The sequence below is a fragment of the Amycolatopsis thermoflava N1165 genome (assembly GCF_000473265.1).
GTDB lineage: Bacteria > Actinomycetota > Actinomycetes > Mycobacteriales > Pseudonocardiaceae > Amycolatopsis_E > Amycolatopsis_E thermoflava.
This window is the reverse complement of the sequence record NZ_KI421511.1, coordinates 5,847,689-5,962,243: the sequence shown is the minus strand read 5'-3', so window position 1 is coordinate 5,962,243 and position 114,555 is coordinate 5,847,689. Positions and strand designations below refer to the sequence as shown.

The window sequence follows — 114,555 nt, the reverse complement described above, 5'->3', positions numbered from 1 at the left end:
TCTCCGGCCCGGTCAGCCCGTACGCCGCGCCTTCGTGGCCGTCCTCCAGCAGGGCCTTCGCCGCGACGGCCGCGATGTCCTCCAGCGCGATCGGCGCGTTCGCTGCCCGTGGGTACGCCTCGCGCACCTCGCCGCGGCTCCGGATCTGGTCCGCCCAGATCGTCGTGTTCGTCATGAACTCGCCTGCCTCCAGGTGCGTCCACGGGATGCCGGAGTGCTCGACCGCCTTCTCGACGTCGTACCACCAGCTGCCAGCCGGCCCGGCGAGGTCGACGATCCGCGCCACGCCGGCCTCCCTGGCCAGCTCGGTCACCTCCCGCACCGTCCGGGTCAGCGGTGCCAGGTACATCCGGTCCACGCCCTCCAACGCGCGGGGCAGCGTCTCGACGCGGCCGAGGTAGCCCTCGACGACCTCCACCTCGGGCGGCAGCGCGGCCCGCACCGGATCGGTGGTGAGCGCCCGCACCTCCGACGCGCCCGCGACCGGACCCGCAGCGCCATCCTCAGCGCCGCCGCGACCCTCCTCGGTCGCGACTACCAGGCGAAACTCGCCGAGATCGCCAACGCGGCCGGGGTCGGGCGGACCACCCTGCACCGCTACTTCCCGGACCGCGCGACCCTGATCAAGGCCGCCGTCGAGGACTCGATCGCCGCCATCGAGGCCTCCGTCGCCGACGCGGCGATCGACCAGGGGCCGGCGCTGGACGCCATGCGCAGGCTGGTCGCCGCGATGGTGGCGGTCGGGGACCGGCTGGTCTTCCTGTTCGGCGACCCGCGGGTGCTGGCCGAGCACGGCCCGGACGGCGGCACGCCGCCGGACGATCCGGTGATCGCCCTCATCGAACGCGGGCAGGCGGAGGGCGTGTTCGACCCCAGGCTCACTCCACAGTGGATCCAACGGGTGTTGTGGGCGCTGGTGTACACCGGGCACACCGAGGGCGAGCTGTCCGGCGTGCCCCGGCACGGCATCATGGACACCGTGGTCGAAACGTTGCATAACGGAATCGCGCGATCTTGATCTTATCGGCCGGTTCACCCCCGCTCACACGCTCGTTCACCGCCCGTTCCCGCCCGCTGGCTTACATCGGAGCACGTGTGGGGAGTTCTTGACGCCGAGCCGGATGAGCTGAACAAAGCCGCATGTCACTTGGGCGACATACTGACCAAATTGGACCACTCGCCGCTCGCCGGGATCGTGGCGACGGCGGACGTCTACGGCGATCCCGGTCTGGCGAGCACGCTCGGCGAGTTCACCGGCCTGGCGCGCGTCGCCGCGCGATTGCTTCAGGAGCGGGTCGGTCTGACGGGCACCGCGCTGCGGGACACGGCCACGCTGTTCCAGGGCACCGAGCTCGACAACGAGGCCGCCATCCGCCGGGCCGGGCGGTGAGCGCGGAGCTCGGCTCCACCGACGATCCGCGCGCGCTCGTCCCCGGCTCTCCGGACACGATCGTCGAGCACGTCCGCACCCTGCTCGACCAGGCGAAGCAGTTCGAGGGCGTCGGCTCCGGGCTGGCCGGCTTCGGCGTGCCGGGCTGGCAGGGCGCGGCCTCCGACGCCTTCGGCGAACTGGTCGACCGGCTGCCACCGCAGTGGTTGAAGGCGGCCGACAGCCTGGCGGCCGCCGCGGGCGGCCTGAGCCGCTACGCCGACACGCTGCGCTGGGCGCAGGAGCAGGCCCGGGAGGCGATCGAGCTGTGGAACGACGGCCGCCGCGCTCTCGAGCACGCAGCCGGGCAGGCCGCCGAGGATGCCGCGGAAGAAGCGGTGCGGCAGGGGGAGCAGCTCCAGCAGCAGGCGCGGGAAGTGCTCGACCGGGCCCGTGACCAGCTGGAACGCGAAGCCGTGGACGCCGCGCGTGTCATCGGCACGATCGAGGCCGCGGCAGGCAGTGCGATCGGCGGTCTCGTCGACGCGATCACCAGCGGGTGGGACGCCAGTGGCAGCTCGTCGATCAAGACGTGGGAGTACGGCAACAAGTTCATCCCGCCGGAGCACGGCAAGCTGGGCCGCTACCGCTACTACGCCTACCTGCTGCACCAGGTCGCCGAGGGCAAGCTCCAGAAGGGCGACCTGACCCTCACCGGCAAGGTCGAGACGATGGTCGGCATCGAGACCAACCTCCAGGCGGCGCTGAACAACAAGGGCCTCATCCTGGAAGCCGAGACCATCGACGGCGTCAAGAGCACCGCGACCGGCCGCCTCGACTACGGCGTCCTCGGTCTCGACGGCAAGGCCGAAGGCATGTTCGGCGTCCGCGGCCGCGCCGGGTTCAAGGCCACCAAGGAGGCGGTCGAGGCGAAGGCCGGCGTGTTCGCCGGTGCGCGTGGCAGTGTGCGCGGCGCCGTCGACGTCGGCGGCGTCGGGGCGGGCGCGACCGCGGAGGGCTGGGCCGGTCTCGGCGCCGAGGCCGGGTTCACCGTCGGCAAGGGTGAGGACGGCAAGTTCCACATCAAGGGCAACGCCGGGGCGGCACTCGGGATCGGCGGCGAGGTCGGGTTCGACCTGCAGGTCGACGGGCACAAGGTCGCGGAGACCGCGAAGTCGGCCGCGAACGCGGTCGGCGACGGAATCGAGGCCGCAGGCGAAGGCATCAAGGACTTAGGCGAAGACGTCGTCGACGTCGGCAAGTCGGTCAAGGGGTTGTTCGGATGACACTGCCCGTTCCGGTCCACTTCGGACTGCCCGACGGCTGGGAACCGGTGCCGTCGCGGGACGCCGCCTTCGCCGCGGTGCGGTCGCCCACCGCCGGGATCATGCTGACCGGCGGGACGTGGCCGATCGCGACGCCCCTGCGCGAGGTCGCCGCCGAATCCGCGAGGGACCTGCGCGAGACGGCCGACGAGGTGACCGTGCTCAGCGGTGACGAGATCGGCGACGGCGGGTTCGTGCAGGAACTGCGGTTCACGGCCGGCGACGAGACGTTCGTGCGCAGCGAGGTCCACCTCGCGATGGGCGAGGGGGCGGGACAGCGCGCCGTCGTCCGCGCCGTGCTGACCTGCACGCGCGGGGAGTTCGACGCGCTGGCCGGCGACTTCCGCGAGTTCGTCGGCTCGCTCGGCCCCGACGTCTAGTGCGGGCGGGGCCGGATGCTCACGTCGGAGATGTGCGCGTCCGGGCTGGCGGTGACCGCGGACAGCACCGCCGCGGCGACCGAGTCCGGCCGGAGGTACTGGTCCGGGGCGTACTCCCTGCCCTCGCCCGCGATGATCGCCTGCTGCATCTCGGTGTCGGTCCGGCCCGGGTAGACCGAGGTGACGCGGATGCCGGGCTCCTCGGCGCGCAGCGCGTCGGCGAACGCGCGCACCGCGTGCTTGCTCGCCGCGTAGGGGCCCCATCCGGCGCGGGCGGACAGGCCCTGGCCGGAGTTGATGATCACGACGTGCCCGTGCGCGGCACGCAGCGCGGGCAGCAGCAGCCGGGTCAGCTCCGCCACGGCGACGACGTTGACCTCGAAGTTCTTCCGCCACGCCGAGGGCGCGGCCTGCTCGACGGTGCCCAGCTCGGCGGTGCCTGCCGAGTGGACGAGCACGTCCAGCCGGTCGATGCCGGCGACCGCCGCGCGCACGCCGTCGAGGTCGCTCAGGTCTACCGGCCACGGCTCGGCGTCCGCCGACTCGGCGGCCTGTTCGGCGAGCGCGTCGACGTCGCGGCCGCCGAGCAGCACGCGGTACGCGGGCGCGAGGGCGCGGGCAACGGCGGCACCGATCCCGCGGGAGGCACCGGTGACGAGGGCGAGGGGACTTTCCGGCATGCCCCTACGTTAGGTGGTTGATCCCGGCCCGCTGGAGGAGATCCCGTTGCCGCAGTCCCTCCCCGCCCGCCGGGCGCGCCACGCGCGGGTTTCCGCCGCGTTGGCGCAGCTCAGCGACCCGCGGCTGACGGCGTTTTTGGAGTCCGCCCGCCCGCTCGGCGCGGGCATCGGGGGCACCACCTGGCTCGCCGACGTCGGCGGGGCGCCGGTCTTCGTGAAGCGGGTGCCGGTCACCGAGGTCGAGCTGGCGCGGCCGCGCTCGACCGCCGACCACTTCGGCCTGCCGGTCTGGTCGCACTACGGGGTCGGCTCGGCGGGCGGCGGCGCCTGGCGCGAGCTGGCCGCGCACGTGCTGACCAGCGACGACGTGCTCGCCGCCGGCGGCGAGAACTTCCTGCTGCTGCACCACTGGCGCGTCCTCGACGCCGGGCCGCGCCCGGTGCCGACCGCGGCCGAGCGGGCGGAGCAGGTCGCGTTCTGGCACGGCCACCCGGGCGTGCGGCGGCGGCTGGAGGCGCTCGCCACGGCGCCGGCCGACCTGGTGCTGTTCCTCGAGCACGTGCCGCACAACCTGCGCGGCTGGATGCACGAGGGCGCGTGCGGGATGGCCGAGCGGGACCTGACGGCCATCGCCCGGTCGCTGAGCCGGCTCGGGTTGTGGCACTTCGACGCGCACTTCGGCAACACCCTCACCGACGGCGAACGGCTCTACCTCACCGACTTCGGGCTGGCGTCCGCGTCCCGGTTCGACGTCACCGCCGCCGAGCGGCGGTTCCTCGCCGACCACGCGACACACGACCGGAGCTACGTGCTCACCCACCTGGTGAACTGGATCGTGCGCGAGCTCGGCGGCATCGCCGATGTCCCGTCGCGCAACACGGCCATCCGCACCGGCGACCTCCCCGCACTTCCGCCCGCGGCGGCGGACGTCGTCCGGCGGCACGCGCCGGTCGCCGCGCTCGTCAACGACTTCTACTTCCGCGTGCACACCGCGAGCCGGATGACGCCGTACCCGCGCAACGAGATCGAACGTGTTCTGGGCAGATCTTGACGAACCACTCGAACGTGGCATGCAATGCGAGGATGTCGACGAGGACGATCGCCGAGGGTGACCGCGTGCTGGGCAAGGTCGCGCTGCGGATCATGCCCTTCCTGGCCCTGCTGTACTTCGTGAACTACCTGGACCGCGTCAACATCGGCTTCGCGGGGCCGAACGGGATGAACACCGAACTCGGCCTGACCGCGACCGCGTTCGGGTTCGCCTCCGGGATCTTCTTCCTCGGCTACCTCACGCTCGAGGTGCCCAGCAACCTCGCGCTGCACCGGTTCGGCGCGCGCCGGTGGCTGGCCCGGATCATGATCACCTGGGGGATCATCGCGACGGTGCTGGCGTTCGTGCCCAACGCCACGACGCTGGTGATCATGCGGTTCCTGCTCGGCGTCGCCGAGGCGGGCTTCTTCCCCGGGATCATCCTGTACCTGACGTACTGGTTCCCGGCGGCGCAACGGGCCAAGGCCGTCGCCCTGTTCATGGCGGCCGTGCCGGTGTCGTCGGCCATCGGGGCGACGGTGTCCAGCCTGCTGATCGCGCACGGGCACGGGGTGTTCGGGCTGTCCGGGTGGCGGTTCATGTTCCTCGTCGAGGGCATCCCGGCGATCCTGCTCGCGTTCGCGACCTGGTTCTACCTGACCAACCGCCCGGAGCAGGCGAAGTGGCTCACCGAGGACGAGCGCCGCTGGCTGACCACCGAACTGGACAACGAGCGCAAGGCGACCGAGGCCGAGCACCACTGGCCGCTGCGCAAGGCGCTGACCCACCCGCGCATCCTCGGCCTGGCGTTCGTGTACTTCGCGATCGCCTACGGCCTGTACGCGCTGGGGTTCTTCCTGCCGACGATCATCGCCGGGTTCGGGCAGGAGTTCGGCACGAAGCTGTCCACGGTGCAGGCCGGGCTGGTCACGGCGGTCCCGTACGTCATCGGCGCGGTGGTGATGGTCTTCTGGGCACGGCACGGCGACCGCACCCGGGAGCGGAAGTGGCACGTCGCGCTGCCGATGATCGTCGGCGGCGTGGCGATCCCGGTGGCGCTCTACCTGGGCAACCCGTATGCGGCGATGGTCGCGGTGACGGTCTGCGCCGTCGGGGTGTGCGCGGCGCTGCCGACGTTCTGGGCGTTGCCCTCGACGTTCCTCTCCGGCGCGGCGGCCGCCGGCGGCATCGCGCTGATCAACTCGCTGGGCAACATCTCCGGCTTCGCCGCGCCGTACGTGACGGGATGGCTGCGCGACCTGACCGGGTCGCAGCGGACCGGCCTGTGGGTGGTCGGCGCCTGCATGGTCGCCGGCGCCTGCGTCGCCCTCGCGCTGGGTGCCCGGCCCAAGCCGGACCGGGCGTGAGGGTTCAGCCCGAGTACGGGTACCGCACCTTCCAGTCGCCTTCGAGGTGCCACCGCATACCGGTCGTACCCCAGAGCAGGTGTTCGGTGTACTCATGGCGCCGCTCGGCGACGGCGAGCAGGAACTCGACGGTTCCGCCGGGGAAGGACTCCCAGCGCGGGTCGAGGTTGCGCCACCAGATGACGACGGGCCAACGGTCCGGATCCTCGTCGTCGGTGAGCCAGAACAGGTCGTCACCACCACCTGTCACGCCCCATTGCAGCAGCCCGCCCGGCTCCGGGAAGATCGGGTAGGGGTAGTCCTCCGGGAAGCTGTCGCGCATGCTGCGGTACGCGTCGCCGACGCCCAGGTCCATCGCCTCGAGGTAGCCGGCGAAGCCTGGAGACACCCCTGGTTCGTACGGAAATTCGGTCGGGCAACTGACATGCAGTTCCTCGTTGATCGCGCCCCCGCCGTAGCGATCGACGAAGGCCCGGTAGTCGGACGGGAACTGGAAGCCGATCTCCTCGACGGCGCGGTCCCAGGGCGGCGGCTCGGGCCGGGCGAGCGGCGGCGGCAGTACGTCGATCAGCCGTTGCAACGTCTCGTTCACGCCGGTACGACGAAGCCCCGGGAAAGCACGTTCCCCGGGGCTTCTTCAGCCGGCGGTCAGCGGCGCTTGCGCCACACCGAGACGACGGCGGGGCGGGGCAGGTTCGTCCCGCCGTCCGGCCAGTGCGACTGCGGGTTTGTCACCGTGCCGCCCTCACCGGGGTGCTGCACCGCGACCGTGACGAAGTCGCTCGTCACGTTGGGGCCACAGGTCTCCGCGCCGATCGGCACCGTGAGGAACTGCTTGACCTGGCCGCGGTTCGGGCCGTCGACCGGCACCGCGAACAGGCCGTCGTTCATGCCCAGCGCGTTGCCGTCGGTGGAGATCCACAGGTTGCCGTAGGGGTCGAACGCCACGTTGTCCGGGCAGGAGATCGGGCTGACCTGGTCCTTCGGGAAACCGCCGAAGTAGGTGTCGGCCGTGGCCGGGTCACCGCAGACCAGCAGCAGGCGCCAGGAGAACTTCGTCGAGGCCGCGTCGCCGCGGTCCTCCTCCCACTCCAGCACGTGGCCGTTCTTGTTGCCGACGCGCGGGTTCGCCTCGTCGACGCCGGCCTTGCCCGCCGCGCCGCGGTCGCTGTTGTTGGTCAGCGCGGCGTAGATGCGGCCGTTGACCGGGTTCGGCTCGATGTCCTCGGGACGGTCCATCTTGGTCGCGCCCGCCTTGTCCGCGGCCTGGCGCGTGAAGACGTAGACCTCCTCGGCGGTGAAGCCGTCCACGAAGGACTTGTCACCGCTGGCCAGCGGGATCCACTCGCCGCGACCATCGAACTCGCCGTCGGACGGGAGCTTGCCGGTGCCGTCGATCTGGCTCGCCGGGCTGTCGCCGGTGAACTTGCCGACGTACAGGGTGCCCTCGTCGAGCAGCGCCGAGTTGTGGCGGCGGGCGTGGGCGCTGGTGCCCGGCTTGTACTTGCCCTTCGACACGAACTTGTAGATGTACTCGAAGCGCTCGTCGTCACCGGAGTAGACGGCGACCCGGCCGTCCTTGGTGATCTTGACGTTGGCGGCCTCGTGCTTGAAGCGGCCCAGCGCGGTGTGCTTGATCGGCGTCGAGTCCGGGTCGTTGGGGTCGATCTCGACGACCCAGCCGAACCGGTTGACCTCGTTGGGCTCCTGCGGCACGTCCCAGCGCTTGTCGAAGCGCTCCCACTTGCGGGTCGTGGTGCCCTTGCCGATGCCGTAGCGGGTCAGCCGCGCCTGCACGACCGGGTCGGTGATCTTGTCCGAGTTGGCGAAGTACTGGTGGAAGTTCTCCTCGCCGGACAGGACCGTGCCCCACGGCGTCACGCCGCCGGCGCAGTTGTTCTGGGTGCCGCGCACCTTGGTGCCAGTCGGGTCGGCGGAGGTCTTCAGGTACTTCGAGCCGGCGGCCGGGCCGCGCACCTCGAAGGTGGTGTCCAACGTGATGCGTCGCCCGTAGCGGCTCGGCACGACCTCGAGGCCACCGTCGCGCTGCTTCTCCACGAGCACGACGGACAGGCCGTGCGCGGCCCAGCCGATCTTGACCTGCTCCTCGGTCGGGTTCGCCGGGTCGTACTGGCCCGCCGGGAACATCTGCGTCTCGGTCGTGTACTCGTGGTTCACGACCATCAGGAAGCGCTTGCCCTGGCGGTCCTGCGGGATGAGACCGACGAAGTCGTTGTTGTAGCCGAACTGCTTCGCCTGCGCGGCCGCGGTCTGCTTGGCGATGTCGAACTCCGGCGCGCCGGTGACGACCGGGTCGCCCCAGCGGATCACGACGTTCTGCTCCCAGCCGTCCGGGATGACGACCGCGTCGGCCTTGTTCGGCGCGACCGGGGTGAAGTCCGTGCCGGGCGCGGGGCGGCCGGGGCGCTCGCCCGCCAGCGCGGGCGGGACCGCGGCGGAGGCGGTGGCGCCCGCGTTCAGGGCGGCGAACCCGCCGGCAGCGGCGGCCATGACCGCGCCGGCCTTGAACACGCCGCGACGCGACATGCCCTTGACGACGTCACCGAAGTACTCGTTCGACGACTCGTTGGGCGCTTCGTGAGCGCACTGGTTGCCGCAACGGTAGATGCACGTGGTGGCGGACCGGCCGCTCGTGTGGGTAAGGAGGGGCAGCAGCCGCCCGGGGGTGAAGGACACCTGGTCTCCAGTCACTCAGTCAGGGGAAACGCTGGTGACGTTAAGCGACAGAGGCCAGGTGTCCTCAAACTACAGGTGAACGGCAGTCAAAGCTCTTCCCCGACGAGAGCTGCCTCACGCGGCACGCGGTGCGGATCCGCGCTGTTCGTCCGGACCGCGAGTAGCCCGCCGGCCAGCACGCACAGGATCGCGGCGATGACGAATGGGGCGTGCTCCGACCCGAGCCATTCGGCGACGTGCCCCACGAGGGTGGCGGCCACGGCGCCGCCGAGCCAGCGGCAGAAGTTGTAGCCCGCGCTCGCCACCGGCCGGGGCGCGCCGCTGATCGACATCGCGGTGCCGGTGAACAGGGTGTTCAGCAGGCCGGAGACCAGCCCGGACACGATCACGCCGACCACGATCACCGGCTTGCTCGGCACCACGAGCACCACCATCAGCACCGCGTAGCCGAGCACGGACACCACGGTCGCGTGCCGCTCACCGAGCCGGGCCGCCAGTTTCGGCGCGAGCACCACCCCGGCGACCGCGACGCACAGTCCCCAGCCGCAGAAGATCAGCCCGACCGCGACGGCGCTCCAGTCCAGCACGAACGGCGTCCACGCCAGGACGGTGAAGAACGCGGCGGTGTAGAACGCCGAGCCGATCGAGGTGCGCAGCAGCCCGGCGTGCTTCAGCGCGCGCAGCGGGTCGAGCAGCCGGATCGGGGCCCGCTTCTCGTGCTTGTCGCTCGCCAGGAAGATCGAGCACAGCACCAGGGCGGCGGCCATCAGCACGGCGGTGCCGACGAACGGCCCGCGCCAGGAGATGCTGCCGAGGAGGGCGCCGAGCAGCGGACCGACCGCGAGACCGACGCCGAGCGCGGCCTCGTAGAGCAGGATCGCCCCGGCCTGCCCGCCGGTCGCGGCGCCGACGATCACCGACAGCGCGGTGGCGATGAAGAACGCGTTGCCGAGACCCCACACCGCGCGCAGCGCGACGAGCTGTTCGATCGACCCGGCCGCGGCGCACAGCGCGGTCGCGACCACGATCAGCGCCAGCCCGGTGAGGACCGTCCGCTTCGGACCGAACTTCGCGCTCGCCGCGCCGGTGACCAGCATCGCGATCACCTGGACGCCCAGGTAGGACGAGAACAGCAGGGTCACCTGCGACGGCGTGGCGTGCAGCCCCTCGGCGATGGACAGCAGGATCGGGTCCACCAGGCCGATCCCCATGAACGCGATGACCGCGGCGAACGCCGTGATCCACACCTGCTTCGGCTGGTTCTTCAGCGCGTCCAGCAGGCTCCCGTGACTGTGACTGCTCATGCGAGCAGTTCCTCCTTCTTGACCGGATCGATGAGCCTCCGCAAGGCCGGCAGCGCCGCGTCGATCGCGTCGCGGTCGGCCGGATCCAGGGCGGCCAGACGCTCGCGCAGGAACTCCTCGCGGGCCGTGATCAGGTCGGTCACGTACCGCGTGCCCGACTCGGTCGCCGCGATGAGCACCGCGCGCCGGTCGTCCGGATCGGGACGCCTGCTCACCAGACCGAGCCGCTCCAGCCTGCGGACCAGGTCCGTCATCGACGGCTGCCGCACGCCCTCCAGCTCGGCGAGGACGCTCATCCGCCGCGGGCCGCCGTGGACCAGCTCGCTGAGCACCGATCCCTGGGTCAGGGTGAGCTGGTGCTGCGGGGTCAGCCGCCGGACCACGTAGTAGAGGCGGAAGACCAGCGGGCGCAGCTCGTGCGCGAGCTCTGCTACTCCTGGATTCACTTAGCTATCCTAAGCTTTATTGCTTAGGTTGTCTAAGTTGTTCGGCTCACAGCGACTTGGTCAACCACAGCCCGGTCAGCGCGGCGACGGCCAGCGTGACCGCCCCGGCCACCACGAACGCGCTGCCGAGGCCGACCCCGGTCTGCACGACCGCGCCCAGCACCGCCACACCGAGCACCGCCCCGATCTGCCTGGTCGTGCTGCTGATCCCGGACGCCAGCCCGCCCTCCCGCGGGCTGACCGCGTGGATCGCGGCCCCGGTCAGCGGCGACATCGCCAGCGCGAACCCGACGCCGACCACCGCGAGCCGCCACCACACGTTGCCGTAGCCGGTGTCCGCGTCCACGAACCCGAGCACCAGCAGGCCCACCCCGGCCAGCACCAGGCCACTGGTGACTACGATTCGGAACCCGTGCCGCGCCGCGAGCCTGCCCGCGAACGGGCTCACCACCACCATGCCGAGCGACGCGGGCAGCGTCCGCAACCCGGCGACGAGGATCGAGCTGCCCTGGACCTGCACGAAGAACTGCGAGAAGAAGAACGACGAGCCCATCAACGCGAAACCCACCACGACCATGGCCGTGTTCGACACCGTGAACAACCGCTCCCGGAACAGCCGCAACGGCAGCACCGGCGCCGCGCGGCGAGCCTCCACGGCGACGAACCCGGCGAGCACCACCACCGCCACGGCGAAACTGCCCAGGATCACCGGCGAGGTCCAGCCGCGCGACCCACCCTCGATCAGGCCGTAGGTCAGCGCACCAACGCCCACCACCGACAACACCGTGCCCGGGACGTCGATCGCGGGCGCGTCCGGGTTGCGCGACTCGCCCAGGACACGAAGGCCGGCCACAGCAGGGCCACACCGACGGGCAGGTTCACCAGGAAGATCGACGGCCAGGCGAAGGCCTCGACCAGGACACCGCCCGCCAGCGGCCCGGCCGCCAGCCCGATCCCGCTGAGCCCGGCCCACAGCCCGATCGCCCTGACCCGCTCGGCCGGAACCGGGTACGCGGCGCTGAGCAGGGCCAGCGCGGCGGGGCTCAACGCCGCCGCGCCGATGCCCTGCACCACCCGCCCGGCGATCAGCCAGCCGATCGACGGCGCGACGGCACACACCACGGACGCGGCCGTGAACACCGCCACCCCGGCGAGGAACACGCGCTTGCGGCCGAACCGGTCGGCGAACACCCCGCCGGACAGCAACAGCATGGCGACCAGCAGCACGTAGGCGTCGACGATCCACTGCAGCCCGCTGATCCCGACGTGCAAACGCTCCTGCATGTCGGGCAGCGCCGCGCCGACGATGGTGCTGTCGAGCAGCACCATGAACTGGCCGAGGCAGGTCAGCGTGAGCAGCGCCGCCCGGCTCCCGGCGCGCGTTCCGATCTTCGTCATGTGGACGGACAATAGTTCGACAATCCCGAAGTGTCGAACTATTTGCTACCCTCGCCGCATGCGATCGCTACCCCACCCCGAACGCGAGTCGCTGACACTCGCACCGGTCCTGCACGCGCTCGGCGACCCGGTGCGGCTCGAACTGGTGCGGCGCGCCTCCGGCAGCCCGGGGTCGACCTGCGCCGTGCTGGCGGACGGCCTGGACGTGCCGATGTCCACCCTGACCAACCACTGGCGGATCCTGCGGGAGGCGGGGGTGATCACCATGACGGTGGACGGCAGGCACCGGCGGATCCGGGTCCGCCGCGACGACCTGGGCGAACGCTTCCCCGGCCTGCTCGACCCGATCCTGCGCCTCGCGGCGGACGAGTAGGTACGGTCACGAGCATGGACGCGGTGGTTTTCGACCTGGACGGGGTGCTCGTGGACTCCGAGCAGACCTGGGACGAGGTCCGCCGGGCGGTGGTCGCCGACCACGGTGGCAGCTGGACGGCCACGGCGACCAGGGCGATGCAGGGGATGAGCACCCCGGAATGGGCGCGCTACCTGGTCGAACACCTGGGCGCGCGGCTCACGCCGGACCGGATCGCCCAGGTCGTGATCGACCAGATGGCCCAGCGCTACGCGGGCGGGCCGCCCGTGCTGCCCGGCGCCGCGGCGGCCGTGCACGCGGTCGGCGAGCGGTACCCGGTGGCCATCGCCAGCTCGTCGCCGCCGGTGCTGATCCAGGCGTTCCTGGAGGCCACTGGCCTGACCGGGCTGGTGGAGGTGGCGCTGTCCAGCGAGCAGGTCGCCGCGGGCAAGCCGGCGCCGGACGTGTACCTCGAAGCCGCGCGCAGGCTGGGCAAGGACCCCGCGCGGTGCGCCGCCGTCGAGGACACCACCAACGGGCTCAAGGCAGCGCTGGCCGCGGGCATGACCGTCTACGCCGTGCCCAACCCGCACTTCCCGCCGGATCCGGCCGTGCTGGCGCAGGTCCACCGAGTGCTGGACACCGTCGCGGACCTGCCCGCCGCGCTCCGGGGATGAACAAGGGCCCGGTCCAGGACCGGGCCCTCGGCAGTCAGCGCTCGATGTCGCCGGTGATGAACTTCTCCACCGCGTCTCGCGCGGTCGAGTCGTCGTACTGCTCCGGCGGCGACTTCATGAAGTAGGACGACGCGGACAGCAGCGGGCCGCCGACACCGCGGTCGAGGGCGATCTTCGCGGCGCGCACCGCGTCGATGATGATGCCCGCCGAGTTCGGCGAGTCCCACACCTCGAGCTTGTACTCCAGGTTCAGCGGCACGTCACCGAACGCGCGGCCCTCCAGCCGGACGTAGGCCCACTTGCGGTCTTCCAGCCACTGCACGTAGTCCGACGGACCGACGTGGACGTTGGCCTTGCCGAGGTCGCGGTCGATCTGCGAGGTGACGGCCTGGGTCTTGGAGACCTTCTTGGACTCCAGGCGCTCCAGTTCCTTCATGTTCTTGAAGTCCATGTTGCCGCCCACGTTCAGCTGCATGGTGCGGTCGAGCTGGACCCCGCGGTCCTCGAACAGCTTCGCCAGCACGCGGTGCGTGATGGTGGCGCCGACCTGGGACTTGATGTCGTCACCGACGATCGGGACACCCGCGTCGGTGAACTTCTGCGCCCACTCCGGGTTCGAGGCGATGAACACCGGGATCGCGTTGACGAAGGCCACGCCGGCGTCGATGGCGCACTGGGCGTAGAACTTCTGGGCCTCCTCCGACCCGACCGGCAGGTACGAGACCAGCACGTCGACCTGGGCCTCGCGCAGCGCGGCGACGACGTCGACCGGCTCCTCGTCGGACTCCTCGATGGTCTCCTGGTAGAAGCGGCCGAGACCGTCCATCGTGGGGCCGCGCAGGACCGGCACACCGAGCGGCGGCACGTCGGTGATCTTGATCGTGTTGTTCTCGCTGGCGAGGATCGCGGACGACAGGTCCTGGCCGACCTTCTTGGCGTCGACGTCGAACGCGGCCACGAACTCCACGTCACCGACGTGGTACTGGCCGAACCGCACGTGCATCAGGCCGGGCACCCGCGAGGCCGGGTCGGCGTCGCGGTAGTAGTGCACCCCCTGCACCAGCGACGCCGCACAGTTTCCGACGCCAACGATGGCCACCCGTACGCGGCCGCTGTTGTCGCCCATGCCGGTTTCTCCTTCGTTCAGTGATGTCTTGCCGATTTCGGATGCGGTCTCAGCTCTGAAGCCCGCGGTTCTGCTCGTCCTGCTCGTGCGCGATCAGTTCGTTCAGCCAGCGCACCTCGCGCTCGCTGCTCTCCAGCCCCAGGCGGTGCAGCTCACGCGTGTACCGGTCGATCTTCTCCTCGGCCCGGGCGAGCGCCGCCCGGAGTCCTTCACGGCGTTCCTCGACCCGGCGGCGCCTGCCCTCCAGGATCCGCATCCTGACATCGGCCGGTGTCCGGGAGAAGAAGGCCAGGTGGACCCCGAACCCTTCGTCCTCCCAGGTCTGCGGCCCGGCGTCGACGAGCAGCTTCGCGAAGTGCTCCTTACCCTCCGCTGTGAGCTTGTACACCGTCCGAGCCCGCCGGCCCCAGCCCTTGACGGGCTCGCCGGCTCCCCCGACGTCACTGTCGGCCTCTTCGATGAACCCCGCCCGCTGCAACCGGCGCAAGGTCGGGTACAGCGAGCCGTACGAGAAGGTGCGGAACATGCCGAGCGTGTCGTGCAGCCGTTTGCGCAGCACGTAGCCGTGCATCGGTGCCTCGTGCAGCAGCCCCAGGATGGCGAACTCCAGCACGGTGCACCCCCTTTCGAGGACCTCCACGACACTCCGGCAACCTAACGCCGAATTATATCGGGCCGATACATCGAAGTGGTGTAGCCAACATCAATGATCACCCAATGCGGCCTGAACCACACCCGTGATGTTCACCAGAGCGTTATGGAAGGGTCGGCGTGTCGCGCACGCGGTCCAGACCGTTAGTCCGCACAGCTCATGGCGGACACACGGCGGCCACGTACTCTGTCACCGTGCAGAACCAGCGACAGGTGGTGGACTACGCCCTGCAGCGCCGTGCGCTGCTGGCAGGCGTCCGCTCCGGTCGTGTCGGCACGCGCGACGTCTGCGACGCCGATCCGTACCTGCTCAGAGCTGCCCGGTTCCACGGCGAACCGAGCGAGGCCCCCTGCCCGCTGTGCGGGAAGGACGGCCTGACGAACGTGTCCTGGGTGTTCGGGGAACAGCTCAAGCACGTCTCCGGCTCGGCAAGGACACCGACGGAACTGGCCCGCCTGGCCAACCTGGTCGGGGAGTTCAACGTCCATGTGGTGGAGGTGTGCCGGACGTGCCGCTGGAACCACCTGGTGCGTTCGTACGTCTCGGGCAACGGAACCCCGCACGGCCCGTCCCGGAGGACGGCCGGGCAGTGAGGGGACGTAGCGCAGCGCTGGCACTCGATCACAGAACGGCGCCCGGTGTACCGCCGGTCTGGGAGGCTCACTCGTGAACGACCACCGCAATCGCTCCTGGCCTGGTCAGGAGCCTGATGAACCCCGTCGTGCCCAGTGGCCGCGCGAGGGCGGCGGCCCGGCCTGGCCGAGCGGTGACGAACCACCGCGGCGTCCCGCGCCTCCCCAGCGCCCGCAGGCCCGTGGCCCGCAGGGCCCGCAGTGGCCGGGCGAGGGCGGTGGCCCCGGCTGGCCGGGCGGCCAGGACCCGGACGCCCCGCGTGGCGCCCGCCGCGTCCCGCCCGCGGGCAACCGGATGCCTCCGCCGCCGCGCCGCCCCGGCCCGCCGCCCGGGCCCCAGAACGGTGGACCGCAGAACGGTGGACCGCAGAACCCGGCCGACCGGCCGATGCGCGGCCGCTACCGCCCGCCCGCGGGCCCGGCCGCCGCGGCCGCCGGCGCCGGTGCCGCCGCAGGCGCCGCCGGCCGCCGTCCCGGCATGGGCGACTCCGAGCCCGGCCTGCTCACCCACGCCGAGCTGCGCTCCGGCGGGTACCACGACGACTACGACGACTACGTCGACGAGCCCCTGGACGACTCCGGCCCCGAGGACGACGCGCCCGAGGAGACCGGGAAGGGGAAGAAGGGCAAGGCGGCCCTGACGCCGAAGCAGCGCAAGAAGCGGCGCTGGAAGATCATCCGGCGCACCCTGTACGCCTTCTTCGGCGTGTTCGTGGTGCTGCCCGCGATCGCGTTCACGATCGCCTACTTCCTGGTCGACGTGCCGACGCCGGAGGAGGTCCTGGCCCAGCAGGACCAGGTGGTGACCTACTACTACAGCGACGGCTCGGTGATGGGCAAGGAGATCCCGGACAGCGGGAACCGCCAGATCCTCAAGCCAGGGCAGATCCCGGAAACCGTCAAGCACGCCGTGTACGCGGCCGAGGACGCGACGTTCGAGACCAACAACGGGTTCGACGTGATGGGCATCCTCGGCGCGGTCTACAACAACCTGACCGGCGGCTCCGGCGGTGGTTCGACCATCTCCCAGCAGTACATCAAGAAGGCCACCGAGAACGAGGCGCCCACGCTCACCCGCAAGGCGACCGAGCTGGTCAAGTCGTTCAAGATGAACCAGACACAGTCCAAAGAGGACATCATCACGGCCTACCTGAACATCGTCTACTTCGGACGTGGCGCGTACGGCATCGAGGCGGCCGCGCACGCGTACTTCAACAAGACCTCGGCGGAGCTGACCCAGTCCGAGGCGGCGCTGCTGGCGGGCATGATCCAGGGTCCTGGCAAGTCGGAGAACGCCGAGTACACCACCTGGCGCTGGAACTACGTGATGGACCAGATGGTCAAGTACAAGTGGATCACGGAGGCCGACCGCCAGTCCGCCCAGTACCCGGCGCCGTTGCCGAAGGACCAGACCAAGCCGCAGGCGATCACCGGTCCGAACGCGTTCGTCCAGGGCCAGGTGGAGGCCGAACTCGAAGCGGCGGGTTACTCCAAGGAGAAGATCCAGGCCAACGGCTACAACGTCTACACGACGATCGACCCGAACGCGCAGCGGCTGGCCGAGAAGGCCGTCAACGACGTGATGCAGGGACAGCCGGACGCGCTCAAGGAGGCGCTGGTCGCGGTCGACCCGAAGACCAGGGGTGTGATCGCCTACTACGGCGGGCCGAACAACAAGGCCGACCAGCGCGACTGGGCCAACACCAAGCGCAACCCGGGGTCGTCGTTCAAGACGTTCGACCTCGTCGCGTTCCTGAAGATGGGCAAGGGGCTCGGCGAGACGTTCGACGGCAGCACCCACCGCCAGTTCGGCGTGCTGCCCAACGGGCAGCCGCGCTACATCAACAACGCCGGCGCGTCCAACAGCTGCTCGAAGGAGTGCACGGTCGCCGAGGCCACCATGCGCTCGACCAACACCGTGTTCTTCGACATGGTGGCCAACGTGACCGGGCCGCAGGCAGTGGCCGACGCGGCCCAGGAGGCCGGGGTCACCTCGCTGAAGGCGGTCGACAACAACATCTCGCTCGGTGGTGGCACGACCGAGGTCACGCCGCTGGACATGGCGTCCGGCTACGCGACGATCGCCGACAACGGCACCTACCTGGACCGGCACTTCGTGCAGAAGGTGACCACGCCGGGCGGCGACATCGTGTACCAGCCGTCGAGCAACCCGAAGCCGGCGTTCGCCGACGGCGACGCGAGCAAGAGCAAGCAGATCGCGGGCAACGTGACCAACGCGCTCAAGCCGGTCATCGAGTTCTCGAAGCTGAGCTGCCCGAGCGGCCACGAGTGCGCTGGCAAGACCGGTACCCAGCAGTACGACGCCAGCGGCGCCAACGCCAGCGGCACCTCGAAGGACAACTCGCAGGTGTGGATGGTCGGGTACACGCCGTCGGTCTCCGCGGCCGCCTGGGTCGGCACCGGCAGCAACCAGCCGCTGCACGACAAGAACGGCGAAGCGATCTCGTCGACCGGTCTGCCCGCCAAGATCTGGCAGCAGTTCATGAACGACTACCTCAAGGGCAAGCCCAGCGAGAAGTTCCCGACGGTGTCGCCGATCGGCAAGAGCGCGACCGCCAGCGACGACGCCTCGTCCTCGACGAAGCCGTCGACCAGCAGGCCGAGCACGACGAACTCCAGCACGCCGTCGTCGCCGCCGCCGTCGGCTCCGCCGAGCACCCCGGAGTCGACCGACACGACATCGAGCCGCCGGAATACGCCGACCTTCACGTTCCCCGGCGGCGGCGACGACTTCGGGCCGACGAACACCCGCGACAACGGCTGTTCCCCGGCTCACGCCGGAGGCCGTAACATCGCGCGGGTGTCCAGCCCGACCGACGAGACCACCTCGGCCGAACCCGCGCCGGCGTCACTCGACGCCGGTCAGCGGGTCGCGCCGTCCCGGACCGATCCGCTGGTCGCGGCCGCGAGCAGACCGATCGGCGGTCCGCTCGGCGAGCACGCGGCCGTGGGGCGGCACTGGTTCTGGACGCCGCAGCGGGTCGGGCTGGCGCTGGCCACGCTGGCGCTGATGCTGTGCTGGTTCGGCAAGGCCAGCTGCATCCAGCAGTACGTCGACGAGAACGGGCAGACCCAGCTGGACTGGCGGTCCGGCCGCCCGTACGTCGCGATGTGCTACAGCGACGTCGTGCCGCTGTTCAGCGCCGAGCGGCTGGACCAGCCCGGCACGTTCCCGTACCGGACGAGCTGGGTCGACGACGCCGGCACGCCGAACGCGCACGTCCGCTACATGGAGTACCCGGTGCTGACCGGGCTGTTCCAGTGGGCCAACGCGAAGATCACGCAGGCGTGGAAGGCGATCTCCGACACCGGCTGGCTGCCCGGCGCGCTGCCGGTGGCGATCTACTTCAACATCACCGCGTTCTGGCTCGCGCTGGCCTGGCTGGTCACGGTGTGGGCGGTGGGCCGCACCGCGAACCGCCGACCGTGGGACGCGTGCCTGGCGGCGATCTCACCGCTGGTGCTGGTGCACGCGTTCACCAACTTCGACACGCTGGCCACCGCGTTCGCCGCCACCGGCCTGCTGGCGTGGGCGCGGCGCAAACCGGCGGTCGCCGGGCTGCTGATCGGGCTCGGCGCGGCCGCGAAGCTGTACCCGTTGTTCCTGCTCGGACCGCTGCTCATCCTGTGCATCCGCGCCGGGAAGCTCCGCCCGTGGGCGATCACGGCCGGCGCCGCGGTCGGCACCTGGCTGGCCGTGAACCTGCCGATCGCGCTCACGCTGAACGCGGGCTGGCAGGAGTTCTTCCGGCTCAACGCGCAACGCGGGATGGACCCGGACTCGATCTACAACGTGATCTCCTACTTCACCGGCTGGGCGGGCTTCGACGGCCCGCTCGCGGCCGGGCAGACGCCGACCTGGCTGAACATCGTCAGCGGCACGCTGTTCCTGGCCTGCTGCGCGGGGATCGCCTACGTCGGGCTGTCCGCGCCGGTGCGGCCGCGGCTGGCGCAGCTGTGCTTCCTGGTGGTGGCCGCGTTCCTGCTGACCAACAAGGTGTGGAGCCCGCAGTACTCGCTGTGGCTGGTGCCGTTCGCGGTGCTGGCGATTCCGCGGTGGCGGCTGCTGCTCGGGTGGATGCTGCTGGACGCGCTGGTGTGGGTGCCGCGGATGTTCTACTACCTCGGCACCGACCACAAGGGACTGCCGCCGGACTGGTTCCTCGGGTTCGTCGCGCTGCGGGACCTGGCCGTGGTCGGGCTGTGCGTGCTGGTGCTGCGGGAGATCTACCGCCCGGCCGAGGACCTGGTGCGCGTCGCAGGCGACGACGACCCGGCAGGCGGGGTGCTGGACCGGGCCCGCGACGTGGTGGTGCTCCCGCGGCGCCGGGCCCGGCACGCGGTCTGAGTCAGCAGCCCCCACAGCACACCGGACAGCGCGGTCTTCTCGGCGTGGTCCACCGCGAGCCGGTAGGTCGCCTTGGCCTGCACGTTAAGCGCGGCGTAGGCGCAGCGGTGATCCCTGGGCAACCAGTGCGCCGGGTCCTGGCCCTTCCGCTGCCGGTAGCTGCCCGTGCTCACCGCGACGGGTCAGCCGAGCTTTTCCCGCAGGTAGGCGATGTCGTCGGCCTGGCCGTCGGCCGGGGTCTCGACCACCACGGGCGCGCCCGCGGCCGCCGCGACGGCCACCAGCGCCTCCGGGTCGATCGTGCCGCCGCCGTGCACCACGTTCGCGTGGTGGTCCCGCCCGGACCCGAACTCGTCGCGCGAGTTGTTCAGGTGCACCAGGTCGATGCGGCCGGTGATCGACATGACCTTCTCGACCACGTCGTCCAGCTCCCAGCCCGCGGCGAACGCGTGGCAGGTGTCCAGGCAGAACCCGGCGCCGAACTCGGCCACCTCGTCCCACAGCCGCGCCAGCACGTCCATCTCGCGCGCCATCGCGCCGGCGCCGCCCGCGGTGTTCTCGATCAGGATCGGCACCGCGAAACCGCCGTCGGCCGCCTGCCGTTCGAACAGCTTGCGCCAGTTCGCCAGGCCCTCCGCGACGTCCTCGCCGCGGCCGACGTGACCGCCGTGCACGATCAGGCCCTTCGCGCCGATCTCGGCCGCGGCGGCCGCGTGCTGGGCGGCCAGCTTGCGCGACGGGATGCGGATCCGGTTGTTCAGCGAGGCCACGTTGACGATGTAGGGGGAGTGGATGAACACCTCCACCCCGGCCGCCTCGATGTCCGCCCGCGGCGGCTGGGCGACGGGCTTCTTCCAGCCCTGGGGGTCGGCCAGGAAGAACTGCACCACGTCGGCCGAGCGCTCCCCGGCCGCGGTCAGCGGGTCGTCGTCACGGACGTGCGCACCGATCTGCATGGGGCCACGCTACCGGCGGAATCGGCTCGGTTCTCGCCAACCTCGGGAACGCTATGAAGTACCGTGAGCGCGGTCCGTGACACCTGAGGGGGACTCATGGGGAAGACCGCACGCCGTGCCGGGGTGGCCGGGTTCGTGCTGGCGCTGTCGGCCACGTTGGCCGCGCCGGGCGCGTTCGCCGAGGAGGCCGATCCCGCGCTGGCCGGCAGCTGCGGGGCGACCCTGCGGGACGAGCCGGGCGATGCCCTCACCCTCGACGTCGGCGCCCCGCTCGACCGGCCCGGTGTGCTCACCGTCGGCACCGGCAGCGAGGCCGCGCCAACCGGCCCGGACCAGCGCGACCCGCTGCTGGCGCTGCCGGTCGCGGACCTGGCGAAGGCGCTGGGTGTCGGGGACGCGCCCGTCGTCGGCGACCTGGCGGCCGAGCAGCTGTGCCCCGGCGTGCAGGGCACGGTGAACACGCTGTCCGCGGCCACCCAGAGCGTCGTCGCCGGTGAGCCGCTCGACCCGCCGTCCAGCCCCGCGCCCGGCCAACCCGCCCCCGGCGAGCCCGCGCCCGGCGCACCCCAGCCCGGCCAGGGCGTGACCCCGGCGCCCACGCTCCCGGCCGCGAACGGCGGGATCGTGCCCGCGTCGTTCGTCGTCGGCGGCTTGCCTGCCGGGTCCGGGATCGCCCCGCTGACGCCACCGCTGTCGGCGCTGATCCAGCCCGGCGTCGTCCCGCCCGCCGCGCCGGGGCTCGTCCCACCGGCTGGGACGGAGCCGCCGCTGGTCACGCAGAACTCCGGCACCGCCGAGGCGATGCCGTCGGCGGCGGCGCCCGCCCGGTTGCCGCTGATCATCGCGGTGTTCGCGCTCGCGGTCGTGGCCGCCGCGCTGACCCGCGCCTGGATGCGCCGCGCCTGACGGTCACGTTCCGGGGTGCGGGCGTCACGCACCTGCCCTAGCTTCGTTGGAACCAGTAGCGACGCGCTGGAGGACGAAGATGCAGGGTCGGACACGCAGGACCGCCGCGGTGGGCGCCGCCGCTTTCGCACTGGCCGGATCGGTCTCGCTCGCTCTGCCCGCGACCGCGAGCGCGGAGACGATCAGCGCCCAGTGCGGCGACACGGTGACGGCCAAGCCCGGCGACGTCATCAAGACCCCGCTCGGCCTGAAGACCGTCACCGACGGGCTGACCTCGATCGTCGGCGGCCTGCTCGGCGGGCTGTGCCAGATCACCGTCAAGGTCGTGGACACGGTCGTCGAACCGCTGCCGGTCGTCGGGGCGCCGGCGGCGAGCGCGGTCAACGGCGCGGTCGCGGGCACCACCAACGGCCTGACCGGCGCGGTCGACCAGACGGGCAAGGCGCTCAGCGGGGGCGGCGGGAGCCAGCCGCAGCCGCAGACCCCGCCGGGCGGCGGCAACCAGCAGACGCCGCCGGGAGTCACTCCCGGCCGCACCGAGGGCGCCGCGCCGGCCGCGATTCCCGGGTCGACCAGCCCGGTGCTGGCCGGCGACCCGTCCACCTTCGACTTCCTGCCGTTCGGCTCGGGCAGCGCGTACGCGCCGATGCGCAACTACGCGGGCCTGCCGTTCGCGGTGTCCGCGCTGTGGGCGCCCTCGCCAGGCCTGCGCTACGGCGGCCAGATCCCCGGTTACGCGCCCCAGTACGGCGCGCTCGGCCAGCCCGCGCAGTCCGGCCAGCCCGCGCAGTCCGGCCAGGCGGTGCAGAACGCGGGCCAGGCCGAGGCGCTGCCGAGCGGCTCGGGCGGCGGCGGCAACGTCGCGCTACCAATGCTCATCGCCGTTGTCGCTCTATCGGGTGTCAGCGCCGCTCTCGTACGCTCGTGGGTCTTACGCGGAGCTACCGCTTAGTATCCTTTGGGTCCGCTCGTCGTTAATCCCTTCCGGGGACACACGCCTGCGATCACTGGAGGTCCGCGCTCGTGCGCAACACCGGCCTGATGAAGACCACCCGTAGAGCGCTCACCGCCACCGCCGTCGCCGCGGCCATCGTCGGCGGTTCGCTGCTGTCCGCGGGCACCGCGTCGGCGAGCACCGTGCTGTCGCAGGCATGCACCGGCACTGTGATCGGCGCCCTCAGCGACAGCGTCGCGGTGCAGGGCAAGGACCTCGCGGGCGTGGTCAAGGCAGGCGCGCAGGAGCAGGAGTGGTTCCTGCACCTCAACGGCGTGGACCCGCAGAAGGTGGCGGACACGGTCAGCAAGGCCGGCGCGATCACCGTCGGCCAGATCCCGGCGAACGCGGCCAGCGGCGCGATCGCGGGCGACGCGATCGCCACCGCCGTCGCGACCACGCTGAAGAACGCGGGCGACCCGTACGCGGTCGGCCTCGGCATCGGCGGCGACCAGCAGAAGAAGACCCTCGACGCGATCACGAACAAGGTCACCGGCAACTGCGGTCTGACCACCTACGCGAACAACTACACCCAGCCCGGCCTCCCCTCCTCGCAGCCCGGCACGACCGCACCCGCGCCCGGCACCCCGGCGGCCACGACCGTCCCGGGCATCTCGGGCACCGGCTCGGCCACCGCCCCGCCGCGCAACTACGGCAACATCCCGGCGGCCGTGCCCGGCGTGGCAGGCGCCGCGGTGCCGCCGAGCGCGCTCTACCCGTCCTCGGCCACGCTGCCCGACCAGGCGCTGCCGCAGGTCGGCGTGCTGGGCGGCCAGTCCACCTCGGCCGGCGGCCAGGCGGACGTGCGCAACGCGGGCAACGCCAGCGCGATCGGCGGCGAGCCGGCCACGGGCAACGTCCAGCTGCCGATGCTCCTGGCGGTCGTCGCGCTGGCCGGGGTGAGCGCCGCGCTGGTGCGGACCTGGGTGCTGCGCAAACTGTCGTAGCCACCCCGTAGACTCGACCACTGACAAACCCTCCTGCCACGGAAAGCCCGTGGCCGTGAAGCCCACAGGAGGTGAGTGGTTGTGTCGCGCCATTACGAGGTGATGGTCATCCTCGACCCCACGCTCGACGAGCGTAAGGTCGCCCCGACTCTGGACACGTTCCTCAACGTCATCCGCACGTCCGGCGGAAGCGTGGAGAAGGTCGACGTGTGGGGCCGTCGCCGGCTCTCGTACGAGATCAAGAAGCACGCCGAGGGCATCTACGCCGTGCTGGACCTCAACAGCGAGCCCGACGCGGTGAAGGAGCTCGACCGGCAGCTGTCGCTGCAGGAGACCGTGCTCCGCACCAAGGTCGTCCGCAAGCCGGTCCCGCGCAAGGCCGCCAAGGCCGCGGCGAAGGCCTGAGGCGGATAGCCCATGGCTGGAGACACCGTCATCACCGTGGTCGGCAACCTGACGTCCGACCCCGAGCTGCGGTTCACCCCGTCCGGCGCCGCCGTCGCGAACTTCACCGTCGCGTCCACGCCGCGCACCTTCGACCGCCAGTCCGGCGAGTGGAAGGACGGCGAGGCGCTGTTCCTGCGCTGCAACATCTGGCGGCAGGCGGCGGAGAACGTCGCGGAGAGCCTGACGCGCGGTGCCCGCGTCGTCGTGCAGGGCCGCCTCAAGCAGCGGTCGTTCGAAACCAAGGAAGGCGAGAAGCGGACCGTCGTCGAGCTCGAGGTCGACGAGATCGGTCCGTCGCTGCGCTACGCCACCGCCAAGGTGAACAAGGTCAGCCGCGGCAGCGGCGGCGGTGGCGGCGGCTACGGCGGGAACACCGGCGGTGGTGCCCCCGCCGACGACCCGTGGGGTTCCGCCCCGCCTGCGGGCGACAGCGGCGGTTTCGCCGACGAGCCCCCCTTCTGACCAACCACTCGTACTGAATTCCCAGGAGCATCACCGTGGCCAAGCCACCCATCCGCAAGCCCAAGAAGAAGGTCTGCGTGTTCTGCAAGGCCGAGCAGAAGGGCCACCCGGAACTCATCGACTACAAGGACACCAACCTGCTGCGGAAGTACATCTCCGACCGCGGCAAGATCCGTGCCCGCCGGGTGACCGGCAACTGCAGCCAGCACCAGCGCGACATCGCCACCGCGGTCAAGAACTCCCGCGAGATGGCGCTGCTGCCCTACACCTCGACCGCGCGCTGAGGAGGGACCACATCATGGCGAAGATCATCCTCACCACTGACGTGGCGAACCTCGGCGGCCCCGGCGACATCGTCGAGGTCAAGGACGGCTACGCGCGCAACTTCCTGCTGCCCCGCGGTTACGCCATCCAGGCCACCAAGGGCGCCGAGAAGAACGTGCAGACCATCCGTCGCGCGCAGGAGTCCCGCCGCATCCGCGACCTCGACCACGCTCGTGAGGTCAAGGCCGCGCTGGAGGGTCTCGGCACCGTCGAGCTGACCGCGAAGGCCGCCGAGGGCTCGAAGAAGCTCTTCGGCTCGGTCACCACCGCCGACATCGCGAACGCGATCAAGGCGGCGGGCGGCCCGCTGCTCGACAAGCGCGTCCTGGAGACCGACGGGCACATCAAGACCGTCGGCAAGCACGTGGTGAACGCGCGCCTGCACCCCGAGGTGCAGGCCTCGGTCCGCCTCGAGGTGAAGGCGGGCCAGTAGGTCGTCGAACCGAGAACCGGGCAGGTTTCCGCAGGTTGCGGGGCCTGCCCGGTTTTTGCTGTTCGAGCCCGGAACCAGGTGGCCTGCGCTAGCATCCAATCCGGGCGATCAACGCGGACCGGCGAGAACGTAGGGGGTTCCTGGCGATGACCGGTGAGAAGCCGACCGACAGGCTCACGGAGGTGCCGCCACCGGCACCGATCCAGGTGGGCGGCAACGGCAGCCCGGGCGGGTACCAGTTCTCCCCGGACGAGGTGCGCGGCGTGATCAGCAAGTGGAAAGAGCTGCGCGACGACCTCCAGACGGACCTGGCGAACGCGCAGGCGGTCGCGCGCGTCGCGCCCCCCGGCAAGGAGTTCGCCAGCGGCGACTTCGTCAACAAGGCGGCCAAGGCCTCCGGCGAGACCCTCCTGCTGCAGCACCAGCGGATGGTCGACTACGTCCACAACTACATCGCGGCGCTGGAGAAGGCCGCGGGCATCGTCGAAGAGCAAGAGGCCGATACGCACCAGTCGGTGGGCCGGTACCGGGAAGTCTGAGCATGATCCGCACGTGCCTGGCGGCCGCCACCGTGGCTGCCGCCGCACTCCTCACCGGCTGCTCGTCGAGCGGGGGCACCGCCGCACCAAGCACCGCCCCGTCGATACCCGTCGCTGCGGGTGCCCGCCCCGCTGGCCGCCGACGCGCTGACCGGCAACCCGTGCGCGGGCCTGTCGGACGGCCAGGCGAGCGCCATCGGCCTCGCCACCCCGGGCGAAGTCATCCCGGGCCAGACCGGTTCGCGGTGCCAGTGGCAGTCGGCCGCGCACGACGCCAACAAGATCTTCATCTCGCCGCTCGCCGTGCAGGACAACGGCCTGACCGGGGTCTACGCCACCAGGGGAGCGTCGAAGTACTTCGAACCGACGACCGTCGCCGGCTACCCGGCCGTGTACGCGGACAACGCCGACCTCCGGCCCAACGGCTCGTGCGCGTTGTGGGTCGGCGTCACCGACCAACTGGCGGTCGGGGTCACGTCGAGCATCCTCGTCGGTCCCAACGCCACGAATCCTTGTCCCATCGTCGAAGAGGTCGCCGTCGCGATGGTTCAGCACCTGAAGGGGGACGCGTGATGCAGATTCGGCAGCAGGAGGGGTGGAGCCATGGTTGACGACTACACGGTCGGGCGCGTCGCGACGGGCGCGGCCGTCGGCGCGGCGGTCGGCTCGGTCGTCCCGGGTGTCGGCACGGCGGTCGGCGCCGGCGTCGGCGCGGTCGTCGGCGGTCTCGTCGGCCTGATGAGCACGCCCGAGGCGGAACACCACGAGGCGAACATCGCCGGCCGCACCATCGACGCGCGGCAGATCTGGGAGCAGATCAGCCCGGGCAACGCGACCTCGCTGGTGACCGCCGCGAACGCGGCGAACAGCCTGAAGAGCGTGCACGAGGAGCGCGGGCGGCTCATCCAGCAGATCAACGACCTGATGGACAACGCCTGGAAGGGCATGGCATCCGGTCAGGCGCAGGCAGGCGCGCACCCGCTGGGCATCTGGTTGCAGGACTCGGCCACGAACCTCGGCAAGAGCCACACCTACCTCAACGACCAGGCCACGGCTTTCGACACCGTGAAGTCCAAGGTCCAGGAGGTGCCTGCGCAGCCGCCGGACGGCAACTTCCTCGACGGCATCAACCCGTTGTCCGACGTCGACGACCAGATCGAGCAGTACAACCAGCGAGGCAAGGCGAACGTCGACGCGTTCAACGCCTACTACCAGGCCAGCATGAACAACGCGGGCGGGATGCCGCAGTACACCGCGTGGCAGGGCAACGTCTTCTCCGGCGGCGGCGTTCCGGGCGGTGTGCCCGGCGGGGTCGGCGGCGCCGGGAACATGCCCAGCGCGTCGGGCATGCCGGGCGACTTCAAGCCGGCGAGCACCGGTGACCTGCCGCAGTTCAACTCCACCAACCCGTCGGCGACCGTCCCGAAGACCCCGACCCCGGCCGGCTTCACGCCGGGCACCGGTTCGGGCGGGTACAACCCGGCCTTCGACGGGACCACGGCGGCGGGCTACACGCCGACCTCCACCAGCGGGTTCGGCCCCGGTGGCGGGGCCGGCGCGGGCGGCGCCGGTGCCGGCGGCGGCGGTGTCGGCGCTTCCGGGTTCGGAGCCGGGTTCGGGCCGGGCGCCGGGATCGGCACGGGCGCGACGGCGGGCACGGGCGCCGGGGCTGGTGGCGCGGGCGCCGGTGGCGCGGGCGGGCGATCCGGCCGTGGCGCGGGCCGCGCGGGCATGGCCGGTGCGCCGGGCATGGGCGGCCGCGGCGGTCACGGCAACGGCGAGGAAGACGAAGAGCACCAGAACAAGTACATGGTGGGTGACGACCCGAACGAGCTGTTCGGGACCGACGAGCTGACGGCTCCGCCCGTCATCGGCGAATGAGGCCCGGGACGATGCCGGTGAACCGGCCGCTGACGATCACCACCCCGACGCTGCTCAACCTGCTGCAGCGCCGGGGTGCGGAACCGCACAACACGCTGTCGCCCACACCGACCTGGTACGACGAGACCGCCCAGCGGATCATCGACCAGCAGGTCAACGCGGTCCTCGCGCACCACGGGCTGATGGGCCCGCGGGGCATGGATCGCGAGTTCGCGGCGATGATCGAGTCGATCGCGCGGCCGGGGGTGGAGTTCTACGGCTGGTTCGAGGGCTCGTTCCCGGACGACGCGCCGCAGAACTTCGCGGTGCTCGCGGGCAGCGGCCCGGGTGGTGGGTTCGTCCTCGCCCGGCACATCAAGGAAGACGTCGTGGTGATGCGGCCGCAGCGTCCGGACCAGCTGCTCCCGGCGTTCCTGGACCAGATCCCCCGGGTGCCGCCGGGTGGCAGCAGCCCGATCGTCGCTCCGAAGAGCGAGGTCTACGGCGGCGGGCGCCGCTCGTCCGGCGAGGACGTGTCGATCATGCGTGGCGGCGGCCGGACGGCAGCCGAGCCAGGCAAGGAGATCAAGCGCATCCTCGAGGCGCCGCGGGTCGCGGCCGGCAGTCTGTACGCCGCTGCCCGCACCCGCGCCGGCACGCGCAAGCGGTGCGACCGCGCGCTGAACTTCATCGACACGGCCGAGGGCCGCTGGCTGATGGAGGAGCGGCCGGGCACCGGCGAGTCGCTGATCGTGCTGACTCCCGGCACCCCGCAAGCGATCGGTGAACGACTACACAACGCGATTCGATCTCTGGGCTGATCGACACGTCGGACCCCCACTCGGCCGAGTGGGGGGTCTTCTACTGTCCGTAGGCTCATCCACAGGTCGAGGCCTGCACTCGGCCGCGACACGCCGAAGATCGGCTTCCCGGCGACACGCCGAAGTTTTTTCAGCAGAGTTCTCCACAGGTTACCCACAGGGTCTGACCTGGGGTTTTCCTAGTGGTCCCCGGAGTTGCCCCCAGCTTGTCCACAGGGTGCGGCGTGCCTGTGACTGGTTGACCCCGCTCCTCCACAGGCTGTCCACAGAGCGGTCCCCAAGCAGGTTTGCACTGGTCCGTCCGAGCGATCTACGGTGCCCGCCGGAGTAGTAGCACTGGGTGGCCGCGGGACACGGTTCCCGCGGGTCGCGCCGGTCCCACACTCCGGCCGGGGATCCGGCATAATCGAACTGGTGTTCGCTGTCTGGGAGGTATCCGCGCGGTGGCGCTGACTGACGACCGTGGTCCGGCCTATCCGTCCGATCCCGGCCCCGAGGACCCGGGGCCGCGGTACGGCGAGTTCGACCGTCAGCCGCCGCAGGACATCCCGGCCGAGCAGTCCGTGCTCGGCGGCATGCTGCTGTCCAAGGACGCCATCGCCGACGTCGTCGAGGTGCTCTCGCCCAACGACTTCTACCTGCCCAAGCACCAGGCGGTCTACGACTGCGTCCTCGACCTCTACGCGCGCGGCGAGCCTGCCGACCCGATCACCGTGTCCGCCGAACTGGAACGCCGCGGCGAGCTCGCCCGCGTCGGCGGCGCGCCCTACCTGCACACCTTGATCGCGACCGTGCCGACCGCGGCCAACGCCGGCTACTACGCGCAGATCGTCGCGGAGAAGGCCGTGCTGCGGCGCCTGGTCGAGGCGGGCACGCGGATCGTGCAGTACGGCTACGGCGCCGCGAACGACGGCGGCGACATCGACGAGGTCGTGGACCGCGCGCAGGCCGCGATCTACGACGTCACCGAGCGGCGCACCAGCGAGGACTATGTGGCGCTGGAGGAACTGCTCCAGCCGACGATGGACGAGATCGACGCGATCGCCTCCCGCGGCGGGGTGTCGCAGGGCGTGCCGACCGGCTTCGCCGACCTCGACGAGGTGACCAACGGCCTGCACCCCGGCCAGATGGTGATCGTCGCGGCGCGTCCCGGTGTCGGCAAGTCGACCCTGGGCCTGGACTTCGCGCGGTCCTGCTCCATCAAGCACGGCATGACCAGCGTCATCTTCTCCCTGGAGATGAGCCGCATCGAGATCGTCATGCGCATGCTCTCCGCGGAGGCCCGGATCCGGCTCGCCGACATGCGCAGCGGCCGGATGTCCGACGACGACTGGACCCGGCTGGCCCGTCGGATGAGCGAGATCAGCGAGGCGCCGCTGTTCATCGACGACTCGCCGAACATGACCATGATGGAGATCCGCGCCAAGGCGCGGCGGCTCAAGCAGCGCAACGACCTCAAGCTCGTGGTCCTGGACTACATGCAGCTGATGACGTCGGGCAAGCGCGTCGAGTCGCGGCAGCAGGAGGTCTCGGAGTTCTCCCGTCAGCTCAAGCTGCTGGCGAAGGAGCTCGAGGTGCCGGTGATCGCGATCAGCCAGCTGAACCGCGGTCCGGAACAACGCACCGACAAGCGCCCGATGCTGTCCGACCTGCGTGAGTCCGGCTCGCTGGAGCAGGACGCCGACATGGTCATCCTGATCAACCGGCCGGACGCGTGGGAGCGGGACGACCCGCGCGCGGGCGAGGCCGACCTGATCCTGGCGAAGCACCGCGCCGGCCCGACCAGCACCATCGTCGTCGCGCACCAGCTGCACTACAGCCGGTTCGCCGACCTGGCCCAGAGTTGACCGGCCCAGAGTTGACCGGCCCGGAGACGACCAGCACCGCGCTCCGGCGTTTCACCGCGCGGGACGGCGCCGAGCTGGCGTACCGGGAGACCGGCGCGGGCCGTCCGCTGGTGCTGATCCACGGCTACTTCTCCACGTCGCAGGTCAACTGGATCAGCTACGGCCACGCCGCGCACCTCGCCGGCCTGGGGTTCCGCGTGATCACACCGGACCTGCGCGGGCACGGCGAAAGTGCGAAGCCGCACGACCCGGCCGCCTACCCGCCGGACGTGCTCGCCGACGACGCGTTCGACCTGGTCGAGCACCTCGGGCTGGCCGACTACGACCTGGGCGGCTACTCGCTGGGCGGCCGGACGACCATCCGCATGCTCGTGCGCGGGGCCCGGCCGCGCCGGGCGGTCGTCGCCGGGATGGGGCTGCACGGCATCGAGCACACCGGCGGCGGCAACGCGCACTTCCGCAAGGTGCTCACCGGTCTGGGCACCTTCGAGCGCGGCACCGCGGAGTGGCGGGCGGAGGCGTTCTTCAAGCAGATCGGCGGCGACCGCGACGCGCTGCTGCACGTCCTGGACACCGCAGTCGACACGCCCCGCGCAGACCTCACGCGCCTCGACACGCCGACGCTGGTCGTGGCCGGCACCGAGGACCCGCACAACAAGACCGCCCCGGACCTGGCGGCGGTGCTGCCGAACGGGCGGTACGTGAGCGTGCCGGGCAACCACCTGAGCGCGGTCGCGCAACCCGAGCTCGGGCACGTGATCGGCGAGTTCCTCACCTCATAGGCCGAGCAGCTCGGGCCGGTCCGCGAGCGCCCGCCAGTAGTCGCCGGGCTGCTCGACCAGTCGCCGCCGAGTCAGGTCGAGCAGTCCGGACACGCTCGTCACCTCGGCCACCAGCGCGCCGTCCGGGTCGTGGAACTCCTGCGACACCCGCGAGACCTTGCCGTTGCCCCAGGTGAAGTCCGTGGTCACCGTTATCGTCGCGCGCGCCCGCAGCTCGCGGCGGAACCGGATCGTGGTCTCCAGGTTGACCGGCCCGAGATCCTTCTCCCGCAGCCGGTCCGGGTCGATCCCGGCCGCCCACAGGCATTCCCACCGCGCGTGGTCGGCGTAGGCGAGGTAGGCCGGGCCACGGACGTGCCCGTTGAGGTCGAGGTCGTCAGTGCGCACCGGGATCGTCAGCCGGAAGCTCATGGCCACGATCCTGCGGCTCGCCGGGCCCCGGCGTCTGGAACGTTTCGGCCAACCGCCTGCCGCGCACCAGCTCGGCGGGCGAGGAGCCGGTGAGTCGTCGCGTCTCCCGGCCGAGGTGGGACTGGTCGGCGTAGCCGTGCTCGGCGGCCGCCGTGGCCAGTGGGGTCGCCTGCGTCAACCCGGCCAGGAAGGCCTGGAACCGTAGCACCCGCTGCAGCCGCTTCGGCGACATGCCGACCTCGTGGGTGAACCGGCGGCGCAGCACGCGCTCGCTCGTCCCTGCGCCTGCCGCCAGCGCAGGCACTCGGGCCCCGGACAGCAGGGCGACCGCCGCGGACACCACCGGATCCGGCTCCACCGCACGGCCGCCGACCAGGTCCTCCAGCTGCGCAAGCGCTTGCGCCGGGGTGGCGCACGCGGCGAACCGGTCCTCGCGGACCTCCGGCCACAGGTCCCGCAGCGGCGTCGCGCCCGGGGGCAGGTCCGCGATGGAGGTGCCGAGCAGCGACCCGGCCACGCCGCAGCGCAACCGCAGACCGGCCGACCACGACGAGCGCAGCGGCACGCGCAGGGCCGCGTCCCGGGTCACGACCGCCGCCAGCTCGCGCCCGTCCCACACCAGGTCGACGCACCCGTCCGGCAGCACCCGGATGTCCCGGACCCAGCCCGGTCTCCCCACCCACGCCGCAGCGACCAGCCGTTGAAGGCCGGCGTGTGGCACGCGGGACCAGTACACGGAGGGACCCGCGCGGTGGTGCAGCGGCACGCTCACGGCCTCACCCTCCCGTCGCGGCGCGGATGCGGTCGGCGAGTTCGCGGGACCGCTCGACGAGTTCCGGCGGACCTTCGATGGTGTACGGCACGCCGACCATCGGCAAGGTCACCGCCAGCCATTCCCACGAGTCCACGGGCGTGACGAACCGGCAGCTGTGCTCGTCGAGTGCCTCGAGCGTGCCGGCCTCGGTCATCAGCCGCTCGGACACGACGGAGACCGGCGCGTCGAACCGGACGACCCCGCGGTGCCTGCTGAGCGGGAAGTTCGCGCTGGACTGCACGAAGCTCACCGGGTCCGGCGGCAGCTGTCGCGGGGTGAACGTCGTCCCGGGCACGGTCACGTCGGTGATCCGGTCGATCCGGAAGGTCCGCCAGTCGCGGCGGTCGACGTCCCAGGCCAGCAGGTACCACCGCTTGCCCAGCAGCACCTGGCGGTACGGCTCGGCCCGGCGTTCGCTCCGTTCCCCGGCACGCGTCGTGTACCCGAACCGCACGTCCTGGTGGGCGTGCGCGGCGGTGGCCAGCAGCTGGAGCACGCGCAGGTCGAGCAGGCCCACCGCCCGGGAGACCGCCTCGGTCGAGGCCAGCACCGCCGCGATCCGGTACCGCAGTCGCGACGGCAGCACCTGTTCCAGCTTCCGCAGCGCACCGTCGGCAGCGCCCGTGGCGCCGTCCACCTCCGCCAGTGCCGCGAACCGCAGCCCGACGACCGTGGCCACCGCCTCCTCGTCGGTGAGCAGCAGCGGGGGCATCGCGCTGCCCGCCGCGAGCTGGTAACGGCCGCCGGGCCCGGACACCGAGGAGACCGGGAAGCCCAGCTCGCGCAGCCGTTCGACGTCCCGGCGCAGGGTGCGCGGCGAGACACCCAGCCGCTCGGCGAGATCAGCGCCGCTCCAGGTGCGGCCGGTCTGCAGCAACGACAGCAGCTCCAGCATCCGCGCGCTCGGTCCGTGCACGGATCGATGGTCGCAGGAATCGCGGCCAGGATGTGGCCGCGATCGTTCCTAGCGTCGACGGCATGACTGAACTACGGGTCGTTGGCGCCCGCGAGCACAACCTCCGGGACGTCACCGTCGCACTGCCGAAGCACGCGTTCACCGTGGTCACCGGGGTGTCCGGGTCGGGCAAGTCCTCGCTGGTCTTCGACACGATCGCGGCCGAGTCCCAGCGGCAGCTCAACGAGACGTTCACCACCTTCGTGCGTAACCGGCTGCCCCGCTACGGCCAGCCCGACGTGGACGCGATCGAGAACCTGTCCGCCGCGATCGTGGTGGACCAGAAACGCCTCGGTGGCGGACCGCGTTCGACGGTCGGCACGGTCACCGACATCTGCTCGCTGATGCGGTTGCTCTGGTCGCGCGCCGGCCGGCCGTTCGCCGGGTACTCGAACGCGTTCTCCTTCAACGACCCCCAGGGGATGTGCCCGCGCTGCACCGGGCTGGGCACCGCACGGACGATCGTCGTCGACGAACTCATCGACCGCAGCCGCTCGCTCAACGAGGGCGCGATCCGGTTCCCCACGTTCCAGCCCGGCGGCTGGATGTGGCGCACCTTCGCCGACTCCGGCCTGTTCGACCTGGACAAACCGCTCGCCGAGTACACGCCCGCGGAGTGGGACGCGTTCCTGCACGGCGCGCCGGACGCGCCGTCCGCGAAGTACGAAGGGCTGCTGCCGCGGTTCGAACGCATCTGGCTGCCGAAGGACGCCGACTCGCTGAAGGGCCGCACCCGCGAGGCCTTCGAGCGGGTCGTCACCCAGGAGACGTGCCCGAAGTGCCACGGCGCGCGGCTGTCACCGGAGGCGCTGGCGTCCAAAGTGGCCGGACGGTCGATCGCCGAGTGCGCCGCGATGGAGGCCGAGGACCTGCTGGCCTTCGTGCGGACGCTGACCGAACCGGAGCCGGTGGTCGCCGGGCTGGCCGCGCAGTTGCGGCGGCTCGTGTCGATCGGCCTCGGCTACCTCACGATGGACCGCCCGACGTCGACCCTGTCCGGCGGCGAGTCGCAGCGCGTGAAGATGGTGCGCCACCTGGGCAGCAGCCTCACCGACATGCTCTACGTGTTCGACGAGCCGAGCGTCGGGCTGCACCCGGACGACGTGACCCAGCTGGTCGCCCTGCTGAAGAGCCTGCGGGACAAGGGGAACACCGTCCTGGTGGTCGAGCACGACCCGGACGTGATCGCCGCGGCCGACCACGTCGTCGACCTCGGGCCCGGCGCTGGGCAGGACGGTGGCCAGGTGGTCTACCAGGGCGGGGTCGCCGGACTGGCGGACACGCCGACCGGCCGCTACCTGCGGCACCGCCCCCGGATCAAGGAGAACCCGCGCCCGGCCGAGCGGTTCCTGGAGATCCGCGGCGCCACGCGGCACAACCTCCGCGGGGTCGACGTGGACATCCCGCTGGGTGTGCTGACGGTGGTCACCGGGGTGGCCGGGTCCGGCAAGAGCACGCTGGTGCACGGGTTCGTCCCGGACGCGGTGTCGGTCGACCAGAGCCCGATCCGCGGATCGCGCCGGTCGAGCCCGGCGACCTTCACCGGGATGCTCGACGGCATCCGGCAGCGGTTCGCCGCCGCGAACGGGGTCAGCGCCTCGCTGTTCAGCGCCAACTCGGACGGCGCCTGCCCGCGCTGCAACGGCCTCGGCGTGATCTACACGGACCTGGCCTTCCTCGACCCGATGGTCACGACGTGCGAGGAGTGCCAGGGACGCCGGTTCGTCGACGACGTCCTGCGCCACACCTACCGCGGCCACACGATCAGCGAGGTGCTCGACCTGTCCGCGCGGGACGCGCGGAGCGTGTTCCCCGACGAGCCGATGCTGGACCGGCTCGTCGACGTCGGCCTCGGCTACCTGTCGCTCGGGCAACCCCTGAACACGCTGTCCGGCGGGGAACGCCAGCGCCTGAAGCTCGCCGTCGAACTTTCCCGCCCCGGCCGGACCTACGTCTTCGACGAACCCACCACCGGGCTGCACCCCTCCGACGTCGCCGGCCTGGTCGAGCTGTTCGACCGGCTGGTGGCGGCCGGCTCGACCGTCGTCGTCATCGAGCACGACCTCGACGTGATCGCCAGGGCGGACTGGGTGGTCGACCTGGGTCCCGGGGCGGGCAGGCACGGCGGGCGGGTGCTGTTCCAGGGACCGCCCGCGGAGCTGGCCCGTCAGCCGGGGTCGAAGACCGGGCGGCACCTGGCCCGGCTGTCAGGGGACCACTAACCCGGCCCGGCGCAACGACTCCTCCACCCGCAGCCGCTCGATGTCGCGTTCCACGCCTTCGGGCAGCTCGTCCAGCCAGTGCGGCAGGCCGAGCGCCGCGCACGCCTGGACCAGTAACGCGTCGTAGGCCTGGTGGGTCGCGCGGCGGCGCAGCATCGGCGCGTCCGGGGCAAGGTCCGTCAGGCAGCGGTGCACCCGGCGCAGGTCCGCCGCGAGGCGTTCGATGGGCAGGCCGGAGGGCGCCGGTTCGCGGCGGCGACGGAAGGCGGCGGCCACCGCGGGCGCCTTGCTCGCGAGCCAGAACAGCACCGGCGGCGTGGCACACACGACCAGGTAGATCGCCACGTTGACCACCATGGCTCAGGATAGGCGCGCGCCGTCCGGGTACGGCCACTCTGTACCGGTTCCGCGCGCGGGAATACTGCGCGCCTCCGGGGCGTCGGGTACCGTAGTAGTTGAACTTTCAAACATGGAGGCTGCGATGAGTGCGACTCCCGTGCTCTACCTGAGCCATGGCGCGCCGCCGCTCGCCGACGACGCCCGGTGGACCCGTCAGCTGGCCGACTGGTCGGCGAACCTGCCCAAGCCCAAGGCGATCCTCGTCGTCTCGGCGCACTGGGAGGAGGCGCCGGTCACCGTCGGCGCGACCACCACGGTTCCGCTGGTCTACGACTTCTGGGGCTTCCCCGAGCACTACTACACCGTGACCTACCCGGCGCCCGGCGCGCCCGAGCTGGCCGCGAAGGTGCGGAAACTCCTGTCCGGCCCCGGGACCGAGGTGCACGAGGCTCCCGACCGCGGCCTCGACCACGGCGCCTACGTGCCGCTCGTCGAGATGTACCCCGACGCGGACGTGCCGGTGCTGCAGATGTCCATGCCGACGCTGGACCCGCACAAGCTGTTCGAGCTGGGCCGCAAGCTGAAGCCGCTGCGGGACGAAGGCGTGCTGATCATCGGCAGCGGGTTCTTCACGCACAACCTCTCCGCGATGGGCGTCGGCGTGGACGGCAACCCGCCGCAGTGGTCCACCGAGTTCGACCAGTGGGGCGCGGAAACGTTGCAGGCCAACGACATCGACGCGCTCCTCGACTTCCGCCACAAGGCGCCCGCCGCGACGCTCGCGCACCCGCGCATCGAGCACTTCGCGCCGTTGTTCGTCAGCCTCGGCGCCGGTTTCGAGGACGCCAGGCCGGAAACGGTCATCGACGGCTACTGGTACGGCCTCGCGAAACGGTCCGTGCAGATCGGTTGAGGCAAAGGAAAACGGGCCCGGAAGCACCACCGGGCCCGTTTTCACTTCGTCAGGGCGTCAGCCCTTGATGTTGATCCCCTTGCCGCTGACCAGGTCGTTGACCTGCTGGAAGACGGCGGTCGGGTTGGAGTCCAGCTGCGCGATGGCCGGGAGGTCACCGGCGGGCAGGACACCCTCGACGCCCGCAGGCAGCTCGACCGGGAGCGTGTTGACCTGCGGCAGCGCGGAGCGCTCCGAGCGAGCGGGCAGCGCCGGCAGCGTCGGCAGGGCGGTGGCGCCCATCTCCGGCATCGTGATCGGCAGGTCGATCTGCGGCTCCTTGCCCGCGACCGAGATGTCCGTCGCGTTGCTGACCGTCGTGCTGGTGACCGCGATCAGGCCCAGCGGGATGTCGTAGACCTGGGCGACGACACCCAGCGGCACCTGCTTGCTGATCCCGGACAGCGCCTTGGCCGGGCCGGACGTGGTGTCCGTGCCGCCCACGGTCCCGGTGGTGGTGTTGTCGGCCACCGCGTGCGCGACCCCGCCCACGGACAGGGCGTTGCCGAACACCTGCGCCACGGCCGCGGCCGGGACGTCGAAGATGTCGCCGGACAGCGCGCCGCCCTCGCCCGAGGTGGTGATGTCGCCACCCGAGTTGGCCTCGGTGTTGTTGACACCGGCCGCGTGCGCGACACCGACCAGGCTCGCGGCGTTGCCGAACACCTGGGCCACCGGCAGCGCCTGCGCCGCGATCACGTCGCCCGCGATCGAGCCGCCCTCGCCGTTGGTCTCGGCGTCGCCACCAGCGGTCGAGACGACGTCGTTGGACGCGTCGCCCTTGACCACGCCGCCCCAGACCGCGGCGTCACCGAAGACGGTGGCCACGGCGCCGACCGGCGCCTCGACGATGTTGCCCGCGACGGAGCCGCCCTCACCGGTGGTGTTCAGGTCGCCGCCCGCGGTCGAGTCGGTCACGTTCTCCGACTCGCCGAAGCCGTTGCCGATCCACGCGGCGCCGAGGCCGTGCACCTGGGCGGGCAGCGAAACCGGCACCGCGGCGAGGTTGCCTGCCGCGAAGCCTTCCTTGCCGGTCGCCTTGCCGTCGCCACCCGCGGTCGAGGTGGTGTCGGTCGTGGCCGCACCGGCGCCCTGGCCGATCCACGCGCCACCGATGCCGAACACCTGAACCGGGGCCGACACCGGAACCTGGACCAGGTTCGCGGAGGCCGCGGCGTTGTCGTCCTGGGTGTTGCCGTCGCCACCGGAGGTCACGGTCTTGGTCTCGGAAGCCTCCCCGGCCCCCTGACCGATCCACGAGCCGCCGACGCCGAAGATCTCGGCGGGCACAGCCACCGGGACCTGCACGGCGTTGCCGGAGCCCGCCGAGTCGTTGCCCAGCGTCCCGGTGTAGCCACCGGCCTTGACGTCCTTCGTCTCGGTCGCGCTGCCCGAGGCGTTGCCGATCCACGAGCCGCCCACGCCGAACACCTCGACGGTGCCCGCCGGCGGAGCCGAAACGCTGTTGCCGCCGAGGAAGCTGCCGTTGCCGGAGGTGAAGGTGTCCGAACCGGCCTGCGCCTCGGTGTCGTTGTCGCAGCCGTTGGCGTGCGCGTTGCCGATCCAGGTGCCGCCGACGCAGAACGCCTCGACGGGCAGGGCGACGGGCGCGTCGGCGATGTTGCCGGAGCCGGCCGCGTTCTCACCGCTGGTGCTGGTGGTCCCGCCCGAGGTGGCCTCGCTGCCGAGGTCCACGCCACCGGCCTGGCGGTCCGCGCCACCGCCGACGAGCGAGTTGCCGATCCAGGCCGCGGCGTTGCCCGCGACGGTCGCCGGCACCGCGGGCTGCGGCTGCGCGACGTTGCCCGCCAGGAACGAGTCGTCACCGTCGGTCTGGATGTAGCTCGGGCCACGCGGGCCGTCGGCGGTGTCGCCGGCCTCGGCCTCGGCGTCGTACGAGCCGGCCGGGACGTCGGCGTCGCCACCCCAGGAGATGGCGTTGCCGGACACCTTGGCGGGCAGGGCCACCGGGACGCCCGCGACGTTGCCGGTGCCCGCGCCCTTCGAGCCGTGCGTCTCGATCGAGCCGCCGGACTCCGCCTCGCTGGAGCCTTCGAAGTCGGTCTCGGCGTGGCCGAGGAACCAGCCCAGCGCGTTGCCCGAAACCTGCAGCGGGGTCGCGCCCTGCGGGGCGATGACGTTGCCGGCCAGGCCGCCGTTGGTGCCGTCGGTGACGATGTCACCGGTGGTCGACGCCTCCTGGGTCGCGCTGCCCGAGGTGTGGCCGCTGCCGACGAGGCCGAGCGCGTTGCCCGAGATCTGGACGGGCAGGGCCCAGTCCAGCGCGACGACGTTGCCGGCGAGGCCGCCGTGCGAGCCGTCGGTGTTGATGTCCGAGTTGTGCTCGTAGGTCTGAGTGGCGTCCGACTCGACGGCCGCGTCACCCAGCACACCGAGCGCGTTGCCGCTGATCAGGATCGGCAGGGCGGCGTTCAGCGAGACCTTGTTGCCGTGGAACGGGTCGCCGTTGTCCTGCACGGACGGAGCGGCGTCCTGCGCGACCGTGGCGCGCTGCGCACCCGGGTTGGTGGCCTGGCCCACGCGCTGCGCCGCACCGGTGGCGGCGTCGGTGGCCTTGGCGACCACGCCGTTGGCGGCGCCCATCGCCGGGGCGGCGGGCTTGAGGGCGCCGGTCTTGGTGACCGGGGCAGCGGCCTTGTTGGCGGCGTCGGTGATCGGCTTGGTGCTGATCTCCTTGTGGACCTCAGGCAGGTTGATCTGCTTGCCCAGGGTGCCCAGGGCGTTGTCCTGGATGTCGACCGGCACGCTCAGGTTGACGTCCAGCGGACCGGCCGGACTGTCCGGGTTGACGTTCTCGTCGGCAGATGCGATGCCGGTACCCAGCATCAGCAAGCCACCCGTGACCAGCGCGGTTTGGATTCCGCGCTTTGCCCAGGTCTGCATCGAGGGTTTCTCCTTTTCTTCGGGTTCCCTTGCGGGGCTTGAGGGTCGGTGCGCTAACGGAGCACCGGGGTTCGCGGGCATGGGTGAGTGCGCCCGCGAGGGCTGAAAAGCGGGGTGCTCTGGTTGCGCGCGCGACACCGGCCCGAAGAAGGGGCACGGCGAACAGGGCGGCGCTTCGAGCTACCCCGCGCGGAAATCAGTCAGGAGTGACACCGGGCTGCTCGCCCGGCTGAACCGGCGTGTGCCGGGAAACGATGCGGACGGCACTGCGGTCGTCCACACCACGCACGGCCGGGCCGCCGGCGGGAACGCCGAACAGCAGGCCGTCGATGTGACCACCGGTGACAGCGCCACCGGGGGAGAACGGAACGCCCGCGGGCGCGAGCGGTCCGCGCAGCGGCGAGTACGGGAACTGGTCCCCGTGCTCGCCATCGGTACGGTCGGCGGCGCGGTCGCGCTGACCGGCCGTGGCCGACTGACCGTGCGTGCTGTCCGGAAGCGCGTTGGCGACCGGGCCCATCACGGCTTCGGCAGCGGGAGCGGGCAGGACCTCGGCCGCGGGGAGCGCGGCAGGCTGTCCGTCGTCGCCCGAGCCGTCGAGGCTCGGCAGCTTGATCAGGCTTGCGCCCGCCGGGTGCAGGATGTTCCACACCTTGTTGCCGAAGTCCTTGACCGCGGGCGGCGGGGTCAGCGCCTGTCCGATCACCTGCGGCGCGTCCTGCGGCTTGCGGCTGATGTGCTCGGCCGTGCCGAGGGTGCGCTCGACCGGGTGCAGGACCGCGTCGCGCGTGAACGAGTGGATCGTCTGGCGCAGGTCCGACGCGGCCTCCTCGCCGCGGGCGGGGTCCACCGGACCGCCGGCCATGCCGTACTCCAGCACGGTCGCCGTGGCGTTGCCGACCAGGTCGGACGCGCCCCAGGTGAGGTCGTCGGTCGCGGTGACCACGCGGTCGGTGACCGGGGTCGGCTCGTCACCGCTCGTGCGCGTGTCGGCGGGAGCGGGGGCGATCTGGGTGGCGGAGGCGGTGGCGTCGCCGATCAGCCAGGCGGCCGCTGTGCCGAGCGCGGCACCGGCGATCACGAGCAGGGCGCGGACGAGCCAGCGCACGGCGGATGCCGTACCCCGTCCCATGGCCGCGTTCGCCTGCAACACCGTTCTCCTGTCGAAAAAGTTGATCGCGGTTTCCCCGCCGGACCGTGTCCGAAACGTATTCGCATTGATGCGGTAACCGCTTGCGCTGTCGAGATAACCAAACCCCGGGCGGCCCTCGCACCTTCGACACGACTTGATCGCACGATCGTGTGAAGAACACTGGGTGTGGTCGGGCCTCACGGGAGGTGACCGGGCCCCGGTGCGCCCAGGATGCGAGGGATCCTGGGCGCACCAAGGGAAATCAGCCCAGCGCGCCCTGCACGATGGACGGGATCGCGCCCGCCCAGGCAGAGCTGACCAGGCCGGCGGCACCCGCGCCGGCGAGCGCGCCGGACTCGTTCCAGGCGTTGACGTAGTCCGCGCCCGTCGGATACGACGGCACCACGACCGGAGCACTCAGCTCGTCGGCCGACGCCGTTCCGGCGAAGGCGAAGGCGCCGAGGGCGAGAGCGAAAGCGGCGGTGCCGCGGATCAGGGTCTTGCGCATGACGTGCACTCCTTTGTTTGCGGTGTTCTTGGGTGAAAGCGCTATCCGAGGGCGCCCTGCACGATGGACGGGATCGCGCCCGCCCAGGCAGAGCTGACCAGGCCGGCGGCACCCGCGCCGGCGAGCGCGCCGGACTCGTTCCAGGCGTTGACGTAGTCCGCGCCCGTCGGGTGCGACGGCACGACCACCGGAGCGGTCAGCCCGCTGTCGTCCCGGACGCCGGTGGCCCCCGCCGCCCCCTGCAGGATCGACGGGATCGCACCCGCCCACGCCGAGCTGACCAGCCCCGCGGCGCCGGCGCCGAAGCAGGCCCCGGACTGGTTCCACGCGTTGACGTAGTCGGCGCCGGTCGGCTGCGACGGCACCTGCGCGGGGCAGGTCAGGCCGGACGGTTCCGATCCCGTCGCCGCCGACGCCGTCCCCCCGGTGGCGCCCATCGCGAGCAGGCCGGCCCCCACCAGCACCGCCGCCGCCGTCGTCTTGCGGAATTTGCTGAACATCGTCAGTGCACTCCTCTTCATTCGGCCGGAAGTTCCACGCACTCCCGTCGCAAATGACGTTAAACGTCGAATGGAAGAATTCACCAGATCGACTACCCGGAAGTGTGAAGAAAGCGTTTCCGGGCAGCACAAACAGCCGCTCCACTGCTGGTCAGAGCGGCTAAAAATGGACACGAAGAAAAACAGTTGGAAACGACGCGGCGAATTGCGCCGGAATCAGTCGGGGGAGACCTGCGGGCGGTCCGCCCGGATGAATTCGGTGAAGGCCGGACGGGGCCGGGCGGCCATTCCGGCAGGCACCGGCGGCGGCGCCGGACGTGGCGGGCACGCGCCTGCCGTATCCGTCGCGTGCACCGGAGCCGTGCAGACTCCGTTGGCGGGCGGCACCGGAGTCGCCGGTTCCGGCGCGTCCGGCCTCGGCTCCACCAGCCGCGGCGCGTCCGGCACCGCTTCCGGCGCCGGTTCCGGGAGCCGGACCGGCGCGACGACGTCTTTGACCACCTGCGGCGCCGGTGGCGTGATGCGCACCGGGACCGGTTGCCGCTCCGGCGGTCGCGGCTTCGCCGTGGCTCGGCGTTCCGGCGCGGCCGGTGGTGGGGCGCTCGCCCGGGTCGTGCTGGTGTTGCCGGTCGCGCGCACCGGTTCGCGGAACACCGGCGCGGTGCCGGTCAGCTCCGCGACGATCCGGTCGGTCCGCAGCGGCGGCACGACCACCTCGGTCACCTGCCGCACGACCTCGTGCACCGGTTCCGTCGTCGTGCCGACCAGGTCGGCCAACGGCGCCAGCGGATCCGGCCGCTCCTCGGCGGCCGACGCCGACGAGGCGAGGAGCCAGGACACCAGCGTGATCGCGAACGCCCCGGCGATGCCGAGCAGCACGCGCACCGGGGTGGTCCCGGCCGAGGTCCGTCGCGACATGGAGAAGTTTCCACTCCCCTCATCGCGCCGGGTGCTCAACGCGATCACGCAGTGTCGATCTTGACCGAGATTGACATACCGCCGGAACCTGCGCTGGCCGGCTGCCGGCACTGCGCCTGATCGTGTGACGACCTGGGCGGGACGCCGCTTGCGCGAGTTGCGCTGCCGTATTCGTCCGGCTCGATAGGGTGGATCCGTGAGTGAGCCGCAGCCCCCGAAGTACGGATTCCTGAGCGACGACTCGGTCGTCCCGCGCGGGCTCCGGGTCAGCGCCGCGTTCAGCTGGCGGTTCCTCGTGGTGGCCGCGGCCGCCTACCTGATCCTGCGGCTGCTCGCCTTCCTGTCGGTCGTGGTGATCCCGGTGGCGATCGCGCTGCTGCTCGCCGCGCTGCTCGCACCGGCGGTGGCGCGGCTGGTGCAGATCCGGGTGCCCCGGGGCCTCGCGACGGCGATCGTGTTGATCGGCGGGCTCGCGGTGCTCGGCGGGCTGCTCGCGTTCGTGGTCATCAACGTCACCGACGGTCTGCCCGCGCTGACCAGCCAGGTCAACAACAGCCTCGACCAGATCCGCGACTGGCTGATCAACGACCTGCACCTCAAGCAGGAGCAGATCCAGCAGTTCCTCGACAACTCGATCGCCTTCCTGCAGGACAACCAGGCGGCGTTCACCAACAGCGCGCTCACCACGGCGACCACCGTCGGCGAGATCCTCACCGGGTTCGTGCTGACGCTGTTCGTCACGATCTTCTTCCTGGCGGGCGGGGACAAGATCTGGAGCTGGCTGATGCTCGGCGTCCCGGGCCAGGTCCGGCAGCGGGTGGACGTCGCGGGCCGGCGCGGCTTCGCCTCGCTGGTCGCGTTCGTCCGCGCCACCGCCGCGGTCGCGGTCGTGGACGCCGTCGGCGTCGGGATCGGCCTGGCGATCCTCGGCGTCCCGCTCGCGATCCCGCTGTCCACGCTGGTGTTCCTCGGCGCGTTCATCCCGATCTTCGGCGCGGTGATCACCGGTGCGGTCGCCGTGCTCGTCGCACTTGTCACCAAGGGATTCGTCACCGCGCTGATCGTGCTGGCGATCCTGATCGCGGTGATGCAGCTGGAGAGCCACATCCTGCAGCCGCTGCTGCTCGGCCGGGCCGTGAAGCTGCACCCGCTGGCCGTGGTGCTCGGCATCGCCGCAGGCCTCGTCATCTACGGCATCCCGGGCGCGTTGCTCGCGGTGCCGCTGATGTCGATCATCAACGCCGGGGTGCGCTCGCTGCTGCACGAGACCGATCCGGACCCGGCCGAGGTCGACGTCCTGCACGACATCGAAGCCGTGCCCAACGCCGACCCCGCGGAGGCGGACAAGGAGCCCGGCGAACCGGGCAAGTCGTGAGCCGCCGGTTCGGACCGACGGCGCGCGAACCGGCCACCCCGCTGTGGTGGGGCACGATCGGCCTGCGCGTGCTGACGCTGCTGTTCGCGCTGGGCGCGGTGATCGTGCACAGCGACGGCTACCAGCGCCCGTGGCTGGCCTGGACCGTGCTCGGCGCGATGGCGTTGTGGACGGTCGCGACCGCGCTGGTGTATGCGCGGGAGGCGCTGCGGTGGCGGTGGCGCTGGTTCGTCCTCGCCGACGTCGTGGTCACCTGCGCCCTGATGCTGACCTCGCCGTGGATTCTGACCGACGCGCAGAACGCGGCCGTCGCGCCGCTGATCACCACCGTGTGGGTGGCCGGCGCGCCGGTCGCCGCGGGCACCCGCTTCGGCGGGGTCGGTGGCGTGGCCGCGGGACTGGTGGTCGCGGCCGCGACGGGGATCGCGCGGCAGGGGTTCACGCTCGACGTGGCGCGCGACGGGGTGCTGCTGGTCGCGAGCGGACTGCTGATCGGGATGAGCGCGACGACCGCCCGCAAGTCGGCGGCGGTGCTCGCCGAGGCGCTGCGCACCGAGGTCGCGAACGCCGAGCGGGAACGGCTGGCGCGCGACATCCACGACAGCGTGCTGCAGGTGCTGGCGCGCGTCCGGCGGCGCGGCGCCGAACTGGGCGGGGAGGCGGCGGAGCTCGCCGAACTGGCCGGTGAGCAGGAGATCGCGCTGCGGGCGCTGGTCACCACCGGGCCGACGAGGCACAGCACCGGCGAGACCGACCTGCGTGCCGCGCTGCAGCTGCTGGGGTCGTCGAAAGTGCAGGTCGCCGCTCCGGCCGGTGAGGTGAACCTGCCGTCGCGCACGACCGCGGAGCTGGTCGCCGTCGTCCGCGAGGCCCTGTCCAACGTCGACAAGCACGCCGGGCCAGCGGCCAAGGCGTGGGTGCTACTGGAGGACGTCGGCCGCGAGGTGGTGGTGACCGTGCGGGACGACGGTCCCGGCATCCCCGAGGGACGGCTCGCGGATGCGGAGGGTGAGGGCCGGTTGGGCGTTGTTCGCTCGATGCGGGGACGTGTGGCGGAACTCGGTGGCACGATCTCCCTGGAGACCGCGCCAGGGCAGGGGACCGAATGGGAGATCCGGGTGCCGAGGAAATGATCAGCGTGATGGTCGTCGACGACCACCCGATCTGGCGGGACGGCGTGGCGCGCGACCTGACCGAGAACGGCTTCGACGTGCGGGCGACCGCGCCGGACGCCACCGCCGCGGTACGCATCGCGGCCGCGGTCCGGCCCGACGTGGTGCTGATGGACATGAACCTGGGCAGCACCTCCGGGGTGGACGCGACGCGCGAGATCACCACGTCGCTGCCCGACACCCGGGTGCTGGTGCTGTCGGCCAGCGGCGAGCACAGCGACGTGCTGGAGGCGGTCAAGGCCGGGGCGTCCGGGTACCTGGTGAAGTCGGCGTCGGTGCGGGAACTGGTCGAAGCGGTGCGCCGGACGGCGGAGGGCGACCCGGTGTTCACGCCCGGGCTGGCCGGCCTGGTGCTGGGCGAGTACCGGCGGATGGCGGACGCGCCTGCGGGCGGGGTGGCGCCGCCGCGGCTGACCGAACGGGAGACCGACGTGCTGCGGCTCGTCGCGAAGGGCCTCACGGCGCGGCAGATCGCCGAGCGGCTCGTGTTGTCGCACCGGACGGTGGAGAACCACGTGCAGTCGACGCTGCGGAAGCTGCAGCTGCACAACCGCGTGGAGCTCGCGCGCTACGCGATCGAGCACGGGCTGGACAAAGACTAGGGATTTTCCCGGATCTCGGCTCGGGGTCCGCGGCCGTAGCGTGGTGGCATGGGCGAGGAGACCGGGACCAAGCCGATGAGCCCGCGCGACCTGCGGGTGTCGGACGCGGAGCGCGAGCACGTCGTCGAGGTGCTGCAGAAGGCGATCGGCCGCGGCATGATCGACCTGGACGAGTTCACCGAGCGCACGGACACGGCGCTCGCGGCGCGGACGCGGGGCGAGCTGAACGCGGTGCTGGCGGACCTGCCCGGGCTGGTGCACCCCGACGTGTATCCGGCCGCGCCCCCGGTGTCGTACTCGCCGGACCAACGGCTCGAGCTGAACGCGAAGTACTCGGCGCTGGTACGCAACGGCCGCTGGCTGGTGCCGCCGGAGGTCGTGGTGCGCAACCGGTACGGCTCGACGAAGCTCGACTTCAGCGAGGCGCAGGTGAGCAGCCCGGTGGTGCGAGTCGAGCTGGACTGCAAGTGGGGGTCGGTCGAGGTGATCATCCCCGAGCACGCGGCGGTCGACCTGAACGCGATCACCGAGATCAAGTACGGCTCACTGCAGGACAAGACGGGTTCGGATGGCCGGCCGGGCAACCCACGGCTGGTGTTCGCCGGACGCTTGCACGGGGGCTCGCTGGTGATCCGCCACCCGCGGCGCGGGATCTTCGGCCTGTAGCGGCAGTCGGGGGCGGCGCGCCGGAGGCGCGATGGCGTCGGGGGCGGAGGGCGCCCGTGGTGCGCGGGTAAGCGCGCCGGAGGAGTGGGCGAGGCGGGGTGCCGGAGAGCGGTGGGCACCGGCGCGGCTGAGGGGCGGTCGCGCCGGCGCCCACCTCGGTGGCGCACTCGCGCCGGAGGGTGCCACCGCCCGGCGGTCAGCTCCGGAGGGCCGGCAAATCCGCCGAAACGACAGACCGCCCGAGGGCGGCGCACCCTCGGGCGGGGCGCCACGGTCCGTGGGCGCCATCAGCTGCGGGCGGTCATTCCCGGGTGCCCAGGGCGCTGCGGGTGGCTGTGACGCGTGACCTGACGCGCGGGCAACCCCTGGCGCCAGCAGCACTTCGCGAGCAGCACATCGCCAGCAGCACTGCCCCACCAGCGGTGGGCACCATCAGCTGCAGGCAGTCATTCCCCGGCGCCCAGGGCCGCGCGCTCCGGGAGGGCTGCGGCGCGGCGGACTCCGCGCGCGGCAACCCCTCGGCAACACCCCGCGAACAGCACTGCCCACCAGCGGTCTGCGGTCAGCCCCTTGCTGCGGCGCGGGCCTCGGCCGGTGTCGCGGCCTTGAGTGCCGCCTGGGCGGCCGCTTCGCAGTCCGCCAGCGTGGCTGTGGTCAGGCTGGCTCCCACGGCGCGGATCGCGCTCGCGTTCATCGACAGGCTCGTCATGCCCAGGCCGGTGAGCACGCGGGCCAGCAGTGGGTCCGCAGCCGCCTCACCGCACACGCCCGCCGGTTTGCCGCTCGCCTTCGCGGCCGCGCCGATCATCGCGATCAGCCGTAGCAGCGCGGGCTGCCACGGGTCGTTCAGGCCCGCCACCGCGCCCAGCTGCCGGTCCGCGGCGAACGTGTACTGCGCCAGGTCGTTCGTGCCGACCGAGACGAAGTCGACCGCAGCCAGGATCTCCTCGGCCGCCAGTGCCGCCGCGGGCACCTCGATCATCACCCCGGCCCGCGCGATCCCGGCCGCCCGCACGCGTTCCGCGAACCACGCCGCCTCCTCGGCTGTCGCCACCATCGGCGCCATCACCGACACGTCGGCGCCCGAATCCGCCGCCGCGCCGGCAATCGCCTCCAGCTGCCGGTCCAGCACGTCCGGCCGGTCGAACGCCACGCGCAGGCCCCGCACACCGAGCGCCGGGTTCGGTTCCGCTGTCGGGGACAGGAAGGCCAGCGGCTTGTCGGCGCCCGCGTCCAGCGTCCGCACGACAACCGGCTTCCCCGTGAACGGCGCCAGCACCGCGGCGTACGCGGCACGCTGCTCGCCGACCGGTGGCTCGGCCGGTGCGTCCAGGTAGCAGAACTCCGTGCGGAACAGGCCGACGCCCTCCGCGCCCGCGTCCGCGGCGGCCCGCGCGTCCGCGGGTGACCCGACGTTGCCGAGCACCTTGACCCGGTGGTCGTCCGCCGTCGCCCCGATGCCGTTCCACTCCGACGCGCCCTCGCGCGTCGCGGCGAGCACCGGGGCGTCCGCCGCGACGACCTCCACCACGCCGGTGTCGCCGTCCACCAGCAGCGCGTCCGCCTCCAGCGCGAGGACCCCGCGCACCGCCACCACCGCCGGGATGCCCAGCGACCGGGCCAGGATCGCGGTGTGGCTGGTCGGCCCACCCTCCTCGGTCACCAGGGCGAGCACCCGCGCCGGGTCGAGGCCCGCCGTGTCGGCAGGCGCCAGGTCCCGCGCGACGAGCACGCTCGGGCCGGCCAGGTCGGGCACGCCCGGCGGCGCGACACCCCGCAGCTCCGCGATCACGCGGTCCCGGATGTCCTCGATGTCGCGGACCCGCTCGGCCATGTACCCGCCGGCCGCTGCAAGCGCTTTCGCGAAGCCGTTCGCCGCCTCGTAGACCGCCCGCTCGGCCGGCCTGCCTTCCGCGGCCACCAACCGTTCCGCCTCGCTGATCAGCGCCGGATCGCCCGCCATCGCCGCGCTGGTCAGGAGGATCGTCGCGGCGTCGCCGGACGCCTGGCCCGCAAGCGCTTCCAGCCGCTCGGCGACCACGCGCGCGGCGGGGGCGATCCGCGCGGCCTCGGCCTGCGGATCGGACGGTGCGGGCCCGCTCTCGGGCGCGCCTGCGGGTTCGGCCACGGCGACGACCGGACCGCTCGCGCGACCCGGGCTCACCGGCACCCCGGACAGCCTCGTTTCCGACATGGTCTAGACCATACCCTCTCCGGATCCGTTCCCGACCAGCGTTCCACGAACCCGCGGCTTCCGCAGCCGCCGGACCGCGACCAGAGCGGGCGGGAGCCCGTCCGGGCACTCTTCCCTATGCAAACGTGAAGATTCTTGTAACTTCTGCGGCTGATGGTGCGACACTAGAGTGAGCGTCCGCGACGTCACCCGATCGGGGCAATCTCGACATCGGGCCGTCCCGTCAGGGTTCACGCGGGCTCTCACTTGGCGTCCGGCACCGGTTGCGCCACCGGAAGCCGGGCATCGGGTCGCTGGTACCGATCGCGTAGCCCCCCGAGCGATCGGTACCGGCGGCGCCCGAATCCGTCGGAAATGCCGCACTCACCTTCTAGAATGCCGGGATGGACAAGCCGACCCGACGGGGTCGCGAGCGCGCGGCGACCGATCAGGACATCCGCCGCACCGCGCGCAAGCTCCTCGTCGAGCGCGGACCGGAAGCCGTGACCCTGCGGGCCATCGCCCGCGAGCTCGGCATCACCGCACCCGCCCTCTACCGGTACTACGGCTCACGCGACGACCTCGTCGAGCACCTCCGCCTCGACGTCGTCGCCGACCTGGCCGCCGAACTCACCGAAGAACTCTCCGGGCTGCCCGACGACGGTGCGGTCCAGCTCTTCGCAATCTGCCGCGGCTTCCGGCGCTGGGCGCTCACCCACACCAAGGAGTTCACGCTCGTGTTCGCGTCGCCGACCGGCGAGGTCGGCTCGGCCGCGGGCAGCGTGGCGACTCTGAACCGGGCCAACGAGCCGTTCGGCCGGATCTTCCTCACCGCGGCCGGCCACCTGCTGGCCAACTTCCAGCTGGAGATCCCGCCCGCCGAAGCGGTGCCCGTCGAACTGCACGACGACCTGGCCGCGTTCCAGGACGACCTGCTGGCGGTGCTGCGCGAGTCCGGGGTCGACTTCCCGCCGGACAAGCTCGACCTGGGCACCACGTACGTGATGATCCAGTTCTGGGCCCGCCTCTACGGGCACGTGACACTCGAGGTGTTCGGCAACTACCCGATCCCGATGTCCAAGCCGGACGCCGTGTTCGACGCGCTGCTGGCCGACCTCGCGCGCGAGATCGGCCTCGACACCGCCTAGAGGACCACGTTCACCAGGCGGCCCGGCACGACGATGACCTTGCGCGGCGTGCCGCCGTTCAGCAGCGCCGCGATCTTCTCGTCGGCCAGTGCCGCCGCCTCGACGGCGTCCTTCGCCGCATCGGCGGGCACCTGGATCCGGGCGCGGACCTTGCCGTTGACCTGGATCGGGTACTCCACCGTGTCCTCGACCAGGAACTTCTCGTCCGCGACCGGGAACGGGCCGTGCACCAGCGAGTCCTCGTGGCCCAGCCGGTGCCACAGCTCCTCGGCGATGTGCGGGCACAGCGGCGCCAGCATCAGCACCAGCGGCTCGACCAGCTCGCGCGGCGTCGCCTCGGCGGCGCCGTAGACCTTGGTCAGGTGGTTGTTGTACTCGATCAGCTTCGCGCCGGCGGTGTTGAACCGCAGGCCCGAGTAGTCGTCGCGGACCCCGGCGATGGTCTTGTGCAGGATCCGGCGGTCCTCGTCCGTCGCCTCCGCGCCGGACACGCGCAGCTCACCGGTCTGCTCGGAGACCACCAGCCGCCACACGCGCTGCAGGAACCGGTGGGCGCCGACGACGTCCTTGGTCGCCCACGGCCGGGAGTCGGCCAGCGGGCCCATCGACATCTCGTAGAACCGGAAGGTGTCGGCCCCGTAGTCCGCCGCCATCTGGTCGGGCGTGACCACGTTCTTCAGGCTCTTGCCCATCTTCCCGTACTCTTGCTTGACTTCCTTGCCCTGGTGGAAGAACTTGCCGTCCTTCTCCTCGACCTCCTCGGCCGGGACGTAGAAGCCGCGCTCGTCGGTGTAGGCGTAGGCCTGGATGTAGCCCTGGTTGAACAGCCGCCGGTACGGCTCCTCGGCGCTGACGTACCCCAGGTCGAACAGCACCTTCTGCCAGAACCGCGAGTACAGCAGGTGCAGCACCGCGTGCTCGACGCCGCCGACATACAGGTCGACACCGCCCGGGTCGTTCACGCCGTGCTCGGCCGGGCGCGGACCCATCCAGTACTGCTCGTTGCCCGCGTCGACGAACCGCTCCGCGTTGTCCGGGTCGATGTAGCGCAGCTGGTACCAGCAGGAACCGGCCCAGTTCGGCATCGTGTTGGTGTCGCGGCGGTAGGTCTTCTTGCCGTCGCCGAGGTCCAGCTCGACCTCGACCCAGTCGCTCGCGCGGGACAGCGGCGGCGACGGCTCGCTGTCGGCGTCCTCCGGGTCGAACGTGCGCGGCGAGTAGTCGTCCACCTCGGGCAGCTCGACCGGCAGCATGTGCTCCGGGATCGCGTGCGCCTGGCCGTCCTCGTCGTACACGATGGGGAACGGCTCGCCCCAGTACCGCTGCCGCGAGAACAGCCAGTCGCGCAGCTTGTACTGCACCGTGCCGGCGCCGTGGCCGTTCTCCTCCAGCCACTGGATGATCGTCTTCTTGGCGTCGTCGACGTTCATCCCGTCCAGGAAGCCACTATTGATCGCGACCCCGTCGCCGGTGTACGCCTTTCCGTCGAAGCCCTCGCTCGGCTGGACCGTGCGCACGATCTCCAGGCCGAACTTCTCCGCGAAGTCCCAGTCGCGCTGGTCCTGGGCGGGCACCGCCATGATCGCGCCGGTGCCGTAGCCCATCAGCACGTAGTCGGCGATGAAGACCGGGATCTCCTTGCCGTTGACCGGGTTCACCGCGTACGAGCCGACGAAGACGCCCGTCTTGTCCTTGCTCTCCTGGCGGTCCAGTTCGGACTTGCGGGACGCGGCGCGGCGGTAGGCGGCGACGGCCTCGGCCGGGGTGGCGGCCCCGCCGGTCCACCGCTCGTCCACATCGGACGGCCATTCCGCCGTGGTCAGCTCGTCGACCAGCGGGTGCTCGGGCGCCAGCACCATGTACGTGGCGCCGAACAGCGTGTCCGGGCGGGTGGTGAAGACCTCGATCTTGTGCTCACCGGCGGCGAAGGTGACGCGCGCGCCGTGCGAGCGGCCGATCCAGTTGCGCTGCATCGACTTGACCTTCTCCGGCCACTCCAGCCGGTCCAGGTCGTCGACCAGGCGGTCGGCGTAGGCGGTGATGCGCATCATCCACTGGCGCAGGTTGCGGCGGAACACCGGGAAGTTGCCGCGCTCGCTGCGGCCGTCCGGCGTGACCTCCTCGTTGGACAGCACCGTGCCGAGGCCGGGGCACCAGTTCACCGGCGCCTCGGAGATGTAGGCCAGCCGGTGCTCGTCCAGGATCTTCAGCTGCTCGGCGCGGGTCAGCTCGCACCAGCCGCGGCCGTCGGGCGTGCGGCGCTTGTCCTGCGCGTACTCGGCCTCCAGCTCGACGATGGGGCGGGCCTTGCCCAGCTTCTCGTCGTACCAGGAGTTGTAGATCTTCAGGAAGATCCACTGGGTCCACTTGTAGTAGTCCGGATCGATCGTCGCGATCCGGCGGCGCTCGTCGTGGCCAAGGCCCAGCCTGCGGATCTGCCGCAGGTAGGTCTCCATGTTCTGCTCGGTCGTCGTGCGCGGGTGCTGCCCCGTCTGCACCGCGTACTGCTCGGCGGGCAGGCCGAACGCGTCGAAGCCCATGGTGTGCAGGACGTTGCGCCCGATCATCCGGTGATAGCGGGCGTAGACGTCGGTGGCGATGAAGCCCAGCGGGTGCCCGACGTGCAGGCCGGCCCCCGACGGGTAGGGGAACATGTCCTGCACGAAGAGCTTGTCCGAGGGAACGCTGGAGTCGGTCGCCAGCGAGCCGGCCGGGTTCGGTGCGTGGAAGGTGCCGTGATCGGCCCAGTAGTTCTGCCAGCGCAGCTCGACCCGACCGGCCAGCTCGGCGTTGTACCGGTGGCCGGGCGTTTCCTCGATTGCTTCACTCACCCAACCATGGTAAGCGGCCCGGCCTGCCCGGCTCTCAGCGCACCGCGAATGCGATGACCTGCGTGATCTGGCGGGTCGACAGGTTGTCGTCGCTGACCAGCAGCAGGGTCCGCTCGCCGCTCGGCAGACGCGGCCCCCAGGTCATCCCCTCCAGGTTGTCGACCTTGGACAGCGGGTAGTCGGCCAGGTCGAGGAGCAGCTTCTTGCGCACCGGCCGCACCTTCGCGCCGTCCAGGGACGCGGTGTGCAGGACGTTCGTGGCGCCGGCCGTGTCGATCTCGTAGATCCGCACCTTGTTGCCGACGCCGGACACGTAGGAGCGCTCCATCACGAGGAAGCGCGTCGGGTCGAGCGGATCGGCGGCGAGGATCGACGAGACGCCGGTGTCGGTGGTGCCGCCGGGCGGGTTCGAGTCGGCGAAGACCGGCTCCTGCGGGTAGGCGTACTGCGCGAGGACGGAACCGGTGCGGGCCTGGACGGTGATCCGGGACAGCGCGCCCCGCTCGGGTGTGGCCACCGGGCCGTCCTGCAGCAGCGGGCCCTCCACCGAGCTGACGACGAGCGTGCCCGCGGCGGCGAAGGTGAGCCCTTCCAGCACGAGGTTGCGGCGCGGGCCGGAGTCCGGGCGCATCCGCTCGTTGTCCGGCGTGGGCAGGGTGCGCACGTAACCACCGTCGCGCCGGGCCACCTGCACCGACGGGTCGATCAGCGCGGTGTCCGACCGGATGCCCTCCTGGCTCCAGAAGTAGGCGCCGGTCCACGGGTCGACCCGCATCTCCTCGGGGTCGACCGAGTCCTCCGGGTAGGTGCCGCCGTCCGGCTGCCGGAACAGCTGCGCGCCGGTGAAGGTGACCGGGCCGAGCCCGTCGGCGGACACCGGGACCTTCGCGGTGAAGAACCGCGCGGGCGCCTCGGAGGTGTCGTCGGCGATGAACACGTACTCGCCGGTGCGCGGGTCGTAGTCGATGCTCGACAACTCCCCGATCGTGTAGTCGCCGACGGGCAGCGCGTGCGAGATGATTTGTTCCCCCAGGAAACGCACGGGCGCGGGAGCGGCCTGTGCGGCGGGAGCGACGGTCAAGAGCAGAGAGCCGGCGAGTGCGCCGACCGAGAGTCGCTTCAGCATGGCGTGCAGCACAGCGCATGTGGGTGTCCAGCGGGTAGCGCCAACATCACGCTTATGCTCGTTGACGTGTTCGTAGTCGCGCTGGTTCCGCTCGTACTGGGTGTCGTCGTGGGCTGGGGAGGCCTGCTCGGCTGGCGGGAAAAACTCCCGCGCGACCGCGGCGCCGGGGTGCGCACGGCCGCCACCCTGCGCTCCGACGAGGCGTTCCGCGTCGCGAACCGGGTCGCCGGGCTGCCCACGATGGTCGCCGGGGTGGTCGGGATCGTGGCCGGGATCGCCGGCCTGCTCATGCCCGGCACCGCGGGTGTCCTGACCGCGACCGCGATCGGGCTGGTCGGCATGTTCGCCCTGGTCGCCGGTGGTGGCGTGCTGGGCAACCGGGCCGCGGCCGCCGTACCGCCGCCCGCTCCCGCCGCGCCGGCCGGGTGCTCCGGTTGTGCCTGCGGTGGCTGCGCCGTGCGGGCATAACAGCGGCGCGCAGCGCCACCTTGAGGGGTGGTGGTCGGGCGAGGGGCTGGCCCTAGTTTCGCTGCAAGTCGCCCGGGTGCGTGGCCAGCAAGGCCGTCGGCACACCCTGGCGGCGCAGGACCTGGCCCCACAGGTCCCGCTCCGGCGTGGCCAGCACGTCGCTGGGCAGCGCCGGGACGATGAGCCAGTCACCGCGGTCGATCTCGCCGTCCAGCTGGCCGGAGTCCCAGCCCGCGTACCCCGCGAACACCCGCAGGCCACGCACCTTCGGCACCAGCGCGTCCGGATCGGCGTCCAGGTCGACCAGCGCCACCGGACCGCGCACGCCGATCAGCCCCGGCACGCCCGACGCGGTCTCCCCGGCGCGCAGCGCGGCCAGGCACAACGCGGTCTTCTTCTCCACCGGCCCGCCGACGAACACCGACTGCGGCTCCACCACGTGCCGTCCCCAGCTGGGCAGCACGTCGTCGACCGGCACGTCGCTCGGGCGGTTCAGGACGACCCCGAGCGTTCCCTCCTCCCGGTGGTCGATGACGAACACCACCGTGCGGCGGAAGTTGGGATCGAACATCGTAGGAGCGGCGACCAGGAGCGATCCCGGTTCAACCTCGGCGTCCGCTGGCACGCCCCCATGATCCCACTCCCGCAAAACCGGGCCGCACGGCCGGGAACAAGGCGCGGCCCCCACCCGTTGAACGGGGTGGCCGGCGCACTCCGTGTCCCCCGGGCTCACTGAAGAAAAGCCTTTGTGGAATACCGTTCGGCAGGAGCCACACTGCGCAATGCCGCCGAGAGGCGACCAAGTGCGCCGGCCCTCGAAATCTTCCCCTCCTTCCGGCGCCCCGGCACCGTAAGCTGGTGAGCCGTGACAGCGAGTGCACAGCCCGTCGAGAAGGTGTCACCGCGCGCGTTCTTCGCGATGGCGGGCTTCCGCACGCTCCTGTTCACCCGCTTCGCCGCCCAGTTCTCCGACGGCATGTTCCGGGCCGGGCTGGCCGGGGCGGTGCTGTTCAACCCCGAGCGCGGCGCCGACCCGCTGACCATCGCGGGCGGGTTCGCCGTCCTGCTGCTGCCGTACTCGTTCATCGGGCCGTTCGCCGGCGCGCTGCTGGACCGCTGGGACCGGCGGCGCGTGCTGATCGTGGCCAACCTGCTGCGCGGCACGGCGATCGTCGCGACGGCAGTCTCGGTCGGGCTCGGGTTCGCCGGATTGGAACTGTTCGTGCTCGCGCTGATCGTCGAGGGCATCTCCCGGTTCGTCGGGTCCGGTCTGTCCGCGTCGCTGCCGCACGTCGTGCCACCGGGCACCCTGGTGACGGCCAACGCGGTGGCGACCACGCTCGGCTCGCTGGTCGCGGTACTCGGCGGCGGGGTCGCCATCGGGTTGCGGTCGCTGATCGGCGCCGGGAACACCGGTTCCGGCTGGACGACGGCCGTCGCGGTGCTCGGCACGCTCGTCTCCGCCGCGATCGCGCGCCGGTTCGCCCGCGGCGCGCTCGGACCGGACACCGTCGACGAGCCGAGTGACGCGGTGCTCGCCGTGGCCCGCGGCCTCGTCGACGGCGCCAGGGCCGCGCTCGGCGCGCCCAGCGTCGTCGCCGGGTTCGTCGCGCTGCTCGCGCACCGGGCGTCCTACGGCATCTCGCTGCTGATCACGGTGCTGCTGCTGCGGTTCACCTTCACCGACCACGGTTTGCTCAAGGCCGGGCTGCCCGGGCTGGGGCAGCTCGCCGCGATGGCGGGCGCCGGGATCCTGTTCGCCGGTTTCCTCACCCCACGGCTGGTGCGCAGGCTCGGCCGCCGCCGCGCGATCCCCGGCGCGCTGGTGGTCGCCGCGGTCGCGCAGGCCGGGCTCGGCCTGCCGATGCAGCTGCCGACCGTGCTGGTCGCGTCGTTCGTCATCACCGCCGCAGGCCAGGTCGTGAAGCTGTGCGTGGACTCCTCGATCCAGCACGACGTGCGCGACGAGGCCCGGGGCCGGGTGTTCTCCCTGTACGACACGCTGTTCAACATCACGCAGGTGATCGCGGTCTCACTCGCCGCGACGATCGTGCCGTTGACCGGGCGGTCGGTGCCGCTGCTGCTCGTCGCCACCGCGCTGTACCTGCTCGGCGCGGCCGGATACCTGGTGATCGCGCGGCGCGCCCGCACCGAGTGACGGAATTTTCCCGATTACGCCGACCGGCGGAAGGCGGCCCACTAGAGTGGCCCGCGTGAGCACCCCGGGGGACGACCGCGCGCAGAAGGAAGCCCGCAACGCGGCGATGCGTGAGACCGTCGACCAGTTGATGGACAAGTTCCACCAGCAGACGGCGCAGCTGCGGGAGGCGCAGCAGGCCGCGTCCGCCCTCACCGCGGAACTGTCCTCGCCGGACGGCCTGGTCAAGGTCACCATCGACGCACAGGGGACGCTCGCCGACCTCAAGCTCGCGCCGACGACGTTCGACCGCACCCGGCCGGAGGCGCTCGCGCGCACGATCAGCGACCTGGTGCGCCGCGGGATGCTGCAGGTCAAGCAGCAGCAGGCCGAGTTGTTCCGGCCGCTGACCGCGGACCTGCCGGACCTGTCCGAGTTCATCGAGGGCGCGCCGTCGCTGGCCGGCCTGATGCCGGACATCCCGGACTTCCTCGAACCCGAGCCGGAACCGGAGCCCCGGCCCGCCGAGGACCCGGAGTCGCAGACGATCATGCGCCGGGACGCGCCGATTTCTCCGCCGGCGCCGAAACCGGCGGCGCGCCGCCCGCGTCCGACCCACGACGACGACGAAATGCCCGACACCTGGATGACGCGGGGTGACCGATGACCGGAGCCGGTACCGGCCACGACATGGACCCGGACACGGTCCGGTCCGGCGCGGGGAAGTTCCCGCCCGCGGGTGACGACCTGAAGGCCGCCGGCGCGGCGCTCAAGGCCGCGCTCGAAGCGCAGGGCGCCTGCTGGGGCAACGACGAGTCCGGCCAGGCGTTCGCCAAGGACTACGAACCGGCCGCGAAGAACTGCACCGAGGCCTTCGGGAGCCTCAGCCAGGCGCTGAAGGACGTGGCGAAGGCCGTGAAGGACGCCGCGGACGCGACCGAAGGCACGCACAAGGACGCCGAGAAGGTCATCAAGAACACAGGTCAGGCCTGACCATGGGGATGGAGTTCCCCGAGGACGTCAAGTGGCTGCTGCCCATCGTCGTCGGCGAGCACTGGCCGGAAGGCGACGAGGACAAGCTGCGCGAGGTCCGGGACGCGTGGCTGGCCGCCCGCGACGCGCTGGGGCCGATCGTCGACAAGGCCAACGGGGCCGCAGCTGAGGCGCTCAGCACCTGGACCGGTCAGCCCGCGGTCGAGTTCCAGAAGATGTGGGACAAGTTCGTCACCGGTGACGAGGCCTACTTCACGAACCTGACCAAGGCGTGCGAGGCGCTGGCGCAGTCGGCGGACGCGACGGCGCTCGACGTCGAGTACACGAAGTACATGATCATCGCGTCGCTGATCATCCTGGCGATCCAGATCGCCGCGATGATCGCGGCGGCCGTGGTGACGTTCGGCGGGTCGACGGCGGGCATCGTGCCCGCGCAGATGGCCACGCGGATGACCGTGCAGATGGTCTTCCGGCAGCTCGTGCAGAAGATGCTGCAGGAGGGCTTCCGCAAGGTCGCGATGCAGCTGCTGAAGCGGCTGGCCAAGGAGATCGCGATGAACGTCGCGATGAACCTGGCGCTGGACGGCGGCATCCAGGCGCTGCAGATGGCCAAGGGCGACCGCAAGAGCTGGGACTTCGACAAGACCGCCGGCGCGCTGGCCAGCGGTGTGGCCGGGGGTGTCGCGGGGGCGGCCGGGCACGCGATCCCGAAGGGCGCGACCAAGGGGCTGCAGGACAGCGTCGCCGGGCAGATCGCGGACCGCGCCGTGCGGGAGGGCGCGCGCGGGGCCGTCGAAGGCGTGGCCACGACGGTCGGGCAGGCCGCGCTGACCGGCGACCTCGGCAACCTGAAGATGCAGGACCTGGCGATGGGCGCGTCCGCCGGCGCCGTGGACCGCGCGACCGGTGGCGCCAAGGACCAGATCAACGAGATCAAGAGCTTCAACGCCGACGTGCGGGCGGGCAACATCAAGGTCGACGGGTCGCCGGTGGATTCCGGCTCGTCGGACTCGGGTGGTTCGTCGTCGGGTTCGTCGGATTCGGGCAGTTCGTCGCGCTCGGACTCCGGTTCTTCGGCGGGTGGCTCGTCGGGTGCCCGGGAGCCGGCGCTGGCGGGCGCGTCGTCGTCCCACTCGGACGGTTCGTCGGGCTCGGTCTCGAACGCGATCGCGAACGACCGGGTGAGCGGCCAGTCCGCCGTGGTGGCGGACCGCCCGGCCACCGCGACGACGGACGCCCCACGGTCCACTTCGGACGGTGGCGGCACGCACCAGGGCAGCCAGCCCCCCGCGACAGCGGCGCCCGCCGCATCGAACCAGGGCGGCGGTTCCCCAGCGGGAACGGCGGGAGTTTCGTCGACCGGTTCACCAGCCGGTTCGGCCGGCTCGGGCGGTTCCACGGGTTCGTCGACCGGTTCGGCCGCCGGTTCTTCAGCCGGTTCGGCCGGTTCTTCCGGCGGTTCGGCTGGTTCTTCGGCCGGTTCGGCTGGTTCCGCAGGCTCCTCAGCCGGTTCGGCAGGATCCTCGGCGGGCTTGCCGAGCTCGCTCGGCAGGCTCGGCTGGATCGGCCGGTTCTTCCGCCGGTTCGGCTGGTTCTTCGGCCGGTTCGGCCAGTTCCACAGGTTCGTCGGCCGGTTCGGCAGGATCCTCGGCGGGCTCGCCGAGCTCCTCGGCAGGTTCCGCCGGATCGGCCGGTTCTTCCGCCGGATCGGCCGGTTCTTCCGCCGGATCGGCCAGTTCGGCCGGCTCCTCCGCAGGCGCAGCCAGCTCGTCAGCAGGCTCCGCAGGCTCCTCTTCGGCGGGCTCGCCGAGCTCCTCGGCAGCCTCGGCAGGCTCCTCTTCGGCAGGCTCGGTGGGTTCCTCCGCCGGCGCCGCTGGTTCCTCAGCCGGTTCTTCGATCGGCGGTGGGTCCCCGGTGAGCTCGTCGGCCGGTTCCGCGTCCTCGGCCGGGGCGTCCCGTGGGTCGGCCGTGGGGTCGGATGGCGCCCCGGTGAGCGGCGCGGACCGGATGCCGGTCCCGGCGGGAGCGAGTCCGGTGCAGCCGGGCAGCGGGTTCGGGCCCAACGACCCGCCGTCAACGCGTCCGGACGGCGTGACCGCCGCCGGCTACGCCCCCGGCGCCTTCGGCCCGACCGGCGGCGCCCCCCAACCGGGCGACCGAGCGCCTCAACAGCAGTCGCCACAGACGCCTCCCGCCGCGCCGGTGCAGGGCTATCCCGGCGGCGCGCCGCAGGGCTACGGGCCGGGCGGACAGCCGCCGCGCGCCCCTCAGTACGGCCCGCCCCAGGGCGCGCCGTTCCAGGGCAACCCCACCCAAGGCACACCCAACCGGCCACCTCAGGCCGGCCCCCCGCAGGGCACACCCTTCCAAGGCGGCCCGAACCGGCCACCGCAAGGCGGCCCCAGCCAGGGCGCGCCGTTCCAGGGCAACCCCACCCAAGGCACACCCACCCGGCCGCCCCAGGGCGGCCCCAGCCAGGGTGCGCCGTTCCAGGGCAATCCCACCCAAGGCGCACCCCACCAGCCACGCCAGGGCACCCCGTTCCAAGGGAACCCCACGCAAGGCGGTCCCCAGCAACCGCGCCAGGGCGGCCCGGTCCAGGGCAGGCCTGTGCAGGGTGGCCCGGTGCAGCCGCCTCAAGGCGGCCCCGTCCAGGGCGGGCCGAACCGCGCGCTCCAAGGCGGTCCCGTCCAGGGTGCGCCGTTCCAAGGTCAGCCGCCGCAGGGCCCGCGGGGCCCGATGGGTGCGCCGCCGAACGGTGGTCCGCCGCATCCGCCTCAGGGCGGCTACGGTCCGCCGCAGCAACAGCCGCCGCGAGGTGGGCAACCGCCGGCGTACGGGCCCACGCAACGTCCGCCGCAGGGCGGGTACGGCCCGCCCACGCAGCAGGGAGGCCGTCCTGGCGCGCCCGTCGACCCGCGCTGGATGCTGGCGCGCCCGCCGGAGCAGGTCCACCAGGCGGGCCCGCCCGCCGAGACCCCGGCACCCCGGACCGGCGATACGGCGCTGCCCGCCGAGCGGACCCCCACTGCACAGCAGACGCCCGCGACCGACCGCAGCCCGTTCGACGCGGGCCCACGCCGCGAGGAGGCGCCTACCGCCGAGCGGACCCCGTTCGACCCGGCGCAGGACACGGCCACCCCTGTCCGCGAGGAGACCCCTGCCTCGGAGCGGAGCCCGTTCGACCCCGCGGAAGACACCGCCACCCCACGCCGCGAGGAGCCATCCGCCACCGAGCGCAGCCCCTTCGACCCGGCGCAGGACACGGCCACCCCCGTCCGCGACGAGACACCCACCGCGGAGCGGAGCCCGTTCGACCCCGCGGAAGACACCGCCGCCCCACGCCGCGAAGAGGCACCCGCCACCGAGCGAACCCCCTTCGACCCCGCCCAGGACACCGCCACCCCCGTCCGCGACGAGACACCCACCGCGGAGCGGAGCCCGTTCGACGAGGCGCCGCCCCGAACGGACGATGCCCCCGCGGCCGAGCGCAGCCAGTCCGACCCGGCCGAAGACAAGCCCACTTCGCCCCGCGACGAGGCACCGGCCACCGACCAGAGCCCGCCCCACCAGGACAGCGCACCCCAGCCGGAGCGGGCCGCCGACAACGCGGCCCCCCGGAGCGACCGTCCGGTGGTCGACGAGCCGTACATCGCGGACCCGAACTTCCGCACCTACGACCGCGCCGACTTCGACGCCCTCGGCGAGGCCCAGCTCGCGACCGGCATCGTCGACGAGCGCACGGGCCGGCTCACCCACGAGCACGAATTCCTCGAAGCGCTGGCGATGCGCGATCTGGACGCGGCCCTGCGGCACATGAGCGACCAGGGCGCCTACGCCGTGCACAGCTACACCTCGAGCGCGGTCTTCGACCAGATCAACGAGGCGCTGCGCACCGGCCGGAGCCTCGACGAAGTCATGCCGATGGTCCGTGCGCTCGCGTCCGGCCTGAACGAGATGCCCACCTATCAGGGCGAGACGGTGCGCCGGGTCAACGTGCGAGGCGAGGCGGCGGCCATCGTCGCCGGCCGGTACGAGCCCGGCGCGGTCGTGGTCGAATCGCAGTTCCTCAGTTCGAGCCGCGCCGACCTCGGCTCGGCGAAGTGGCCCGGCGACGTCGAAATGATCATCGAGGGCAAGACCGGTCGGTACATCGAGTCGCTGGCCTCGAACAAGGCGGAACACGAGGTCCTGTACAAGCCCGGCACCCAGCTGGTGGTCAAGGAAAAGATCGAGGTCGAGACCCCCAGCGGCGGCAAGAAGTGGGTGATCCGGCTCGAGGAGATCACCCCGGACGACCCGCGCTACCTCCCCCCGGATGCCGCCAAGCAGCAGATGGACCGCAACCGCGACCTGGCCGATGTCCAGGAAGCGGAGATCGCGGCGGCGTCCAGGCGCGACTTCGCGCGGGCGTTCGGCGGCGAGGCCGCGGTGGCCGACATCCCGCCGAAGTCCGAGCCGGAGACCGGCCCCAAGACGGAGACGCCGAAGCCCCGGAAGATCGGCGAGCCGGTGAACGGCTGGGGCGACATCCGCCGGTCGTCCGACGTCGTCGGTGAGCCGGCGATCCACGCACGCAGCACGGACCCGGTGGACCCGACGGTCCAGAGCACCGGTCCCAGCGTCCCGACCCGCAACGCCCACCAGGAGGTGCGGTTCCTCCGCGAGCACCTGCCGGAGATCGCGGACGTCAACACCCGCGGCTACTACGCCGACGGCATGCCGGAGGCCTACCGGAACAACTCGGCCGAGTCCGTGCTCGCGTTCGAGATGCGGATGGACGGCCTCCAGGTCGACGCGCAACCGGGCAAGCTGGACGACCCGCGCGGCAGGGACTTCCTGTCCCGGCAGCTCGGTGGCGAATTCCACCAGGTCCCGGACTACAACAGCGCGGTGCGCGAGATGGGCGGGCAGCCGGTCGGCTCGCGGGCCGTGCTGTCGGTCGACACGCCGGATGGGCAGCGTGCCTTCAGCGTGGTCAACACCGAGCACGGCGTGGCGCTGGTCGACCCGATGACGAACCGGCTCGCCGACCTGCCGCCGAACCCGTCCGGTGTGCACCTGATGCAGACCCACACCGGGGACGGCACTCCGCTGGCCAACCGCAGCGAGCCGACGCCGGCCGCCCAGCCGGAACCGTCGGTCAACCGGATCAGCGAGCTGCTCGGCGGGGGTCCCGAGCGCAGCGAGCCAGTTTGGAACTCCGCGGATGGCAACGCGCTGCGGAACCGGCTGGACGGCGAAATGCCGCAGCCCGCCGGCTGGAACCCGTTCCGCCGGTCGGAACAACCCCCCGCAACGCACGTGCACCAGCAGCAGCCGCCGCACCAGGGCGGACCCATGCACCAGGGCCCGCCGGTGCAGCACGGCTGGCCGCAGCAGCAGGCGCCGGTTCCCCACAACCCGTACCAGCAGCCCGCACCCACACACCCGAACCAGGGGCCGCCGGTCCAGCACGGGCAGTACCAGCAGGGCGCGCCGCACCAGCAGCCGCCGGTGCACAACCCCTACCAGCAGTCCGCACCGCCGCCCCAGCAGCACGGCTGGCCGCAGCAGCAGGGACCGGTTCCCCACAACCCGTACCAGCAGCCCGCGCCCCCGCACCCGAACCAGGGGCCACCGGTCCAGCACGGCTGGCCCCAGCAGCAGGCGCCGGTTCCCCACAACCCCTACCAGCAGCCCGCGCCCCCACACCCGAACCAGGGGCCACCGGTGCAGCACGGCTGGCCCCAGCAGCAGGGACCGGTTCCCCACAACCCCTACCAGCAGCCCGCACCCCCACACCCGAACCAGGGGCCACCGGTCCAGCACGGGCAGTACCAGCAGGGCGCGCCGCACCAGCAGCCGCCGGTGCACAACCCCTACCAGCAGTCCGCGCCGCCGCAGCAGCAGCACGGCTGGCACCAGCAGCAGGGGCCGTTCCAGCAGCACCCCGGCCCGCTGGCCCACCAGGGCGTGCCGCTGGTGCAGAACCAGCCGGCGCCCTGGTCGAACATGGCCGGCACGACCCCGGGGTTGCATAACCTGCCCGCCATCCACGCCGGCACGACCGGCCCGCACGAGGGCGCCTACGTCGCGGCGCGGCACCCGGAGCTGCCGAACGTCAACCCGAACCGCAACGTGCCGAACGCTGTCGACAAGGGCTACTGGCACAACTGCACCCGCTGCGTCGTGGCCTACGCGCAGCGGCTCGTCGGGATCGACTCGCAGGCGGATCCGGTCCTGCCGAAGGACCTCGGCGCGTTCGACCGGATGAAGTGGCTGGAGAACCAGCTCGGCGCCAAGTGGGTGCACGGGATCGGCACGTACGACAACGCGATCGCCCACGTTTCGAACATGCCGCACGGCGACCACAGCGTGATCTACGTGTCGTTCAAGCAGCCGGATGGTACTGACGCCGCGCACGTGGCCCTGGCGGTGAACACGCCCGAAGGCGTCGCGTTCATCGACCCCCAGAACGGCGGGCTGATGAAGCTGCCGACCAAGCCGACGAGCGTCAGCCTCCTGCCGTTCGGGTCGCTCGCCACGAGCAACGGGATCGCGGCGAACCCGCAGATGGCGTTGCCGTACGGGCAGTCGCAGGCGCCGCACACGCCTGCCCCGCACGTGCCGAACACGCCGGTGCAGCTGATCCCGCAGGTCCACCACACACCGACGACGCCGTTGCAGCACGGCTCGCCGACGCCGACCACGCCGGTCACGGTGGGGCCGGTCTCGCCGGTGCACCAGCAGGCGCCCGTGCAGCAGCAACCGCCCGTGCAGCAGGCGCCACAGCCACCGGTGCACCAGCAGCCGCCCGTGCAGCAGCCGCCACAGCCACCGGTGCACCAGCAGCCGCCCGTGCAGCAGCCGCCGCAACCCCCGGTGCACCAGCAGGCGCCCGTGCAGCAGCCGCCGCAACCGCCCGTCCAGCAGCAGCCGCCCGTGCAGCAGCCGCCGCAACCGCCGGTCCAGCAACAGCCGGTGCACCAGGGCCAGGCGCCCGTTGACCCGCGCGTGGCTTACACACAATCGCCGCAGGCTCCGGTTGATCCGCGGGTGGCCTATGGGCACTCGTCGCAGGTCACGGCGCCGGACTTGCCTGTCGGGCCGCAACATCCGCATGTGCCTGGCCGGGCGGCGGACCTTCCGGAAGACGGGCTTCCGGGCCGCGAGGGCCGGGAGATTCCGGAGCTTCGACGTGACGAGACACCGGCGGAACCGGAACAGCCCCGCGACGGGACACCGGCCGAATCCGAGCGTCCGCGCGACGACACCGCCGCCGAGCCCGCACGCGCCCGCGACGAGGCATCGGCGCAACCCGAGCGGCCCCGCGACGACGCCCACGCCCAGCCAGAACGCGGCCGCGACGAGACACCGGCCGAACCGGAACGCCCGCGTGACGACACGTCCGCCGAACCGGAGCGGCGCGGGGACGAACCGGACGAAAACCGGACCGCCGACGATCTGGCCCCCGGGGATGACACCGTCGTCGTCGATGGGCAGACCATGCGGATCGACGACGCCTTCCAGCGCCTGCTGGACGAGCACCCCGAGCTCCGCGACGCCGTCGACAACAACCCGGGCTTCCGGCGGCTGCTGCTCACCAACCTGGGCCTCCTCGTCAACCTGATCACCTATCCGGACGCGATCCCGGTGGTCGAGGAAGCCTGGGACGAGCAGCTGCCGATGCCGAACATCCCGGACCACGTCCAGGCCGACTTCAGGTCACCGGCCGAGCACCAGCCGCCGCCCGAGCGGCCCCAGCAGCCCGGCTTCCCGCCGGCAGGCGAAGGGTTCCCGGCGGGCTTCCCGCCCGGCGGCATCGGCGACCAGCTGCAGCCCGGCTTCGACCCCTCGCGCGCGGCCGACCCCGCGTACTCCGACGCCTACCTGCGCGACCAGCTGGAGCGGGCCGCCGCCGCGCGGCAGGAGCTGGACTCCGCGCTGGGCGGGATCGCCAACGCGGTCGGGGGCACCGCCATCCCCGCGTCCTCGCCCAGCTGGGACGAGCTCCAGCGGAACCTCGCCGGCTTCGACGGTGATGCCTCCCGCCTGACGGGGCTGGCCTCGGCGGGATTGCAGGTCGGCAGTGCGGACGACGCCTACCGCGCGGCCGCGCAGCTCGCCGGCACCCCCGGCCTGGAGGTCCTCGCCGCCGACGACCGCCTAGCCGAGGGCGGCGGCCTGGACATGCAGGTGCGCACCTCGGACGGCACGGTCGGCGCGGTGAGCATGATGCCGCCGATGCCGGGCATGGCCGGGCCGGGCGCCACAGGCGGCACGTCCCGGGGCGGCAGGCACCGGAAGCTCGACGGACCCCAGCAACCCCTGGTCGAGGAAGCGGCCGAGGTGCCGACCCCGCAGTACTTCAAGTGCTTCAACAAGACGTACAAGGTCGACCGGGACGGCGACGGCAACCTCACCGGCTTCCTGCTCAACGTCCGCACGGGCCAGTTCGAGGAGAACAGCACGCACCTGGAGAAGGTCCTGCAGGACGAGCTGCCGTCGAACTTCCGCTCGCTGACCGAGGCGGAGTTCATCGCGGAGACCGAACGGGAGCGCGCCTTCTACCTCCGCGGCGAGGGACCGTTGTTCGCGCTCTACGCCACCGTCGACGGGATGCGCAAGCAGGCCAAGGAAGAGGGCCGGGCGCTCACCGCACAGGAGGAGTCCTTCATCGAGTCGGTGCAGCGGCGCACGTTCGGCATGTGGGAGGCGCAGCCCGCTGGTTTCCCGTGCACCTCCATCCTCGCGTGAGCTGGTTACAGTGAGCGGCACTACGGAGATGGGCAGGGAGGCGACGGCGATCATGGAGCCGCACCGTCCGTTGCTCGTGCGCATCGGCACGCTCGCCAGGGCCGACGCGCCGTCCGGATGGGAACGGATCGAGCTGCACTTCCGGCAGGTCGGTGACCACGCCGAGCTGGAGCCGATCGCGTTCACGCGCGGCTCCGGCCGGACCTACCCGGCGTCGGGCGAGCTGGCCGAGGTGTTCGCCGAACTGCGGGAGGCCATGTACGAGCCGGGCGTCGGCGCCTGGCTGCAGGCCCGCTACGCGCTGCACCCGTCCGGTGAGTTCGACCTCGACGTCAGCACCACGACCGCGCCCTGGTGGCGGACGCCCCCGGACGACCTGCCCGCCGCGCTCGCAGCCGAATTGAAAGCGTTTCCCCGCGATCCGGAGCACCTGCCGGACTGGTGGCGCCGCGCCGCCGGCCTGCCGCTCGGCGTCAAGTTCCGGCACGCCCGCGTGGTCGACACGTACGAGGACGGCGCCGCTCCCGTCATGGGCCGTCCGCCGGTGCCCGAGGACGAGGTGCCCGCGCTCCTGCGATACCTCGAACGCCAGCCCGCGGTCCTGGTCGGCAGCGGGCTAGGGCCGGACATCTTCAGCGGCGGCACCGAATCCGACGTGCCGGAGAGCTACCACACCGACGGCGCGTGGATCTGGCACGCGTCGGTGCCGCACTACCTGCGCAAGTACGGCACGCCACCGGAACCGGACTTCCTCACGCACATCCGGGACCAGGACTTCCAGCCGCCCTACGTCGACAAGCTCACCCGGCGCACCGCGGCGGCCGACCTGCTCGGCCGGTCCCGTCCGAAAGCCGATCCGGGCGAGGCGCTGCCGACCACCGGGGACATCGCGTCCGAACTGGAGACCCGCACCGATCCGGCGCTGGAGGACCCGGCATTGCTGGTGGTGCTGGCGCAGCGGCTGGCCGAGCACGGCATCTGGCCCGCGGCCTACCGGCTGGCGTCGCGGGCAGACGGCGCGTGGTGCCTCAACCCGACCGACCGCGGCTGGGAGGTCGCGCGCTACGCCGGTGGGGTGCCGGTGCGCCCGCAGTACTTCGAGCGCGCCGAGGACGCGGCGCAGCACCTGCTCGGCGCCCTGCTGCTGCACCCGGCGCGGACCACGGGCGGCGCCGAGACGCCGCTGGAGACCTCGGCCGAACTCGCCGACTGGCCGATCCAGCCCGCCGAGGGCGACCCGCCGCTGACGCTGCTGCGCAACAAACGCCTGATCCGGCTGCCCGCGGCCACGGTCGTGCAGCGCTTCGGCGACGAGACCGGCAACCTGGTCCACCACGACGAAACCCGGTTCCCCGCGACCTCGCTGCCCATCGAGCGGGACCGCGAGGAGCGGCGCTACCGGCTCCGGCGCAGCCTCGCGGTCGTGACCGGCATCGCGATCCCCTGGGCGAACCTGCCCGGGGGCGGTGTCGCATACGTCCTGCCGAGACCGCTGAGCGAGCACGTGGCGGACGCAAGCCTGGAAAGGATCGAGTAGTGGAAGCGGCAGAAGCGGTCGCGAAGGTCGAGGAGTGGCTGCACGAAGTCCACCCCGGCGCCGGCCTGCGCGCCGACCAGGCGAACCTCGTGCGGCGCCCGGAAGGCTGGCACGTCCCCTACAACTCCACCGCCTACCTCGACGGCGGCGACCTCGGCGAGCAGATCATCCCGCCGCCCGCGCTGATCGTGCGCGACCCGGAAGGCGACCTGCGCCACGCGTCGCCGATCAGCGGTGGCTTCAGCATCCCCGCTCAGTACCCGGGCCGCGACCACTGGGCCGAGGTGATCGACCCCGAGTACGCCACCTCCGGCCTCGGCCGCCTCGGCGTGCCGCTCGCCGCGATCACGGGCTGGCAGCGCTACCTGCCGGACGGCACGGACACCGGCGAGTTCCGCCCGAACCCCGAGTACCGGACAGGGCCGAGCCGGCGTGGCTACCCGATGCCGTGGACCGCGCTCGACCACCTCGTCGAGTTCCGCCACATCGGCTGGCTGGACCAGCGGAAGTTCGTCATCGGCCTGCTCGAGGAGAGCGTGCTGGTGCCGGTGTCCGGCGGCCGGGTGCGCCACCAGTCCACGAAGGACGGTCGTCGCACCGTGGAGCTGTGGACGTCGACGCGCTTCTTCCCGCCGGGCAGCCGGGAGTGGTTCTGGCTGGACCCGGTGACCCTGCTGTCCCACGTGCCGGAAGCCGACCTGGTCATCCACGGCCCGTGGCAGCTCCCGGTCGAGGTGACCACCGAGGAGATCCGCGCGGCGCACGCCGAGTTCCCCCGGTACAGCGACAAGATCGAGGTCACCGGCGAATGCGTGGAGGCCTCGGCGGACCTGACGCGCTGGGCCGCCGACACCGCGGCGCGGATCGGGCTGCCCGAGCCGGTGGAGCCGCCGGTCGACGCGGGTGACAGCGCCCGCGCCCACGGCTTCGAGCTCACCGCGGACGAGTGCTACCGGGTGGTCACCGGGCGGTCCTGGGTGCGGCGCATGGGCATGGCGCTGCCACCGCGACCCCCGTACGACCCCGCCGCGTTCGGCCTCACCCGCGGGTACGACGACAACGGCGAACCGGTGTTACGGGTGGACTCGTTCGGCAAGTTCGCCGACGTCGGCCAGGACACGAACTTCAGCTGGCAGCGGTTGCTCGGCGCGTACGTCGGCTTCGCGCTCGGCGAAGCGCTGGGCAACTCGGCGGACGGGACCGAGCCCGGTCCGGTCGGCCCGCTCACCCAGCGCCTGCTGTTCCTCACCGAGGCCTTCCTGCGCGGCGGTGCGGCAGCGGTTCCCGAGGCGATGTCCCGCTGGTCGCACACGCAGGGCGAGACGGTGCCCGGCATCGAAGGGTGGCTGCCGCACCTGCGCGAACTGCACTCGGTGCGCGACCCGGACCCGGCTGACCTCCGGTCCGGGCCGACGGTCCTGCTCGGCGCCCTGCCCGGTGTGCTGACCATCGGCGGCCCCGGCGAGGTGCCGTTCGGCGCGTCGGAAGATGCCGTCCGCGCCTTCAGCGCGCTGCCCGAGTCCGGCGAAGACGAGGTGACGTTTGCTGTCTTCCTCGGGCTGCTGCTGGAACGGGGGCTGGACCGCGCCTTCAGCCCGGCCCTGTGGGTGTCGGCGGGCCCGGTGCTGGCCGGCCGCGAGGGAGAGCACTGGGACCAGGTGCGTGAGCTGGCCGCGCGGTCCCTGATCGCCATCCCGGAGCAGGGCCTGTACCACCTGCCCGAGCCCGAGGAGATCGGTGACGGCCACGACACGGCGTCCGTCCTCGGGCGCGCGCTCGCCGCGGTGAGCGGGTTCGAGAACAACCCCGAGGTCGCGCTGCTGCGCGCGGTGAACCACTCCGGCCGCAGCGCGCTGACCGGGGCGATCGCCGGCGCGCTGGTCGGCGCGCGCAACGGCGTGCCCGACCTGCCGCAGAAGTGGGTGGACCAGCTCGAACTCAAACCGCTGATCGAGCGGGTCGTCACGGACGTCGCCCGGCGGTTCGAGGGGATCCCGGAGGGGGAGGAAGGACAGCGATGGCTTCGGCGCTATCCGGCGATCCGGCCGTGACGGCTCAGCGCTTCACCGACTGGAAGGCCGTCACGGACCCCGAGTTCCGGCGCAACGAGTTCCCGGGGCTCGGCACCCCGGAGCCGGCGATCGTGCGGTGGATCGAGGTCGACGAGCGCGAGCAGCCGACCGGCAACGTCCGGGAAAACCCCGCGCACCGGCCCGGTCCGGCGTGGTTCGGCAGCCCGAAGGCCACCACCCCGGCGGGAAGGCTGATGGACATGCACCGCGTCGGCTGGATCGACGGGCCGACCATGCGCAGGCTGTTGCTGGACTGCGAGGTCCTGGTTCCGCTGGGCGCGGACGGCGAGCCGGTCCGCAACCACACGCGGGACGGCCAGGTCGTCGTCCCCGCCCACACCTCCACACGCACGATCCCGGCCGGTGTGCACCGGTGGCGCCGGATCCGGCCCCGCGACCTGCTGCGGCCGGGCGCGGGGGAGACCCGGCTGGACCTGGACCCCGGGCACGCCCTGTCCCTGGCGGTCGATCTGGCGGAGGAGATCAACGGGGTCGGACCGGAGCCGGGTCGATATGTCGACGAGGTCGCGCCCGAGGTTTCTCCGCGGATCGCGGAGCTGGCCGCCGAGTCCGGGCTCGGCGACCTCGTCACGCAGCGGCTCCGCGCGGTCGGCGGCTGGGCCAGGAAGAACGGGTACGAGCTCAGCGCCGACGAATGTGAGCGCTACGCGCGCGCGTACGCCCTGTGGGTGCGCAACCTGCGGCTGCGCCACGACGGCCGGCCGGTCGAGTGGCCTGCCGATCTCGCCGGGGCCGGGCTGATCAACCACTACGACAACACTGGGCAGCCCGAACCGAGGCCGTGGACGCTGGGCAAGTTCCAGGACGCCGGCACACCCTCGGGGCTGTTCGCCTGGCACCGCGTCGTCGGCGCCTACGTCGGGTTCGCGGTCGGGGAGTGCCTCGCCCTCGGGAACGGCGACGTGCTCGGCCCGATGACCCGGCAGGCCCTCCGGCACACCGAAGCCGTCATGCGCGGCCTGCCGTTCATGACCCTCACCGGCGACGTGCCCGAGGGGTTCCCGCCTGCGCCGAAGCCGGACAGCTGGCTCTCGGTCGCGCTCGGCGACGGCCCGGAAGCGCCACCGAACCCGCTGACCGCCGTGCTCGCCGCGACCATGACCGCGGGCCTTGAACTCGAGAACGCCGGGCTGCCGTACCAGATGTCCGTCGCGCGGGCCCTGACCGGCGCGGACGGCGAGGCCGCCACCGCGATCGAGCTGGTCGTGCGGTTGCTCACGAAGGTGCTGGTCAACGGCGAGCCGCCGTGGCCGTTCCACGCCGTCCTGGGTGAGCTGCGGAAGTCCGGGCAGACCCCGTTCGACGAGATCGCGGCGATCGTCCTCGCGATGCGCGACGGCCGCGACATCCCGGACACCGAGCAGATCGAGACGCTCGGCGACCCCGCGAGCCCGCTCGCGGTGGCCGGGCGCGCCGTGTTCGCCACCGCCAAGCGGCAGCACGATCCGTTCGCCGCGATCCAGGCCGCCGGACAGCAATCGGCCGAACCACCGCTCACCGCCGCGCTCACCGGAGCGCTGGTCGGCGCCCGGCTAGGCGTCCCCGGCCTGCCCGCGGACCTGGTCGGGGCGCTGACGCCGCTGGGGCTGCTGGACAACATCGCCAACGACATCTACCTGCACTTCAACCTGTACGGCGTCACGCGCAGCCGGTCACTGCAGGAGGACTGGGCGCGACGGTACCCGCCCGGCTAAGTTTGACGGGCCCGTTTTCCGGACGCAGGGGGAAGTCGTGCGGTACCGAGTGGAGTTGGCGGAGCGCCCTGACGGGCTGTACGCCGTGTGGCAGGGGCGCGTCTTCCCGGCGCAACGCTCCAGCGCGGACGGCACCGTCCTGCTCGTGACGCCGCCCGGCGAGGACGCGCCCGCCGACTTCGACCAGGAATTCGACGGGCGGCCGGCGAAGGTGCTGCCGGAAGCCGAGGTCGCCGCGACCTTCAGCCTGCAGACGCACTGCCTGTTCGACGACGACATCTACCGCGTCGCCCCCGGCGAGGGGCTGACGCTGCGCTGGAACGGCACCGACGAGACGCGCGCGCGGCAGCTCGGCCTGCACGACTTCGCCGTCGACGCCACCGAGGCCGAGATCACCGCGATCTGGCAGGAACGGCACGACTTCGCCGCCGGCGTGCGGCAGCTCGGGGCCGGGGATCCGCAGGAGCTGGTGCGGGAGATCGCGCGGCTGCTGCGCGACGTCGTGCCCGACGGCTGGGAGCGGATCGCCGCCCAGTTCCGGCAGGTCGGGGACTACGCGGAGATCGAGGTCCGCGCCGCGGGCGAGGGCGAGTCGGTGTCGTTGCCCGCGTCGCCGCGGCTCGGGCAGCTGTTCGGCGACCTGCGGGCCGCGATGTACCAGCCGGGCGCCGGGACGTGGTTCAAGGGCACGCTGACGCTGGTCGCGCCCGCCGAGTTCACGTTCGACTACGACTCGTCCGCCGAGCCGAACTGGCGCCAGTCGCCCGCGGGCAGGCCGACCGCCCGCGCCTACGAGGCCGAGCTGGAGCACTTCCCACGCGACCGGAAGCAGGTCCCGGACTGGCTCGCGGCGAAGGCCGGGCTGCCGGTGGACGCGGCGTTCCGGCACGCCGCGGTCGTCGACGGGCCCGGCGAACCACCCGTGGTCAACCGGCAGGCCCTGCCGCCGGACGAGGCCCGCGCGTTGTTCGACTACCTGTACCGGGCGCCGGTCGCGGTGGCCAGGCCGAACCGGCTGCCGGACCTGTTCGCGCCGGCGGCGCAGCCGGACGTGCCCGACGCCTTCCACACCGACGGCACGTGGATCTGGGCCGCCGCGGTGCCGCACTACCTGCGGAAATACGGTCTGCCGCCGCAGCCGGAGCTGGTCGAGCACGTGCGGGCGCAGGGCTACCGGGCGCCGACCGTGCCTGCGCACCTGCTCGCCGCCGCGGAGGCGGAGCTGCTGGGCAGGCCGCTGCCGCCGCAGCCCGACGCGGGTGAGGTGGACGCGGTCACGCTCATCGACCGCGGCGGCGACCCGCCGTACGGGTTGCGGGCGTCGGAGGTGCTGACGGTCCTGGAGCGGCGGCTGGCGGAGTACGGGATCGCGGCCTCGGCGTACCGAATCGGTTCACGGGCCGAGGGGGCGTGGAGCCTGCAGCGGACTGAGTCGAGCTGGGAGGTCACCGGCCCGGACGGCGCGGAGCCTGCGGCGTTCGCGCGGGTCGAGGAGGCGGCGCGGTTCCTGCTCGGATCGCTGCTGCTGTACCCGGTGCGAGTGGTCGACGACGAGGGCGACTGGCCGATCACGCCGCAGCGGGGCGAGCCGCCGCTGACGTTCTACCGAGCGAAGCGGCTGATCACGCTGCCCGTCGGCACGACGCTGGTGCGGTTCGGGCCCGAGGCGGGCAACCTGGTGCACGACGAGACGGCGCGGTTCCCGGAGACGTCGCTGCTGCCGGAGCGGGAGGGGCAGCGGGCGCTGTACCGGGTGGCACGGCCGGTGCGCGTGTTGACCGGCGTGACCCAACCCTGGGGAGCGATGCCCGGCGGGGCGGTGGCGTACTTCCTGCCGCACCCCGTCGGGCACCACGTCGAGACGGGCGGGTTGGAGCGGCTTTAGCCGCGGAGCTTCAGCAACGCGACGATCCGCGCCAGTTCGGTTGCGATCGAGACAAGGCCCTCGTCGATCTTGCGCTCGAGGCGGGCCACGCCGGCGTCGATCCTCACTCGCCCTTCGATCGCTCTCGGCAACTCGTCCCGCACCATCTCCTTCGCGGCCGCGGCTTCCGCTCGCGCGAGGTTCGCGCGGTGAATCGCCTTGGCGACGAGGTCTGCTTCTTCCACGGGTGGGATGTCCATGCGCGCACGCTATTGATCCCCGACGTGTGACCCGTCTCGGGAACGCGGCCTACCGCGGCATCCAGAGCGTCACGCGAGTTCCGCTGCCCGGGCTGGACTCCACCCGCGCCTGGCCGCCCGCCTCGGCCAGGCGCGCCGTGATCGACTCGCTGATTCCGAAGCCCGGCGGGCGGTCCGCCTCGTCGAAGCCGGCGCCGTGGTCGCGGATCACCACCGCCACTCCGCCGTCCCGTTCCTCGGCCCGGACGACGACCCGGTCGGTTCCCGAGTGTTTCAGCGTGTTCCGCAGCGCCTCACGCGCCGCGTCGCGGATGGCGACCTGCCGGACCTCCGTCAGGGTGTCCGGGTCGAGCTCCGCCATGACCAGCTGGGCGCGCAGGCCGTCGCGGGCCATTTCCGCCGCCAGGGCCGCCAGTTTCTCGCCGAGGGGGCCGCTGCCTTCCGCACCCTCGATGGTCTGCCGCACCTCGATCGCCTGCGCGCGGGCCAGCCGTCGCATCTCGCTGAGCTGGTGTTCGCTGCTGCCGGAGCCCGGCAGGGCGATCGTCTCCAGCGTCTGCAGCACCGTGTCGTGCAGCATCCGGTGCTGCCGCGCGCGCTCCGCCTCGCGGCCGTGCCTGATCCCGTACGCCAGCGCCAGCCGGGTGCCGAGGCCGAGCAGCACCAGCGCCCCGGTCGCCGTCACCAGGACGCCGACGATCGTGCCGACCCCGGCGAAGGCTTGTTTCACGTTGAACACGCCGCTGTTGAGCCACCACGCGGCTCCGGCGAGCGGCACGCTCAGCACCGTCAGCCCCAGCCCGAACCCGACTCCCAGCGCGAGGGTCAGCAGCGCCACCCCGCCGAGCAGGTGCTTGCCCGGCACCTGCATCGCGGCCGCGAAGGCCGGTGCGGGCACCGTCGCCGCGACCACCAGGTTGGCCGCGACCGTGAACACCACGTCGAGCACCAGCAGCCGCACCGCGCCCCCGCCGTGGAACGGCGTCGACCGGAACAGCCAGCGCAGCCCGTACAGGTTCAACGCGATCGAGCACACCGCGACCGCCACCACCGGCGCCACGCCACCGTGGTCGCCGGCGAGGAACGCCACCAGCGCCCCGGCCACCGCCAGCACGCGGTAGACCAGCGGAACCATCGCGACGTACCGGGTGGCGCGGAGCAGCAGGTTGTCCTGCGCCGCGAGGTCGACCGGCCCCGCCATGCGCCGCATCCGCGCGAGCGGGGACACCGGCGCCGGGTCGGCGACCTCGTCGTCCAGGCCGCCGGTCGCGCCGGCCATCGCGGGCGCGCCCCGCCGCAGCAGGGTGCCCAGGTAGCTCGCCGCTCGCGGTGGGGACATCACGACCTCCCGGTCGTCTCGACGCACCCTGAAGTTACAGGCCGTTCTCCTCGGCCCAGCGGCGCAACTCGGCGACGGCCTCGTCGTGGTCCAGCGGCCCGCGGTCCAGGCGCAGCTCCTTCAGGTGCTTCCACGCCTTGCCGACCATCGGGCCCGGCGGCAGGCCGAGGATCTTCATGATCTCGTTGCCGTCCAGGTCGGGCCGCACCTTCGCCAGGTCCTCCTCGGCCTGAATGCGCGCGATCCGCTCCTCGAGCTCGTCGTAGGTGCGCTGCAGCGCGGCCGCCTTGCGCTTGTTGCGCGTCGTGCAGTCGGCGCGGACCAGCTTGTGCAGCCGGGGCAGCAGCTCACCCGCGTCGGTCACGTACCGGCGGACCGCCGAGTCGGTCCACTCGCCCTTGCCGTAGCCGTGGAACCGCAGGTGGAGGAACACCAGCTGGCCGACGTCCTCGATGACCTGCTTCGGGTACTTCAGCGCGCGCAAACGCTTGCGAGCCATCTTGGCGCCGACCACCTCGTGGTGGTGGAAGCTCACGCCGCCGCCCTCCTCGAACCGGCGGGTGGCGGGCTTGCCGATGTCGTGCAGCAGCGCGGCCAGCCGGAGCACGAGGTCGGGCTCGGCGTCCGGGTCGTCCCGGCGCTCCAGCGCGATCGCCTGGTCCAGCACGGTCAGCGAGTGCTGGTAGACGTCCTTGTGCTGGTGGTGCTCGTCGATCGCCAGCCGCATCCCGGGCACCTCGGGCAGGACGTGCTCGGCGAGCCCGGTGTCGACCATCAGCTCCAGACCGCGCCGCGGGTACCGCCCGAGCATCAGCTTGGACAGCTCGGTCTGCACCCGCTCGGCGGTGATGCGCTGGATCTCGCCCGCCATCTCGGTCATCGCGGTCACCACGCGGGGCGCGGGCTCGAAGCCGAGCTGGGCGGCGAACCGCGCGGCGCGCAGCATGCGCAGCGGATCGTCGGCGAAGGACTCCTCTGGGGTGGCTGGCGTGTCGAGCACCTTCCGCCGCAGCGCGTCCATCCCGTCGTGCGGGTCGACGAACTGCTTGGTCGACAAGTCGATCGCCATCGCGTTGACCGTGAAGTCGCGGCGCTTGAGGTCACCCTCGATCGAGTCGCCGAAGGTCACCTCGGGGTTGCGGCTCACCCGGTCGTAGACATCCGCGCGGAACGTCGTGATCTCCAGCGTCGAGCCGCGCTTGGTGACGCCGACGGTGCCGAAGGCGATGCCCGCCTCCCACACCCCGTCGGCCCAGCCGCGGACGACCTTCAGGATCTGCTCGGGCCGCGCGTCGGTGGTGAAGTCGAGGTCGGCGGACAGCCGGCCGAGCAGCGCGTCCCGCACGCTGCCGCCGACCAGGTACAGCCGGTGCCCGGCCTTCGCGAACAGCCCGGCCAGCTCGTCGGCCAGCGGCGAGATCCGCATCAGCTCGGTCACCGCGTTCCGCTTCGCGGTCAGTTCGTTCACCGGGATCGAACCGCCTCGGGGGTCGACTCAACCATGACAGACACGAGGAACCAGCCTACCGATCGACGAGGAGTGAACAGTCAACTACGCAGTAGCGGCCGGAAGGGGCCGCCACGCACTAGCATCGCAGCATGTCTGGATCGGCCGGTCGCTCCGGCGGCGGTAAGCCGCGACGCCGGTCACGCCGCCGCCGCGGCCGGAAGATGACGACCTCCGTGGAGACCTCCGCCGGCGGCCTCGTGGTCGATCCCGCCAGGGAGAACGCCGTGCTCATCGGCAGGCTGGACCGCCACGGGAAACTGCTGTGGTCCCTGCCGAAGGGCCACATCGAAGACGGCGAGACGATCGAGCAGACTGCGGTGCGCGAGGTGAAGGAGGAGACCGGGATCTCCGCGGAAGTGCTGCGGCCGCTCGGCACCATCGACTACTGGTTCGTGGCCGAGCGACGGCGGGTGCACAAGACGGTGCATCATTTCCTGCTGGAAGCCACCGGCGGCGAGCTGTCCGACGAGGACTCGGAGGTCACCGAGGTGGCCTGGGTGCCGATCGCCGACCTGGAGACCCGGCTCGCCTACACCGACGAGCGGTCCCTGGTGCGCAAGGCGCGGGAACTGTTCGACGACGACACGCGAGCGACAGAAGGAGCGTCGGAGTGAAGCGGTTCGCCGCCACCGGGCTGGTTGCGTTCCTCCTCGCGATGTTCACCCCGGTCACGGCGAGTGCCCAGACGGACGCGCCCAGCCGCCTGAGGCTGGACGTCGCGCAGCTCAACCCGCGCGTGATCACCACGAACTCGGTGACGCTCAACGTCACCGGCACCGTGACGAACGTGGGCGACCGGCGGATCAGCGACCTGCAGGTCCGGCTGGAGCTGGGCGAGCGGCTCACCACCGAGCGCCAGGTGCGCACCGCGATGAGCGGCGCGGCCGCGGCCGCCGCGTCGAGCACCGACTGGGTCGATGTCGAGCCGTCGACCCTGGATCCGGGACAGACCGCCCAGCTCAGCGTCACCGTCCGGCTCGACGGGACGCGCGGCAACCTGCGGGTGAACAGCGCCGGCGTGTACCCGATGCTGGTCAACGTCAACGGCACGCCGGACTACGGCGGCGCCGCGCGGCTGGCGTCGATGAGCATGCTGCTGCCCGTCCTGTCCGCGCCGGGCAAGAGCGTGACCAGCCAGAACTCCACGCCGGCCCAGTTCACGATGCTGTGGCCGATCGCCGACACCCGCCCGCGGATCGTGGCGGCGCCGCTCGGCGGCACCGCGGTGCTGTCCGACGACGTCCTGGCGACCGAGCTGCGACCCGGGGGCCGCCTGTACGGGCTGGTCGAGTCGGCGAGCGCGGTCCGCGACGACCCGCAGCTGACCCGCGCGCTCTGCTACGCCATCGACCCCGACCTGCTCGACACGGTGGACGCGATGTCCCGCGGCTACCAGGTCCGCACCTCGACCGGCACCACCGGCGGCACCGGGGCGGAGGCCGCGAAGGCGTGGCTGCAGTCGCTGCGGGAGCTGGTCACCGGGCAGTGCGTGGTCCAGCTGCCCTACGCCGACGCCGACCTCACCGCACTGACCAAGGTCCGCAGCGGTGACCTGCTGCCGTTCGCACTGGACACCGGCGCGCGCATGCAGGAGCTGCTCGGCGTCACCCCGCAGAACGGCGTGCTGTGGGCGGGCGGCGCGCTGGATCAGAGCACGCTCGCCGCGCTGAGCGGGGCCGGGGTGCGCACCCTGATCACCGACCCGGTCGACTCGTCGACGAGCGGCCAGTCGTCCGGCGCGGTCACGCTGGACGGCACCGCGCTGCGGGCCCAGCAGGTCGACTCCCTGGTCCTGTCCGGGCTGGCCGGCGCGTCCGGCAGCACCGAGGCGACCGCGGCGACGCCGGTGGACGACCCGGACATCGCGACGCAGAACGGCCTGGCCGCGCTCGCCTTCCGCGGTGGACTGGCGGGTAGCGCCTCGCGGCCGGTCCTGGTCGCCCCGCCCCGCCGCTGGACGGCGACGCCGGACGAGCTGACCGGTTTCCTGCGCAACGTCGGTGACTTCGTCGACCGCAACATGCTGACCCCGCAGTCGCTGCCCGCGCTGCTGGCGACCGCGAGCACCGGCAACGCCAAGATGAGCTACACGGCCGAGGACGTGGCCACCTCGACCCCGACGTCGGTCACCGACGAGATGACGTCCATCGAGACCACGATGACCGACCTGCAGGGCGCGATGCAGATCGACCCGGCCGCGCAGGTGGAGCCGGCCGAGCTGCTCGAACCGCTGCGGTTCGCGCTGGTCCGCAGCACGTCGGCGGCCTGGCGCGCACGGCAGGGCGCCGCGGAGGCCTCGGCCGCCGACGCCCGCGCCGAGCTGGACGGCCTGCTCGGCCGCGTCACGGTGGACACCCCGCCGGTGCCGATCTCGATGGCGTCCGGGTCGGCGCCGCTGCCGGTGTCGTTCAACAACCGGCTGCCGGTGCAGATCGCGGTGCGGATCCAGCTGAGCAACACGCCCGGCCTGCGCGTCGAGCAGGTGCCGGACCGCCTTGTGCCGGCCGGGCTCGGCGGCAGCGAGCGGATCCCGGCCGAGGCCCTGCGCGCCGGCGTGTTCAACCTGACCGTCTCGCTGACCACCCCGGGCGGCACGCCGCTGGGCAACCCGGCGCGGTTCGAGCTGCGGTCCAACGAGTACGGCGTCGTGACGCTGGTCCTCACGATCGCGGGCGCGGCGGCCCTGGTCCTGCTCTCCGCGCGGCAGATCTACCGTCGCGTCCGGGCCCGCAAGGCCTGACCGACTACTCTGGGGTGCCAGAACCGGACCGGCGAGGATTGGGCGCGCGCGTTGGACAGAGACCCGGGGTGGCCACCCGAGCGTCCCGCCGACCGCGGAACACGGCGTCCGCCGCCGCCTGATCGCGCTCGGCAGGAGCAGACCCGCCGGATCCCGCCGGCGGCTAACGGCAGGCCACGGCCCCCGCAGCCGACCCGTCAGCAGGGACAACTGCCGCCGGACCGGCTGCCGCAGCCACCGCGCCGCCAGCCGCCGCCGGACCGCAGGCAACCGCCGCCGGCCGGCCGCCAGACTCCGCCGGACCGCCGCCAGCCGGTGCGGCCGTGGCGGCAGGAGCGGCAGCGCCACCAGGACAGCATGCCGTTCGGCGCGCCGCCGCTGCCGCCGAACGACCCCGACGCGACGATGCTGATCCCGCGGATCAGCGGGGTGCAGGGCGGCAACCGCTGGCCGGTGGCCGACCCGGACGTGCTGCGGCCCTACGACGCGCTCGCGACGCGGATGATGCCGCGCATCTCGGCGTCGCCGTCGACCTCGTTCGGCGAGGGCCCGGGGCTGGACGCCACCGGCTTCCACGCGCCGGTCGAGGCGCCGGAGAAGCCGGCCGCGCCGTCGCTGGCGAAGTCCAGCAGCCGCATCGCGATCGCGTCCCTGATCAGCCGGATCACCGGGTTCCTCTGGAAGATCATGCTGGTCTGGGCCGTGGGCACCGGCGTGGTGAACGACTCGTTCAACATCGCCAACACGCTGCCCAACATCGTCTTCGAGCTGCTGCTCGGCGGCGTGCTGAGCAGTGTCGTGGTGCCGCTGCTGGTGCGGTCGCAGGACGACAAGGACGGCGGCCTGGCCTACACGCAGCGCATGCTGACCGTGGCGTTCGTGCTGCTGGTGATCGGCACGGTGGTCGCGGTGGCCGCCGCGCCGTGGCTGACCTCGCTCTACCTGGACGGCGAACCGGGCAAGACGAGTTCGGACCTGACCACCGCGTTCGCCAGGCTGCTGCTGCCGGAGATCCTGTTCTACGGCCTGTTCGCCCTGCTCTCGGCGGTCCTCAACGCGAAGCAGATCTTCGGGCCGCCGGCCTGGGCGCCGGTGGTGAACAACCTGGTCGTGATCTTCACGCTGGCCGTGTTCATGCTCACCCCCGGCGAGATCACGTTCAACCCCGTGGAGATGAGCCAGCCGAAGCTGCTGCTGCTGGGCATCGGCGTGACCATGGGCATCGTCGTGCAGGCGATCATGCTGGTGCCGCCGCTGCTGCGCAGCGGGTTCAGGTTCAAGTGGCGCTGGGGCATCGACAAGCGCATGAAGGAGTTCGGCGGCCTCGCGCTGTGGATCCTCGGCTACGTCGCGGTCAGCCAGATCGGCTTCACCGTCAACACCCGTGTGCTGACCAGCGGTGACCCGGGTGGTGTGACGATCTACTCGAACGCCTGGCTGCTGTTCCAGCTGCCCTACGGCGTCATCGGCGTCTCGCTGCTGACCGCGATCATGCCGCGGCTGTCGCGCAACGCCGCCGACGGCGACACCCGCAAGGTGGTCGCCGACCTGTCCTACGCCTCCCGCATCTCGACGGTGATGCTCGTGCCGATCGCCGCGGTGATGTCGGTGATCGGCACCTCGGTGGGTGTCGCGCTGTTCAGCGGCGGGGAGAACTCGACCGCGGAGGCGTCGCGGCTGGGCGAGGCGCTGGCCATCTCGGCGTTCGGCCTGCTGCCGTACGCGCTGGTGATGCTGCAGCTGCGGGTGTTCTACGCGATGAAGGACGCGCGCACGCCGACGCTGATCATGGTCGTGATGACCCTGGTCAAGATCCCGCTGCTGTACCTGTGCCCGGTGCTGCTGTCCGACCAGAACATCGTGCTGGGCGCGATGATGGTCAACTCGCTGACGTTCGTGGTCGGCGCGATCATGGGCCAGGTCTGGCTGTGGGTGAGCCTGGGCAACCTGCGCAGCAAGCGCGTGCTCGGCGTCATCCTGTTCACCGTCGTGGCGAGCGGGCTGGGTGTGCTGGCCGCGGTCGCGGCCGGCTGGGTGGTCCCGGACTTCGGCGAGCGGCTGACCGCGTGGATCAAGCTGATCCTGCAGGGCATCGTGGGTCTCGGTGTGTCGTTCGGCGTACTGGCGCTGCTCAGGGTGGACGAGCTGTCGCCGGCCACGAAGAGAATCACCCGATTGATCAAGCGCGGGTAACGAACCACTCACGGATAACCCTGTCTCACCCCGTGTGTTCACGTACCCTCGACCACAGGGCGCGGGAAAGAGAGCGTGGGGTGAACGAGAAGCGGAGCGAGCAGTCCGGTCCGATCCGGACGGGTGTCCGCGCGAGGGGAGGCTCCCTCGCGCCGGGCAGCGTGGTCGGAGACGGCCGGTACCGGTTGCTCGCCCAGTTCGGCATCGACGAGCGGGCGGGCGCCCACCTGTGGCGTGCGCGGGACGGCCAGCTGCGGCGGGACGTCGCTCTGACGCTGCTCGTCGGCGACCCCGCGGACGCCGAAGCCGCACGTCAGGCCCGCAAGACCCTCGAACGCGCCACGCACGCGGCCAAGTTCAACCACGAAGCGGTCGCCAGGGTGCTCGACGTGCTCACCCTCGGCAGCGGCATCACCTCCGGTGAAGGCCTGCTGGGCGTGGTGGTCACCGAGTGGACCAAGGGCACCGACCTGATCGACCTGGTCGCCGACCGCCCGGTCCAGCCCCTCGCCGCGGCCCGGATGGTCCAGCGGCTCGCCGAGGCCGTCGAGCGGGCCCACCACTCCGGTCTCGTGCTCGGCCTGGACCACCCGCAGCGCCTGCGCCTGACCACCGAGGGCTCGCTCCGCCTGGCGTTCCCCGGCCCGCTGCCGGACGCGACACTGCGCGACGACGTGAAGGCCATCGGCGGGATCCTGTACCTGCTGCTCACCGGCCGCTGGCCGCTGCCGGGCGGGCCGGCCGCGATCCCGGCCGCGCCGCACGCCCCGAACGGGCGGCTCGTGCCGCCACGCTCGCTGCAGCCGTCGGTGCCGCAGGAGCTGTCGTCGCTGGCGGTGCGCACGGTCGAGGACGGCGGCCCGGGCGGCATCCGTACCAGCGCGGCGATCGTGCGCGCGCTGGAGATGGCCGCCGAGGCCGAGGAGCGGACACAGCTGATCAAGGCCCAGATGGAGGCCGACGGCGACGGCACGATCTGGACGACGAAGAAGCCGGTCAAGGACCGCGCGCGGCGCCGCAAGCTGGCGCTCGGCGTCACCGTGCTGGTCGTCGCCGCGGTCGCGATCCTGGCCTGGCTCGGCATGCTGGCGATCAGCTTCTTCCAGGACGACCCCAGCTCGGGCGGCCCGCCGATCAACGTGGCCAACCCGACCCCGACGGCGTCCGCGTCGGCCCCGGTCAACCCGTCGCCGAACCCGCCGCCGTCGACCGGCGGGCAGGCGCAGATCGGCGCCGCGGTCGGCCCGGAGAGCGTCACGGTCTACAACCCGGACGGCAACGGCGACAACACCAGCCGGGCCCGCAACACCGTCGACGGCGACCCCACCACGATCTGGCGGACCGACCAGTACCGGCAGCAGTTCCCGGCCATCAAGGAGGGCGTCGGGCTGCTGGCGAGCTTCGACAAGCCGATCAACCTGGCGAAGATCACGGTGGCCGCGGACAGCCCGGGCACCTCGATCGAGGTCCGGCTGTCGGACTCGCGCAACCCGGAGCTGGCCGACACGCGGGTGATCGGCACGGCCACGTTGAACGGGCAGACCACCGACATCACCCTTCCGCAGCCCCAGCAGGCGCAGTACGTGATCATCTGGATCACTCAGCTGAGTGACACGGACAAGGGCTACCAGTCCCAGATAGGCGAATTGACCTTCCTCCCCGCCCAGTAGGGTGCTGCGGGTGACCGCAGCTGCACCAACGGACGCCGACCTCATCGCGGCGCACGCGTCGGGGGATCCGCACGCGTTCAGCGAACTGGTCCGGCGGCATCGGGACCGCATGTGGGCGGTGGCCCTGCGCACCCTGCGCGACCCCGAGGAAGCCGCCGACGCCCTGCAGGACGCCTTCATCTCCGCCTTCCGCGCCGCCGCGAACTTCCGGGCGGAATCCCAGGTCACGACCTGGTTGCACCGGATCGTGGTCAACGCCTGCCTGGACCGGGTCCGGCGCAGGCAGGCCCGTCCGACGGTGCCGCTGCCGGAGACCGGCGTGAACGAGCCGGCCACGCCGCGGGACTCGATGGCCGACCGGGAGACCCGGCTGGTCATCAAGGAGGCGCTGGCGCAGCTGCCGGAGGACCAGCGGATGCCGATCGTGCTGGTCGACGTCGAGGGATACTCGGTCAGCGAGACCGCGAAGATGCTCGGCATCGCGGAGGGCACGGTGAAGAGCCGGTGCGCCCGCGGCCGCGCCAAACTCGCCAAAGTTCTCGGTCATCTCCGGAACCCGGATGCATTAGCGAACGTCCCAACTCCCGAAAGCAAACGGGAGCGCGGCGGCCGGTCTGGGGCACAGCGCGAGAGGGAGGGACGATGACGGACGAGAGTCGGGGGATCGAGGCCGCCGGCCCGCCCTGGTCTGTCGACCTGCTCGCGGACCTGCACGCCGGCGTCCTGGACGACGACGAAGCCGCCCGCCTGTGGCCGCTGGTGCAGGCCGATCCCGAAGCACGCGCGATCATCGACGCCCTGGAGGCGACCACCGCCGACCTGGCGGACCTGAGCGCGGACGTCCCGCCGATGCCGGCCGAGTTCGCGGCCCGCCTGGACGCCGCGATCGCCGAGGAGTCCCGCCGCGCGTTCCCCCAGCAGCAGCAGCCCGGCGTGGCGCCGGTGGTGAGCCTGGACGCGGCCCGCCGTCGCCGCAACAAGCGCATCGGCTGGATCAGCGGGGTGGTGGCCGTGGCCGCCGCCGCGGTGGCCGCCGTCGCGATCGCCATCCCGGGCGGCACGTCGCCTTCCTCGGGCGGGAACGTCGCCGCGCCGCCGCCGGGCCAGAGCGCCCAGCAGCCGCCGCTGAACCTGCGCAGCGACCAGGCCGCGAGCGCGGTCGGCCAGATGCAGGGCACGTTCGACTACGGCCCGCTCGGCGGCGCTGACGCGCTGCAGAGGTGCCTGACCGCTGCCGGCTTCGCCGACACCGCCAAGCCGATCGGAGTCCGCCAGGGCTCGATCGACGGGCAGCCGGCCGTGCTGACCCTGCTGACCACCGGTCAGCTGGCGAAGTTCCGGCTGGTCGCGTTCGCCCCGACCTGCGGTTCGGACAACGCCGGGGTGCTCTTGGACAAGGTGATCGGGTAAGCGCGTTCCGCGACACGGGCGACGCGTGTCACGGCGGGAACACCTGACCCTACGATCGTGTTGAGCCTGGTACGCAGGTCACGACGAGCGGAGGTCTACGGGTGGCAGCGGAAAACGTTCGGAACCTCATCATCGTGGGGTCGGGTCCGGCCGGGTACACGGCCGCGGTGTACGCCGCGCGTGCCCAGCTCGAACCGCTGGTGTTCGAGGGTTCCCAGTTCGGCGGCGCGCTGATGACCACCACCGAGGTCGAGAACTACCCCGGCTTCCGGGACGGCATCCAGGGTCCCGACCTGATGGAGGAGATGCGCAAGCAGGCCGAGCGCTTCGGCGCCGAGCTGCGCGCCGAGGACGTGGAGAAGCTCGAGCTGGAGGGCGACGTCAAGTACGTCACCGCCCACGGCACGCGCTACGCGGCCAAGGCCGTCATCCTCGCCATGGGTTCGGCCGCTCGCTACCTCAACGTGCCCGGTGAGCAGGAGCTGCTCGGCCGCGGTGTCTCGGCGTGCGCGACCTGTGACGGCTTCTTCTTCCGCGACCAGGACATCGCCGTGCTCGGCGGTGGCGACTCCGCCATGGAGGAGGCCACCTTCCTGACCAAGTTCGCCCGGTCGGTGACGATCGTGCACCGGCGCGAGGAGTTCCGCGCCTCCAAGATCATGCTCGAGCGCGCCCGCGCGAACGAGAAGATCAAGTGGGCGCTGAACAAGCAGGTCGTCGAGGTGCAGGGGGACACCACCGTGTCCGGCCTGAGGCTCAAGGACACCGTCACCGGCGAGGAGTCGGTGCTCGACGTCACCGGCTTCTTCGTCGCGATCGGCCACGACCCGCGCAGCGATCTGGTCAAGGGCCAGGTCGAGCTGGACAGCGAAGGTTACGTCCTGACCAAGGGCCGCACCTCCTACACCAACCTGCCCGGCGTCTTCGCCGCTGGTGACCTGGTCGACCACACCTACCGGCAGGCCATCACCGCCGCGGGCTCGGGCTGCTCCGCGGCCATCGACGCCGAGCGCTGGCTGGCCGAGCACGCCGGCAACCCCGAAGCCGAGATCGCGCCCGAACTGGTGGGCGGCGGCTACGGCTCCACGAACTGAACTCCAAGCTCGTACCAAGTAGGGAGATGAAATGTCCGACACCGTCAAGGTGACCGATAAGTCCTTCGCCGACGACGTTCTGACCAGCGACAAGCCGGTCCTGGTCGACTTCTGGGCGACCTGGTGCGGGCCGTGCAAGATGGTCGCCCCGGTGCTCGAGGAGATCGCCGCCGAGCACAAGGACAAGCTGACCGTCGCGAAGCTGGACATCGACGAGAACCCGGGCACCGCCCGCGACTACCAGGTCATGTCGATCCCGACGCTGATCCTGTTCCAGGGCGGCAAGCCGGTGAAGCAGATCGTCGGCGCCAAGCCGAAGGCCGCGCTGCTGTCGGATCTGTCCGACGTTCTCGCCTGACGAAGGCAACCAGGACCCGGGGGTAAACGTCTTCTACGGACGGCCCCCGGGTTTTTCCATGCCACCCGCCCGGATGACGCACCGACCGGCCCTGCGCGGTCACGGAGAGTCCTCAGGGCAGAATGGGTACCCGAGGTTAGCCCGAGACTGTTTGTGCCGCATCGGTTTTTGATCGATGCCCAAGGAAAGAGCGAGGAGTGCATGCGGGTGCTCCGCCGCGGCGACGTCGGGGACGACGTCGCTGAGATCAGGTCGATGCTGGCCTCGATCGGTCTGCTCCGGCCGGATGCCGGCAACCTGTTCGACCACGAGGTCGAACGGGCCGTCCGCGGGTTCCAGCAGCGCCGAGGGCTGCTCATCGACGGCGTCGTCGGCCCGGCCACCTACCACGTGCTGCGCGGCGCGACCTTCCACCTTGGCAGCAGGCCGCTGGCCTACCTGATCTCCTCGCCGGTGCACGGCGACGACGTGTTCGCGCTGCAGGACCGGCTGACCGAGCTGGGCTACGACGCGGGCCGTCCGGACGGCATGTTCGGCCCGAAGACCGAGCACGCCCTGCGCAACTTCCAGCGCGACTACGGCCTGGTCATCGACGGCATCTGCGGCCCGGCGACCGTCCGCGCGCTGCGCCAGCTCTCCCCGCGCGCCCGCGGTGGCCGCCCGGTGCTGCTGCGTGAGCAGGAGCAGGTCCGCCAGTCCGGGCCGCGGCTGCGTGGCAAGCGGATCGTCATCGACCCCGGTCACGGCGGCGCCGACCCGGGGGTGGAGATCGGCGGCCTGCGTGAGGCCGACATCGTGTGGGACCTGGCGCGCCGTCTGGAAGGCCGGATGAAGGCCACCGGCATGGAGGCGCTGATCTCGCGTGGCCCGGACACCGGGCCCGCGGAGGCCGAGCGCGCCGCGTTCGCCAACAACGCGGGCGCCGACCTGTTCCTGTCGCTGCACTGCGACCGCAACTCCTCGCCGCACGCGCAGGGCGTCGCCTCGTTCCACTGGGGCAACGGCCTCGGCACCACGTCGACGGTGGGTGAGCTGCTGGCCGGCTACCTGCAGCGCGAGGTGGCCGCCCGCACCGGTCTGCTGGACTGCCGGACGCACGCCAAGACCTGGGACATCCTGCGGCTGACGCGGTGCCCGGCGGTGCGGATGGAGATCGGCTACCTGAGCAACCCGGGCGACCGGGCGAAGCTGTCCGACCCGGCGTTCCGCGACATCGTCGCCGAGGGCATCCTGATCGCCGTCAAGCGCCTGTACCTGCTCGGCGAGGGCGACCAGCCGACCGGCACGTTCACGTTCGCCGACGTGCTCGCTCACGAGCTCGCGAAGGCCGAATAAGCCCACTCGTTCACAGCAGTTGTCCACAGAAACCTGTGGACAACTGCTGCCTTGTGGACCGTTTCTGTGGATAACTCCGTCTACGCGCGGGCCGTGCTGGGTTCGGCGGTGGTGATGGTCACCTGGCCCAGGAGCCGCTCCAGCGCCGCTTCGACGTCTTCCTTCCAGGACAGCGCCGACCGGATCTCCAGGCGCAGCCTGGGCCACTTGGGGTGCGGGCGCACGGTCTTGAACCCGACCGCGGTGAGGAAGTCGGCCGGGACCACGCAGGTGTGCCCCAGCAGCTCGTTGTCGGCGTCGTCCGGGCTCGCGTCGCCGAACGCTTCGATCGCACGCACACCGCGGCGCGTCATGTCCTTGGCGACCGCCTGGACGAGGGTGCGGCCCAGCCCGCCGCCGCGGAACTCCGGCAGCACCTGGAAGCTCGTCAGCAGCACCGCGTCCGCGCTGGGCGGGGACGTGGGGAAGGCGACCGAGCGCGGCACCAGGTTCGGCGGGGCATAGAGGACGAACCCGACGGGCAGCGAGTCGCTGTAGATGATGCGGCCGCAGGAGCCCCACTCCAGCAGCACCGAGGAGACCCAGGCCTCCTTCTCGACCTCGGTCTGGCCGAACTCCTCCGCCTGCGCGCGCAGGTGCGGCGCGAGCTCCCAGTACACGCACCGGCGGCAGTTCTTGGGCAGGTGTTCCAGGTTGTCGAGGGTGACGCCCACGACTCGACGCGACACCTGATCCCCTCCCCGGATTTCGCGGCGGCCGGCCCGACGTGGAGCAGGGCGTGGCGCACCGCCACAGCCTGCTCGGCCGCATTCGAGGATAGGCGTCTGTGACTCACGCCGGAAGGCCGGGAATATCACAAGGACGAGTGGTTACACTCGGGAAACTGACCATTCGACAGAGCGAAGTGCGATGACTGCGAATCCACCCGAGCACACTGGCCGCCGAGACCTCGATCCCCACCTCGCCCGTTACGCCGCCCGCACGGCAGGCATGACGGCGTCGGAGATCCGAGCTCTCTTCGCGGTGGCCAGCCGCCCGGAGGTGGTTTCGCTCGCCGGCGGCATGCCGAACCTCGCCGCGCTCCCGCTGGACAGCCTCTCCGCGCAGGTGGGGGAGATCATCGCGGAGGACGGCCTGGTCGCGCTGCAGTACGGCTCCGCGCAGGGCGTGCCCGTGCTGCGCGAGCAGATCTGCGAGGTCATGGCGATGGAGGGCATCAACGCGCACTCCGACGACGTCGTCGTGACCGTCGGCTCCCAGATGGGCCTGGACATGGTCACCCGGCTGTTCTGCGACCCGGGCGACGTCGTGCTGGCCGAGGGGCCCTCCTACGTGGGCGCGCTGGGCTCGTTCGCCGCGTACCAGGCCAAGGTTGTGCACGTCGTGATGGACGACCAGGGGCTGGTGCCGGAGGCGCTGCGGGAGGCTCTCGCGGCCGCCGAGCGCGCCGGTCAGCGCGTCAAGTTCCTCTACACGATCCCGAACTTCCACAACCCGGCCGGCGTGACGCTCGCGGTCGAACGGCGCGCCGAGATCCTCGCCATCTGCCGGGCGCACGGCGTGCTGGTCGTCGAGGACAACCCGTACGGGCTGCTCGGCTTCGACGGCCAGACCTACCCGGCGCTGCGGTCGCTCGACCCGGACAACGTGGTGTACCTGGGCTCGTTCTCCAAGACGTTCGCGTCCGGCCTGCGGGTCGGCTGGGTGCTGGCGCCGCACGCGGTGCGGGAGAAGCTGGTGCTGGCCGCCGAGTCGGCCACGCTGTGCCCGCCGAGCCTCAACCAGATGATCGTGTCGCGGTACCTGGCCACGCACGACTGGAAGGGCCAGATCAAGACCTTCCGCGAGAACTACCGGGAGCGGCGGGACGCGATGCTCTCCGCCCTGGAGCAGCACCTGCCGTCCGGCTGCAGCTGGACGAACCCGGACGGCGGTTTCTACGTGTGGGTGACGGTGCCGGAGGGTGTCGACACCAAGGCGATGCTGCCGCGCGCCGTCACCGCCCGGGTCGCGTACGCGTCCGGCACCGGTTTCTACGCCGACGGTTTCGGCAGCAGGCAGATGCGGCTGTCGTACTGCTACCCGACGCCCGAGCGGATCAAGGAGGGCGTGCGGCGCCTGGCCGCGGTGCTCGAGTCCGAAATGGACCTGGTGCGCACGTTCGGTAACGTCAGCATGCGCGCGATCCCCGGCCCGGAGACGCCGTCGCCGGACACGGCCTGATCGCCGCTGCTGAGTCCTATTTAGACTGTTGATTGAGGAGAGTGCCGGCGTGGTTATGCCGACCGTCGCCGTTCTCGCGGGCGGGCTTTCGCATGAGCGCGATGTCTCGCTGCGGTCCGGCCGCAGGCTGTCCGCCGCGCTGCGGGAGCAGGGGCTGACCGTCGAGGAGTGGGACACCGACGCGGGCCTGCTCGACCGGTTGCGGTCCGAGCGGCCCGACGCGGCCGTCGTGGCGCTGCACGGTGGTCAGGGCGAGAACGGGTCGGTGCAGACCGTCCTGGAGATGCTGAAGGTGCCGTACGTGGGCACCAGCTCGCGCGGGTGCCGTCGGGCGTGGGACAAGCCGACCGCGAAGGCCGTGCTGTCCGCCGCCGGGTACGCGACGCCGGACTGGGTCGTGCTGCCGCACAGCACGTTCCGGGAGCTGGGCGCGCAGGGCGTGCTCGACGCGATCGTCGACCACCTGGGCCTGCCGCTGATCCTGAAGCCCGACCAGGGCGGGTCCGCACTGGGCGCCCAGGTCGTGCGGGACGCCGCCGAGCTGCCCGCCGCCATGGTCGGCTGCTTCGCGTACGGCGACACCGTGCTGGCGGAGCGGCTGGTCGAGGGCGTCGAGGTCGCGGTGGCGGTCGTCGAGCGGGACGGGGAGCCGGAGGCGCTGCCCGCCGTGGAGATCGTGCCGGAGAGCGGCGTCTACGACTACACCTCGCGCTACACCGCCGGGCTGACCGACTTCTTCGCGCCGGCCCGGCTGCCGGAGGAGTCCGCGAAGGCGGTCGGCGAGCTGGCTGTCGCCGCGCACAAGCTCCTCGGTCTGCGGGACATCTCCCGGACCGACGCGATCGTGACCGTCGACGGCGCCGTCCAGTTCCTCGAAGTGAACTCGTCGCCGGGCCTCACCGAGACGTCGACCGTGCCGATGGCGATCGAGACCGCGGGCACGTCGCTCGGCGCCGTGTTCGCCGATCTCGTCGCGCGGGCGATCCGCCGGTCCGCCTGACACGTCCCCCGAACCACTGAGGGCCACCTTCCCGAGCGGGAGGTGGCCCTCAGTGTTGTCAGATCAAATCATCACCGTGACGAAACGACCTGGTGTCATTCCTCATCGGTTTTGAGTGCCTGATTTGCCCGATTCGGGTCCATGATCGAGACGATTCGCTCCAGATCGTCGATCGAGCCGAACTCGACGACGATGCGTCCCTTCCGGCGGCCGAGGTCGACCTTGACGCGCGTGTCGAAGGTGTCCGACAGCCGGTTCGCCAGATCCTGGAGACCGGGCGCCTGCATCGCCTTGCGGGGAGCGGCTTTCGGCTTGGCCGGCGCCTCGCTCTTCTTGAGCGTCACCGCCTCCTCGGTCGCGCGGACCGAGAGCCCCTCGGCGACGATGCGCGTCGCGAGCTCCTCCTGCTGCTCCGGATCTTCGAGTGAGAGCAGCGCCCGGGCGTGCCCGGCGGAGAGGACCCCGGCCGCGACGCGGCGCTGCACGGGGAGGGGGAGTTTGAGCAGCCGGATGGTGTTGGTGATGACCGGGCGGCTGCGGCCGATGCGGGAGGCGAGCTCCTCGTGCGTCACCTCGAACTCGTCGAGCAGCTGCTGGTAGGCGGCCGCCTCTTCGAGCGGGTTCAGCTGGACGCGGTGGATGTTCTCCAGGAGGGCGTCCCGGAGCATCGCTTCGTCGGCGGTCTGCCGGACGATGGCCGGGATGTTCTCCAGCTCGGCCCGCTGCGACGCGCGCAGACGGCGCTCGCCCATGACGAGCTCGTACTCGCCGCCGCCGAGTTCGCGGACGACGATCGGCTGCATGAGGCCGAACTCGCGGATCGAGTGTTCCAGCTCCGCAAGGGCGTCCTCGTCGAAGACCTGCCGCGGCTGCTTCGGGTTGGGCTTGACCGAGCTCGTCGGGATCTCGCGGTAGACGGCGCCGGCCACCTCACCGCTGGGCACGACCTCGCTGTTGGCTGCGAACCAGTCCTTGTCGCCGTTGCGGGACGGCGCCTCCGGGCGAGCCGGCGCGCTGGGGGTGTTCTCGCCTGCGGGCGGTCCGGTCGGGATCAGCGCGGCCAGGCCGCGCCCCAGGCCACCCCTGCGTTCGGTCATAACGTGCCCCTCCTCGATCCGTTGCTGCTGCCACGCTCCGCGAGTTCGCGAGCCGCATCGACATAGCTCATCGCGCCCCGCGAACCCGGGTCGTACGCCAGCACGGTCTGGCCGTAGCTGGGCGCCTCGGACACCTTCACGTTGCGGGGGATGACGGTCTTGAGGACGACGTCGCCGAAGTGGTCGCGCACCTCGGCGGTCACCTGGTCGGCCAGCTTGGTGCGGCCGTCGTACATGGTGAGGAGGATCGTCGAGACGGAGAGGCCGGGGTTGAGGTGCTTCTGCACCAGCTCGATGTTGCTGAGGAGCTGCCCGAGGCCTTCGAGTGCGTAGTACTCGCACTGGATCGGGATGAGCACCTCGCGTGCGGCGACCATGGCGTTGACGGTGAGGAGGCCGAGCGAGGGCGGGCAGTCGATGAAGACGTAGTCGACGCCGAGCTGGTCGACGACCTCGCCGGTGAGCGCCTCCTTCAGCCGCGATTCACGGGAGGGCATCTCGACGAGCTCGATCTCCGCGCCGGCGAGGTCGATCGTCGCGGGGACACAGAACAAGTTGGGGGACTGCTCGCTGACGGCCATCGCCTCGCCCAGGGGGAGGTCGCCGAGGAGGACGTCGTAGATGGAGGGGGTGCCGGAGCGGTGGTCCACGTTGAGCGCGGTGCTGGCGTTGCCCTGCGGATCGAGGTCGATGACGAGGGTCTTGAGGCCGTGCACCGCGAGGGCCGCGGCGAGGTTGACGGCGCTGGTCGTCTTGCCGACGCCGCCCTTCTGGTTGGCGACGGTCAGCACACGGCGCTGATCAGGCCGGGGGAGGGAGTTGGGTTCCGGGTGCAGCACGCGGGCGGCGCGCTCGGCTTCTTCGGCAATGGGGGTCCAGTCTGACGCAGGCGGGGTCACCGGCCGAGCCACCTTTCCGCAATCGACACTGTTGGTTTCACGTGGAACATGGGTCGCATCATGCTGATCTGGCCTCCACAAGCCATCCAGTACGCCATCCTGTCATCCCGCACGGCGCGGGCGACGGGCACTTCGTACGCGCTCCACCCGCACCACGGTCGTCGGCGTTTCGAGCACGCCGACCCCGCACTCAGAGACCGTTGGAGCACCCCCACCGACGCGGGCGACCGCCTTCGCGTCACGGGCAACTTCGTCCCGGGCACTAGCTCCCTTGACTGCGAGCATCATGCCACCCTCCCGGACGAGGGGGAGGCACCAGCCCGCCAAACGCGCGAGGGGAGCGACGGCCCGCGACGTGACGACATCCGCGGTCCCGACTCGCTCCCGGAGCGCCTTCTCTTCAGCCCGGCCGCGCACGACGGTGACGTCCAGTTTGATGGTCTCGGCGACTTCGTTCAACCAGTCCGCCCGACGAGCCATGGGCTCCACGAGAACGACATCGAGATCCGGCCGCGCGATGGCGAGCGGCACTCCGGGAAAGCCGGCGCCGGACCCGACATCGATCACCCGGGCGCCATCCGCGATCCGCTCACCGACGACGGCGGAGTTGAGGAGGTGCCGATCCCAGAGCCGCTCCACCTCACGCGGCCCGATCAACCCCCGCTCGACGCCGAACCGCTCGAGCATCTCAGCGAAGGCGACGGCCTGATCGAGCCCATCGCCGAACACTCGCCCAGCCACCTCGGGCACCGGCACCACTAGCACTCCTCGGGTTTCACGTGAAACGACCAACGCCCCCGATTCTCCACGACGCGAACATCATCGCGGGGAGGCGGACCGCAACTGTGGACGGTTTCACGTGAAACGGGTCGGGAAGCGGCAGTCGCCGGTTCCACGTGAAACCGAAAGCCACGTGCCCCTCGCCGCGCGACGGCCGACGGCAGCCAATCCTTCTCGCGGTTGCCTTGCCCTCCACGACCGGACGCCGCAGCGGCGCCACCACCGGGCGCCCGCGGTAGCGGAGGCCCATCTCGGCTGCCCCGGGCCTGCGCCCGATCAGCCGACGCGTCAGCCGGGCGATCCCGGCCACTCTTCCGCTCGAACGGGCTCATCGGCTGCAGCCGCACCTTCTCACCCGTCGCCTTGTCGTCCACGACGACGCCCGGCCGCACCTCCACCACCGCGAGGCGGCCGCGGCAGCGGAGGCCGATCCCGGCTGCCCCGGTCTGCGCCCGATCAGCCGACGCGTCAGCCGGACGATCCCGAGCACTCATCGCGCCCCTGCCGAACGGCCGAGCGACTGCTCAAACCGTGGGCATAAAAGAAGGCGGCCCACCGGGGTAGGCCGCCTTCCGGAATCAGAACGCTTACGCGTCCGGCATCACAACCACGCGCCGCTTGGGCTCTTCGCCCTCGCTCTCACTCTTGACGCCACCCACGGCCGCCACCGCGTCGTGCACGACCTTCCGCTCGAACGGGCTCATCGGCTGCAGCCGAACCTTCTCACCCGTCGCCTTGTCGTCCACGACGACGCCCGGCCGCACCTCCACCACCGCGAGGCAGCCGCGGCAGCGGAGGCCAATCGCAGCTGCCCCGGTCTGCGCCCGATCAGCCGACGCGTGAGCCGGACGATCCCGAGCACTCTTCGCGCCCCCGCCGAACGACCGAGCCACCGCTCAAACCGTGCGCATAAGAAAGGCGGCCCACCGGAGTGGGCCGCCTTCCGGAATCAGAACGCTTACGCGTCCGGCATCACAACCACGCGCCGCTTGGGCTCTTCGCCCTCGCTCTCACTCTTGACGCCACCCACGGCCGCCACCGCGTCGTGCACGACCTTCCGCTCGAACGGGCTCATCGGCTGCAGCCGAACCTTCTCACCCGTCGCCTTGACCGTCTCGGCCGTCGTGCGGCCCAGCTCCGTCAGCTCGGCGCGGCGGCCGGCCCGCCAGCCGGCGATGTCGAGCATCAGCCGGCTCCGGGTGCCGGTCTCCTGCTGCACCGCGAGCCGCGTCAGTTCCTGCAGCGCCTCGAGCACCTGGCCGCGTCCACCGACCAGCTTCTCCAGGTCGTCACCGCCGTCGATGCTCACGATCGCGCGGCCACTCTCCACGTCGAGGTCGATGTCCCCGTCGTAGTCGAGCAGGTCCAGCAACCGCTCCAGGTAGTCGCCCGCGATGTCGCCCTCGCGGACCAGCAGGTCCTCCGTCGACGAACCCGTCGCCTCCGCAGCGGGCGCCTCGTCGTCAGCGTCGATCGCTTCGACCGTCTCCGCCATCGTCATCTCCTTTCACCGGGCTCCAGCGCTCAGCGGCGCTTCTGCCCCGAGCCCTTCTGTCCTGAGTTCTTGCCGCCCTGCGAAGGCTTCTTGCGCTTCTGCGCCGAGCCGTTCTGCGGGCGCTGCCCCTGCTGCGGGAAGCGGTGCGGGGAGCCGGCCTTCGACCCCGGCTTCTGCCCGCTCGCCTTGCCGTCGGCAGCCGGCTTGTCGGCCGCACCGTCACCGTCGTCCGTCTTCTTCGGCTGCACCGGCTTCTGGCCCGGCTTCGGCTTCGCACCCGGGCGCGGCGCCAGCGAGTTGCGCTTCTCGGCCGCCTCGGCCTTCTTCTGCGCCTCTTCCTTGTCGATGCGCGTGTAGACCAGGCGCTGCTGCATCAGGGTCCAGCCGTTGTTCGCCAGCCAGTAGACGAGCAGACCGATCGGGAAGAACGCACCGAACACGAGCACACCGAGCGGGAAGATGTACATCGTCAGCCGCTGCATCATCTGCGTCTGCGGCGTGATCGCCTCGGGGTTCAGGTTCTGCCGCTGCGCCGAGTGCCGCGCCGTGAGGTGGGTCAGGATCGCCGCGAGGATCATCAGCGGGATCGCGACCGGCGCCACGTTCCAGTGCCAGCCACCGCCCATCCCGCCGAGCATCGTGGTGTGGTGGATCGCGTCGCCGATGTTGACGCCGAACAGCTTCGCGTTGTTGTAGGACTCGACACCCGCCTGATCGAAGAAGTAGTTCTCCGTCTTCGGCTGGCCGGGGTTCGGGTTGTAGCTGAACGCGCGCAGCACCCAGTTCAGACCGATGAACACCGGGATCTGCAGCAGCATCGGCAGACAGCTGCCCAGCGGGTTGACACCGTGCTCCTTTTGGAGCTTCTGCATCTCCGCGGCCTGGCGCTGCCGGTCGTTCGCGTACTTCTTCTGAATCTTCTTCAGTTCCGGCGCGAACTCCTGCATCTTCTTCATCGACCGGACCTGGTTCACGAACGGCTTGAACATGATGCCGCGAACCGTGAAGGTCAGGAAGATGATCGCCAGGAGCCAGGTGATCGCGTTGTCGGCCCCGAAGACGAACCCGAAGACCTTGTGCCAACACCACAGGATGAAGGACACGGGGTAGTAGATGAAGTCGAGCACTGAGCTACTCCTCGGTTGACAAACCAGGTCTCTGGTGGCGCCACGAGAACACCTCAGGCACCGGATCGCGGCCGGGCATCGTCCACGGGCCGCAGCGCAGCAGCCTGCGGAGGGCGAGGTAGCTGCCCTTCGCGGCGCCGAAACGGGTCAGGGCCTCGACCGCGTACGTGCTGCAGCTGGGGTAGAAGCGGCAGCTCGGCGGGAGGTAGGGCGAGATGAAACGGCGGTAGAACCGCAGCGGGAGCAACAGTACCTGGGCGATCGGCCCAGGGCGCTCGACCTTCTGCGGTGCATCGGTGCTGGCGTCATTCACCGGCGTGGCCCCTCGTGTCCGCGGCCGTGTCCGGCCGGGGTGTCGCCGGGCCGTCGGACGGGCGGCCCGGGAGCAGGCTCAGCCGTTTCAGCGCCGCGTCCAGATCGGCACCGAGTTCGGCACTGGACGCGGTGGCCGCCGGCGGCAGGGCCCTCACGACCAACGAACTGCCGGGCGGCACGGTTCCAAGGCGCTGCATGACGAGATGCCGCAGGCGCCGGGTCACGCGGTGGCGGACCACCGAGTTGCCCACGGCCTTGCTCACCACAAAACCCGCCCGCGGCGTTCCCGCGGACGGGTCGGTGGACTGAACCGCGTGCACCACGAGGCGGCGCCGACCTGCCCGAGCACCCCTGCGCATGACGTCGCGGAAGTCCTCACTGCGCCGCAACCGGGCGGCACGGGGCAGCACGTCGCGCCTCGGAACGGCGCTATCAGGCGGACAGCTTCTCGCGGCCCTTGCGACGGCGGGCCGACAGGATCGCGCGACCGGCGCGGGTGCGCATCCGCAGCCGGAAGCCGTGGGTCCGGGCGCGTCGACGGTTGTTCGGCTGGAAGGTGCGCTTACCCTTGCTCACTGCTTACTCCTGGTCTCGACATACTCGGCGGCAAGCTGGAGCCACCGATCAGCTCGGGGGTGTCTCGAATCGCGCGCATGCGAACAAACCCGTCGCGCGCGGGAGACCTATCGAGAGTACGCACCCCGCTCACCGGCCCGGCAACCGGCCCCCACAACCACAGTGGGGGACCGAGTGGCGACGCCGCGTGAGGCATGCCATCCTGACCTCCACAGTGCCTTGTGGCACGGCACGGGCCTTTGTTAGCGTGTCTCCTCTTGGGTCACCCGTTCGAGGTGCTCGGCGCCGCCGTAAGAAGGTGTGGAGGCTCTGGCTGGCGTAGGTTCGCACCCGCAGGTGGAGTGACTGCGGGCCGCCGTACATTAGTGCACAGTTGTGGACAACTCTGTGGATACTTGCTGCGCGCGGTGACCAGGGGGCTGCGAGGTGCCGCTCGTGTGAGTGAGCCAGGCGCCCGGCTCGGGTGTTCTTCGAGGTCGGTGGGGTCGTCCGGGGTGACGAGGGGAGGGGACGAAGTCGGTGTCCGAGCACCAGTTGAATCTGGGCGTGGTCTGGGACCAGGTGGTCCGGGAGCTGTCGGACGGCACGCTTTCGCCTCAGCAGCGGGCCTGGATGCGAGTCACCCGCCCGATCGGCCTGCTCGACGGCACGGCTCTGCTCGCCGCTCCGAGCGACTTCGCGAAGGAAGCGATCGAGCGCGCCCTGCGGGACCCGATCACGCACGCGCTCTCGCGCCGGCTCGGCCGTCCCGTCTCGCTGGCCGTGAAGGTCGACACCGCCGAGGTGACCCCGCCCCCGCCACCACCGCCCGCCCCGTACCCGTCACCCACCAGGGTGGAAACGGCGCCCGTCGCCGCGGCCGAGGCTCCGGTGATGCCCCCGAAGATGCCGCCGCTCGACGACGGCATGCTCCCGCCGCTGCGGCGGGTCCGCGCGCACCCGCCGGAACCGGTGAAGGCCGTCCTGCCCGAGGACGACGGTGACGAGGAAGTCGACGAAGAGGGCGAGGCGCTGGCCGCCGCGCACGAGATCTGGCCGATGTTCTCCGGCCAGCCCAGCGCGGGCCAGCCCTACACCGCGCCGGCCCAGCCGGAGACGTCGAAGACCCGGCTCAACGAGAAGTACACGTTCGACACGTTCGTCATCGGCGCGTCCAACCGCTTCGCGCACGCGGCCGCGTTCGCCGTCGCCGAGGCGCCGTCCCGCGCGTACAACCCGCTGTTCATCTGGGGCGAGTCGGGGCTGGGCAAGACGCACCTGCTGCACGCCGTCGGGCACTACGCGCAGCGCCTCTTCCCCGGCATGCGTGTGCGCTACGTCTCGACCGAAGAGTTCACCAACGACTTCATCAACTCGCTGCGCGACGACCGGAAGGTGGCGTTCCAGCGCCGCTACCGGGACATCGACATCCTGCTCGTCGACGACATCCAGTTCCTGGAAGGCAAGGAAGGTACTCAGGAGGAGTTCTTCCACACCTTCAACACGCTGCACAACTCGAACAAGCAGATCGTGGTGTCCTCGGACCGGCCGCCGAAGCGGCTGGAGACCCTGGAGGACCGGCTGCGCACGCGGTTCGAGTGGGGCCTCATCACCGACATCCAGCCGCCCGAACTGGAGACGCGCATCGCGATCCTCCGCAAGAAGGCGGCGCAGGACCGCCTGGCCGTGCCAGGTGACGTGCTCGAGTTCATCGCCTCGCGGGTGGAGGCGAACATCCGCGAACTGGAGGGCGCGCTCATCCGCGTCACCGCGTTCGCGTCGCTGAACCAGCAACCCGTGGACGTCGGTCTCGCGGAGATCGTGCTGCGCGACCTGATCCCGGACTCGCAGGCGCCGGAGATCAGCGCGCCGACGATCATGGCCACCACGGCCGAGTTCTTCGACGTGACGGTCGACGACCTGTGCGGCCCCGGCAAGACGAAAGCGCTTGCCACGGCGCGGCAGATCGCGATGTACCTGTGCCGTGAGCTGACGGACATGTCGCTGCCGAAGATCGGGCAGACGTTCGGCGGCCGCGACCACACGACCGTCATGCACGCGGACAAGAAGATCCGCAAGGAGATGGCCGAACGCAGGCGGATCTACGACCAGGTGCAGGAACTCACCGCGCGCATCAAACAGCGCGCCCGTCAGTAGCCCGCTCCGCGCACACCGCTTCGATCGCCGCGACCGCGCGGGCGATCGGCCACTGCTCCTCGCTCCCGCGCCGGACGCAGCCGACGATGCGCCTCGACGGACGCGGGTTGCCGCGCAACGGAATCCGCACCACCTCGTGCTGCGGCGGCAGGGGAGCGAGCCGCGGCACGAGGCACACCCCGAGCCCGGCGGCGACGAGCGCGGACACCGCGAACCACTCCTTGGCTTCGTGCGCGATGCGCGGCGTGAAACCGGCAGCGGCGCAAGCGACCTGCAGGAGCGCGTACGTGTCGTTGTGGCGCGGCTTCACGATCCACGGTTCACGCGCGGCGTCGGCGAGTTCCACCGCGTCCTGCCGCGTCAGCGGATGTCCTGCGGCGACGAGAAGATCCTGCGGGTCGTCGAGGAGCGGCCACTGCGTGAAGCGGGGGTCGTCGACGGGCGGCGCTTCGGGCGTGGGCAGCACGACGGCGATGTCGGCCGCCTCGGCGAGCAACAGCTCGTAGCAGTCAGCGCTTTCCTCTTCTATTACGCGCGCAGTCAGCCGCGGGTGCTCCTGCCGCAGGCGAGTGACCGCCGGACCGAGCAACGCGGCGACCGTCGAGGAGACGCCGCACATGCGCACGGCGCCGGCCTCTTCCCCGGCGGTCAGGTCGGCCCGCGCTCGTTCCCATTGCGCGAACAGCGAATCCGCGTGTTCGAGCAACACGACCGCGGCAGGGGTCAACCGGACGCGGCGCCCGTCGCGGCGCAGCAGTTCGACGCCGACCTCCTTGGCGAGCAACCGGAGTTGCTGCGAGACCGCCGACGGGGTCAGGTGCAGCGCCTCCGCGGCGGCCGTGACGGTGCCGTGCTCGGCCAGTACCCGGAGGACGCTCAGGCGCCGGAGGTCGATCATGTAGTGGAGGCTAAAGAGTTCCGTGCGTGAAGTCTCGATGGAACTCCGGCGGCTCCGCGCCAAGACTCGGAACACATGGGAGCCGCACTTCTCGTCCTCGGCAGCGTCGTCAGCGTGCAGACCGGGCAGGCGTTCGGGAAGCAGCTCTTCGCCGCGGCCGGCCCCGGCGGGGTGGTCGCGTTGCGGCTCTCCTTCGCCGCGCTCGTCCTACTGGCGATCCACCGCCCGGCGTTGCCGTCGCGCCGGAACCTGCCGCCGGTGCTGGGTTTCGGCGTGGCGATCGCCGGGATGAACCTGATCTACCCGGCGCTGGGTTTCCTGCCGCTGGGTGTCGCGAGCGCGTTGCAGTTGCTCGGTCCGCTCGGGGTCGCGGTGGCGACGGCACGGCGTGCGCGTGACGTCGGTTTCGCTCTGCTCGCCGCCTTCGGGGTCTGGCTGTTCCATTCACCGTCCGGGACGACGCTTCCGGCGGCGGGAGTGGCGCTCGCTCTGCTGTCCGCGGCATCGATGGGTGGATACCTGGTGCTGAGCCGGAAAGTCGGCGCGAGTGTCCCGGATGGATCGATCCTCGCGCTCGCGGTGACGGTGGCCGCGATCCTCACCCTGCCCTTCGGCGTGACCGCGCCGGTGTGGCGGCCTTCCTTGCTGCTGGCGGGATTCGGCGTAGCGGTGCTGTCGGCCGTGATCCCGTACTCGCTCGATCTCGCCGCACTGCGCCGGGTTCCACCGCGCACGGTCGCGGTGCTGGAGAGCCTCGAAGCGGCGGTGGCGGGAGTGGCCGGCGCGCTCGTGCTCGGCGAGCGGCTGCCGTTCGCCGCGTGGGCCGGGATCGCTTGTGTGACAGCGAGTGCGGCCGCGGCGGGCCGCGCTGCGGCGCGGAATCTGTGATCCCAGTAACGAGAACGCATCGATCGACGCGAGCGCGGTCACCCACTGGGTTGGTTCCACGGCGACCGCGTCTGTGCGCGGCCATGGGGACGAACATCCCCACAACTGGGGACAGTTCTGTGGACAGCTGGGGACAACTGTGGATCATTTGGGGACCGCCCGAAGTTGTCCACGGAGGGCCCGAGTTGTCCACCGGTAGTACTCCACAGATGTCCACACCCCGCCGCGCGAGCGGACCTGCGACGACGGCAGTAGTCCCCAGAATCCACAGCCCCTATTACTGTCACTGCCCTTGGTTTTTTCTCAAGAAGTCCTTCGGAGAAAAACAGGGGGCTGTGGACATGGGGACAGAGCTCCGGACGAGATCGTCTTATCGACAAATCGATGGGCTGCCCCAAGTGACGCCGGTGCCGCTCACGTTCTAACGTGGGTATCCACACCCAGCCCGCTCGTCGTTGGCGACATCGGCACCGGGCCACACCACACTGCGAGATCCCTGGTCAGCGCGCTGCTCGAGGCCTGCCCGGGGACGTTTGTCGATCTTCTCGGGCCGCGATGAGGGGCTCGGCTGTCGAAAGGATGGGCACATGAAGATCCGCGTCGAGCGCGACGGGCTCGCGGACGCCGTCGCGTGGGTGGCACGCAGCCTGCCGTCGAGGCCACCGGTCCCGGTCCTGGGCGGGGTGCTGCTCGACGCCGGATCCGACGGCTCGACCGACGCCCTCACGGTCTCCGGCTTCGACTACGAGGTCTCCGCGACGGTCGGCGTCCCGGCGACGATCGCCGACGGCGGGCGGCTGCTGGTGTCCGGACGGCTGCTCGCCGACATCACCAAGGCGCTCCCGGCCCAGCCGGTCGAGATCTCCGTCGAGGGCTCCCGCGCCTCCATCACCTGCGGCAGCGCCCGGTTCAGCCTGCCGACCATGCCGGTCGAGGACTACCCGCAGCTGCCTGCCCAGCCGACGTTCGCCGGCGAGGTCGCGGGCGAGGCGTTCGGCCAGGCGGTCACCCAGGTCGCCGTCGCGGCGGGCAAGGACGACACCCTGCCGATGCTGACCGGCATGCGGCTGGAGATCTCCGGCAACTCGCTCACCCTCGTCGCCACCGACCGCTTCCGCCTGGCGATGCGCGAGTTCGCGTGGGAGCCCGCCGAGGGGCTCGCCGACGCCGCGGTGCTCGTCCCGGCGCGCACCCTCGCCGAGGCCGCCAAGTCGCTCGGCACCGCGGGCAACAAGGTTTCCGTCGGGCTCGCCAGCGGCGAGGGCCTGCTCGGTCTGTCCGGCAACGGCCGCTACACGACCACCCGGCTGCTCGACGCCGAGTTCCCCCCATACCGGCAGCTCCTCCCGAACCAGCACTCCTCCCGCGCGGTGATCGAGGTGTCCCCGCTCTCGGAGGCGATCAAACGTGTGTCGCTGGTGGCGGAGCGGGGTACCCAGGTCCGGCTGGAGTTCGGCGACAACTCGCTGCGCCTGTCGGCCGGGGGCGACGACGAGGGCAGCGCCGAAGAGGAGCTGCCGGTGGAGTACGAAGGCGAGCCGGTGACGATCGCGTTCAACCCGGGCTACCTCGTCGACGGTCTGGGCGCGCTGCACCACGACCGCGCCGAGCTGACCTTCACCACCCCGAACCGTCCGGCTTTGATCAAGCCGGCCGACGAGCAGGGCCAGGTCGTTCCTGGTTACCTCTATCTACTGATGCCGGTCCGCCTACCCGGCTGACCGCGACGGAGAAAGCACGAAGGGGAGTTCCATGGTTCAGCTGGGACTGGTCGGCCTCGGCCGGATGGGCTTCAACATGCGCGAGCGGCTGCGCGCCGCCGGGCACGAGGTGGTCGGCTACGACCGCAACCAGGCGGTCTCGGACTCGACCTCGCTCGCCGACATGGTGTCCAAACTGGACGCCCCGCGCATCGTCTGGGTGATGGTCCCCGCGGGCGGGCCGACGCGTGAGACGGTGGCCGAGCTGGGTGAGCTGCTCGCCGAGGGCGATCTGGTGATCGACGGCGGCAACTCCCGGTTCACCGACGACAAGCACAACGCCGAGGTGCTGTCCGCCAAGGGCATCGGCTACCTCGACTGCGGCGTGTCCGGTGGCGTGTGGGGCAAGGAGAACGGCTACGGCCTGATGGTCGGCGGCGACAAGGAGCTCGTCGAGCGCGCCATGCCGATCTTCGACGCGCTGCGCCCGGACGGCCCGCGCGAGGAGGGCTTCTCGCACGCCGGCTCGGTCGGCGCCGGCCACTACGCGAAGATGATCCACAACGGCATCGAGTACGGCCTGATGCAGGCCTACGCCGAGGGCTTCGAGCTACTCGAGGCCGCGAAGGTCGTCGAGGACGTGCCGGCGGTGATCAAGGGCTGGCAGCGCGGCACCGTGGTCCGGTCCTGGCTGCTCGACCTGCTGGTGCGCGCGCTGGACGAGGACCCGGAGCTGGACGACCTCGAGGGTTACGTCGAGGACTCCGGCGAGGGCCGGTGGACGCTGGAGGAGGCCATCAACAACGCGGTGCCGGCGCCGGTCATCTCGGCCGCGCTGTTCGCGCGGTTCGCCTCGCGGCGGAAGGACTCGTCCGCGATGCGCGCCGTCGCCGCGCTGCGCAACCAGTTCGGCGGTCACGCCGTGAAGAAGGCCGGCGAGTAGGCACCCAGCCGTGCACATACGGCACCTGCAGGTCACCGACTTCCGCTCCTGGGAGCACGCTGACCTGCCGCTCACCCCCGGACCGACGGTCCTCGTCGGCCAGAACGGCCGCGGGAAGACCAACCTGCTGGAGGCGATCGGCTACCTGGCGACTCTCGGGTCGCACCGGGTCGCGACGGACGCCCCGCTGGTGCGGCACGGTTGTGAGCGGGCACTCGTGCGGGCGGCCGTGGTCAACGAGGACCGCGAGCTGACCGTCGAGCTGGAGATCAACCCCGGCCGGGCGAACCGCGCCCGGGTCAACCGGGGCGCGGTCGGCAAGCCGCGGGACATCCTCGGGATCCTGCGCACCGTGTTGTTCTCCCCGGAGGACCTGGCGCTGGTGCGTGGCGACCCGGGCGAGCGCCGCCGGTTCATGGACGAGCTGCTGGTGCAGCGCGCGCCCCGGTACGCGGGCGTGCGCGCCGACTACGAGCGGATCCTCAAGCAGCGCAACGCGTTGTTGAAGACGGCGGGCAAGAAGAAGGGTGCCGCGCGCGACGACCCGTACGCGCTGTCGACCCTCGAGGTGTGGGACAACCACCTCTCGGTGGTCGGCGCCCAGCTGCTCGCCGCCCGGCTGGACCTGGTCGCCGACCTCGGGCCGCACACCACCGCGGCCTACGCCGGGGTCGCGCCCGACTCGCGGCCGGCCAAGATCTCCTACCGGTCCAGCCTCGGCGCGGCACTGCCCGAGGGGTACGGGGTTCCGGACGGGAAACGCGCCGAACCGGAGGTCCTCACCGGTATCCTGGTGGAGGCGATGGCGCAGGTGCGGCAGCAGGAGCTGGAACGGGGGATCAGCCTCGTCGGGCCGCACCGCGACGAGCTGGAGATCGTCCTCGGCGAGGCCCCCGCGAAGGGCTACGCGAGCCATGGGGAATCCTGGTCGTTCGCACTCGCGCTGCGGCTGGCGTCCTACGAGCTGCTGCGGCGGGAAGCGGGTGAACCGGTGCTCCTGCTCGACGACGTCTTCGCCGAGCTCGACCGGCGGCGCCGGTCGCGGCTGGCCGAGGTGGCCGCCGGCGCTGAACAGGTGCTGGTCACCGCGGCGGTGGACGAGGACGTGCCCGAGGAACTGGCCGGGGTCCGGTTCACCGTCGCCGACGGGGAGGTGCGCAGTGCCTGACGACGAACGGCCCGATGAGCCACAGCGAGTGACCGGGGCCACACGAGTTACCCACCGATCTGGGGACAACTCTGTGGATAGTGTGGATAACACGGTGAACGCGTTATCGCCCCGCGTGACCAAGCGGCCAAACGAGCGATCTTCAACCGCGTCACAAGCGGCGCAGACTCCCCAGAAGAGTGGATCAGACACGGACGGTGATGCTCCGGCTGGGCCGAACGGGAACACTACCGGACGTGATCTGGTTCGCTCCGCACTGGCCGCCGCTCGCGCCAAGGCCGACGCCAGGGGCACCGAGCCGGGCAGGCGGAAGTTCGAGCTCGGCGGCCAGAGCCCGCGCCGGCGCCGCTGGTCGGGAGCGGGCCCAGACGCCCGCGACCCGCAGCCGTTCGGCCGCCTCGTCGGGCGGCTGGTCGCCGAACGCGGCTGGCAGGAGCGCGTGACCAGCAGCCGGGTCTTCGGCGAGTGGGCCCGCCTGGTCGGCGAGGACGTCGCCGAGCACGCCCAGCCGGTGACGTTGAAGGACGGCGAGCTCACCGTCCGCGCCGACTCGACCGCGTGGGCCACGCAGCTGCGGCTGCTGCAGAGCCAGCTCATCGCCAAGATCGCCGCCGGGGTCGGCCACGGTGTGGTCAAGCGCATGCGCATCCACGGCCCGACCGCCCCGAGCTGGCGGAAGGGCCCGCGGCACGTGCCCGGTCGCGGGCCGCGCGACACCTATGGGTGACTGAGCGCGTCGTATCGCGGTCCGACCCCCGCCGGATAGCGCCGGACCCGTCCACGCTCGCGTTCGGGCCTCTGTGACGAAATCAGGGGTGTCCTTGCGGCATGTCAGCAGAGCTGGCCAAGTAGGATGGAAGGGAGTGGGGAGTCCCTTGGGCAAGACTGAGGAGAAAGCAGGCTCGTGGCAGCTCAGCAGAACGACTACAACGCGTCCTCCATCACGGTGCTCGAGGGTCTCGAGGCGGTCCGCAAGCGGCCAGGCATGTACATCGGTTCCACCGGTGAACGCGGTCTGCACCACCTGATCTGGGAGGTCGTGGACAACTCGGTCGACGAGGCCATGGCCGGCTACGCGACGAAGGTCGAGGTCACCCTCCTCGCCGACGGCGGCGTCCGCGTCGTCGACGACGGCCGCGGCATCCCCGTCGAGGAGCACCCGGTCCACAAGAAGTCGACGCTGGAGATCGTGCACACCGTGCTGCACGCCGGCGGCAAGTTCGACAGCGAGAGCTACGCGGTCTCCGGCGGTCTGCACGGCGTCGGCGTCTCCGTGGTGAACGCGCTGTCCAGGGCGCTCGACGTCGAGGTCTCCCGCGACGGCAAGAAGTGGCGCCAGCACTACGACCACTCCAAGCCCGGCCCGCTGGAGGAGGTCGGCCCCGCCGAGGGCACCGGCACCTCCACCACGTTCTGGGCCGACCCGGACATCTTCGAGACCACGACATACAACATGGAGACGGTCTCGCGCCGCCTGCAGGAGATGGCCTTCCTGAACAAGGGCCTGAGCATCACGTTGCGCGACGAGCGGGTCACCGAGGCGGAGACCGAGGCCGACGCCGACGGCAAGCAGGCGCGGGTCAAGGAGCGCGTCTACCACTACCCGGGCGGGCTCGAGGACTTCGTCAAGCACATCAACGGCTCGAAGGACCCGATCCACTCCAGCATCATCTGCTTCGACTCCAAGGGCGACGGCCTCGAGGTCGAGGTCGCGATGCAGTGGAACAACTCATTCACGCCGTCGGTGCACACCTTCGCCAACACGATCAACACCCACGAGGGTGGAACCCACGAGGAGGGCTTCCGCGCTGCGCTGACCCGCGTGGTCAACGCGTACGCGCGGGACAAGAAACTCCTCAAGGAGAAGGACGAGAACCTCTCCGGCGACGACGTGCGCGAGGGCCTGACCGCGATCATCTCGATCAAGCTGGCCGAGCCGCAGTTCGAGGGCCAGACCAAGACCAAGCTGGGCAACAGCGAGGCCAAGTCGTTCGTCCAGTCCAAGACCAACGAGTGGCTGTCCGACTGGTTCGAGCGCAACCCGGCCGAGGCCAAGACGATCATCAACAAGGCGCTGTCCAGCGCGCAGGCGCGGATGGCCGCCCGCCGGGCGCGTGACCTGGTGCGCCGCAAGGGCGCGCTGGAGATCGGCGGCCTGCCCGGCAAGCTCAAGGACTGCCAGTCGACCAACCCGGAGGAGTGCGAGCTCTACATCGTGGAGGGTGACTCCGCGGGCGGGTCGGCCAAGGAGGGGCGGGAGTCGCGGTTCCAGGCGATCCTGCCGATCCGGGGCAAGATCATCAACGTGGAGAAGGCCCGCATCGACCGGGTGCTCAAGAACAACGAGGTCCAGTCGCTGATCACGGCGCTGGGCACCGGCATCCACGACGACTTCGACCTGTCCAAGCTGCGGTACCACAAGATCGTGCTGATGGCCGACGCCGACGTCGACGGCCAGCACATCCGCACCCTGCTGCTGACGCTGCTGTTCCGGTTCATGCGCCCGCTGATCGAGCACGGCCACGTCTACCTCGCGCAGCCGCCGCTCTACAAGATCAAGTGGCCGCGGTCGGAGCCGGAGTACGCGTACTCGGACAAGGAGCGCGACGGCCTGCTCGCCGCCGGCGTCGAAGCCGGGCGGAAGCTGCCGAAGGAAGACGGCATCCAGCGGTACAAGGGTCTCGGCGAGATGAACGCCGAAGAGCTGTGGGAAACCACGATGGACCCGTCCCGCCGGCTGCTGCTGCAGGTCACGCTGGACGACGCCGCCGCGGCGGACGAGCTGTTCAGCGTCCTGATGGGCGAGGACGTCGAAGCCCGGCGCTCGTTCATCACCCGCAACGCCAAGGACGTCCGCTTCCTCGACGTGTAGCGCGCCCCGCCTCCGATTTCCCATTCGTCAGTAGAAGGACCCCATGACGGAAACCTTGCCGCCGGAACACGACCGCACCGAGCCGGTCGACATCCAGCAGGAGATGCAGCGCTCGTACATCGAATACGCGATGAGCGTGATCGTGTCGCGGGCGCTGCCGGACGTGCGGGACGGCCTGAAGCCGGTGCACCGCCGCGTCCTCTACTCGATGTACGACTCCGGGTTCCGGCCCGAGCGCGGGTACAACAAGTGCTCGCGCGTGGTCGGCGACGTGATGGGCAACTACCACCCGCACGGCGACTCGGCGATCTACGACGCGCTCGTGCGACTGGCCCAGCCGTGGTCGATGCGCTACCCGCTGATCGACGGCCAGGGCAACTTCGGCTCGCCCGGCAACGACCCCGCGGCGGCCATGCGGTACACGGAGTCGCGGCTCGACCCGCTGGCGATGGAGATGCTGCGGGACATCGAAGAGGAGACCGTCGACTTCTCGCCCAACTACGACGGCCGCACGCAGGAGCCGGACGTCCTGCCGTCGCGGATCCCGAACCTGCTGGTCAACGGCACGTCGGGCATCGCGGTCGGCATGGCCACCAACATCCCGCCGCACAACCTGCGCGAGGTCGCCGACGGCGTCGTGTGGGCGCTGGACAACTGGGAGGCCGGCGACGACGAGACGCTGGCCGCGCTCATGCAGCGCATCAAGGGCCCGGACTTCCCGACGAAGGGCCTGATCCTGGGCACCTCCGGGATCGAGGAGGCCTACCGCACCGGGCGCGGTTCGATCCGGATGCGCGCGGTGGTCGAGGTCGAGGAGGACTCCCGCGGCCGCACCACCCTGGTCGTCACCGAGCTGCCCTACCAGGTCAACCCGGACAACCTGGTGGAGAACATCGCGAGCCTGGTGCGCGACGGGAAGCTGACCGGCATCGCGGACATCGCCGACGAGTCCAACAGCCGTCGCGGCATGCGGATCGTGGTCACGCTCAAGCGGGACGCGGTCGCCAAGGTCGTGCTGAACAACCTCTACAAGCACACCCAGCTGCAGTACAACTTCGGCGTCAACATGCTGGCGCTGGTCGACGGTGTGCCCCGCACGCTGCGGCTGGACCAGGTGGTCCGGCACTACGTCAAGCACCAGATCGAGGTCATCGTCCGGCGGACCCGGTTCCGCCTGCGCAAGGCCGAGGAACGCGCCCACATCCTGCGTGGTCTGGTCAAGGCGCTGGACCAGCTGGACGAGGTCATCGCGTTGATCCGCCGGTCGCCGACGGTCGACGAGGCGCGCACCGGCCTGATCGAGCTGCTGGACATCGACGAGATCCAGGCCACCGCGATCCTGGACATGCAGCTGCGCAGGCTGGCTGCCCTGGAGCGCCAGAAGATCGTCGACGAGCTGGCCGAGATCGAGCTGAAGATCGCCGACCTGCAGGACATCCTGGACCGGCCGGAGCGGCAGCGGCAGATCGTCAAGGACGAGCTGACCGAGATCGTCGACAAGTTCGGCGACGACCGGCGCACGCAGATCATCCCGTTCGACGGCGACGTGTCGGTCGAGGACCTGATCGCGGTCGAGGACGTGGTGGTCACCATCACGCGCACCGGCTACGCGAAGCGCACCAAGACCGACCTGTACCGCTCGCAGCGCCGTGGTGGCAAGGGGGTGCAGGGCGCGCAGCTCAAGCAGGACGACATCGTCCAGCACTTCTTCGTGTGCTCGACGCACGACTGGATCCTGTTCTTCACGAACAAGGGCCGCGTCTACCGCGCGAAGGCCTACGAGCTGCCTGAGGCCAACCGCGCCGCGCGCGGTCAGCACGTCGCGAACCTGCTGGCGTTCCAGCCGGACGAGACGATCGCGCAGATCATCGAGATCCCGAACTACGAGGTCGCGCCGTACCTGGTGCTGGCCACGAAGAAGGGCCTGGTCAAGAAGACGCGGCTGAGCGAGTTCGACTCGAACCGCTCCGGCGGCCTGATCGGCATCAACCTGCGCGAGGGTGACGAGCTGGTCGGCGCGGTGCTCGCCGGCCCGGAGGACGACCTGCTGCTGGTGTCGGCCGAGGGCCAGTCGATCCGCTTCCACGCCACCGACGAGACGCTGCGCCCGATGGGACGCCCGACGTCGGGTGTGCTCGGCATGCGGTTCAACGACGGCGACGAGCTGCTCGCGCTGAACGTGGTCAAGCCGGACAAGTTCCTGCTGGTCGCGACCGACGGTGGTTACGCCAAGCGGACGCCGATCGAGGACTACCCGGTGCAGGGCCGCGGCGGCAAGGGCGTGCTGACCATCCAGCACGACCGCAAGCGTGGCAGGCTGGTGGGGGCGCTCATCGTCGACGCCGACGACGAGCTCTACGCCATCACCTCCAGCGGCGGCGTCATCCGCACGCCCGCGGACCAGGTGCGCAAGGCCGGCAGGCAGACGAAGGGCGTGCGGTTGATCAACCTGGGCGAGGGGACGACTCTCCTCGCGGTCGCACGCAACGCTGATGAGCCCTCGGGCGTCGGTAATGGTGAAGGCAACGGAGGAACCGAAGAACCCGTCTCGGAAGAGAGCTAAGTGACGACACCGGAGAACCCCGAACAGCACGGTGCGCAGACCGGTGACGCGGGCACGCCGCCCTGGCAGCGGCTGAGCCGCGACGCCGGTCAGGGCACGACGACCGACCCCAAGGCCGGCGGTTACCGGGACGGGTGGTCGTCGGAAGGCCAGGCCGAGAAAACTGTGTTGTACTCGAACGGTGACGACCAGCCGGTCGTCACCGGTTCGGCGGCGCAGGGTCTGTTCGGCAACCCCGCGGCGCCCGACGACGCGTTGTCAGGGTTGAGGGGGCAGGAAACGGTGAGCGTCGCCAGTGCCGGCACCAAGGGACGTTCGACGCCCAGCGCACTGCGCCGCCCCGGCCGCGGCCCGCGGCGGGCGAGCCTGCAGATCAAGCGGTTCGACCCGTGGTCGGTGCTGAAGCTGTCGCTGGTTCTCGGTGTCGCGCTGTTCTTCGTGTGGCTGGTGGCCGTCGGCGTGCTGTACACGGTGCTCGACGGCATGGGCGTGTGGGACAAGCTGAACGGCACCTACTCGTCCCTGGTGTCCGGCGAGGGCGCCGGCGTGACCAACGAACCGCTCATCAGCGCCGGCCGGGTGTTCGGCATCGCGGCCATCCTCGGCGCGATCAACATCGTGCTGCTCTCGGCGCTGGCCACGGTGAGCGCGTTCATCTACAACGTGTCCGCCGACCTGGCCGGAGGCCTAGAGGTGACCCTGTCGGAACGCGAGTAGAAGGCATGTTGTAGTCTTCTCTCCGTTCGAGGGCCCATAGCTCAGGCGGTTAGAGCGCTTCGCTGATAACGAAGAGGTCGGAGGTTCAAGTCCTCCTGGGCCCACAGCAGCTCAGCCCCCGTCTCCCAACCAAGGGAAACGGGGGCTGACTTGTTGTTGGCTGCCTACCGTCCAGCGAGCTCGGCGACCACCGGCGCCAGGGCATCGGCGGCGCCAGCGCCGAACACGAAGTAGGAGAAGCCGATCTCCTCGCGTCGCCGTTGGATTTCCTCGGCAGCGGCAGCGGGGTCGCTGGGCAGGAAAGCGAGCGAGTCCGCGGCCCGGACGGCGGTGGGGTCCGTGTCCGGTGCGGCCATGAATGCAGCGACCGAGTCGCCGACCACCGGTACGTGCAACGCCAGTTCCGCGCCGCGGCAGTTGTCGAAGCGTTGTACCCGTTGCATCGTCGCCGCCCGCGTTTCGATCTGTGGCATTACGAAGGTCACCGTGTCGGCGAGTTCGGCCGCCACCGCTTGTGCCTTCGGGCCGCGCACCGCCATGGCCACCGGGGTGTGCAGGTCCGGACCGTCGAGCTCACGCAGGGCGGCGACGACGTCGCGCACCTGGCTCCACCGTTGGCCCTCCGGAGGGAGCGGCAGACCCAGCTCACGAAGTTGGTCGGCGATCCCGGGCCGGCCGGTGCCGATGCCCATTTCGAACCGCCCTTCGGTGAGCACGGACAGCGAGTGCGCCTCCCACGCGGTGATCCACGCGGGTCGAACCGGAGATGCGTACACCCAGGTGCCCACGCGCAGGCCGGTGATCGTCGCCGCCATGGCGAGCGCCGGGCCCGGTGCCGGCTGCCACTCCGGCACGTCGGGCATCAGGACCGTCGAGAAACCACTGTCGGCCAGCCCGCGCAACTGATCGCGCCAAGCCGGCACGTCAGTGGTGATCGGTGCGACGACGCCGAACCGCAGCGGCCTGATCTCGTGTGCCGAACCACCCGTCATCGGTAAACCCCTCCCACGCGGCCCGGCCTGGTGCCGAGCTTCACCTCTGCTACGAACGAGCCACCGCGAATCCGACACGGCCCGCCGCTCCAGGGTTAACCGGCGCGGGTGAGCGGGTACCCACGGCGCCACCGAAGGGAGGGAGCGCGGGGATGTCCGATGTCCCGTCCGGCCTCGCGTCGGTGCTCGCCGCCGCCGAGCGCGCCTCTCCGGTCCGCTCGGTCGACGTGGTCGCCGCCTACCTGGCCGAGCGCTTCGCCGCGTCGGACACCTCGTTCCTGCTCGTCGACCTCGTGGGCCGCGAGCTGGTGCGCCTCGACGGAACGGCACTGCACGGCGCGGACGCCGAGCGCGTGGACCTGGCCGGCAGCGTCTACGAGCGCGTCCTGTACAGCCAGGAGCCGATCCACGACCAAGGGCGCGTCATCGTGCCCGTCACGCACCGCGGCGACGCCATCGGCCTGCTCGAAACGACCGTGCCTGGCCCCGACGTGCTGCGGCAGGTGGGCGAGGTGGCCCACGCCCTCGCCTACCTGATCGTCACCGACCGGCGCTTCACCGATCTCTACGAGTGGGGCGAGCGCACCACTCAGGTCAGCCTCGCGGCCGAGATCCAGCACCAGCTGCTGCCGCCCGCCCCGTCCTGCGAGGCCCCGGAGTTCACGCTCGCCTGCGCGCTGGTGCCCGCCGACGACGTGGGCGGCGACACCTACGACTACGCCCTCGACCACGGCACGCTGAACCTGTCGATCACCGACGCGGTCGGTCACGACGTCCAGTCCGGCCTGGTCGCGACCCTGCTGATGGGTGCGCTGCGCGGCGCCCGCCGGGCGAACCGGCCCCTCGCCGACCAGGCGGCGGAGGCGGACCGGGCCGTGCTGCGGCACGCGAAGATCCCGTACGCGACCGGCCAGCTGTTCCGCGTCGAACTGGACGGCGGCCGCGCCGAGGTCGTCAACGCCGGACACCCGCTCCCACTGCTCCTGCGCGACGGCCACGTCCGCGAGGTGCCGTTGCACCGCGACACCCCGTTCGGCACCGGCCTGCAGGACAAGCCGCACGAGGTCCAGGTCGTCGACCTGCGCCCGGCCGACCGGCTGTTCCTCCTGACCGACGGGATGCTGGAGCGGGAAGCGGCGTCGGTGGACCTGCGACGGCTGGCGCGGGAGACCGCCGGGCTGCACCCGCGTGCCGTGGTGCAGACGCTGACCAGGGCCGTTGTCGACGCCGCCGACGGACACCCCAAGGACGACGCCTGCGTGATCTGCCTCGACTGGATGGGGTGATTCAACGGTTCCGTGCGGTGACTCTGGTAACGACCGGGTCACGGAACGCCGTTCGGCTGGTTATGGTCGCCTGCGGACCACCGACCGATGGGAGCGCCTCCGATGTTCAGCCGCCTGCGTCGACGTGACGGCCGACAGGGGGAGCCCGTCACCTTCGCGGCCGGCGCCGGCCTGGTGAGCGCCCGGCTGCGGGACGAGACGGGCAACCCGCTGGCCGGCGCCGAGATGGTCCTCCGGCACAAGCGCAGCCCGCGGGTCTTCCGCGCGGTGTCCGACGACTACGGGCTGGCGGTCGTCACCGCGGCCACCGGCACCTACCAGGTGACGATCACCGCGGGCGGTTACCGCGAACTCACCCACACCGTCGACGTCGCCAGCGGCGACCACACCTCGCTGGGTGATCTCGAGCTGCACCCCGACGCGAGCGTCCGCCTGCCCGGCCCCGGCCGCTGGGTGATCGACCCGGACCACACGTCGATCCGCTTCGTCGCGCGGCACATCGGCCTGTCCCGCGTCCACGGCCGGTTCACCCGCTTCCACGGCAGCATCACCGTCGGCGAGCGGATCGAGAACTCGTCCATCGAGGTCGTCATCGACGCGGCCAGCATCGACACCGCCGCGGAGAAGCGGGACGAGCACCTGCGTTCGCCCGACTTTCTCGACGTCGAACGCTTCCCGAAGATCCACTTCTTCAGCGACCGGGCCCAGCGCGTGGCCGGGGACCGATGGCAGATCGACGGCACACTCAACCTGCGCGGCGCGAGCCGCGGTGTGCGCCTGGACGCGAGCTACCTCGGCTTGCGGTCGTGGAACGGCGAGCGGCTCGGCGCGGTCGCGAAGGCGGAGCTGCACCGCGAGGACTTCACGATCAACTGGCAGCAGACGCTCGCGAAGGGCCTGGTGGTGGTCGGTTCGACGGTCGAGCTCCGCTTCGACGTCCAGGCCGTCCGCGGCGCCTAGGCCGCGACGTCGGCGACCACGCAGGCGATGTTGTCCGGGCCGCCACGCCGGTTGGCGAGGTCGACCAGCGTGCCGACGGCGTCGACCGGGGTGGCGGCCGCGCGCAGCTCGGCGTGCAGCACGTCGGGCGGCACCGCGTGGTAGAGGCCGTCGGAGCACAGCAGGTACCGGTCGCCGTCCCGGCCGTCGCGCAGCAGCAGATCCGGCTGGGCCGGCTGCCGGTGCAGGGCCTTGACCAGCGTGGCCGGGATCGCGGTGCCCTGCACGTGGTCCTGCGTCAGCTGGTGGAGCTCGCCGGCGCGCAGCAGGTACGCCCGCGAATCGCCGACGTGCACCACCCCGAGCCGCGGACCCGAGCATAAGAGCGCGGCCAGCGTGGTGACGCTCGCCCGGTGCCCGCCCTGACCGAACTCGTCGGCGACGGCCAGGAGGTGTGGCCCGGCGTAGGCGGCGTCCGGGTTCGTCGTGACAGTGTCCTTTCCGGACAGTTGCTCGACGAGGAAGGCGACGAGCCGCCCGCGCGCCGCGACGTCGGCCTCGACCGAACGCCAGTACGCGAGGACCTCGGCTGCCGGATCGGGGCTGGACAGCGCCAGGGAAATCCGCGCCAACGGCA

General features: G+C 71.4%; 101 protein-coding genes, 1 tRNA gene and 3 pseudogenes (2 of these 105 only partly in view). 64 read left to right on the top strand and 41 right to left on the bottom strand.

Annotation, left to right across the window (positions count from 1 at the left end):
* Window positions 1-286: the 5' portion of a Rossmann-fold NAD(P)-binding domain-containing protein gene (locus tag AMYTH_RS0129340; protein WP_228685014.1), read on the bottom strand. 260 nt of this gene lie to the left of the window's left edge; 286 of the gene's 546 nt are visible here — the first part of the coding sequence; the start codon lies at window positions 284-286; its stop codon lies beyond the left edge, outside the window.
* Between AMYTH_RS0129340 and AMYTH_RS0129335 the strand changes: the two genes are divergently transcribed.
* The 4 genes from AMYTH_RS0129335 to AMYTH_RS0129320 all read left to right on the top strand — a co-directional run bounded on the left by AMYTH_RS0129335 (window position 215) and on the right by AMYTH_RS0129320 (window position 3,074).
* Window positions 215-1,018 carry a TetR/AcrR family transcriptional regulator gene (locus AMYTH_RS0129335; RefSeq protein ID WP_228685012.1) on the top strand — a complete coding sequence of 268 codons (804 nt, stop codon included), beginning with the start codon at window positions 215-217 and terminating at the stop codon, window positions 1,016-1,018. The genes AMYTH_RS0129340 and AMYTH_RS0129335 overlap by 72 nt on opposite strands.
* Window positions 1,019-1,168: 150 nt before the next feature.
* Window positions 1,169-1,390: a hypothetical protein gene (locus AMYTH_RS0129330; RefSeq protein WP_027933247.1), complete on the top strand. Its 222-nt coding sequence runs from the start codon at window positions 1,169-1,171 to the stop codon at window positions 1,388-1,390.
* Window positions 1,387-2,655: a putative T7SS-secreted protein gene (locus tag AMYTH_RS0129325; RefSeq protein WP_027933246.1), complete on the top strand. Its 1,269-nt coding sequence runs from the start codon at window positions 1,387-1,389 to the stop codon at window positions 2,653-2,655. Before AMYTH_RS0129330 ends, AMYTH_RS0129325 begins: the two co-directional genes overlap by 4 nt.
* On the top strand, window positions 2,652-3,074 hold the full coding sequence (locus tag AMYTH_RS0129320; protein WP_027933245.1) for a hypothetical protein: 423 nt from the start codon (window positions 2,652-2,654) through the stop codon (window positions 3,072-3,074). Before AMYTH_RS0129325 ends, AMYTH_RS0129320 begins: the two co-directional genes overlap by 4 nt.
* Here AMYTH_RS0129320 and AMYTH_RS0129315 read toward each other — a convergent pair.
* On the bottom strand, window positions 3,071-3,754 hold the full coding sequence (locus AMYTH_RS0129315) for an SDR family oxidoreductase (RefSeq protein WP_027933244.1): 684 nt from the start codon (window positions 3,752-3,754) through the stop codon (window positions 3,071-3,073). The genes AMYTH_RS0129320 and AMYTH_RS0129315 overlap by 4 nt on opposite strands.
* A 13-nt stretch (window positions 3,755-3,767) precedes the next feature.
* Here AMYTH_RS0129315 and AMYTH_RS0129310 point away from each other — a divergent pair, with 13 nt between their 5' ends.
* A complete protein-coding gene (locus tag AMYTH_RS0129310) occupies window positions 3,768-4,805 on the top strand; it encodes a BUD32 family EKC/KEOPS complex subunit (protein WP_037322758.1) in 1,038 nt (345 codons plus the stop codon).
* A gap of 32 nt (window positions 4,806-4,837) precedes the next feature.
* Entirely contained in the window at window positions 4,838-6,151 is a 1,314-nt protein-coding gene (locus AMYTH_RS0129305) for an MFS transporter (RefSeq protein WP_027933242.1), read from the top strand.
* Window positions 6,152-6,155: 4 nt separating this feature from the next.
* On the opposite strand, the gene AMYTH_RS45895 is transcribed toward AMYTH_RS0129305, so the two are convergent.
* The 6 genes from AMYTH_RS45895 to AMYTH_RS50000 all read right to left on the bottom strand — a co-directional run bounded on the left by AMYTH_RS45895 (window position 6,156) and on the right by AMYTH_RS50000 (window position 11,996).
* Entirely contained in the window at window positions 6,156-6,743 is a 588-nt protein-coding gene (locus AMYTH_RS45895) for an SMI1/KNR4 family protein (protein WP_051362850.1), read from the bottom strand.
* Window positions 6,744-6,799: 56 nt separating this feature from the next.
* Entirely contained in the window at window positions 6,800-8,848 is a 2,049-nt protein-coding gene (locus AMYTH_RS0129295; RefSeq protein ID WP_027933241.1) for a PhoX family protein, read from the bottom strand.
* An 86-nt stretch (window positions 8,849-8,934) separates the two neighbouring features.
* Complete coding sequence (locus tag AMYTH_RS0129290; protein ID WP_027933240.1) at window positions 8,935-10,152, bottom strand: MFS transporter; 1,218 nt, start codon at window positions 10,150-10,152, stop codon at window positions 8,935-8,937.
* Window positions 10,149-10,598 carry a MarR family winged helix-turn-helix transcriptional regulator gene (locus AMYTH_RS0129285; RefSeq protein ID WP_027933239.1) on the bottom strand — a complete coding sequence of 150 codons (450 nt, stop codon included), beginning with the start codon at window positions 10,596-10,598 and terminating at the stop codon, window positions 10,149-10,151. Before AMYTH_RS0129285 ends, AMYTH_RS0129290 begins: the two co-directional genes overlap by 4 nt.
* Before the next feature lie 46 nt (window positions 10,599-10,644).
* On the bottom strand, window positions 10,645-11,451 hold the full coding sequence (locus AMYTH_RS50005) for an MFS transporter (protein ID WP_209440797.1): 807 nt from the start codon (window positions 11,449-11,451) through the stop codon (window positions 10,645-10,647).
* On the bottom strand, window positions 11,352-11,996 hold the full coding sequence (locus AMYTH_RS50000; protein WP_209440796.1) for an MFS transporter: 645 nt from the start codon (window positions 11,994-11,996) through the stop codon (window positions 11,352-11,354). The genes AMYTH_RS50005 and AMYTH_RS50000 overlap by 100 nt, the downstream gene beginning before the upstream one ends.
* Before the next feature lie 58 nt (window positions 11,997-12,054).
* On the opposite strand from AMYTH_RS50000, the gene AMYTH_RS0129275 reads away from it, so the two are divergent.
* Window positions 12,055-12,369: an ArsR/SmtB family transcription factor gene (locus AMYTH_RS0129275; RefSeq protein ID WP_027933238.1), complete on the top strand. Its 315-nt coding sequence runs from the start codon at window positions 12,055-12,057 to the stop codon at window positions 12,367-12,369.
* 14 nt (window positions 12,370-12,383) lie between these two features.
* Window positions 12,384-13,025: an HAD family hydrolase gene (locus AMYTH_RS0129270; protein WP_027933237.1), complete on the top strand. Its 642-nt coding sequence runs from the start codon at window positions 12,384-12,386 to the stop codon at window positions 13,023-13,025.
* Window positions 13,026-13,059: 34 nt separating this feature from the next.
* Here the strand turns inward: AMYTH_RS0129270 and AMYTH_RS0129265 are convergent, their stop codons facing one another.
* Together AMYTH_RS0129265 and AMYTH_RS0129260 are read right to left on the bottom strand one after the other, a co-directional pair.
* On the bottom strand, window positions 13,060-14,151 hold the full coding sequence (locus AMYTH_RS0129265) for an inositol-3-phosphate synthase (protein WP_027933236.1): 1,092 nt from the start codon (window positions 14,149-14,151) through the stop codon (window positions 13,060-13,062).
* A 49-nt stretch (window positions 14,152-14,200) separates the two neighbouring features.
* On the bottom strand, window positions 14,201-14,764 hold the full coding sequence (locus AMYTH_RS0129260) for a PadR family transcriptional regulator (RefSeq protein ID WP_017985876.1): 564 nt from the start codon (window positions 14,762-14,764) through the stop codon (window positions 14,201-14,203).
* 233 nt (window positions 14,765-14,997) lie between these two features.
* On the opposite strand from AMYTH_RS0129260, the gene AMYTH_RS0129255 reads away from it, so the two are divergent.
* The 3 genes and pseudogenes from AMYTH_RS0129255 (at window position 14,998) to AMYTH_RS0129245 (ending at window position 19,804) form a co-directional block, all read left to right on the top strand.
* The gene (locus AMYTH_RS0129255; RefSeq protein ID WP_027933235.1) at window positions 14,998-15,396 is read left to right on the top strand and encodes a DUF5318 family protein; all 399 of its coding nucleotides are present in this window, start codon (window positions 14,998-15,000) and stop codon (window positions 15,394-15,396) included.
* 334 nt (window positions 15,397-15,730) lie between these two features.
* A pseudogene (locus tag AMYTH_RS45885) lies at window positions 15,731-17,839 on the top strand (transglycosylase domain-containing protein); the annotation flags it as partial.
* 417 nt (window positions 17,840-18,256) lie between these two features.
* Window positions 18,257-19,804 (top strand): glycosyltransferase family 87 protein, encoded by a 1,548-nt coding sequence (locus tag AMYTH_RS0129245; RefSeq protein ID WP_027935477.1) that lies wholly within the window; start codon window positions 18,257-18,259, stop codon window positions 19,802-19,804.
* Window positions 19,805-19,986: 182 nt separating this feature from the next.
* Here the strand turns inward: AMYTH_RS0129245 and AMYTH_RS0129240 are convergent, their stop codons facing one another.
* Window positions 19,987-20,760, bottom strand: coding sequence for a deoxyribonuclease IV (locus AMYTH_RS0129240; protein WP_027933234.1), 774 nt, complete (start codon window positions 20,758-20,760; stop codon window positions 19,987-19,989).
* Between the two features lie 96 nt (window positions 20,761-20,856).
* Here AMYTH_RS0129240 and AMYTH_RS0129235 point away from each other — a divergent pair, with 96 nt between their 5' ends.
* The 13 genes from AMYTH_RS0129235 (at window position 20,857) to AMYTH_RS0129175 (ending at window position 31,122) form a co-directional block, all read left to right on the top strand.
* Window positions 20,857-21,666, top strand: coding sequence for a hypothetical protein (locus AMYTH_RS0129235; protein WP_027933233.1), 810 nt, complete (start codon window positions 20,857-20,859; stop codon window positions 21,664-21,666).
* 109 nt (window positions 21,667-21,775) lie between these two features.
* A complete protein-coding gene (locus AMYTH_RS0129230) occupies window positions 21,776-22,618 on the top strand; it encodes a hypothetical protein (protein ID WP_027933232.1) in 843 nt (280 codons plus the stop codon).
* Between the two features lie 71 nt (window positions 22,619-22,689).
* Window positions 22,690-23,607, top strand: a complete 918-nt coding sequence (locus AMYTH_RS0129225; protein WP_027933231.1) for a hypothetical protein — start codon at window positions 22,690-22,692, stop codon at window positions 23,605-23,607.
* A gap of 81 nt (window positions 23,608-23,688) precedes the next feature.
* Window positions 23,689-24,012 carry a 30S ribosomal protein S6 gene (gene rpsF, locus AMYTH_RS0129220; protein ID WP_020423406.1) on the top strand — a complete coding sequence of 108 codons (324 nt, stop codon included), beginning with the start codon at window positions 23,689-23,691 and terminating at the stop codon, window positions 24,010-24,012.
* 12 nt (window positions 24,013-24,024) lie between these two features.
* Window positions 24,025-24,516, top strand: a complete 492-nt coding sequence (locus tag AMYTH_RS0129215; protein WP_017985887.1) for a single-stranded DNA-binding protein — start codon at window positions 24,025-24,027, stop codon at window positions 24,514-24,516.
* Between the two features lie 35 nt (window positions 24,517-24,551).
* A complete protein-coding gene (rpsR, locus tag AMYTH_RS0129210; protein WP_020423407.1) occupies window positions 24,552-24,800 on the top strand; it encodes a 30S ribosomal protein S18 in 249 nt (82 codons plus the stop codon).
* Window positions 24,801-24,814: 14 nt separating this feature from the next.
* Window positions 24,815-25,273 carry a 50S ribosomal protein L9 gene (gene rplI, locus AMYTH_RS0129205; protein ID WP_027933230.1) on the top strand — a complete coding sequence of 153 codons (459 nt, stop codon included), beginning with the start codon at window positions 24,815-24,817 and terminating at the stop codon, window positions 25,271-25,273.
* Between the two features lie 146 nt (window positions 25,274-25,419).
* Window positions 25,420-25,812: a hypothetical protein gene (locus AMYTH_RS0129200; RefSeq protein WP_027933229.1), complete on the top strand. Its 393-nt coding sequence runs from the start codon at window positions 25,420-25,422 to the stop codon at window positions 25,810-25,812.
* Between the two features lie 120 nt (window positions 25,813-25,932).
* Window positions 25,933-26,385 carry a DUF3558 domain-containing protein gene (locus AMYTH_RS45880; RefSeq protein ID WP_267283906.1) on the top strand — a complete coding sequence of 151 codons (453 nt, stop codon included), beginning with the start codon at window positions 25,933-25,935 and terminating at the stop codon, window positions 26,383-26,385.
* A gap of 30 nt (window positions 26,386-26,415) precedes the next feature.
* Window positions 26,416-27,693 carry a glycine zipper domain-containing protein gene (locus tag AMYTH_RS0129190; protein ID WP_027933228.1) on the top strand — a complete coding sequence of 426 codons (1,278 nt, stop codon included), beginning with the start codon at window positions 26,416-26,418 and terminating at the stop codon, window positions 27,691-27,693.
* Between the two features lie 11 nt (window positions 27,694-27,704).
* A complete protein-coding gene (locus tag AMYTH_RS0129185; protein WP_017985893.1) occupies window positions 27,705-28,493 on the top strand; it encodes an ESX secretion-associated protein EspG in 789 nt (262 codons plus the stop codon).
* A gap of 443 nt (window positions 28,494-28,936) precedes the next feature.
* Window positions 28,937-30,340, top strand: coding sequence for a replicative DNA helicase (dnaB, locus tag AMYTH_RS0129180; RefSeq protein WP_017985894.1), 1,404 nt, complete (start codon window positions 28,937-28,939; stop codon window positions 30,338-30,340).
* Window positions 30,337-31,122: an alpha/beta fold hydrolase gene (locus AMYTH_RS0129175; protein ID WP_228685010.1), complete on the top strand. Its 786-nt coding sequence runs from the start codon at window positions 30,337-30,339 to the stop codon at window positions 31,120-31,122. The genes dnaB and AMYTH_RS0129175 overlap by 4 nt, the downstream gene beginning before the upstream one ends.
* On the opposite strand, the gene AMYTH_RS0129170 is transcribed toward AMYTH_RS0129175, so the two are convergent.
* From AMYTH_RS0129170 to AMYTH_RS0129160, 3 genes are read right to left on the bottom strand one after another with little or no spacing between them, the layout of a single operon-like run.
* On the bottom strand, window positions 31,117-31,533 hold the full coding sequence (locus AMYTH_RS0129170; RefSeq protein ID WP_084022705.1) for an acyl-CoA thioesterase: 417 nt from the start codon (window positions 31,531-31,533) through the stop codon (window positions 31,117-31,119). The two genes, AMYTH_RS0129175 and AMYTH_RS0129170, sit on opposite strands and share 6 nt — an antisense overlap.
* A complete protein-coding gene (locus tag AMYTH_RS0129165; RefSeq protein ID WP_228685008.1) occupies window positions 31,499-32,305 on the bottom strand; it encodes an AraC family transcriptional regulator in 807 nt (268 codons plus the stop codon). Before AMYTH_RS0129165 ends, AMYTH_RS0129170 begins: the two co-directional genes overlap by 35 nt.
* Window positions 32,306-32,309: 4 nt before the next feature.
* A complete protein-coding gene (locus AMYTH_RS0129160; protein ID WP_037322756.1) occupies window positions 32,310-33,242 on the bottom strand; it encodes a helix-turn-helix transcriptional regulator in 933 nt (310 codons plus the stop codon).
* Window positions 33,243-33,325: 83 nt separating this feature from the next.
* Here AMYTH_RS0129160 and AMYTH_RS0129155 point away from each other — a divergent pair, with 83 nt between their 5' ends.
* Window positions 33,326-35,524 carry an excinuclease ABC subunit UvrA gene (locus tag AMYTH_RS0129155; protein WP_027933224.1) on the top strand — a complete coding sequence of 733 codons (2,199 nt, stop codon included), beginning with the start codon at window positions 33,326-33,328 and terminating at the stop codon, window positions 35,522-35,524.
* Here AMYTH_RS0129155 and AMYTH_RS0129150 read toward each other — a convergent pair.
* Complete coding sequence (locus AMYTH_RS0129150) at window positions 35,510-35,881, bottom strand: hypothetical protein (protein ID WP_027933223.1); 372 nt, start codon at window positions 35,879-35,881, stop codon at window positions 35,510-35,512. The genes AMYTH_RS0129155 and AMYTH_RS0129150 overlap by 15 nt on opposite strands.
* Before the next feature lie 124 nt (window positions 35,882-36,005).
* On the opposite strand from AMYTH_RS0129150, the gene AMYTH_RS0129145 reads away from it, so the two are divergent.
* Window positions 36,006-36,776, top strand: coding sequence for a dioxygenase family protein (locus AMYTH_RS0129145; RefSeq protein WP_027933222.1), 771 nt, complete (start codon window positions 36,006-36,008; stop codon window positions 36,774-36,776).
* Between the two features lie 57 nt (window positions 36,777-36,833).
* Here the strand turns inward: AMYTH_RS0129145 and AMYTH_RS0129140 are convergent, their stop codons facing one another.
* From AMYTH_RS0129140 to AMYTH_RS0129120, 5 genes are all read right to left on the bottom strand, one after another.
* Window positions 36,834-39,719, bottom strand: a complete 2,886-nt coding sequence (locus AMYTH_RS0129140; RefSeq protein ID WP_027933221.1) for a hypothetical protein — start codon at window positions 39,717-39,719, stop codon at window positions 36,834-36,836.
* Window positions 39,720-39,915: 196 nt separating this feature from the next.
* Entirely contained in the window at window positions 39,916-40,827 is a 912-nt protein-coding gene (locus AMYTH_RS0129135; protein WP_228685006.1) for a hypothetical protein, read from the bottom strand.
* Between the two features lie 286 nt (window positions 40,828-41,113).
* Entirely contained in the window at window positions 41,114-41,359 is a 246-nt protein-coding gene (locus AMYTH_RS0129130) for a hypothetical protein (RefSeq protein WP_027933219.1), read from the bottom strand.
* Between the two features lie 41 nt (window positions 41,360-41,400).
* Entirely contained in the window at window positions 41,401-41,859 is a 459-nt protein-coding gene (locus AMYTH_RS0129125) for a hypothetical protein (protein ID WP_027933218.1), read from the bottom strand.
* A 216-nt stretch (window positions 41,860-42,075) separates the two neighbouring features.
* The gene (locus AMYTH_RS0129120) at window positions 42,076-42,777 is read right to left on the bottom strand and encodes a hypothetical protein (protein ID WP_027933217.1); all 702 of its coding nucleotides are present in this window, start codon (window positions 42,775-42,777) and stop codon (window positions 42,076-42,078) included.
* A 196-nt stretch (window positions 42,778-42,973) separates the two neighbouring features.
* Between AMYTH_RS0129120 and AMYTH_RS0129115 the strand changes: the two genes are divergently transcribed.
* From AMYTH_RS0129115 to AMYTH_RS0129100, 4 genes are read left to right on the top strand one after another with little or no spacing between them, the layout of a single operon-like run.
* Window positions 42,974-44,152: an AI-2E family transporter gene (locus AMYTH_RS0129115; protein ID WP_027933216.1), complete on the top strand. Its 1,179-nt coding sequence runs from the start codon at window positions 42,974-42,976 to the stop codon at window positions 44,150-44,152.
* Window positions 44,149-45,285 (top strand): MacS family sensor histidine kinase, encoded by a 1,137-nt coding sequence (gene macS, locus AMYTH_RS0129110; protein WP_027933215.1) that lies wholly within the window; start codon window positions 44,149-44,151, stop codon window positions 45,283-45,285. The genes AMYTH_RS0129115 and macS overlap by 4 nt, the downstream gene beginning before the upstream one ends.
* The gene (locus AMYTH_RS0129105; protein ID WP_037322754.1) at window positions 45,282-45,926 is read left to right on the top strand and encodes a response regulator; all 645 of its coding nucleotides are present in this window, start codon (window positions 45,282-45,284) and stop codon (window positions 45,924-45,926) included. The genes macS and AMYTH_RS0129105 overlap by 4 nt, the downstream gene beginning before the upstream one ends.
* 48 nt (window positions 45,927-45,974) lie before the next feature.
* Window positions 45,975-46,592 carry a DUF1707 SHOCT-like domain-containing protein gene (locus AMYTH_RS0129100; protein ID WP_017985909.1) on the top strand — a complete coding sequence of 206 codons (618 nt, stop codon included), beginning with the start codon at window positions 45,975-45,977 and terminating at the stop codon, window positions 46,590-46,592.
* 562 nt (window positions 46,593-47,154) lie between these two features.
* Here AMYTH_RS0129100 and ptsP read toward each other — a convergent pair.
* Entirely contained in the window at window positions 47,155-48,786 is a 1,632-nt protein-coding gene (ptsP, locus tag AMYTH_RS0129095) for a phosphoenolpyruvate--protein phosphotransferase (RefSeq protein ID WP_027933213.1), read from the bottom strand.
* Window positions 48,787-49,169: 383 nt separating this feature from the next.
* On the opposite strand from ptsP, the gene AMYTH_RS0129090 reads away from it, so the two are divergent.
* Complete coding sequence (locus AMYTH_RS0129090; RefSeq protein ID WP_027933212.1) at window positions 49,170-49,913, top strand: TetR/AcrR family transcriptional regulator; 744 nt, start codon at window positions 49,170-49,172, stop codon at window positions 49,911-49,913.
* On the opposite strand, the gene leuS is transcribed toward AMYTH_RS0129090, so the two are convergent.
* Window positions 49,910-52,744, bottom strand: coding sequence for a leucine--tRNA ligase (gene leuS / locus AMYTH_RS0129085; RefSeq protein ID WP_027933211.1), 2,835 nt, complete (start codon window positions 52,742-52,744; stop codon window positions 49,910-49,912). The genes AMYTH_RS0129090 and leuS overlap by 4 nt on opposite strands.
* Window positions 52,745-52,778: 34 nt before the next feature.
* Window positions 52,779-53,870: an esterase-like activity of phytase family protein gene (locus tag AMYTH_RS0129080; RefSeq protein WP_027933210.1), complete on the bottom strand. Its 1,092-nt coding sequence runs from the start codon at window positions 53,868-53,870 to the stop codon at window positions 52,779-52,781.
* A gap of 66 nt (window positions 53,871-53,936) precedes the next feature.
* Between AMYTH_RS0129080 and AMYTH_RS0129075 the strand changes: the two genes are divergently transcribed.
* Window positions 53,937-54,338, top strand: coding sequence for an SdpI family protein (locus tag AMYTH_RS0129075; RefSeq protein ID WP_027933209.1), 402 nt, complete (start codon window positions 53,937-53,939; stop codon window positions 54,336-54,338).
* A 52-nt stretch (window positions 54,339-54,390) separates the two neighbouring features.
* Here the strand turns inward: AMYTH_RS0129075 and AMYTH_RS0129070 are convergent, their stop codons facing one another.
* Window positions 54,391-54,987, bottom strand: a complete 597-nt coding sequence (locus AMYTH_RS0129070; protein ID WP_267283905.1) for a YqgE/AlgH family protein — start codon at window positions 54,985-54,987, stop codon at window positions 54,391-54,393.
* Window positions 54,988-55,257: 270 nt separating this feature from the next.
* On the opposite strand from AMYTH_RS0129070, the gene AMYTH_RS0129065 reads away from it, so the two are divergent.
* From AMYTH_RS0129065 to AMYTH_RS51320, 4 genes and pseudogenes are all read left to right on the top strand, one after another.
* Window positions 55,258-56,496 (top strand): MFS transporter, encoded by a 1,239-nt coding sequence (locus tag AMYTH_RS0129065; RefSeq protein ID WP_037324097.1) that lies wholly within the window; start codon window positions 55,258-55,260, stop codon window positions 56,494-56,496.
* A gap of 55 nt (window positions 56,497-56,551) precedes the next feature.
* Window positions 56,552-57,142 (top strand): YbaB/EbfC family nucleoid-associated protein, encoded by a 591-nt coding sequence (locus AMYTH_RS0129060; protein ID WP_027933206.1) that lies wholly within the window; start codon window positions 56,552-56,554, stop codon window positions 57,140-57,142.
* Window positions 57,139-57,468 carry a WXG100 family type VII secretion target gene (locus AMYTH_RS0129055; RefSeq protein ID WP_027933205.1) on the top strand — a complete coding sequence of 110 codons (330 nt, stop codon included), beginning with the start codon at window positions 57,139-57,141 and terminating at the stop codon, window positions 57,466-57,468. Before AMYTH_RS0129060 ends, AMYTH_RS0129055 begins: the two co-directional genes overlap by 4 nt.
* A gap of 2 nt (window positions 57,469-57,470) precedes the next feature.
* A pseudogene (locus AMYTH_RS51320) lies at window positions 57,471-57,860 on the top strand (WXG100-like domain-containing protein); the annotation flags it as partial.
* A gap of 1,110 nt (window positions 57,861-58,970) precedes the next feature.
* Here the strand turns inward: AMYTH_RS51320 and AMYTH_RS45875 are convergent.
* Complete coding sequence (locus AMYTH_RS45875; RefSeq protein WP_051362848.1) at window positions 58,971-59,531, bottom strand: hypothetical protein; 561 nt, start codon at window positions 59,529-59,531, stop codon at window positions 58,971-58,973.
* Window positions 59,532-60,393: 862 nt separating this feature from the next.
* Here AMYTH_RS45875 and AMYTH_RS45870 point away from each other — a divergent pair.
* The 5 genes from AMYTH_RS45870 to AMYTH_RS0129020 are packed head-to-tail and all read left to right on the top strand — an operon-like array spanning window position 60,394 to window position 73,416.
* Entirely contained in the window at window positions 60,394-66,207 is a 5,814-nt protein-coding gene (locus AMYTH_RS45870; protein ID WP_037322753.1) for a toxin glutamine deamidase domain-containing protein, read from the top strand.
* Window positions 66,208-66,235: 28 nt separating this feature from the next.
* Window positions 66,236-67,744, top strand: a complete 1,509-nt coding sequence (locus AMYTH_RS0129035; protein WP_027933203.1) for a TNT domain-containing protein — start codon at window positions 66,236-66,238, stop codon at window positions 67,742-67,744.
* A complete protein-coding gene (locus tag AMYTH_RS0129030; RefSeq protein WP_027933202.1) occupies window positions 67,744-69,795 on the top strand; it encodes a YrhB domain-containing protein in 2,052 nt (683 codons plus the stop codon). Before AMYTH_RS0129035 ends, AMYTH_RS0129030 begins: the two co-directional genes overlap by 1 nt.
* Window positions 69,762-71,531: an ADP-ribosylglycohydrolase family protein gene (locus AMYTH_RS0129025; RefSeq protein WP_027933201.1), complete on the top strand. Its 1,770-nt coding sequence runs from the start codon at window positions 69,762-69,764 to the stop codon at window positions 71,529-71,531. The genes AMYTH_RS0129030 and AMYTH_RS0129025 overlap by 34 nt, the downstream gene beginning before the upstream one ends.
* Window positions 71,532-71,580: 49 nt before the next feature.
* Window positions 71,581-73,416, top strand: a complete 1,836-nt coding sequence (locus AMYTH_RS0129020) for a TNT domain-containing protein (protein WP_084022703.1) — start codon at window positions 71,581-71,583, stop codon at window positions 73,414-73,416.
* On the opposite strand, the gene AMYTH_RS0129015 is transcribed toward AMYTH_RS0129020, so the two are convergent.
* From AMYTH_RS0129015 to AMYTH_RS0129005, 3 genes are read right to left on the bottom strand one after another with little or no spacing between them, the layout of a single operon-like run.
* Complete coding sequence (locus AMYTH_RS0129015; protein ID WP_027933199.1) at window positions 73,413-73,655, bottom strand: hypothetical protein; 243 nt, start codon at window positions 73,653-73,655, stop codon at window positions 73,413-73,415. The two genes, AMYTH_RS0129020 and AMYTH_RS0129015, sit on opposite strands and share 4 nt — an antisense overlap.
* Window positions 73,656-73,704: 49 nt before the next feature.
* Entirely contained in the window at window positions 73,705-74,994 is a 1,290-nt protein-coding gene (locus AMYTH_RS0129010; RefSeq protein ID WP_027933198.1) for a sensor histidine kinase, read from the bottom strand.
* A 34-nt stretch (window positions 74,995-75,028) separates the two neighbouring features.
* Window positions 75,029-76,462: a CCA tRNA nucleotidyltransferase gene (locus AMYTH_RS0129005; RefSeq protein ID WP_020416214.1), complete on the bottom strand. Its 1,434-nt coding sequence runs from the start codon at window positions 76,460-76,462 to the stop codon at window positions 75,029-75,031.
* Between the two features lie 131 nt (window positions 76,463-76,593).
* Between AMYTH_RS0129005 and AMYTH_RS0129000 the strand changes: the two genes are divergently transcribed.
* From AMYTH_RS0129000 to AMYTH_RS0128960, 9 genes are all read left to right on the top strand, one after another.
* Window positions 76,594-77,118 carry an NUDIX hydrolase gene (locus tag AMYTH_RS0129000; protein ID WP_026153651.1) on the top strand — a complete coding sequence of 175 codons (525 nt, stop codon included), beginning with the start codon at window positions 76,594-76,596 and terminating at the stop codon, window positions 77,116-77,118.
* On the top strand, window positions 77,115-79,244 hold the full coding sequence (locus AMYTH_RS0128995) for a DUF6049 family protein (protein ID WP_027933197.1): 2,130 nt from the start codon (window positions 77,115-77,117) through the stop codon (window positions 79,242-79,244). Before AMYTH_RS0129000 ends, AMYTH_RS0128995 begins: the two co-directional genes overlap by 4 nt.
* A gap of 357 nt (window positions 79,245-79,601) precedes the next feature.
* Window positions 79,602-81,437 carry a murein biosynthesis integral membrane protein MurJ gene (murJ, locus tag AMYTH_RS0128990; protein ID WP_017985929.1) on the top strand — a complete coding sequence of 612 codons (1,836 nt, stop codon included), beginning with the start codon at window positions 79,602-79,604 and terminating at the stop codon, window positions 81,435-81,437.
* An 80-nt stretch (window positions 81,438-81,517) separates the two neighbouring features.
* Window positions 81,518-83,107 carry a protein kinase family protein gene (locus tag AMYTH_RS0128985; protein ID WP_027933196.1) on the top strand — a complete coding sequence of 530 codons (1,590 nt, stop codon included), beginning with the start codon at window positions 81,518-81,520 and terminating at the stop codon, window positions 83,105-83,107.
* Window positions 83,108-83,117: 10 nt separating this feature from the next.
* On the top strand, window positions 83,118-83,753 hold the full coding sequence (gene sigM, locus AMYTH_RS0128980) for an RNA polymerase sigma factor SigM (protein ID WP_027933195.1): 636 nt from the start codon (window positions 83,118-83,120) through the stop codon (window positions 83,751-83,753).
* Complete coding sequence (locus AMYTH_RS0128975) at window positions 83,750-84,517, top strand: anti-sigma factor family protein (protein WP_027933194.1); 768 nt, start codon at window positions 83,750-83,752, stop codon at window positions 84,515-84,517. The genes sigM and AMYTH_RS0128975 overlap by 4 nt, the downstream gene beginning before the upstream one ends.
* Before the next feature lie 101 nt (window positions 84,518-84,618).
* The gene (gene trxB, locus AMYTH_RS0128970) at window positions 84,619-85,611 is read left to right on the top strand and encodes a thioredoxin-disulfide reductase (protein ID WP_027933193.1); all 993 of its coding nucleotides are present in this window, start codon (window positions 84,619-84,621) and stop codon (window positions 85,609-85,611) included.
* 31 nt (window positions 85,612-85,642) lie between these two features.
* On the top strand, window positions 85,643-85,969 hold the full coding sequence (gene trxA / locus AMYTH_RS0128965; protein ID WP_017985934.1) for a thioredoxin: 327 nt from the start codon (window positions 85,643-85,645) through the stop codon (window positions 85,967-85,969).
* A gap of 201 nt (window positions 85,970-86,170) precedes the next feature.
* Window positions 86,171-87,304, top strand: coding sequence for an N-acetylmuramoyl-L-alanine amidase (locus tag AMYTH_RS0128960; protein WP_020416221.1), 1,134 nt, complete (start codon window positions 86,171-86,173; stop codon window positions 87,302-87,304).
* Between the two features lie 80 nt (window positions 87,305-87,384).
* Here the strand turns inward: AMYTH_RS0128960 and AMYTH_RS0128955 are convergent, their stop codons facing one another.
* Window positions 87,385-88,032 carry a GNAT family N-acetyltransferase gene (locus tag AMYTH_RS0128955; RefSeq protein ID WP_027933192.1) on the bottom strand — a complete coding sequence of 216 codons (648 nt, stop codon included), beginning with the start codon at window positions 88,030-88,032 and terminating at the stop codon, window positions 87,385-87,387.
* A 181-nt stretch (window positions 88,033-88,213) separates the two neighbouring features.
* Between AMYTH_RS0128955 and AMYTH_RS0128950 the strand changes: the two genes are divergently transcribed.
* Window positions 88,214-89,527 carry an aminotransferase-like domain-containing protein gene (locus AMYTH_RS0128950; protein ID WP_027933191.1) on the top strand — a complete coding sequence of 438 codons (1,314 nt, stop codon included), beginning with the start codon at window positions 88,214-88,216 and terminating at the stop codon, window positions 89,525-89,527.
* Window positions 89,528-89,576: 49 nt separating this feature from the next.
* Window positions 89,577-90,527 carry a D-alanine--D-alanine ligase family protein gene (locus AMYTH_RS0128945; protein ID WP_027933190.1) on the top strand — a complete coding sequence of 317 codons (951 nt, stop codon included), beginning with the start codon at window positions 89,577-89,579 and terminating at the stop codon, window positions 90,525-90,527.
* Window positions 90,528-90,622: 95 nt separating this feature from the next.
* Here AMYTH_RS0128945 and AMYTH_RS0128940 read toward each other — a convergent pair whose 3' ends face one another.
* The 9 genes and pseudogenes from AMYTH_RS0128940 to rpmH all read right to left on the bottom strand — a co-directional run bounded on the left by AMYTH_RS0128940 (window position 90,623) and on the right by rpmH (window position 96,816).
* A complete protein-coding gene (locus AMYTH_RS0128940) occupies window positions 90,623-91,624 on the bottom strand; it encodes a ParB/RepB/Spo0J family partition protein (protein ID WP_027933189.1) in 1,002 nt (333 codons plus the stop codon).
* Window positions 91,621-92,523, bottom strand: coding sequence for a ParA family protein (locus AMYTH_RS0128935; RefSeq protein WP_084022702.1), 903 nt, complete (start codon window positions 92,521-92,523; stop codon window positions 91,621-91,623). Before AMYTH_RS0128935 ends, AMYTH_RS0128940 begins: the two co-directional genes overlap by 4 nt.
* A gap of 102 nt (window positions 92,524-92,625) precedes the next feature.
* The gene (gene rsmG / locus AMYTH_RS0128925) at window positions 92,626-93,282 is read right to left on the bottom strand and encodes a 16S rRNA (guanine(527)-N(7))-methyltransferase RsmG (RefSeq protein WP_027933187.1); all 657 of its coding nucleotides are present in this window, start codon (window positions 93,280-93,282) and stop codon (window positions 92,626-92,628) included.
* 608 nt (window positions 93,283-93,890) lie between these two features.
* A pseudogene (locus AMYTH_RS0128920) lies at window positions 93,891-94,037 on the bottom strand (R3H domain-containing nucleic acid-binding protein); the annotation flags it as partial.
* A gap of 224 nt (window positions 94,038-94,261) precedes the next feature.
* Window positions 94,262-94,798 carry a Jag family protein gene (locus AMYTH_RS0128915; protein ID WP_017985942.1) on the bottom strand — a complete coding sequence of 179 codons (537 nt, stop codon included), beginning with the start codon at window positions 94,796-94,798 and terminating at the stop codon, window positions 94,262-94,264.
* Between the two features lie 29 nt (window positions 94,799-94,827).
* Window positions 94,828-95,925 carry a membrane protein insertase YidC gene (yidC, locus tag AMYTH_RS0128910; protein ID WP_027933185.1) on the bottom strand — a complete coding sequence of 366 codons (1,098 nt, stop codon included), beginning with the start codon at window positions 95,923-95,925 and terminating at the stop codon, window positions 94,828-94,830.
* A gap of 4 nt (window positions 95,926-95,929) precedes the next feature.
* A complete protein-coding gene (gene yidD / locus AMYTH_RS0128905; protein ID WP_017985944.1) occupies window positions 95,930-96,238 on the bottom strand; it encodes a membrane protein insertion efficiency factor YidD in 309 nt (102 codons plus the stop codon).
* Window positions 96,231-96,650, bottom strand: a complete 420-nt coding sequence (gene rnpA, locus AMYTH_RS0128900; protein WP_084022701.1) for a ribonuclease P protein component — start codon at window positions 96,648-96,650, stop codon at window positions 96,231-96,233. The genes yidD and rnpA overlap by 8 nt, the downstream gene beginning before the upstream one ends.
* 22 nt (window positions 96,651-96,672) lie before the next feature.
* A complete protein-coding gene (rpmH, locus tag AMYTH_RS0128895) occupies window positions 96,673-96,816 on the bottom strand; it encodes a 50S ribosomal protein L34 (RefSeq protein WP_017985946.1) in 144 nt (47 codons plus the stop codon).
* Between the two features lie 519 nt (window positions 96,817-97,335).
* Here rpmH and dnaA point away from each other — a divergent pair.
* Complete coding sequence (dnaA, locus tag AMYTH_RS0128890; RefSeq protein WP_027933183.1) at window positions 97,336-98,952, top strand: chromosomal replication initiator protein DnaA; 1,617 nt, start codon at window positions 97,336-97,338, stop codon at window positions 98,950-98,952.
* On the opposite strand, the gene AMYTH_RS0128885 is transcribed toward dnaA, so the two are convergent.
* On the bottom strand, window positions 98,930-99,850 hold the full coding sequence (locus tag AMYTH_RS0128885) for a LysR family transcriptional regulator (RefSeq protein WP_027933182.1): 921 nt from the start codon (window positions 99,848-99,850) through the stop codon (window positions 98,930-98,932). The two genes, dnaA and AMYTH_RS0128885, sit on opposite strands and share 23 nt — an antisense overlap.
* 75 nt (window positions 99,851-99,925) lie before the next feature.
* On the opposite strand from AMYTH_RS0128885, the gene AMYTH_RS0128880 reads away from it, so the two are divergent.
* The 9 genes from AMYTH_RS0128880 to AMYTH_RS0128840 all read left to right on the top strand — a co-directional run bounded on the left by AMYTH_RS0128880 (window position 99,926) and on the right by AMYTH_RS0128840 (window position 110,805).
* The gene (locus AMYTH_RS0128880; RefSeq protein ID WP_027933181.1) at window positions 99,926-100,738 is read left to right on the top strand and encodes an EamA family transporter; all 813 of its coding nucleotides are present in this window, start codon (window positions 99,926-99,928) and stop codon (window positions 100,736-100,738) included.
* A 587-nt stretch (window positions 100,739-101,325) separates the two neighbouring features.
* On the top strand, window positions 101,326-102,459 hold the full coding sequence (gene dnaN, locus AMYTH_RS0128875; RefSeq protein ID WP_017985951.1) for a DNA polymerase III subunit beta: 1,134 nt from the start codon (window positions 101,326-101,328) through the stop codon (window positions 102,457-102,459).
* Window positions 102,460-102,490: 31 nt separating this feature from the next.
* On the top strand, window positions 102,491-103,381 hold the full coding sequence (gene gnd, locus AMYTH_RS0128870; protein ID WP_027933180.1) for a phosphogluconate dehydrogenase (NAD(+)-dependent, decarboxylating): 891 nt from the start codon (window positions 102,491-102,493) through the stop codon (window positions 103,379-103,381).
* Window positions 103,382-103,391: 10 nt separating this feature from the next.
* Window positions 103,392-104,549 carry a DNA replication/repair protein RecF gene (gene recF / locus AMYTH_RS0128865; RefSeq protein ID WP_017985953.1) on the top strand — a complete coding sequence of 386 codons (1,158 nt, stop codon included), beginning with the start codon at window positions 103,392-103,394 and terminating at the stop codon, window positions 104,547-104,549.
* A 241-nt stretch (window positions 104,550-104,790) separates the two neighbouring features.
* Window positions 104,791-105,276 (top strand): DciA family protein, encoded by a 486-nt coding sequence (locus tag AMYTH_RS0128860; protein ID WP_027933179.1) that lies wholly within the window; start codon window positions 104,791-104,793, stop codon window positions 105,274-105,276.
* 177 nt (window positions 105,277-105,453) lie between these two features.
* Window positions 105,454-107,421: a DNA topoisomerase (ATP-hydrolyzing) subunit B gene (gene gyrB / locus AMYTH_RS0128855; protein ID WP_027933178.1), complete on the top strand. Its 1,968-nt coding sequence runs from the start codon at window positions 105,454-105,456 to the stop codon at window positions 107,419-107,421.
* Window positions 107,422-107,464: 43 nt separating this feature from the next.
* Complete coding sequence (gene gyrA, locus AMYTH_RS0128850) at window positions 107,465-109,984, top strand: DNA gyrase subunit A (RefSeq protein WP_027933177.1); 2,520 nt, start codon at window positions 107,465-107,467, stop codon at window positions 109,982-109,984.
* A complete protein-coding gene (locus tag AMYTH_RS0128845; RefSeq protein WP_027933176.1) occupies window positions 109,985-110,701 on the top strand; it encodes a DUF3566 domain-containing protein in 717 nt (238 codons plus the stop codon).
* 30 nt (window positions 110,702-110,731) lie between these two features.
* Window positions 110,732-110,805 (top strand) — tRNA-Ile (locus tag AMYTH_RS0128840).
* Between the two features lie 60 nt (window positions 110,806-110,865).
* Here the strand turns inward: AMYTH_RS0128840 and AMYTH_RS0128835 are convergent.
* Window positions 110,866-111,771, bottom strand: coding sequence for an LLM class flavin-dependent oxidoreductase (locus AMYTH_RS0128835; protein ID WP_228685004.1), 906 nt, complete (start codon window positions 111,769-111,771; stop codon window positions 110,866-110,868).
* 74 nt (window positions 111,772-111,845) lie between these two features.
* Here AMYTH_RS0128835 and AMYTH_RS0128830 point away from each other — a divergent pair, with 74 nt between their 5' ends.
* Together AMYTH_RS0128830 and AMYTH_RS0128825 are read left to right on the top strand one after the other, a co-directional pair.
* A complete protein-coding gene (locus AMYTH_RS0128830; protein ID WP_027933174.1) occupies window positions 111,846-112,979 on the top strand; it encodes a PP2C family protein-serine/threonine phosphatase in 1,134 nt (377 codons plus the stop codon).
* A 102-nt stretch (window positions 112,980-113,081) separates the two neighbouring features.
* The gene (locus AMYTH_RS0128825; protein WP_027933173.1) at window positions 113,082-113,939 is read left to right on the top strand and encodes a YceI family protein; all 858 of its coding nucleotides are present in this window, start codon (window positions 113,082-113,084) and stop codon (window positions 113,937-113,939) included.
* Here AMYTH_RS0128825 and AMYTH_RS0128820 read toward each other — a convergent pair.
* Window positions 113,936-114,555, bottom strand: partial view of a MerR family transcriptional regulator gene (locus AMYTH_RS0128820; protein WP_027933172.1) — the 3' portion only. It continues 184 nt past the right edge of the window; the window shows 620 of its 804 coding nt (coding positions 185-804); its start codon lies beyond the right edge, outside the window — the gene reads right to left on this strand; it ends in the stop codon at window positions 113,936-113,938. The genes AMYTH_RS0128825 and AMYTH_RS0128820 overlap by 4 nt on opposite strands.

Excerpts from the sequence above, each read along its gene's own strand:
- AMYTH_RS0129320 (WP_027933245.1), top strand. The coding sequence starts at position 2,652 with ATGACACTGCCCGTTCCGGTCCACTTCGGACTGCCCGACGGCTGGGAA.
- AMYTH_RS0129315 (WP_027933244.1), bottom strand. The coding sequence starts at position 3,754 with ATGCCGGAAAGTCCCCTCGCCCTCGTCACCGGTGCCTCCCGCGGGATC.
- AMYTH_RS0129305 (WP_027933242.1), top strand. The coding sequence starts at position 4,838 with ATGTCGACGAGGACGATCGCCGAGGGTGACCGCGTGCTGGGCAAGGTC.
- AMYTH_RS0129290 (WP_027933240.1), bottom strand. The coding sequence starts at position 10,152 with ATGAGCAGTCACAGTCACGGGAGCCTGCTGGACGCGCTGAAGAACCAG.
- AMYTH_RS50000 (WP_209440796.1), bottom strand. The coding sequence starts at position 11,996 with ATGACGAAGATCGGAACGCGCGCCGGGAGCCGGGCGGCGCTGCTCACG.
- AMYTH_RS0129275 (WP_027933238.1), top strand. The coding sequence starts at position 12,055 with ATGCGATCGCTACCCCACCCCGAACGCGAGTCGCTGACACTCGCACCG.
- AMYTH_RS0129270 (WP_027933237.1), top strand. The coding sequence starts at position 12,384 with ATGGACGCGGTGGTTTTCGACCTGGACGGGGTGCTCGTGGACTCCGAG.
- AMYTH_RS0129265 (WP_027933236.1), bottom strand. The coding sequence starts at position 14,151 with ATGGGCGACAACAGCGGCCGCGTACGGGTGGCCATCGTTGGCGTCGGA.
- AMYTH_RS0129240 (WP_027933234.1), bottom strand. The coding sequence starts at position 20,760 with ATGCAGATCGGTGCGCACGTCCGTGACGACGACCCGCTGACCGCGGCC.
- AMYTH_RS0129235 (WP_027933233.1), top strand. The coding sequence starts at position 20,857 with ATGGGGAAGACCGCACGCCGTGCCGGGGTGGCCGGGTTCGTGCTGGCG.
- AMYTH_RS0129215 (WP_017985887.1), top strand. The coding sequence starts at position 24,025 with ATGGCTGGAGACACCGTCATCACCGTGGTCGGCAACCTGACGTCCGAC.
- rplI (WP_027933230.1), top strand. The coding sequence starts at position 24,815 with ATGGCGAAGATCATCCTCACCACTGACGTGGCGAACCTCGGCGGCCCC.
- AMYTH_RS0129200 (WP_027933229.1), top strand. The coding sequence starts at position 25,420 with ATGACCGGTGAGAAGCCGACCGACAGGCTCACGGAGGTGCCGCCACCG.
- AMYTH_RS0129190 (WP_027933228.1), top strand. The coding sequence starts at position 26,416 with ATGGTTGACGACTACACGGTCGGGCGCGTCGCGACGGGCGCGGCCGTC.
- AMYTH_RS0129185 (WP_017985893.1), top strand. The coding sequence starts at position 27,705 with ATGCCGGTGAACCGGCCGCTGACGATCACCACCCCGACGCTGCTCAAC.
- AMYTH_RS0129170 (WP_084022705.1), bottom strand. The coding sequence starts at position 31,533 with ATGAGCTTCCGGCTGACGATCCCGGTGCGCACTGACGACCTCGACCTC.
- AMYTH_RS0129160 (WP_037322756.1), bottom strand. The coding sequence starts at position 33,242 with ATGCTGGAGCTGCTGTCGTTGCTGCAGACCGGCCGCACCTGGAGCGGC.
- AMYTH_RS0129155 (WP_027933224.1), top strand. The coding sequence starts at position 33,326 with ATGACTGAACTACGGGTCGTTGGCGCCCGCGAGCACAACCTCCGGGAC.
- AMYTH_RS0129150 (WP_027933223.1), bottom strand. The coding sequence starts at position 35,881 with ATGGTGGTCAACGTGGCGATCTACCTGGTCGTGTGTGCCACGCCGCCG.
- AMYTH_RS0129145 (WP_027933222.1), top strand. The coding sequence starts at position 36,006 with ATGAGTGCGACTCCCGTGCTCTACCTGAGCCATGGCGCGCCGCCGCTC.
- AMYTH_RS0129140 (WP_027933221.1), bottom strand. The coding sequence starts at position 39,719 with ATGCAGACCTGGGCAAAGCGCGGAATCCAAACCGCGCTGGTCACGGGT.
- AMYTH_RS0129130 (WP_027933219.1), bottom strand. The coding sequence starts at position 41,359 with ATGCGCAAGACCCTGATCCGCGGCACCGCCGCTTTCGCTCTCGCCCTC.
- AMYTH_RS0129125 (WP_027933218.1), bottom strand. The coding sequence starts at position 41,859 with ATGTTCAGCAAATTCCGCAAGACGACGGCGGCGGCGGTGCTGGTGGGG.
- AMYTH_RS0129120 (WP_027933217.1), bottom strand. The coding sequence starts at position 42,777 with ATGTCGCGACGGACCTCGGCCGGGACCACCCCGGTGCGCGTGCTGCTC.
- AMYTH_RS0129105 (WP_037322754.1), top strand. The coding sequence starts at position 45,282 with ATGATCAGCGTGATGGTCGTCGACGACCACCCGATCTGGCGGGACGGC.
- AMYTH_RS0129100 (WP_017985909.1), top strand. The coding sequence starts at position 45,975 with ATGGGCGAGGAGACCGGGACCAAGCCGATGAGCCCGCGCGACCTGCGG.
- ptsP (WP_027933213.1), bottom strand. The coding sequence starts at position 48,786 with ATGTCGGAAACGAGGCTGTCCGGGGTGCCGGTGAGCCCGGGTCGCGCG.
- AMYTH_RS0129090 (WP_027933212.1), top strand. The coding sequence starts at position 49,170 with ATGGACAAGCCGACCCGACGGGGTCGCGAGCGCGCGGCGACCGATCAG.
- AMYTH_RS0129080 (WP_027933210.1), bottom strand. The coding sequence starts at position 53,870 with ATGCTGAAGCGACTCTCGGTCGGCGCACTCGCCGGCTCTCTGCTCTTG.
- AMYTH_RS0129065 (WP_037324097.1), top strand. The coding sequence starts at position 55,258 with ATGGCGGGCTTCCGCACGCTCCTGTTCACCCGCTTCGCCGCCCAGTTC.
- AMYTH_RS0129055 (WP_027933205.1), top strand. The coding sequence starts at position 57,139 with ATGACCGGAGCCGGTACCGGCCACGACATGGACCCGGACACGGTCCGG.
- AMYTH_RS45870 (WP_037322753.1), top strand. The coding sequence starts at position 60,394 with ATGCTGGCGCGCCCGCCGGAGCAGGTCCACCAGGCGGGCCCGCCCGCC.
- AMYTH_RS0129035 (WP_027933203.1), top strand. The coding sequence starts at position 66,236 with ATGGGCAGGGAGGCGACGGCGATCATGGAGCCGCACCGTCCGTTGCTC.
- AMYTH_RS0129025 (WP_027933201.1), top strand. The coding sequence starts at position 69,762 with ATGGCTTCGGCGCTATCCGGCGATCCGGCCGTGACGGCTCAGCGCTTC.
- AMYTH_RS0129015 (WP_027933199.1), bottom strand. The coding sequence starts at position 73,655 with ATGGACATCCCACCCGTGGAAGAAGCAGACCTCGTCGCCAAGGCGATT.
- AMYTH_RS0129010 (WP_027933198.1), bottom strand. The coding sequence starts at position 74,994 with ATGTCCCCACCGCGAGCGGCGAGCTACCTGGGCACCCTGCTGCGGCGG.
- AMYTH_RS0129000 (WP_026153651.1), top strand. The coding sequence starts at position 76,594 with ATGTCTGGATCGGCCGGTCGCTCCGGCGGCGGTAAGCCGCGACGCCGG.
- murJ (WP_017985929.1), top strand. The coding sequence starts at position 79,602 with ATGCCGTTCGGCGCGCCGCCGCTGCCGCCGAACGACCCCGACGCGACG.
- AMYTH_RS0128975 (WP_027933194.1), top strand. The coding sequence starts at position 83,750 with ATGACGGACGAGAGTCGGGGGATCGAGGCCGCCGGCCCGCCCTGGTCT.
- trxA (WP_017985934.1), top strand. The coding sequence starts at position 85,643 with ATGTCCGACACCGTCAAGGTGACCGATAAGTCCTTCGCCGACGACGTT.
- AMYTH_RS0128960 (WP_020416221.1), top strand. The coding sequence starts at position 86,171 with ATGCGGGTGCTCCGCCGCGGCGACGTCGGGGACGACGTCGCTGAGATC.
- AMYTH_RS0128950 (WP_027933191.1), top strand. The coding sequence starts at position 88,214 with ATGACTGCGAATCCACCCGAGCACACTGGCCGCCGAGACCTCGATCCC.
- AMYTH_RS0128940 (WP_027933189.1), bottom strand. The coding sequence starts at position 91,624 with ATGACCGAACGCAGGGGTGGCCTGGGGCGCGGCCTGGCCGCGCTGATC.
- AMYTH_RS0128915 (WP_017985942.1), bottom strand. The coding sequence starts at position 94,798 with ATGGCGGAGACGGTCGAAGCGATCGACGCTGACGACGAGGCGCCCGCT.
- AMYTH_RS0128885 (WP_027933182.1), bottom strand. The coding sequence starts at position 99,850 with ATGATCGACCTCCGGCGCCTGAGCGTCCTCCGGGTACTGGCCGAGCAC.
- AMYTH_RS0128880 (WP_027933181.1), top strand. The coding sequence starts at position 99,926 with ATGGGAGCCGCACTTCTCGTCCTCGGCAGCGTCGTCAGCGTGCAGACC.
- dnaN (WP_017985951.1), top strand. The coding sequence starts at position 101,326 with ATGAAGATCCGCGTCGAGCGCGACGGGCTCGCGGACGCCGTCGCGTGG.
- gnd (WP_027933180.1), top strand. The coding sequence starts at position 102,491 with ATGGTTCAGCTGGGACTGGTCGGCCTCGGCCGGATGGGCTTCAACATG.
- gyrA (WP_027933177.1), top strand. The coding sequence starts at position 107,465 with ATGACGGAAACCTTGCCGCCGGAACACGACCGCACCGAGCCGGTCGAC.
- AMYTH_RS0128830 (WP_027933174.1), top strand. The coding sequence starts at position 111,846 with ATGTCCGATGTCCCGTCCGGCCTCGCGTCGGTGCTCGCCGCCGCCGAG.
- AMYTH_RS0128825 (WP_027933173.1), top strand. The coding sequence starts at position 113,082 with ATGTTCAGCCGCCTGCGTCGACGTGACGGCCGACAGGGGGAGCCCGTC.